Source organism: Kutzneria chonburiensis (genome assembly GCF_028622115.1).
Lineage (GTDB): Bacteria > Actinomycetota > Actinomycetes > Mycobacteriales > Pseudonocardiaceae > Kutzneria > Kutzneria chonburiensis.
On the sequence record NZ_CP097263.1, the window covers coordinates 3,992,441 to 4,107,783 of the forward strand.

General features: G+C 70.0%; 94 protein-coding genes and 4 pseudogenes (2 of these 98 running past the window's edge). 57 read left to right on the forward strand and 41 right to left on the reverse strand.

Features of this window, described 5'->3' with window-relative positions:
* The 3 genes in view from M3Q35_RS17890 to M3Q35_RS17900 are tightly spaced (at most 12 nt apart) and all read right to left on the reverse strand, a layout consistent with a single transcriptional unit that may run on beyond the window.
* On the reverse strand, positions 1-432 hold the 5' portion of the coding sequence (locus M3Q35_RS17890) for a hypothetical protein (RefSeq protein ID WP_273942994.1). Its footprint begins 171 nt before the window's first position; 432 of the gene's 603 nt are visible here — the first part of the coding sequence; its start codon is at positions 430-432; its stop codon lies off the left edge, out of view.
* On the reverse strand, positions 374-1,597 hold the full coding sequence (locus M3Q35_RS17895) for a dynamin family protein (protein ID WP_273942995.1): 1,224 nt from the start codon (positions 1,595-1,597) through the stop codon (positions 374-376). The genes M3Q35_RS17890 and M3Q35_RS17895 overlap by 59 nt, the downstream gene beginning before the upstream one ends.
* Positions 1,598-1,609: 12 nt before the next feature.
* A complete protein-coding gene (locus M3Q35_RS17900; RefSeq protein ID WP_273942996.1) occupies positions 1,610-2,608 on the reverse strand; it encodes an IniB N-terminal domain-containing protein in 999 nt (332 codons plus the stop codon).
* 181 nt (positions 2,609-2,789) lie between these two features.
* On the opposite strand from M3Q35_RS17900, the gene M3Q35_RS17905 reads away from it, so the two are divergent.
* Positions 2,790-4,475: an Hsp70 family protein gene (locus tag M3Q35_RS17905; RefSeq protein WP_273942997.1), complete on the forward strand. Its 1,686-nt coding sequence runs from the start codon at positions 2,790-2,792 to the stop codon at positions 4,473-4,475.
* Between the two features lie 57 nt (positions 4,476-4,532).
* Here the strand turns inward: M3Q35_RS17905 and M3Q35_RS17910 are convergent, their stop codons facing one another.
* The gene (locus M3Q35_RS17910) at positions 4,533-4,892 is read right to left on the reverse strand and encodes a hypothetical protein (RefSeq protein ID WP_273942998.1); all 360 of its coding nucleotides are present in this window, start codon (positions 4,890-4,892) and stop codon (positions 4,533-4,535) included.
* 69 nt (positions 4,893-4,961) lie between these two features.
* On the opposite strand from M3Q35_RS17910, the gene M3Q35_RS17915 reads away from it, so the two are divergent.
* From M3Q35_RS17915 to M3Q35_RS17925, 3 genes are all read left to right on the forward strand, one after another.
* The gene (locus M3Q35_RS17915; protein ID WP_273944382.1) at positions 4,962-5,732 is read left to right on the forward strand and encodes an enoyl-CoA hydratase/isomerase family protein; all 771 of its coding nucleotides are present in this window, start codon (positions 4,962-4,964) and stop codon (positions 5,730-5,732) included.
* 69 nt (positions 5,733-5,801) lie between these two features.
* On the forward strand, positions 5,802-6,575 hold the full coding sequence (locus tag M3Q35_RS17920) for a phosphotransferase family protein (RefSeq protein WP_273942999.1): 774 nt from the start codon (positions 5,802-5,804) through the stop codon (positions 6,573-6,575).
* A complete protein-coding gene (locus M3Q35_RS17925) occupies positions 6,572-6,838 on the forward strand; it encodes a TFIIB-type zinc ribbon-containing protein (RefSeq protein ID WP_273943000.1) in 267 nt (88 codons plus the stop codon). Before M3Q35_RS17920 ends, M3Q35_RS17925 begins: the two co-directional genes overlap by 4 nt.
* 204 nt (positions 6,839-7,042) lie before the next feature.
* Here M3Q35_RS17925 and M3Q35_RS17930 read toward each other — a convergent pair whose 3' ends face one another.
* Genes M3Q35_RS17930 through M3Q35_RS17940 form a run of 3 tightly spaced genes read right to left on the reverse strand, consistent with a single transcriptional unit; the run spans position 7,043 to position 9,682 of the window.
* Entirely contained in the window at positions 7,043-8,254 is a 1,212-nt protein-coding gene (locus M3Q35_RS17930) for a hypothetical protein (RefSeq protein WP_273943001.1), read from the reverse strand.
* Positions 8,251-8,970, reverse strand: coding sequence for a hypothetical protein (locus M3Q35_RS17935; RefSeq protein WP_273943002.1), 720 nt, complete (start codon positions 8,968-8,970; stop codon positions 8,251-8,253). The genes M3Q35_RS17930 and M3Q35_RS17935 overlap by 4 nt, the downstream gene beginning before the upstream one ends.
* 55 nt (positions 8,971-9,025) lie before the next feature.
* Positions 9,026-9,682, reverse strand: a complete 657-nt coding sequence (locus tag M3Q35_RS17940) for an HAD family hydrolase (protein WP_273943003.1) — start codon at positions 9,680-9,682, stop codon at positions 9,026-9,028.
* Positions 9,683-9,801: 119 nt separating this feature from the next.
* On the opposite strand from M3Q35_RS17940, the gene M3Q35_RS17945 reads away from it, so the two are divergent.
* From M3Q35_RS17945 to M3Q35_RS17955, 3 genes are all read left to right on the forward strand, one after another.
* Positions 9,802-11,190 (forward strand): hypothetical protein, encoded by a 1,389-nt coding sequence (locus M3Q35_RS17945; protein WP_273943004.1) that lies wholly within the window; start codon positions 9,802-9,804, stop codon positions 11,188-11,190.
* A gap of 178 nt (positions 11,191-11,368) precedes the next feature.
* Positions 11,369-12,544, forward strand: a complete 1,176-nt coding sequence (locus tag M3Q35_RS17950; RefSeq protein ID WP_273943005.1) for an alpha/beta hydrolase — start codon at positions 11,369-11,371, stop codon at positions 12,542-12,544.
* A 76-nt stretch (positions 12,545-12,620) separates the two neighbouring features.
* Positions 12,621-13,952 carry a glycoside hydrolase family 76 protein gene (locus M3Q35_RS17955; protein ID WP_273943006.1) on the forward strand — a complete coding sequence of 444 codons (1,332 nt, stop codon included), beginning with the start codon at positions 12,621-12,623 and terminating at the stop codon, positions 13,950-13,952.
* On the opposite strand, the gene M3Q35_RS17960 is transcribed toward M3Q35_RS17955, so the two are convergent.
* Both M3Q35_RS17960 and M3Q35_RS17965 read right to left on the reverse strand, forming a co-directional pair.
* Positions 13,945-14,148 (reverse strand): hypothetical protein, encoded by a 204-nt coding sequence (locus M3Q35_RS17960; protein ID WP_273943007.1) that lies wholly within the window; start codon positions 14,146-14,148, stop codon positions 13,945-13,947. The two genes, M3Q35_RS17955 and M3Q35_RS17960, sit on opposite strands and share 8 nt — an antisense overlap.
* A gap of 11 nt (positions 14,149-14,159) precedes the next feature.
* Positions 14,160-15,281 carry an inorganic phosphate transporter gene (locus tag M3Q35_RS17965; protein ID WP_273943008.1) on the reverse strand — a complete coding sequence of 374 codons (1,122 nt, stop codon included), beginning with the start codon at positions 15,279-15,281 and terminating at the stop codon, positions 14,160-14,162.
* A 264-nt stretch (positions 15,282-15,545) separates the two neighbouring features.
* On the opposite strand from M3Q35_RS17965, the gene M3Q35_RS17970 reads away from it, so the two are divergent.
* The 6 genes from M3Q35_RS17970 to M3Q35_RS17995 all read left to right on the forward strand — a co-directional run bounded on the left by M3Q35_RS17970 (position 15,546) and on the right by M3Q35_RS17995 (position 25,228).
* Complete coding sequence (locus M3Q35_RS17970; protein ID WP_273943009.1) at positions 15,546-16,097, forward strand: ArsR/SmtB family transcription factor; 552 nt, start codon at positions 15,546-15,548, stop codon at positions 16,095-16,097.
* Positions 16,094-17,416, forward strand: a complete 1,323-nt coding sequence (locus M3Q35_RS17975; RefSeq protein ID WP_273943011.1) for an MFS transporter — start codon at positions 16,094-16,096, stop codon at positions 17,414-17,416. Before M3Q35_RS17970 ends, M3Q35_RS17975 begins: the two co-directional genes overlap by 4 nt.
* A 498-nt stretch (positions 17,417-17,914) precedes the next feature.
* Positions 17,915-18,793, forward strand: a complete 879-nt coding sequence (locus M3Q35_RS17980; RefSeq protein ID WP_273943012.1) for a hypothetical protein — start codon at positions 17,915-17,917, stop codon at positions 18,791-18,793.
* 134 nt (positions 18,794-18,927) lie between these two features.
* A complete protein-coding gene (locus tag M3Q35_RS17985) occupies positions 18,928-21,915 on the forward strand; it encodes a type 2 lanthipeptide synthetase LanM family protein (RefSeq protein ID WP_273943013.1) in 2,988 nt (995 codons plus the stop codon).
* A 45-nt stretch (positions 21,916-21,960) separates the two neighbouring features.
* Positions 21,961-22,170 carry a hypothetical protein gene (locus M3Q35_RS17990; RefSeq protein ID WP_273943014.1) on the forward strand — a complete coding sequence of 70 codons (210 nt, stop codon included), beginning with the start codon at positions 21,961-21,963 and terminating at the stop codon, positions 22,168-22,170.
* A 142-nt stretch (positions 22,171-22,312) separates the two neighbouring features.
* Positions 22,313-25,228: a helix-turn-helix transcriptional regulator gene (locus M3Q35_RS17995; RefSeq protein ID WP_273943015.1), complete on the forward strand. Its 2,916-nt coding sequence runs from the start codon at positions 22,313-22,315 to the stop codon at positions 25,226-25,228.
* Positions 25,229-25,278: 50 nt separating this feature from the next.
* Here M3Q35_RS17995 and M3Q35_RS18000 read toward each other — a convergent pair whose 3' ends face one another.
* The 4 genes from M3Q35_RS18000 to M3Q35_RS18015 form a co-directional block, all read right to left on the reverse strand.
* Positions 25,279-26,568: a glucosaminidase domain-containing protein gene (locus tag M3Q35_RS18000; protein ID WP_273943016.1), complete on the reverse strand. Its 1,290-nt coding sequence runs from the start codon at positions 26,566-26,568 to the stop codon at positions 25,279-25,281.
* A gap of 14 nt (positions 26,569-26,582) precedes the next feature.
* Entirely contained in the window at positions 26,583-27,554 is a 972-nt protein-coding gene (locus M3Q35_RS18005; protein ID WP_273943017.1) for a CHAP domain-containing protein, read from the reverse strand.
* A 463-nt stretch (positions 27,555-28,017) separates the two neighbouring features.
* Positions 28,018-29,502 (reverse strand): BTAD domain-containing putative transcriptional regulator, encoded by a 1,485-nt coding sequence (locus tag M3Q35_RS18010; protein WP_273943018.1) that lies wholly within the window; start codon positions 29,500-29,502, stop codon positions 28,018-28,020.
* 82 nt (positions 29,503-29,584) lie between these two features.
* Positions 29,585-30,457: a MurR/RpiR family transcriptional regulator gene (locus M3Q35_RS18015; protein WP_273943019.1), complete on the reverse strand. Its 873-nt coding sequence runs from the start codon at positions 30,455-30,457 to the stop codon at positions 29,585-29,587.
* 96 nt (positions 30,458-30,553) lie between these two features.
* Here M3Q35_RS18015 and M3Q35_RS18020 point away from each other — a divergent pair, with 96 nt between their 5' ends.
* The 6 genes from M3Q35_RS18020 (at position 30,554) to M3Q35_RS18045 (ending at position 35,581) form a co-directional block, all read left to right on the forward strand.
* Complete coding sequence (locus tag M3Q35_RS18020) at positions 30,554-31,318, forward strand: crotonase/enoyl-CoA hydratase family protein (protein WP_273943021.1); 765 nt, start codon at positions 30,554-30,556, stop codon at positions 31,316-31,318.
* 177 nt (positions 31,319-31,495) lie between these two features.
* On the forward strand, positions 31,496-32,635 hold the full coding sequence (locus tag M3Q35_RS18025; protein WP_273943022.1) for an HNH endonuclease signature motif containing protein: 1,140 nt from the start codon (positions 31,496-31,498) through the stop codon (positions 32,633-32,635).
* Positions 32,636-32,920: 285 nt separating this feature from the next.
* On the forward strand, positions 32,921-33,766 hold the full coding sequence (locus M3Q35_RS18030; protein ID WP_273943023.1) for an NAD(P)H-binding protein: 846 nt from the start codon (positions 32,921-32,923) through the stop codon (positions 33,764-33,766).
* A complete protein-coding gene (locus M3Q35_RS18035; protein ID WP_273943025.1) occupies positions 33,763-34,131 on the forward strand; it encodes a nuclear transport factor 2 family protein in 369 nt (122 codons plus the stop codon). The genes M3Q35_RS18030 and M3Q35_RS18035 overlap by 4 nt, the downstream gene beginning before the upstream one ends.
* Positions 34,132-34,142: 11 nt before the next feature.
* Positions 34,143-34,583 (forward strand): MarR family winged helix-turn-helix transcriptional regulator, encoded by a 441-nt coding sequence (locus tag M3Q35_RS18040; RefSeq protein WP_273943026.1) that lies wholly within the window; start codon positions 34,143-34,145, stop codon positions 34,581-34,583.
* A 98-nt stretch (positions 34,584-34,681) separates the two neighbouring features.
* Positions 34,682-35,581: an acyl-CoA desaturase gene (locus M3Q35_RS18045; protein WP_273944383.1), complete on the forward strand. Its 900-nt coding sequence runs from the start codon at positions 34,682-34,684 to the stop codon at positions 35,579-35,581.
* Between the two features lie 3 nt (positions 35,582-35,584).
* Here the strand turns inward: M3Q35_RS18045 and M3Q35_RS18050 are convergent, their stop codons facing one another.
* Together M3Q35_RS18050 and M3Q35_RS18055 are read right to left on the reverse strand one after the other, a co-directional pair.
* The gene (locus M3Q35_RS18050; protein WP_273943027.1) at positions 35,585-36,619 is read right to left on the reverse strand and encodes a zinc-dependent alcohol dehydrogenase family protein; all 1,035 of its coding nucleotides are present in this window, start codon (positions 36,617-36,619) and stop codon (positions 35,585-35,587) included.
* 92 nt (positions 36,620-36,711) lie between these two features.
* Entirely contained in the window at positions 36,712-37,413 is a 702-nt protein-coding gene (locus M3Q35_RS18055) for an SDR family oxidoreductase (protein ID WP_273943028.1), read from the reverse strand.
* Positions 37,414-37,793: 380 nt separating this feature from the next.
* On the opposite strand from M3Q35_RS18055, the gene gltB reads away from it, so the two are divergent.
* The 4 genes from gltB (at position 37,794) to M3Q35_RS18075 (ending at position 44,499) form a co-directional block, all read left to right on the forward strand.
* Complete coding sequence (gene gltB / locus M3Q35_RS18060; protein ID WP_273943029.1) at positions 37,794-42,293, forward strand: glutamate synthase large subunit; 4,500 nt, start codon at positions 37,794-37,796, stop codon at positions 42,291-42,293.
* Positions 42,286-43,725 (forward strand): glutamate synthase subunit beta, encoded by a 1,440-nt coding sequence (locus tag M3Q35_RS18065; RefSeq protein WP_273943030.1) that lies wholly within the window; start codon positions 42,286-42,288, stop codon positions 43,723-43,725. Before gltB ends, M3Q35_RS18065 begins: the two co-directional genes overlap by 8 nt.
* A gap of 171 nt (positions 43,726-43,896) precedes the next feature.
* Positions 43,897-44,091 (forward strand): hypothetical protein, encoded by a 195-nt coding sequence (locus M3Q35_RS18070; protein ID WP_273943031.1) that lies wholly within the window; start codon positions 43,897-43,899, stop codon positions 44,089-44,091.
* A 12-nt stretch (positions 44,092-44,103) separates the two neighbouring features.
* Positions 44,104-44,499, forward strand: a complete 396-nt coding sequence (locus M3Q35_RS18075) for a pyridoxamine 5'-phosphate oxidase family protein (RefSeq protein ID WP_273943032.1) — start codon at positions 44,104-44,106, stop codon at positions 44,497-44,499.
* Here M3Q35_RS18075 and M3Q35_RS18080 read toward each other — a convergent pair.
* A complete protein-coding gene (locus M3Q35_RS18080) occupies positions 44,496-45,440 on the reverse strand; it encodes a hypothetical protein (RefSeq protein WP_273943033.1) in 945 nt (314 codons plus the stop codon). The two genes, M3Q35_RS18075 and M3Q35_RS18080, sit on opposite strands and share 4 nt — an antisense overlap.
* Positions 45,437-46,234: a carbon-nitrogen hydrolase family protein gene (locus M3Q35_RS18085; RefSeq protein WP_273943034.1), complete on the reverse strand. Its 798-nt coding sequence runs from the start codon at positions 46,232-46,234 to the stop codon at positions 45,437-45,439. The genes M3Q35_RS18080 and M3Q35_RS18085 overlap by 4 nt, the downstream gene beginning before the upstream one ends.
* A gap of 34 nt (positions 46,235-46,268) precedes the next feature.
* Here M3Q35_RS18085 and M3Q35_RS18090 point away from each other — a divergent pair, with 34 nt between their 5' ends.
* The 4 genes from M3Q35_RS18090 to M3Q35_RS18105 all read left to right on the forward strand — a co-directional run bounded on the left by M3Q35_RS18090 (position 46,269) and on the right by M3Q35_RS18105 (position 49,422).
* The gene (locus tag M3Q35_RS18090) at positions 46,269-46,889 is read left to right on the forward strand and encodes a GntR family transcriptional regulator (RefSeq protein WP_273943035.1); all 621 of its coding nucleotides are present in this window, start codon (positions 46,269-46,271) and stop codon (positions 46,887-46,889) included.
* A 393-nt stretch (positions 46,890-47,282) separates the two neighbouring features.
* The gene (locus tag M3Q35_RS18095; RefSeq protein WP_273943036.1) at positions 47,283-47,714 is read left to right on the forward strand and encodes a helix-turn-helix domain-containing protein; all 432 of its coding nucleotides are present in this window, start codon (positions 47,283-47,285) and stop codon (positions 47,712-47,714) included.
* Between the two features lie 9 nt (positions 47,715-47,723).
* Complete coding sequence (locus M3Q35_RS18100; RefSeq protein WP_273943037.1) at positions 47,724-48,245, forward strand: hypothetical protein; 522 nt, start codon at positions 47,724-47,726, stop codon at positions 48,243-48,245.
* Positions 48,238-49,422, forward strand: coding sequence for an MAB_1171c family putative transporter (locus M3Q35_RS18105; RefSeq protein ID WP_273943038.1), 1,185 nt, complete (start codon positions 48,238-48,240; stop codon positions 49,420-49,422). Before M3Q35_RS18100 ends, M3Q35_RS18105 begins: the two co-directional genes overlap by 8 nt.
* Here the strand turns inward: M3Q35_RS18105 and M3Q35_RS18110 are convergent.
* The 3 genes and pseudogenes from M3Q35_RS18110 to M3Q35_RS18120 all read right to left on the reverse strand — a co-directional run bounded on the left by M3Q35_RS18110 (position 49,394) and on the right by M3Q35_RS18120 (position 52,190).
* Positions 49,394-51,009: pseudogene (locus M3Q35_RS18110) on the reverse strand (acyl-CoA dehydrogenase family protein). The gene M3Q35_RS18105 and the pseudogene M3Q35_RS18110 sit on opposite strands and share 29 nt — an antisense overlap.
* On the reverse strand, positions 50,993-51,604 hold the full coding sequence (locus M3Q35_RS18115; RefSeq protein ID WP_273943039.1) for a TetR/AcrR family transcriptional regulator: 612 nt from the start codon (positions 51,602-51,604) through the stop codon (positions 50,993-50,995). The pseudogene M3Q35_RS18110 and the gene M3Q35_RS18115 overlap by 17 nt, the downstream one beginning before the upstream one ends.
* Positions 51,605-51,647: 43 nt before the next feature.
* Positions 51,648-52,190 (reverse strand): helix-turn-helix transcriptional regulator, encoded by a 543-nt coding sequence (locus M3Q35_RS18120; protein ID WP_273943040.1) that lies wholly within the window; start codon positions 52,188-52,190, stop codon positions 51,648-51,650.
* A gap of 379 nt (positions 52,191-52,569) precedes the next feature.
* On the opposite strand from M3Q35_RS18120, the gene M3Q35_RS18125 reads away from it, so the two are divergent.
* The 4 genes from M3Q35_RS18125 to M3Q35_RS18140 all read left to right on the forward strand — a co-directional run bounded on the left by M3Q35_RS18125 (position 52,570) and on the right by M3Q35_RS18140 (position 58,253).
* Entirely contained in the window at positions 52,570-53,820 is a 1,251-nt protein-coding gene (locus M3Q35_RS18125) for a cytochrome P450 (RefSeq protein ID WP_273943041.1), read from the forward strand.
* A 316-nt stretch (positions 53,821-54,136) separates the two neighbouring features.
* Entirely contained in the window at positions 54,137-54,829 is a 693-nt protein-coding gene (locus tag M3Q35_RS18130; RefSeq protein ID WP_273943042.1) for an AfsR/SARP family transcriptional regulator, read from the forward strand.
* A gap of 70 nt (positions 54,830-54,899) precedes the next feature.
* Entirely contained in the window at positions 54,900-55,232 is a 333-nt protein-coding gene (locus M3Q35_RS18135; protein WP_273943043.1) for a trypco2 family protein, read from the forward strand.
* Positions 55,233-55,238: 6 nt separating this feature from the next.
* The gene (locus tag M3Q35_RS18140; protein ID WP_273943044.1) at positions 55,239-58,253 is read left to right on the forward strand and encodes a bifunctional trypsin-like peptidase domain-containing/SEL1-like repeat protein; all 3,015 of its coding nucleotides are present in this window, start codon (positions 55,239-55,241) and stop codon (positions 58,251-58,253) included.
* Here M3Q35_RS18140 and M3Q35_RS18145 read toward each other — a convergent pair.
* Positions 58,254-59,680 (reverse strand): annotated as a pseudogene (locus M3Q35_RS18145) (aminobutyraldehyde dehydrogenase). It lies immediately after the preceding gene.
* A 186-nt stretch (positions 59,681-59,866) separates the two neighbouring features.
* On the opposite strand from M3Q35_RS18145, the gene M3Q35_RS18150 reads away from it, so the two are divergent.
* The 4 genes from M3Q35_RS18150 to M3Q35_RS18165 all read left to right on the forward strand — a co-directional run bounded on the left by M3Q35_RS18150 (position 59,867) and on the right by M3Q35_RS18165 (position 64,697).
* Positions 59,867-61,297: an APC family permease gene (locus tag M3Q35_RS18150; protein ID WP_273943045.1), complete on the forward strand. Its 1,431-nt coding sequence runs from the start codon at positions 59,867-59,869 to the stop codon at positions 61,295-61,297.
* A gap of 7 nt (positions 61,298-61,304) precedes the next feature.
* The gene (locus tag M3Q35_RS18155) at positions 61,305-61,766 is read left to right on the forward strand and encodes an Lrp/AsnC family transcriptional regulator (protein WP_273943046.1); all 462 of its coding nucleotides are present in this window, start codon (positions 61,305-61,307) and stop codon (positions 61,764-61,766) included.
* 88 nt (positions 61,767-61,854) lie between these two features.
* The gene (locus M3Q35_RS18160) at positions 61,855-63,231 is read left to right on the forward strand and encodes an aspartate aminotransferase family protein (protein ID WP_273943047.1); all 1,377 of its coding nucleotides are present in this window, start codon (positions 61,855-61,857) and stop codon (positions 63,229-63,231) included.
* A gap of 47 nt (positions 63,232-63,278) precedes the next feature.
* Positions 63,279-64,697: an APC family permease gene (locus tag M3Q35_RS18165; protein WP_337960603.1), complete on the forward strand. Its 1,419-nt coding sequence runs from the start codon at positions 63,279-63,281 to the stop codon at positions 64,695-64,697.
* A gap of 6 nt (positions 64,698-64,703) precedes the next feature.
* Here M3Q35_RS18165 and M3Q35_RS18170 read toward each other — a convergent pair whose 3' ends face one another.
* Complete coding sequence (locus tag M3Q35_RS18170; RefSeq protein WP_273943050.1) at positions 64,704-65,099, reverse strand: MerR family transcriptional regulator; 396 nt, start codon at positions 65,097-65,099, stop codon at positions 64,704-64,706.
* A gap of 62 nt (positions 65,100-65,161) precedes the next feature.
* On the opposite strand from M3Q35_RS18170, the gene M3Q35_RS18175 reads away from it, so the two are divergent.
* Together M3Q35_RS18175 and M3Q35_RS18180 are read left to right on the forward strand one after the other, a co-directional pair.
* Positions 65,162-66,214 (forward strand): aldo/keto reductase, encoded by a 1,053-nt coding sequence (locus M3Q35_RS18175; protein ID WP_273944384.1) that lies wholly within the window; start codon positions 65,162-65,164, stop codon positions 66,212-66,214.
* A 116-nt stretch (positions 66,215-66,330) separates the two neighbouring features.
* Complete coding sequence (locus tag M3Q35_RS18180; RefSeq protein WP_273943051.1) at positions 66,331-67,038, forward strand: class I SAM-dependent methyltransferase; 708 nt, start codon at positions 66,331-66,333, stop codon at positions 67,036-67,038.
* A 72-nt stretch (positions 67,039-67,110) separates the two neighbouring features.
* On the opposite strand, the gene M3Q35_RS18185 is transcribed toward M3Q35_RS18180, so the two are convergent.
* The 7 genes and pseudogenes from M3Q35_RS18185 to M3Q35_RS18215 all read right to left on the reverse strand — a co-directional run bounded on the left by M3Q35_RS18185 (position 67,111) and on the right by M3Q35_RS18215 (position 76,771).
* The gene (locus M3Q35_RS18185; RefSeq protein WP_379793958.1) at positions 67,111-68,214 is read right to left on the reverse strand and encodes an aromatic ring-hydroxylating oxygenase subunit alpha; all 1,104 of its coding nucleotides are present in this window, start codon (positions 68,212-68,214) and stop codon (positions 67,111-67,113) included.
* A gap of 14 nt (positions 68,215-68,228) precedes the next feature.
* Positions 68,229-70,597: pseudogene (locus M3Q35_RS18190) on the reverse strand (GcvT family protein).
* Entirely contained in the window at positions 70,597-72,111 is a 1,515-nt protein-coding gene (locus M3Q35_RS18195; protein WP_273943052.1) for an APC family permease, read from the reverse strand. The pseudogene M3Q35_RS18190 and the gene M3Q35_RS18195 overlap by 1 nt, the downstream one beginning before the upstream one ends.
* Positions 72,108-73,745, reverse strand: a complete 1,638-nt coding sequence (gene betA / locus M3Q35_RS18200; protein ID WP_273943053.1) for a choline dehydrogenase — start codon at positions 73,743-73,745, stop codon at positions 72,108-72,110. Before betA ends, M3Q35_RS18195 begins: the two co-directional genes overlap by 4 nt.
* A 6-nt stretch (positions 73,746-73,751) precedes the next feature.
* Positions 73,752-75,215 carry an aldehyde dehydrogenase family protein gene (locus tag M3Q35_RS18205; RefSeq protein ID WP_273943054.1) on the reverse strand — a complete coding sequence of 488 codons (1,464 nt, stop codon included), beginning with the start codon at positions 75,213-75,215 and terminating at the stop codon, positions 73,752-73,754.
* 81 nt (positions 75,216-75,296) lie between these two features.
* The gene (locus tag M3Q35_RS18210) at positions 75,297-76,454 is read right to left on the reverse strand and encodes an NAD(P)/FAD-dependent oxidoreductase (RefSeq protein ID WP_273943056.1); all 1,158 of its coding nucleotides are present in this window, start codon (positions 76,452-76,454) and stop codon (positions 75,297-75,299) included.
* Positions 76,454-76,771: a bifunctional 3-phenylpropionate/cinnamic acid dioxygenase ferredoxin subunit gene (locus tag M3Q35_RS18215; RefSeq protein ID WP_273944387.1), complete on the reverse strand. Its 318-nt coding sequence runs from the start codon at positions 76,769-76,771 to the stop codon at positions 76,454-76,456. The genes M3Q35_RS18210 and M3Q35_RS18215 overlap by 1 nt, the downstream gene beginning before the upstream one ends.
* Positions 76,772-76,876: 105 nt before the next feature.
* Here M3Q35_RS18215 and M3Q35_RS18220 point away from each other — a divergent pair.
* From M3Q35_RS18220 to M3Q35_RS18240, 5 genes and pseudogenes are all read left to right on the forward strand, one after another.
* Positions 76,877-77,649, forward strand: a pseudogene (locus M3Q35_RS18220) (IclR family transcriptional regulator).
* Positions 77,650-77,791: 142 nt separating this feature from the next.
* Complete coding sequence (locus tag M3Q35_RS18225) at positions 77,792-78,997, forward strand: sarcosine oxidase subunit beta family protein (RefSeq protein ID WP_273943057.1); 1,206 nt, start codon at positions 77,792-77,794, stop codon at positions 78,995-78,997.
* Between the two features lie 12 nt (positions 78,998-79,009).
* Positions 79,010-79,252: a sarcosine oxidase subunit delta gene (locus tag M3Q35_RS18230; RefSeq protein WP_273943058.1), complete on the forward strand. Its 243-nt coding sequence runs from the start codon at positions 79,010-79,012 to the stop codon at positions 79,250-79,252.
* Positions 79,249-81,957 (forward strand): 2Fe-2S iron-sulfur cluster-binding protein, encoded by a 2,709-nt coding sequence (locus M3Q35_RS18235; RefSeq protein WP_273943059.1) that lies wholly within the window; start codon positions 79,249-79,251, stop codon positions 81,955-81,957. Before M3Q35_RS18230 ends, M3Q35_RS18235 begins: the two co-directional genes overlap by 4 nt.
* Positions 81,950-82,429 carry a sarcosine oxidase subunit gamma gene (locus M3Q35_RS18240; RefSeq protein WP_273943060.1) on the forward strand — a complete coding sequence of 160 codons (480 nt, stop codon included), beginning with the start codon at positions 81,950-81,952 and terminating at the stop codon, positions 82,427-82,429. The genes M3Q35_RS18235 and M3Q35_RS18240 overlap by 8 nt, the downstream gene beginning before the upstream one ends.
* Here the strand turns inward: M3Q35_RS18240 and M3Q35_RS18245 are convergent.
* Complete coding sequence (locus tag M3Q35_RS18245) at positions 82,389-83,486, reverse strand: DUF7847 domain-containing protein (RefSeq protein ID WP_273943061.1); 1,098 nt, start codon at positions 83,484-83,486, stop codon at positions 82,389-82,391. The genes M3Q35_RS18240 and M3Q35_RS18245 overlap by 41 nt on opposite strands.
* Before the next feature lie 304 nt (positions 83,487-83,790).
* On the opposite strand from M3Q35_RS18245, the gene M3Q35_RS18250 reads away from it, so the two are divergent.
* Positions 83,791-83,994, forward strand: a complete 204-nt coding sequence (locus M3Q35_RS18250; protein ID WP_273943062.1) for a cold-shock protein — start codon at positions 83,791-83,793, stop codon at positions 83,992-83,994.
* A 57-nt stretch (positions 83,995-84,051) separates the two neighbouring features.
* On the opposite strand, the gene M3Q35_RS18255 is transcribed toward M3Q35_RS18250, so the two are convergent.
* Entirely contained in the window at positions 84,052-84,441 is a 390-nt protein-coding gene (locus tag M3Q35_RS18255; protein WP_273943063.1) for a winged helix-turn-helix transcriptional regulator, read from the reverse strand.
* 104 nt (positions 84,442-84,545) lie between these two features.
* On the opposite strand from M3Q35_RS18255, the gene M3Q35_RS18260 reads away from it, so the two are divergent.
* On the forward strand, positions 84,546-85,379 hold the full coding sequence (locus tag M3Q35_RS18260) for an SDR family oxidoreductase (protein WP_273943064.1): 834 nt from the start codon (positions 84,546-84,548) through the stop codon (positions 85,377-85,379).
* 28 nt (positions 85,380-85,407) lie between these two features.
* Positions 85,408-86,256 (forward strand): alpha/beta fold hydrolase, encoded by an 849-nt coding sequence (locus M3Q35_RS18265; protein ID WP_273943065.1) that lies wholly within the window; start codon positions 85,408-85,410, stop codon positions 86,254-86,256.
* Positions 86,257-86,337: 81 nt separating this feature from the next.
* Here M3Q35_RS18265 and M3Q35_RS18270 read toward each other — a convergent pair whose 3' ends face one another.
* Entirely contained in the window at positions 86,338-90,876 is a 4,539-nt protein-coding gene (locus M3Q35_RS18270) for a P-loop domain-containing protein (protein ID WP_273943066.1), read from the reverse strand.
* 166 nt (positions 90,877-91,042) lie between these two features.
* On the reverse strand, positions 91,043-91,759 hold the full coding sequence (locus M3Q35_RS18275; RefSeq protein ID WP_273943067.1) for a LysR family transcriptional regulator substrate-binding protein: 717 nt from the start codon (positions 91,757-91,759) through the stop codon (positions 91,043-91,045).
* A gap of 33 nt (positions 91,760-91,792) precedes the next feature.
* On the opposite strand from M3Q35_RS18275, the gene M3Q35_RS18280 reads away from it, so the two are divergent.
* Entirely contained in the window at positions 91,793-92,221 is a 429-nt protein-coding gene (locus M3Q35_RS18280) for a DUF5997 family protein (RefSeq protein ID WP_273943069.1), read from the forward strand.
* Here the strand turns inward: M3Q35_RS18280 and M3Q35_RS18285 are convergent.
* Positions 92,218-92,682, reverse strand: coding sequence for an Lrp/AsnC family transcriptional regulator (locus M3Q35_RS18285; protein WP_273943073.1), 465 nt, complete (start codon positions 92,680-92,682; stop codon positions 92,218-92,220). The two genes, M3Q35_RS18280 and M3Q35_RS18285, sit on opposite strands and share 4 nt — an antisense overlap.
* A 135-nt stretch (positions 92,683-92,817) precedes the next feature.
* Here M3Q35_RS18285 and M3Q35_RS18290 point away from each other — a divergent pair, with 135 nt between their 5' ends.
* Positions 92,818-96,180 carry an indolepyruvate ferredoxin oxidoreductase family protein gene (locus M3Q35_RS18290; RefSeq protein WP_273943074.1) on the forward strand — a complete coding sequence of 1,121 codons (3,363 nt, stop codon included), beginning with the start codon at positions 92,818-92,820 and terminating at the stop codon, positions 96,178-96,180.
* A gap of 160 nt (positions 96,181-96,340) precedes the next feature.
* Here the strand turns inward: M3Q35_RS18290 and M3Q35_RS18295 are convergent, their stop codons facing one another.
* Complete coding sequence (locus tag M3Q35_RS18295) at positions 96,341-97,831, reverse strand: serine/threonine-protein kinase (RefSeq protein WP_273943076.1); 1,491 nt, start codon at positions 97,829-97,831, stop codon at positions 96,341-96,343.
* A 56-nt stretch (positions 97,832-97,887) separates the two neighbouring features.
* Here M3Q35_RS18295 and M3Q35_RS18300 point away from each other — a divergent pair, with 56 nt between their 5' ends.
* The 3 genes from M3Q35_RS18300 to M3Q35_RS18310 all read left to right on the forward strand — a co-directional run bounded on the left by M3Q35_RS18300 (position 97,888) and on the right by M3Q35_RS18310 (position 101,032).
* Positions 97,888-98,571, forward strand: a complete 684-nt coding sequence (locus tag M3Q35_RS18300) for a response regulator transcription factor (RefSeq protein ID WP_273943077.1) — start codon at positions 97,888-97,890, stop codon at positions 98,569-98,571.
* On the forward strand, positions 98,568-99,590 hold the full coding sequence (locus M3Q35_RS18305; protein ID WP_273943078.1) for a HAMP domain-containing sensor histidine kinase: 1,023 nt from the start codon (positions 98,568-98,570) through the stop codon (positions 99,588-99,590). Before M3Q35_RS18300 ends, M3Q35_RS18305 begins: the two co-directional genes overlap by 4 nt.
* 68 nt (positions 99,591-99,658) lie before the next feature.
* Positions 99,659-101,032 carry a DUF4153 domain-containing protein gene (locus M3Q35_RS18310; protein ID WP_273943079.1) on the forward strand — a complete coding sequence of 458 codons (1,374 nt, stop codon included), beginning with the start codon at positions 99,659-99,661 and terminating at the stop codon, positions 101,030-101,032.
* Position 101,033: 1 nt separating this feature from the next.
* On the opposite strand, the gene M3Q35_RS18315 is transcribed toward M3Q35_RS18310, so the two are convergent.
* Positions 101,034-101,897, reverse strand: a complete 864-nt coding sequence (locus M3Q35_RS18315) for a hypothetical protein (protein WP_273943080.1) — start codon at positions 101,895-101,897, stop codon at positions 101,034-101,036.
* Between the two features lie 93 nt (positions 101,898-101,990).
* Between M3Q35_RS18315 and M3Q35_RS18320 the strand changes: the two genes are divergently transcribed.
* Together M3Q35_RS18320 and M3Q35_RS18325 are read left to right on the forward strand one after the other, a co-directional pair.
* Complete coding sequence (locus M3Q35_RS18320) at positions 101,991-102,767, forward strand: hypothetical protein (RefSeq protein ID WP_379793952.1); 777 nt, start codon at positions 101,991-101,993, stop codon at positions 102,765-102,767.
* Positions 102,764-104,581: a serine/threonine-protein kinase gene (locus M3Q35_RS18325; protein ID WP_273943081.1), complete on the forward strand. Its 1,818-nt coding sequence runs from the start codon at positions 102,764-102,766 to the stop codon at positions 104,579-104,581. The genes M3Q35_RS18320 and M3Q35_RS18325 overlap by 4 nt, the downstream gene beginning before the upstream one ends.
* Here M3Q35_RS18325 and M3Q35_RS18330 read toward each other — a convergent pair whose 3' ends face one another.
* Together M3Q35_RS18330 and M3Q35_RS18335 are read right to left on the reverse strand one after the other, a co-directional pair.
* Entirely contained in the window at positions 104,582-106,219 is a 1,638-nt protein-coding gene (locus M3Q35_RS18330) for a glycosyltransferase family 39 protein (RefSeq protein ID WP_273943082.1), read from the reverse strand.
* Positions 106,216-107,082 (reverse strand): hypothetical protein, encoded by an 867-nt coding sequence (locus tag M3Q35_RS18335; RefSeq protein ID WP_273943083.1) that lies wholly within the window; start codon positions 107,080-107,082, stop codon positions 106,216-106,218. Before M3Q35_RS18335 ends, M3Q35_RS18330 begins: the two co-directional genes overlap by 4 nt.
* 288 nt (positions 107,083-107,370) lie before the next feature.
* On the opposite strand from M3Q35_RS18335, the gene M3Q35_RS18340 reads away from it, so the two are divergent.
* From M3Q35_RS18340 to M3Q35_RS18355, 4 genes are read left to right on the forward strand one after another with little or no spacing between them, the layout of a single operon-like run.
* Positions 107,371-109,392, forward strand: coding sequence for a HAMP domain-containing protein (locus M3Q35_RS18340; protein ID WP_273943084.1), 2,022 nt, complete (start codon positions 107,371-107,373; stop codon positions 109,390-109,392).
* Between the two features lie 10 nt (positions 109,393-109,402).
* Positions 109,403-110,578 (forward strand): poly-gamma-glutamate synthase PgsB, encoded by a 1,176-nt coding sequence (pgsB, locus tag M3Q35_RS18345; RefSeq protein ID WP_273943085.1) that lies wholly within the window; start codon positions 109,403-109,405, stop codon positions 110,576-110,578.
* The gene (locus M3Q35_RS18350; RefSeq protein WP_273943086.1) at positions 110,575-111,057 is read left to right on the forward strand and encodes a poly-gamma-glutamate biosynthesis protein PgsC/CapC; all 483 of its coding nucleotides are present in this window, start codon (positions 110,575-110,577) and stop codon (positions 111,055-111,057) included. The genes pgsB and M3Q35_RS18350 overlap by 4 nt, the downstream gene beginning before the upstream one ends.
* Positions 111,058-111,066: 9 nt before the next feature.
* Positions 111,067-111,957, forward strand: coding sequence for an NlpC/P60 family protein (locus M3Q35_RS18355; protein WP_273943087.1), 891 nt, complete (start codon positions 111,067-111,069; stop codon positions 111,955-111,957).
* A 1-nt stretch (position 111,958) separates the two neighbouring features.
* Here M3Q35_RS18355 and M3Q35_RS18360 read toward each other — a convergent pair whose 3' ends face one another.
* From M3Q35_RS18360 to M3Q35_RS18370, 3 genes are all read right to left on the reverse strand, one after another.
* Positions 111,959-112,666, reverse strand: coding sequence for a polyprenol monophosphomannose synthase (locus M3Q35_RS18360; RefSeq protein ID WP_273943088.1), 708 nt, complete (start codon positions 112,664-112,666; stop codon positions 111,959-111,961).
* Positions 112,667-112,808: 142 nt separating this feature from the next.
* Positions 112,809-113,327 carry a gamma carbonic anhydrase family protein gene (locus M3Q35_RS18365; protein WP_273943090.1) on the reverse strand — a complete coding sequence of 173 codons (519 nt, stop codon included), beginning with the start codon at positions 113,325-113,327 and terminating at the stop codon, positions 112,809-112,811.
* Positions 113,328-113,388: 61 nt separating this feature from the next.
* Entirely contained in the window at positions 113,389-113,916 is a 528-nt protein-coding gene (locus M3Q35_RS18370) for a sigma-70 family RNA polymerase sigma factor (protein ID WP_379793949.1), read from the reverse strand.
* A gap of 17 nt (positions 113,917-113,933) precedes the next feature.
* On the opposite strand from M3Q35_RS18370, the gene M3Q35_RS18375 reads away from it, so the two are divergent.
* On the forward strand, positions 113,934-115,343 hold the 5' portion of the coding sequence (locus M3Q35_RS18375; RefSeq protein WP_273943091.1) for a DUF1775 domain-containing protein. Its footprint extends 30 nt past the window's final position; only the first 1,410 of its 1,440 coding nucleotides appear in the window; the start codon lies at positions 113,934-113,936; the stop codon falls past the right edge of the window.

Below are 115,343 nucleotides of genomic sequence, written 5' to 3' on the forward strand. Positions count from 1 at the left end.
GTGGTCCCGCAAGGTGCGCTGGAGTGCTCGCAGCAGATCGCGGGATTCCTTGCCCACCTGGAAGATCAGGTCGTCGATGAAGCGCCGCGCGGCCGACTTGGCCTCGGCCTGCCGGCGTTGCAGCATACGTTTGCGCTCGTCCTTCACGGTCTTGCGGCCCAGCAGCAGGCCGGCGGCCACGGACACCGGGTTGAGCAGCGAGAGCCCGGCGACGGTGCTCAACATGCCGATCATGATGGTGCCGCCGTAGCCGCCGCGCATGCCGGTGATCACCTTCTGGCCGACGCCGAAGGACTCGGCCGTCGGCATGTCGAACGTGCTGGCGGCGTTGGGGGCGTGGAAACCCAGGTCGGGCAGGGCCTGCTCGCCGGCGTCACCGAAGTGCTCGGCGACCTGCCGGGCCAGCCACTGGGCCCGCTGGTGCGTCCACACGAAGTTGGCCGACGCGGCGGCAGCCCCCTTGGTGCAGCCACAACGTGAACTCTTCGTCCACAGTGGCCGGATCGACCCGGTCGAGCTCCTCCTCGGCCTCGCGCACCAGGTGCCGCATCCGGTCCCGCAGGTCGTACTCGATGTCGGCGATCAGGTCGCCCACGCCGTCGTTGAGGGTCTGCTGCCAGCGCGCGGAGCGCTCCTTCAACGCGTCCACGCGGCCACGGGCGCTGGTCAGCTCGGCGATCAGATCGCCGGCACGGTGGGGATCCCGGTGCGCGGCCAGCTCGGCCTGCATCGACGCCGACAGCTGGGTGGTCACCGACAGCACGTCATGCGCCACCGAACGGTCGGCCAACGCCGCCGCCTGGCCGAGAATGTCGTTACGCAGTCGGTAGATCAGCTCCGGAAAGCCGGATTCCTCGTTCAGCTGGCCGTCTTGGGCCCGGATCGCGTGCTGCCGCAACGTGGAGGAGACGGCAATCAGGTCGGCGTCGACATCGGCCGCGGCAAGATGGCCCCGGTTCAATTCGGCAATCCGTCTCCATTGCGGATACAGATCGGTCTTGGTCAGTACACAAAGGACGGTCGGGCACATCTTCATGGCCTGCCGCAAGAAGTCCAGCTCCGGGCCGGTGTACTCCTGGGCCGCGTCGGACACCAGGATCACGGCGTCGGCGGTGGGCAGCACGGCCATGGTGCTGGCGCCGTGGGCCGAGTCGAGACCGCCGACGCCGGGCGTGTCGACCAGACAGAGACCACCGGACAACACGGTGCGGGGAACCCCGACCTCCGCGTAGCGCAAACGCTCGCGGTTGCCGGGGTTCCCCGCCTCCGAGACATGCTGGGCCAGCTGGTCGATCGGCACCGACCGGCGCTGCTGCTCGTCGTCCCCGACCAGCACCACCGACGGCTCGGGCGCGTGACGGACCAGGGTGGGCACCGCCGTGGCCAGGTCGTCGTCGACCGGGCACACCGGGGCGTCCACCAACGAGTTCACCAGCAAACTCTTGCCCTGCTTGAACTCCCCGACCACCAGCACCCGCACCTCCGGGTCCAGCAGCCGGCGGCGGGCCACCGCCAACCGCTCGCCGAGGTCCTCCCTGCGGTAGGCCGTGGTGGCCCGGATCGCGAGGTCGAGCAGCTCGGCGGCGGTCGGCGGCATTGGGGACTCCCGTCAGATGTGGATGATGGTGTGGTCGACGTCGTTGTTGGACGCGATGTCGTTGTTGGACGCGATGTCCGTGTCGTTGTGCGACCCCAGCTCGGTCAGGCTGCGGTCGTGCGAGTCGTCGTGCGAGTCGTTGCCCGAGCCGATCGCCGTGGTGTTGTCCGAGGCGACGGTGTCGTGCGAGTCGTCGTGGGAATCGTCGTGCGAGTCGTTCCCGGAGTCGACGGCGGTGTTGTTGTTGGAGGCCACCGCGTTGTGCGAGTCGGTGGTGTCGTGCGAGTCGTTGCCGGAGTCGACGGCCGTGGTGTTGTGGCTGTCGTTGTGCGAGTCGTTGCCGGACCCGATCGCCGTGTTGTTGTGCGAGTCGGTGGTGCTGTGGTTGTCGGTCGTGTTGTGCGAGTCGGTCTGGCTGGTGCTGCTGCCGTTGCTGGCCACGGCCACGTTGCCGCTGCCGTAGGCGTGCACGTCGGTGGAGTTGTCGTCGTTGGAGCCCGTGGCGCTACCTCCGACCGCCACCGCACCACCGTGATCGGCGCTGAGGTCGCCGTTCTGCACCTCGTTGCCGTTGCCGACGACGTTGTGATCGCCGGTGGTGACCACGGAGTGGTTGTCGAAGCTCTGGAACACGTCGCGGGCCCAGACGTTCTGGTTCACCGAGTTGTCGACCACGGTGTTGTGGCTGTCCACCGCGTACGAGTAGTTCTGCGTGATGTAGCGGATCTGCTCGATCGCGTGCTCGATGCCGCCCCCACCGTCGACGCCGTGCGCGGGCGGGGGCGGCGGCGGGGTCACCACGTGGCTCGGGCCACCGGCGTCGTAGGTTCTGTCGAACGACTGCGCGGCATCGATGACCAGCGGCATCGCGTCGTGCACGTCGGCCGCGCACAGGTGGCTGAAGCCGTGCTCGTTGAGCGTCTGCTGCGGGTGCTGCTCGAACTGGTCGCGGGCGGTCTGGTCGCCCAGCAGCTCCATGATGAAGTCCAGCAGGCTGATTCCGGTCGCCATGGGATCTCCTCCTTGATCGCCGTGATGCCATGACGCTAGGTAGCGATCACCGGTGGGTGCATCGGGTGCCGGCCCCTGTCCTGAATCCCCGGCGTTGGGGGATCGGATACGGGGAGCGATTGGGGGGTGAATGGGGGTTTTCGTTGCTAATGGCCACCGACGGTGTCGCGATGAGTCCCGCGTGACCTATCTGCTCGGCTTGGACCTGGGAACGACGTTCACCGCTGCCGCCATCAGGCGAGGCGACGGACCGCCGGAAATGGTCACACTCGGTAATCACAGCACGTGTCTGCCCTCGGTCCTGCACATCGGCCGTGACGGGTCCGTGCTGGTCGGCGACGCCGCCGAGCGACGGGCCGCGGTCGACCCGGCCGGCGTGGCACGGGAGTTCAAGCGACGGGTCGGCGACCAGACGCCGATGCTGCTGGGCGACGGCGGGCACACCGCCCACGAACTGACCGCGCGGCTGGCCCGTCACGTCGTCGACTTCGTACGCTCGCGTGAAGGCGGCGAACCCGAGCAAGTCTCGATTACCCATCCGGCCGGCTGGGGCGGGCACAAGACGGCGCTGCTGGGCGAGGCGCTGGCCGAGTACGGGCTCGGCGACTCCCTGCTGCTCAGCGAGCCGGCGGCGGCTGCGATCGCCTACGCCGCGACCGAGCGGCTGGCCCCGGGCGCGGCGATCGGCGTGTACGACCTCGGCGGCGGCACCGTGGACATGGCCGTGCTGCGCAAGGACGCGATCGGCTCGTTCGAGCTGGTCGGCGAGCCCGCCGGCGACGACCACTTCGGTGGCGTGGACTTCGACGAGCTGCTGTTCGAGCGGATCCGCAACCAGTTCCCGGAGCTGATGTCCGGCCTGTCGGCCGACGATCCGCTGGCGGTGAGCGCGGTGGCCCGGCTGCGGCGGGAGATCACCGAGGCCAAGGAGGCCCTGTCGCTGGACACCGAGGCCGTGATCCCGGTGCTGCTGCCGTCCGGGCAGCGGCAGGCGCGGCTGATCCGGGCCGAGTTCGAGGCGATGATCCGGGCCGCGCTGGAGGAGACCGTCGACCTCATGCGGCGGACCATCCACTCGGCCGGGCTGACCGAGGACGACCTGGCGGCCGTGCTGCTCGTCGGCGGTTCGTCACGGATTCCGCTGGTCACGGAGCTGTTGTCGGCCGGGCTGGGGCGTCCCGTGGCCGTGGACGCCGATCCCAAGGCCACGGTGGCGATCGGGGCCGTGCTGTCGGCGTCGTTGGACACCGTGGTCGAGCCCGTGCCGGCGATCGTGGCGATGACCGCACCGCCGGTGCGGCCGACCGAGCCCGAGTTGCCGTTGCATCTGGCCACGCCGTCCCGGCCGCAGCGGATCTTCCGGCCCCGGGTGTTCGCCGGCGCGGCCGGGTTGGCGTTGGCCGCCATGGCCACCAGCGCGATGGTCTACAGCGCGCAGACCGCCGACGTCGGCGCCCCGGCTCAGGCCGCGACGCCGGACACCACGCCGTCCGTCGCGCAGCCGCCGGCGTCCGGAACCCGTGCGGCGGCGTACAAGCCGGCCAGGACCACCGGGCACAGCTCGACGTCGACCACGTCCAAAACCGCTGGCAGCACGACCACGACGACGCCCACGGCGGCTGCCACGACGACAACTACGAGCCCCACGGAACGCGCCGGTGCTCCGCTCATCGGACCTCCGCCGGACGACAACACGCCGCCGCCGACCCCGACCGACCCCGCGCCGACGTCCACCGACACCACGACGCCGTCAACGGCGACCCAGCAGCCGCATCAGGGCCCGCCGCCCGACGACACCACCATCTCGTCCGCGCCGTCCACGTCGCTGATCACCTCGACCACCGACCCCACGCCCACCACGACCTGATGCCACATGGGCTTCCTATGTGGCATCAGACGCCATATAGGAAGCCCATGTGGCGATTCAGAGCTCGTCTACTTCCTCGGGGGTGTCGTAGATGGGCTCGGTGGCGCCGTAGACGGTGTGGACCTCCACCGAGCCGAGGCCGATCGTCACCAGGTACTCGCGCACCTGCGGCTCGGTCGCGCCGGCGAAGATCAGGTGTGTTGTCCAGGCCGGGCGGTCCGGCCGCTCCTCGAACTGGATGTAGTGCAGCAGCCCGTGCGGCACCTCGCCGCGCTCGATCACCTGCTCCGGCCGGCCCCACTCGGCCAACAGCAGCTCCGTGTACTGCCCACGGCCCGCGCCGAGCTGCTCGAACAGCACGGGGTCGAGTAACTTCACCTGCGGGTGCTCGCCGTTCCACGACGCTATCTCCGACACCTCGCAATCATGAGCGTGAGAGGGTGGGAACGCAAAGATCACGTGAGAACGGGGTGCACCGTGGAGCTGCTGCGACTTGATCGCGAGGACGCCGGCCTGGCCGTGCTGACCGTCGATGCGCCGCCGCTGAACCTCTACACGGCCGCCATGCAGGCCGAACTCGTCGACTCCGTCGGGCAGATCGAGGCCATGCGGCCGCGGGCGCTGCTGATCAGGGCGGTCGGGCGGGTGGTCAGCGGTGGCGTCGACGTTGCCCTTTTCGACGCCCAGCCGTCGGCCACCGCGGCCAGGGAGCTGTTCGACGAGATGCTGACCATCCCGGACCGGATCGCGGCGCTGCCCTGCCCGACCGTGTTCGCCGCGCACGCCCTGTGCCTGACCTGGGCGTTCGAGATCGCGGTGGCCTGCGATGTGCTGCTGGCGGCCGAGCGCGCCAAGTTCGGGTTGGTGGAGAACGTGATCGGCCTGACGCCGACGATGGGCGGCACCCAGCGGCTGGCCGCGCGGGCCGGTGTCGGGCGGGCCAAGGAGTTCGTGATGACCGGCGACCGCTACGACGCCGCGACCCTGGAGCGCTGGAACGTCGTCAACCAGGTGCTGCCGGACGAGGGCTTCGACGACGCCGTTCTCGCCTATGCGCGGCGGCTGGCCGCGGGGCCGACCCGGGCCCACGCCGCGACCAAGCAGGTGCTGCGGCACTTCGAGCACGGCGGCGTGGCCGAGGCGAACGCGCACGTCACGACCATTGCCGCCGAGCTGTTCGACACCGACGACCTGCGTTCGGCGGTGCGCTCCTTCCTGACCGACGGTCCCGGCAAGGCCACTTTCTCAGGTCATTGACAGGTTGCCAGGGAACCTTCCCTCCATTACGGACCGTTTACCCAGTGTTGGTGAACGGAGGTGGAGCGGATGGGATCCGGGGTTGTCGTCAGTATCGTCGACGAGGTGGTCAAGGCCCATCACGACGGGGCCGACGGCCGGGCGCTGGCCGACCGGATGCGCCTGGCCGCGCATCCGGCCTTGGGCGGAATTCTGTTGCCGCCCAAGGACTCCACGCCTATCCCGGTCGGCCAGCGGTGGGTAAGCGTGTGGCCGCTCGGCGTTCCCGTCGCCGATGACGCGGCCGCCGCGCCGTGGGCCGAGGCCGGCGGTTTGCTGGCCCGGCTGCACCGCGTCGACCCGTCACGGCTCGGTCCCATTCCCGCCGCCGGCACGCCGGCCCGATTATCCGGCGCGATCGCCCGTGTGCGCGAAAACCCTTCCGCCGAAACGGTTCTCGCCGCGTGGGACACCGTGCCGGCGTTGGAGCCCGGGTACCACCTCGTGCACGGCGACTGGCATCTCGGGCAGCTGGTGCGGTTCCGGGGCCGGTGGCTGCTGATCGACGTGGACGATCTCGGACTCGGCGATCCGCTGTGGGATCTCGGGCGCATCGCCGCCGGCTACGCCATCGGCGCCTTGCCCGAGTTCGGCTGGCAGCGCTTCCTCGCCGGCTACCGCGCCGCTCATGGCCCCGCCATTCCCCTCTCCGGCGACCCTTGGCCCGTACTCGACCCCGTCGCCCGTGCCTTCGTGGTCTACAGCGCCGCCTGCGCGTTGCTCGCCGACCGCCCCTGTGACGACGTGGACCGGGCTCTGCTCGCCGCGTGCCGCCGAATGACCGATTGTGAGGAGACCAGATGAACTGCCCCAAGTGCCCCGGTTCCATGCGTACCTACGAGCGCAACGGCGTGCACGTCGAGCAGTGCGACACGTGCCGCGGCATCTTTCTCGACCACGGCGAGCTCGAGGCCCTCGGCCGCGCCGAGGCCCAGTGGTCCGGTCAGCAGTACGCCGGGCCGCCCCAGCGACACGGCAACTACGGCGGCGGCCATCACGGCGGACCGTCCTGGGGCGACCGCCGCCAGCGCAAGGGCGGCTTCGGCCGCTTCCTCTTCTCCTCCTGAGGCCGAGACGGCGTCCTCAGCGGAGCTTGCCCTCGATGTTCTTGCGGGGGACGCCGTCGACCGCCACGCACAGCCCGAACACCCGTTCCCGGCCCGTCCAGCCGTTGATGCCACCCCGATGTTGCCGATCTGCACCCGCTGCCCGGCGATCGCCGTCACGCGGTGCAGGTACACCGTGCCCGCGACCCGGGCCAGCACCGGTTTTCAGTCGACGCCGGGCGGCACCACAATGCCCAGGGGCGAAATCTCAGGGAGGAGTGGGTAGTCGAGCGTTTCGACGCGGTCGCCGTACCGGGCAAGCGCCGGAAATGCCTGTCGCGCCTCGGCGAACAACACCGGCAGGCGATCGCGGCCGAAGCCGTGCGCCGCCGAGAACAGCGCTTCGAGGGCAGCCCGCAGCGGATCCGAATTGCCGGCGGCGAACACCGCCGGCAACGCCACCGACTGCTGGTGGAAGTTGTCGCTGCTGCCGTCGAGCGAGGTCACGACCGTGTGTGGGACTCGGTCGTCGGACAGCACCAAATCCGAGACGCGCCACCGGTCGTCGAACGGCGCGGGCAGCGGCTCGCCCTGATCCAGCGCGGCCAGTGCCGGGGCGATCCACTCGACATCCGCCAACTGGGCCTCGACGTAGACCCGCCTCGCCGCCCAGTGCGCCACCGCCCGTTGGGTGTCCGCACCGGTCTCGGCCAACGCGTCGGCCAGTCGTCGGTCCAGTGTCGCCAGGGCCCGCGCGTTGCCGTCCATTTGACGGAGCGGCCCATCCGGCAGACGGCCGCCCCACACATGGGCCTCCGCTCGCAGGCGCATCTCCTCGGCGACGCGTTCCTGTTCGAGCCGCGCAAGCCGTTCTGCCTCGGCTCGCTCCTCCGGCGTCGGCGGCGCCGGCTGGTCGCGGGCGACCCCATGCCAGTAGGCGGCGTACTCCGAGCTCTGCTTCACGACCTCGTCCGGTGCCGGCGGGCTCGGCCAGAACTGGAGCAGATAGCGGTCGAGTTCGGGTTCGTCCTCGTCGCGACCGTCCTGCTCGTGGCCGTCGTCCAGGCGCGTTCCGCAGTAGCGGACCCGGTGGTCGACGTCGGCCAGAGCGAGCTCCGAGGTCCACTCCCCGCCCCAGCCGAGGAGGTGGGTGTCGCCGAGCGGCCGGAACGACACCTCGACGATCTCCTCCCAGGTCTCGTCCAGAACCGGGGCATGCTCATGCAGTTCCACGGTGAGGCCGACATAACCGGTGTGCGAGCCGGTGATCAGCAACAGGTGAACGGGCACCGCGCCGCCGCACAGGCCGTTGCGCTGGCCGCCGAAACACTCCCCCAGACCGGGCCAATCGTCGTTGCTGTGCACGTAGAACTGCCCGTAGTGCACCCAGACGTCTTCGCTCATCACGGTTCGCACCGCGTCCCCCTTGTCGGTCATGCCCTCACAGTAGGGCCGAACGACGGCAGGTACATGGGCACGGTGTCGGCGAACTCGAGGCGGGGCAGGACGGCGGTGTCGGACTCGTACGCCAGTTCCTCCGGGGTGCGCCAGACCTTGGCCTGCTGCCGGTAGGAGCTGACGGCCCGCAGGGCGGAGCCGGGCTCGGTGGGGTCGTCGGCGTAGATGTAGGGACGGCGGAACCAGCCGGAGATGGGCTCGGTGGGATCGTCCGGGCTCTCGGGCAGGGACTTGACCTGGTCGAGGTGGAAGTCGGCCGCCCCGAAGCCGTAGCCGCCGATGACGTCGACGTTGTACAGGGCGAGCTTGGGCTCCTCGGGAACGGGCGGGGCGGCGAGCCAGTCGCGGACGTCGTCCTCGGTCATGTCGGCGCCGAGGGTGTTGAGGACCCGGGTCCACACCGCCTCGACGGAACCGCCGAAGGCGGCGATCACGTGATCGAGCACGGCGCACGACGAGGCCCGGCGACCCCGGCGCAGCCCGGAGCGCGGCTCGCGGCAACGGGTGCAGCGGCCGGTCTCGTCGACCTCGTGCTCATGGAGCAGCGCGAGCAGGGCGGCGCACATGCGCAGCATCCAGTCACGCTCGTCGTCGGAGCCGAGCACGCGGACAGGGTCGACCGCACCGGTCTCCAGCCACGCGACGACCCGGTCGAGCTCCATGATCGCTCGTTCACGCAGGGTCAATTTCCGCAAGCGGCCAGGATAGGGCCTTCCCGTCACGGCGCGGGATCGGCCGACAGCGGGATTGTCACCGCGCTGACAAAAGATCAAGGATCACCGGGAGCTCACGGACCCCGGTGATCACTTCCGCCGCTCGCGCCACAACCTCGGGGTCGGGCGGGAAGTGCTCGTTGGGCACGGCGACGACGATCATGCCGGCGTTGAGGGCCGCCCGGATGCCGTTGGTGGAGTCCTCGACCGCAACGGACTTCGTCGGGTCGACGCCCAAAGCCTTGGCCGCGGCCAGATACACGTCGGGCGCGGGCTTGCCGGCGCCGGTGAGCTCGCTGGACAGCGCGACCTTCACGACGTCGCCGAGGCCGGTGGCCCGCACCACCTCGTCGATCAACGCGGGCGGCGAGGAGCTGGCGATGGCGACCGGGCAGTAGGCCGCCGCGGCCCGCACGGCCTCGACGGCGCCGGGCAGCAGCGGCGGCCCCTCGGCGTAGCGGGCGACCATGCCGTCGACCACCAGTTGGGCGATCTTGTCCGGCGGCAGCCGCACGCCACGTGCCGTAGCCAGATACTCCGCCCACTCGGGCGTGCTCATGCCCATCAGGGCCCGGGTCGTGTTCTCGCCGTCCCAGGTCCCGCCGTGTTCGGCCGTGACCGCGCGGCGCACCTCGTCCCAGGTCCGCTCGGAGTCGACCAGCACACCGTCCAGATCAAAAACCACCGCGTCCACGGTCGGAGGCTAATGGATGACGGGTTCGTGAAGTGAAGATTGAATCGTTGCTCCCGGTGCGTCGCCGGGAGATCCTCAGGCGGCGACATCCCCGTCCCCTGCACCGGAGGTACGCACCCATGCGCCCGATCACCGGCGCGGCACTGGCCGCCGCGCTGACCGCGGCCGTCTTACCCGGCATCGCCGCGACCGCCCACGCTGCCACCACGCACCGTGTCCTGTTCGACTCCAGCAAAGCCGAAACCGCCGGCAACGCCGACTGGATCATCAGCACCAGCCAGCCCGATCCGCTCAAACAGGACTCAACCCCCAGTAGCGACAAGGACTGGACGGGCGCGCTGTCCTCGTGGGGCATCGCGCTACAGAAGACCGGTCAGTACACTTTGGACACTCTGCCGGCCGGCAACACGATCACCTACGGCTCCACGTCGAACGCCCTTGACCTGAGCCACTTCGACGAGTTCGTGCTGCCGGAGCCCAACATCCGGCTGTCCAGTTCGGAGAAGACGGCGCTGCTGAAGTTCGTGCAGAACGGCGGCGGGCTGTTCCTGATCTCCGACCACACCGGCAGCGACCGCAACAACGACGGCTGGGACTCGCCGGCGATCATCAACGACATCATGACCAGCAACGGCGTCGACAACACCGACCCGTTCGGCTTCTCGGTCGACCTGAAGAACATCAGCACCGACCACCCGGTCGCCATCAGCGACTCGTCCAACCCGGTGTTGAACGGCTCGTTCGGCACGGTGAAGCACAGTCTGATCGCCAACGGCACCACGTTCACGCTCAAGCCGGCCGACAACCCGGCCGTGAAGGGCCTGCTGTACCTGAGCACCTCGTCGCCCGGCAACACCAACGCCACCTTCGTCACCAGCACGTTCGGCCAGGGCCGGGTGGCGATCTGGAACGACAGCTCGCCGATCGACGACGGCACCGGCGAGTCCGGCAAGACGCTGTACAACGGCTGGACCGATTCGACCGCCAACAACGCCGCCCTCGCCCTCAACGCCACCGCGTGGCTGGCCGGGTCGGGCACCACCACTCCCCCGAGCGGCAACTGCGCCTCGCCCGGGCAGAAGCTGGCCAACCCCGGCTTCGAGAGCGGCACCACGTCGTGGAGCGGCAACGCCACCATCGGCACGGCGGCGACCCCGCACACCGGCACCAGCGCCGCCGCGTTCGACGGCCAGGGCGTGGCGACCACCAACACCGAGAGCCAGACCGTGTCCATCCCCGCCGGCTGCTCGGCCAGCCTGAGCTTCTGGCTGCACGTCAGCACCGCCGAGACCACGACCAGCTCGAAGTACGACACCTTCGCCGTGGCCGTCGGCTCCACCACGGTCGCCACGTTCTCCAACCTCGACGCCGCGTCCGGCTACCAGCAGCACAGCGTCGACCTCTCGGCCTACGCCGGCCAGTCCGTGACGATCAAGTTCACCGGCGCCGAGGACTACGAGAAACAGACCACCTTCGTGCTCGACGACACCGCCCTGACCGCGTCCTGATCAAGGGACCGATCCTCTCGTTGAACGTCAGGAAGGGCCCCTTCCCAGCGCCGTCGCCAAGATCAAGGGACCGATCCTGGCGTTCAACGTCAGGAAGGGGCCCTTCCTGACAACGGCGGTGTGATCGGTTTCACTCCTCGGTAGCAGCAGAGCGCCCGCGTTGCTTCGTTGAGTGACCATGAGCAGGACGGGGACCGCACTGGCGGTGGCGGCGGGTGTCGGCGGCGTGGCGTTGAACGTGATCGCTCGGAAGGCGCCCTGGCGGCGTTATCCCTGGCATCTGGTCGGGATGGCGGCCGGCGTGGTCGGCACGGAGCTGGCGGTGCCGTCGGCGGCGGCACAACTTGCCGTGACGGGTGCGGCGGCAGCGCTGAAAGCGCACAAGAGCAAGATCGGTCTAGCAGCGCTAGCAGTGTCGACGGGCGCGGCGGTTGGCTTGGCAGCACTGCAAAAGCCGGCCAACGAGACGCGCCGCCACCTCCAGGGTGCGGTCGACGAGGCGCTCGGCCGCGGCGCGGTGGAGCTGTGGGCCCCGACGCCTGCGCTGCCGCAGAAGTACCGTCGCGCCGAGTTCATCGTCGCCGACGGCATTCGCTACGGCGAGGACCAGGCGCTGGACGTGTGGCGCAAGGCCGGCGTCACCGGCGCGCCGGTGGTGATCCAGATCCACGGCGGCTCGTGGACCAGCGGCAACCGCCGCCAGCAGAACCTGCCGCTGCTCGCACACCTGGCCGACAACGGCTGGGTCTGCGTGGCCGTCGACTACCGGCTGGGCCCGAAGAACCGTTGGCCGGCACAGATCGTGGACGTGAAGCGGGCCATCGCGTGGGTGCGGGCCAACATCGAGCGCTACGGCGGCGATCCGTCGTTCATCGCCGTCACCGGCGGCTCGGCCGGCGGTCACCTGGCCGCCCTGGCCGCCGTGACCGGCGACGATCCCGCGTTCCAGCCCGGTTTCGAGAGCGCCGACACCTCTGTCCAGGCCGGCGCCCTGCTGTACGGCGTCTATGACCTGTCCGCGTACAACGACGACGGCAGCTCGGGTCTACGCGACCACGTGCACCGCGTGATGATCGACGACGAGCCCGAGTCGCCCGCCTTCCGCGCCGCGTCGCCGATCCACCGCCTCACCCCCGATTCGCCGCCGCTGCTGGTGGTGCACGGTGATCGTGACGAGATCGTCTCGGTCAACCAGGCCCGCGAGTTCGCCACCCGGGCCCGTGAGCTGGGCACGACCTTCGGCTACGCCGAGCTGCCCTACGCCCACCACGCCTTCGACGCCATCGCCGGCGCCCGGACCGTCGCTACCGCGCACGCCGTGGAGCAGTTCCTGTCACACCTGGCCAAGAAGTGATCTCCACCGGCCGATCGGTCTCCTGAAGCAGCCTCACCTGTGTCAGCCTGACAGGGCTGATCACTGGGGAGGTTCCATGTTCCGAGCCACCGTCCTCGCCGTCACGGCCCTGATCGCCCTTGCCCCGACCGCGGCGGCGAGCACGTCCGATGTGTGCAACCGCTACTGCGACGGCCGGAGCGCCACGCATGCCGTTCACGACCGACAAGCCATCAACACCAACGATGTCTCGCTGCATTTCGACGATGCCGACGCAATGGGGTGGGCGGTCGGCACGGGAACGGTCTGGCTGGACCGGTCGTTCGATGCGGGCCGCACGTGGCAGGAGGTGGGGCGCGCGACGGGAAAGACGGCGATGTTCAACAACGACGACTGGCGGGGGCACGGGGTCGGACTGCTGAGGGCCTGCACGGAAACGGGGTGCACGGACTGGCGGCGCAGCACATGGAATGCCTACGACCGGCGTAGCGCGGCGGCGACGGCGCTGATGGAGAACTACGACCTGAAGACCGGGCTGTGGACGACGACCAACTGGTGGAACGCGGCCAACGCGCTGACGGCGATCATCGACTCGGGCCTGTACGGCTACGCGATAGCGAACACGTACGAGCTGAACCTCCATGCGCAGGGCGGAAATTTCACGAACGACTACAACGACGACACGCTGTGGTGGGGCCTGGCCTGGCTGCGGGCCTACGACGTGACGGGCGACCGCCGGTACCTGGACACGGCGAGGTTCGACGCGGATCACGTTGCCGGGTACTGGGATGACGTCTGCGGCGGCGGGGTGTGGTGGAACACCGACAAGACGTACAAGAACGCCATCACGAACTCGCTCTACATCGAGCTGAATGCAGCGCTGCACAACAGGATTCCCAAAGACACCGGGTACAGGGAAAAAGCCGCGCAAGGCTGGCAGTGGTTCAGGAACACCGGCATGATCAACGCGGCGAACATGGTCAACGACGGCCTGAACGCCCAGTGTGCCAACAACAACCAGCCGACCTGGACGTACAACCAAGGCGTGCCGCTGGCGGCGCTGTCGGAGCTGTACAAGGCGACGCACAACCGGGATCTGCTGGCGCAGGCGACAACGCTGGCCGATGCGTCAACGGTCAACGCGGCCATCAACACCGACGGCATCCTGCACGATCCGGGCGACAAGCCGGGCGGCGGCGGGGCGGACGGCCCGAGCTTCAAGGGCGCCTACGTGCGCGGCCTGGCCGAACTCGACACCGTGCTGCCGGGTCATCCGTATCGGAACTATCTGAAAAAACAGGCGGTTTCGGCCTATGCCAACGACCGCAACGGCTACGACATGTACGGCCTGCTCTGGACCGGGCCGCTCGACCAGGTCGACGCGGCCCGGCAGCAGAGCGCCGTGGATCTGATGAACGCGGCTATCTGAAGGCGATGGCGTACAGGCCGTAGCCGACGATGCCGGCGCACAGCACGAAACACCCGATGGCCAGCACGTTGTTCAACGCCGCCTCGCCGCGCCGGGTCCAGGAGTTGATGCCGACCGAGAACAGGCCGACGAACAACACCGAGGCCACGATCGCGACCAGGAACACGGTGCCGAGACCGCCCCAATTGATCGTCATGGCGTGCCCCCTCAGACCGTCGCCGGCGTGGCGGACGGCAGGTCGTTGACGTTGCCGGCGGACACCGGCTGCCGCCGGGACAGCACGTACGCGGCAACGGCGATGGCCACCGCCGCCAGGGCGACGACGATCGTGCCGACGGTGCCCAGCGAGGCGGTACGGCCGGCGATGGCGCCGACGATGGCCGCGGCCGGCAGCGTGAACAGCCACGCCGTGGCCATCCGGCCGGCAACGCCCCAGCGGACCTCGGACAGCCGCTTGCCCACGCCGGAGCCGATGATCGCGCCGGTGGCCACGTGCGTGGTGGACAGCGCGAAGCCGACCTGCGACGACGCCAGGATGGTCGCCGTGGCGCTGGCCTCGGCGGCAAAGCCCTGCGGCGTCTCGATCTCGGTCAGCCCCTTGCCCAGCGTGCGGATGATCCGCCAGCCGCCGAGGAAGGTGCCCAGCGAGATGGCCAGGCCGGAGCCCAGGATGACCAGCAGCGGCGGGTTGGAGCCGGCCGGCAGCGTGCCGGCGGCGATCAGCGTCAGCGTGATGACGCCCATCGTCTTCTGTGCGTCGTTGGTGCCGTGGGCCAGTGAGACCAGCGAGGCCGAGATGATCTGGCCGGCCTTGAAGCCCTTGGCCCGCTCGGTCTTGTCGGCCCGGGCGGTGACCTTGTAGGCCAGGAAGGTGGCGGCCGTGGCGACCACGCCGGCGATGATCGGCGAGGCCACCGCCGGCACGATCACCTTCTCGATCACGGTGGTGAAGTGCACCGCGTCCGAGCCGGCGGCGATCCAGGTGGCGCCGATCAGGCCGCCGAACAGGGCGTGCGACGAGCTGGACGGCAGGCCGAGCAGCCAGGTCAGCAGGTTCCACACGATGGCCCCGACCAGCCCGCCGAAGATGATGGCGCTGTTGATCCTGGTCTCGTCCACGATGCCGCTGGAGATGGTCTTGGCCACCTGCACCGACAGGAACGCGCCGACCAGGTTGAACACGGCCGAGACGCCGACCGCCATTCTCGGGCTCAGCGCCCCGGTGGCGATCGAGGTGGCCATGGCGTTGGCCGTGTCGTGGAAACCATTGGTGAAGTCGAAGGCCAGCGCGGTCACGATGACCACGACGACCAGGAGCGAGAGATCCATCCGCGCCTCCTGCCGCATCGGAGGACCGCAACGTAGACGCCACAGACGAACGCCAGGTGAACCGAATCAGACGAGTCGCGCCCTTCGCCCCCACCTGAGTGGCTCACTTGGCTTCAGACGCCACCTGAGCCACTCAGGTGCCCCCAACCCACCCACGTGAGTGGCTCATTTGGCTTCAGGTGCCACCTGAGCGACTCAGGTAAGACGCTCGGTCATTGCACAAGAGCTCTTGTGCAATGATTCTTGTTGATGCATGCTGGCCCCATGCTCGACTCCAAGGTGCTGGCCGCGATGGCCCATCCCCTGCGCCGCCGGCTGATGGACGTGCTCAAGGTCAACGGCCCGGCCACGGTGTCCACGCTGGCCGAGACCACCGGCCAGGCGATCGGCAACATCAGCCACCACATGAAGGTGCTGGCCGCCGCCGAGCTGGTCGAAGAGGCCCCGGAGCTGGCCAACGACCGGCGTGAGCGGTGGTGGAAGACCCGCCCGCGGACGCTGAGCTGGTCGCCCCGCGACTACGCCGACGACCCGGCCGCGACGGCGGTGGCCGAGGCGGCCCAGTCGCTGAACCTCGATCACCAGGTCGCGCTGGTCCGGGCGGCGATGGCCGGCCGCGAGAGCCAGCCGGAAGACTGGCAGGCCGCCACGTTCTCCACCGAGTCCTGGCTACGGCTGTCCGCCGCCGAGCTGGCCGAGCTCCAGGACGAGATCATCGCGCTGGTGCAGCGGTGGTCCCGGCGCGAGGCCGTGGACGACGGTCAGGACCGCCAGCCGGTGTTCGTGTTCGCCCACGGCGTCCCGGCCACGCCGTGAACCGCGACTTCCGGCGGCTCTGGCTGGGCGAGACCACGAGCGCCTTCGGCAGCAGCGTCACGTCCGTCGCCTTCCCGCTGATCGCCGCGGTCACGCTGCATGCGGACACGTTCGTCGTCGGCCTGCTCGCCGCGGTGGCATGGGTGCCGTGGCTGCTGATCGGCTTACCGGCCGGCGCCTGGATCGACCGGCTCCCCCGCCGAGCCGTGATGCTGACGTGCGACGCCGCACAAGCCCTGCTGTATCTGAGCATTCCCATCGCGCAGTTCTTCAACGTCCTGACGATTGCTCAGCTTGTGACGGTCGCGGCGTTGACCGGTGTGGCGTCGGTGTTCTTCACGGTGGCGTACCGGACCTATCTGCCGGCATTGGTCGACAAGGCGGACCTGGTGCCGGCGAATGCGCGTATGCAGGCCGGACAATCGGCGGCACAGGTGCTCGGCCCCGGCGCGAGCGGCCTGATCGCCCAGTTCCTGGGTGTGGTCACCGGATTGCTGCTCGACGCCGTGTCCTTCGTGGTGTCGGCGGTGTGCCTGCTGTCCATCCGCACCCGGGAACCGCGCGCGGCCCACACCGAGCGGACGCCACTGCGCACGCAGATCGCCGACGGCCTCAGATTCGTGGCCGGCGACCGGATCCTCCTGCCGTTCACCATTTACGGCGCGGTGTCCAACCTGGCCCTGATGGGCTACCAGGCCATCGAATCGGTGTTCCTGCTGCGCGAGGTCGGCGCGGACCCGGCGCTGATCGGCGGCCTGTTCATGGTGGGCAGTGTCGGCGGCCTGGTCGGCTCGATACTGGCCGCGCGGATCGCCGCCCGGATCGGCAATGCCCGTGCGGTGCTGCTGTGCCAACTGTGTGCAGTCACGTTCGGACTACTGCTACCGCTCACCGGTCCGGGCGTGGGCCTGCTGTTCTTCGCGATCGGCTCATTCGTCCTCGTCGCGGGGATCGTGGCGGCCAACGTGATCTTCTCGGGGTGGCGGCAGGGCTACTGCCCGCCGCACCTGCTCGGCCGGGTGTCGGCCAGCTCGGCGGTGCTGTCCACCAGCATGATGGCGCTGGGCGGCCTGCTCGGTGGCGCGCTGGGCTCGGTCGTCGGCACCCGAACGACCATGTGGGTGATGGTGGCGCTGCTGGCGCTGTCCGCCGGGATCCTGCTGGCCAGCCCCATCCGAGGCCAGCGCGACTTTCCGTCAGCCGATGCCCATCTCCCGCAGCCGCGCCACGAGCTGGGTCGGACCGTCGACCGGGACGACCGAGCCGAAGTGCAGGTCGTCCAAGCCGTTGGCGCAGATCACCAGGCCGGCGTGCGATGACTGGTGCGTGAACAGGTCCTCCAGCCAGTCCGTCTCCTCCGGCGATCCCTCGGTGCGCACGGCCGTGACCTCGGTCAGCGGCAGTCCGAACGCCCCGCCGCTGCCCGGCAGCAGCCGCCGCACTTCACCCAGATGCCGCGTCTCGGGCATGAAGATGAAGCGCTTTCCGGTCAGCACGAGTCCACATGCGACAGTCGCGCCGAAGGACTGCCGCGCGTGCACCACCGCCAGCAGGGTCTCGTCGTCGTCCAGATAGCCGGCCAGCCGCGCGCCGTGCTCGAGTGCGGTGGTGTCCGCCGGGTACTTGAACCGGGACAGTTCGAGCAGCCGGTCGCCGAGGTCAGATGCACGTCGGAACACCACGGGAGGCATATCGCGGGCAAGCCATGTCCGTTACCGGACAGGAATCGACTGTGCCGCAACGATTACGCCGATTGCTCTGCCACCATGGGCCGGCCGCCACGAGTCCAACCGCTGCTCACGAACGGGGTTGACATCGTGCACAGAACCGCTGCCGTGCTGCTGACCGCCGCTCTGTCCCTGTTGGTCACCGTGATTCCCGCCCATGCCGCAGTCGGCACTGCGACGAACACCGTGTCCGCCAACGCACTCGACGCCTACTGGACGCCACAACGCCTGGCCCAGGCCAAACCCATGCCGGCGCCGGTCGGCGCACCGAGCTCCACCCGGGACGACCTCGGCACGCCGACCTTCGTCCACGACACGAAACCCGCCGGCTTCCACCCCATGAGCAGTGTGTGGACGACCATCGGCCGGCTCGTGTTCTCGGTGCCGGGCAAGGGCGACTACCTCTGCTCGGCCAACGTCGTCACCAGCAACAACCGGGACGTGATCGCCACCGCGCGGCACTGCGTGATGGACATCAGCACCGGCCAGACCTACAACAACTTCCGCTTCGCGCCGTCCTACAACCGGGGCAGCGCACCGCAGGGCTGGTGGAACTGGCGGTCGATGGGCTGGCGCATCGACGACACCAGTCCCGGCGGGGACAACGCGTTCATCGTGCTGGCCACCGGCGGCAACGGCAACCGGCACGTGCAGGACGCCGTCGGCAGCTCCGGCATCGGCTTCAACCAGCCCAGCAACAACTACGCGCACGGGCTGGGCATCCCGGCCGACAAGGACTACGCCGTCTGGTGTGAGGGACAACCGTACGACGGGCCGCAGGGCGGCGTGCAGATCCCCAACTGCCAGGGGCTGTCCGGCGGGGCCAGCGGCGGCGCGTTCATCGTCAACTACCAGGGCGACGGCTCGGCCATGCAGACCGCCAGCTTCTTCGGCAGCTGGGGCGACTCGTACTTCGCCTTCTACCGCAATGCCGCGCTGTCGGTCTACAACGGGGCGCAGAACGCGTGAGCAACGGCGCCGGCCGCCACCGGCGCCGTCTGAGGCCATCCGCACGCGGCTGAACGGGTAGTGGGGGCAGGGGTCACGAATATGGGGGCCGCGCCCCCATGTAGGTAGGTGGGGAACGTGACACCTTTCTCAACGTGACGAAGTCAGCGACGTTCTGGTGGGCCGGGGGCCTGACCCTGCACGAGCGGTTGCCCCGCCCGTCGCAGCAGGTCAGCGGCACCGCGAACGCGCTGGCCCGGCTGGAGCGGTGGCGCCGGGCGCACGAGGAGCTGGCCCCCGACTGGTTCGAACGGCGGCTCGCGGCCGCCGGTCTGGACGAGAAGCTGCTGACCGGCCTGCTGGCCGAGACACCGGACGCGCTGGCCCGCCGGGTCGCCCGTCCCGGCTGGGCCGACTTCGTGGATTCGGCCCTGACCACGCCGACCGGGCACCGCAAGGAGTTCGGCGACGACTGGATCGGCGCGCTGGCCACCGGCCTGCGGCCGCTGGTGGAGATCGCCGAGGCGGCGGTGGCCGGCACGGCCGATCCCGAGGTCACCGGCGGTTTCGTGCACTGCCTCGGCCGCTGCCTTGCCCGCCTGGCCGCCCGCACGCTGGTGCTGGAGCTGAACCGGGCCCGGGCCCGCGGCCGGCTGACCGGCGGCACGCCGGCCGAGCGGTTCGCCGAGTTCGCCCGCCGCCCCGACCTGGACGCGCTGTTCGCCGAGTACCCGGTGCTGGCCCGGCTGCTGGCCCAGACGTGCCAGCAGGCCGTCGCCGCGCACCTTGAGCTGCTCGAGCGTCTCACGTCCGATCGCGACGCCATCGTCGAAACCCTGCTGGACGGCATCGACCCGGGTCCGCTGGCCCGCATCGAGTCCACCGGCGGCGACGCCCACCAGCACGGCCGCTCGGTCGCGCTGATCACGTTCGCCGACGGCCGGACCGTCGTCTACAAGCCGCGCCCGCTCGACCTGCACAACCACTTCAACGACCTGCTGGACTGGCTCAACGGCCGGGTCCACGACCTGAGCCTGCGCCGGGTGACGCTGCTGTGCCGCGACGGCTACGGCTGGCAGGAGTTCGTCTCCTCGGCCTCGTGCGAGGAAGTGACCGGGCTGAGCCGGTTCTACCGCCGCCAGGGGGCGCTGCTCGCCGTCCTGTACGCCGTCGACGGCAGCGACATGCACTACGAGAACCTGATCGCCGCCGGCGACCAGCCGGTGCTGGTGGACGTGGAAACCCTGTTCCACCCGACGATGCAGGTGGACACGGCGACCGGCCACGACCCGGCCGCGCAGGAGTTGGTGCGCTCGGTGTTCCGCACCGCGCTGCTGCCGCAGGTGATGCTGGGCGAGAACGGCTCGCTCGACCTGTCCGGACTGGGCGGTGACCAGGGCGTCTTCCCGACCGATGGGGTGGGTTGGGACGACGCCGGCACGGACTCGATGCGGCTGGTCCGGCGGCCGGTTGCGATGCGGGGAGGGCGCAACCGGCCGCGTCTGGGCGACCAGGAGGCCGAGCCGCGCGACTACCAGGCCGCGCTGCTGACCGGCTTCCAGGCCGCGTACGACGCGATCGTCGAGCACCGGGTTTCCTTCGTCGACCTGCTGCGCACCTGCGCCGACGACGAGCTGCGCTTCGTGGCCCGCCCGACCGCGCTGTACGCGACGCTGCTGGACGAGTCGACGCACCCGGACGTGCTGCGCGACGCCCTCGACCGGGACAGCGTGTTCGATCTGCTGTGGACGGACTCGCTGGACGACCCGATGCGCCGCCGTCTCGTGCCGCACGAGATCGCCGACCTGTGGGCCGGCGACGTGCCGATGTTCACCTGCCACGCCGGCTCGCGGGACGTCTTCTCGGCCACCGGGGTCCGGCTGCCCAACCTGCTCGCGGAGTCCGGCCTGGCCGCCGCCGAGTCGAAGATCGCCGACATGGGCGAGATCGACCGGCACAACCAGGAATGGCTGATCCGGGCCTCGTTCGCGACCCGCCCGCAGCCCGTGTCGCACCGCGGTGTCGACATGCTGCCCGGCGCGGTGGCCACCGTCGTACCCGATCCGCAGCGGCTGCTCGCCGCGGCCTGCGGCATCGCCGACGAGCTGGTCGGCCGGGCGGTGCCCGGTGCGGACCGGACGAACTGGCTCGGCCTGGAACTCGTGGACGACCGCCAGTGGACCGTGCTGCCGATGGGCGCCGGCCTGGCCAACGGCTACCCCGGTCTGGCGTTGTTCCTGGCGCAGCTGGCCAAGCTGACCGGCGCGCCCCGGTACGGCGATCTGGCCCGGCAGGCGATCCAGCCCATCCCACGGCTGCTGGACGCCCTCGGTGACGACCTCGCGCTGGCGCTGGCCGTCGGCTCCGGCGGCTTCCACGGCCTCGGCGGCATCTGCTACGCCCTGGCCCGGCTGCACCGGCTGCTCGGCGACGACGCCGAGGTGCTGGGCTGGCTGACCACGGCCGTCCGGCTGGCCACCGCGCTGGAGACCGAGGCCGGCGACGAGCCGGCCGACGTGGCCAACGGCCTGGCCGGCGGGCTGGCGGCGATGCTCGCCGTGCACGCCGAGAGCGGCCTGTCCACGGCCGGCACGCTGGCCATCCGCTACGCCGACCGGCTGGCCACCGGCCGCCACGCCACCACCGACCAGGTCGGCTTCGCCCGCGGCCCGGCCGGTGCCGGCTGGGCCCTGCTGCGGCTGGCCTCGGTGATCGGCAGCGACCGGCACGAGGCGGCCGGCAACAGCTTCCTGGCTGCGGACGGGGATCTCGCGGCCCGGTCGGCGGATCACGGGTGGTGCGCCGGCATTCCCGGATCGCTGCTGGCGCGGATCGGCCGTGCGGAGGAAGGGCTCGGCCACTGGGTGGACGCCCTGGCGGGACTTCCGCCGCTGCGTGACCTGAGTCTGTGCCACGGTGAGCTCGGCGCCATCGAGGCGCTCATCGCGGTCGGCCACACCGGCGCCGTCAGCCGGCGGGCCGGCCTGGTGCTCGGCTCGCTCGACCAGTACGGGGCGCGCTGCGGCACGCCCAACGAGGTCCCCACGCCCGGACTGCTGAGCGGTCTGGCCGGCATCGGCTACGGGCTGCTCCGACTCGGCTTCGCCGACCAGGTGCCATCGGTGCTCCTGCTCGACGTATGAGTTTTTCGTTGTGCCACTGAGGGAATCTTACTGAGGGAGACTGGGATGAACGACTTCACCACCGACGAGACCGCCACCGACGTCGAGTTCGCCACCGCCAGTGGCGAGAACCCGGCGGGCGAGATCGTGGTGACCTCGAGAACCCGCGCGGGGGCGCGGGCTCGGGCGCTGGCCGGGATGACGCTGGGCATGAGCGCCTTCATGGCGGTCACCGCCATTCCGTTCACCACGGTCAGCGCGCCGGGCACGGTCTGACCGCCACGTGATCGCCGGTCCCCCCATCCGATGTGCCCGGATGGGGGGATCCGCCGTACACCTAGGGGCAGACCGTCCCGCTATTCGGCCACTCCGGTGGCTTTCTGCTGGAATTTCAAGCGTTGCCCATTAGGGTCGCCCCATGCAGACCCGCGCGCCATTGTTGGTCGGCCGCGACGCCGAGCTGACCGAGCTCACGCGGGCGCTGTCCGGGACTCGCGCCGGCCGTGGGGGATCGGCGTTCCTGGTCGGCGAGGCGGGGATCGGCAAGTCGCGGCTGGCCGCGATGGCCACCGGGCGGGCCTTCGACGCCGGCATGCGAGTGCTGCGCGGTCGGGGCTCGACCATCGGCCCGATGGTGCCGTTCCGTCCGTTGACCGAGGCTTTGCTGTCGCTGTTTCGCGGCGGGGAGCCGTTCGACGACAACGAACTCGGCCCGTATCGTCCCGTTCTGGGCCGATTGATACCTGAGTGGGCCGCGGCTGCGCCGCCGCAGCCGGTGTCGCTGGTGGTGCTGGCCGAGGCCGTGCTACGGCTGTTGTCGGTGGCCGGTCGCGGGCGTGGATGCCTGCTGGTGCTTGAGGATCTGCACGACGCCGACGCCGAGACGCTGGCCGTCGTGGAATACCTGACGGACAATCTGGAATTGCAGCCGGTGATGCTGCTGGCCACCATTCGGGGCGAGCCCTGCGCGGCTTTGGACCTGGCCCGGGCCAGCGAGCAGCGGCGCACCGGCACGCTGGCCGAACTGCGGCGGCTCGACCGCGTGCAGGTGCGGTCGATGGCCGCGTCGTGCCTGGAGATCCCGCTGGCCGAGGTGGCCGACGAGGTCGTGCAGCGGCTGTGGGTGGACAGCGCCGGCAATCCGTTCATCGTCGAGGAACTGTTGCACGGCATGGTGAGCAACGGTCTGCTCGTGCCCAGCGGCGACGGCTGGCAGGTGGTCGGGCAGCTGCGCACCGAGGTGCCGGCGGCGGTGGTGCGCAGCATCGCCAACCGCACGGATCGGCTTGGCCCGCAAGGCCGAATGCTACTGTCGGTGGCTGCCGTGCTGGGTCACCGGTTCCCACTTTCGGTGGTACGCAAGGTCGCCGACATCGACGATCGTGGACTGCTGTCCCATCTGCACGCCGGCGTGGCCGCGCAGCTCGTCACCCCCGACGAGCCCGCGCCGGACTGGTACGCCTTCCGACATCCGCTGACCGCGGAGGCGTTGCTCAGCCAGCTCACGCCCATCGACCGGGCCGAGCTGTCCTCCAAGGCCGCCGATGCCGTGCTGGAACTGCATCCGTCGCTGCCCGGCCACTGGTGCCAGCTGGTCGCTTCGCTGCGGTTGGACGCCGGCGAGGACGCCGCGGCCGGTCGGCTGTTCGCCGAAGCCGGGCGACGGGCGTTGCGTGACGGGGCCGCCGGGTCCGCGATCACGTTGCTGGACAAGGCCAATCGTCTGCTGACCCGAAAGCTGGACGCCGGCATCCGGGCCGACATCCTGGAGTCGCTGCTGCCGGCGCTGGCCGAAGCCGGGCATTTCGACCGGGCCTTCCAGCTCGCCGGCAAGCTCGCCGATCTCGACGGCGACGGCCTGGACACCCGGCGGCGGGCCGCTCTGCACACCCGGCTGGCCAAGGTCGCGTATCTGGCCGGGCGTCCGCTGGACGGCGTGGAACAGGTCACGGCCGCCCGGACCCTGCTCGGTGCTGACGCCGCCGACGAGGACACCGCGCCGGTCGATGTCGTTGCGGCGTATCTGGAACTGGACACGCCTCGCCCGGATCGGCTGGCCCGGGCCGAGGCTTTGGCCCGTCGGGCGGTGGCCGCCGCCGAGCGTTCGTCGCAGCCGGTGGTGGCCTGTGAGGCGTGGGAACTGCTCGGGATCATCGCCCGTGAACACGACATCACGCGGGCCATGGAGTGCCTGGAGAAGGCCAAGCAGCTCGGCGAGCAGCACCAGCTGCCGATGCAGCGCGCGTACGCCATGATGCGGCTGGCCGGTATCGACTGGCTGTCCACTGCGGACACTGCCACCCTGGAACGGGCCCGGCAGGAAGCGCTGCGGATCGGCGCGATCACCATGGCCTACAACGCCGACGCCATCATCGCGCTGCACACCGTGCTCGGCGGGGACTACGACCTCGCGTCCGAGCGGATCATCGCCTGCGGCGAGTCGGCCCGTCGGCTCCAACACGGCTCGATCGTCCGATACGTGTTGATGACCAAGGCGACCTTGGCCGCACATCAGGGGCGGCGCAAGGAGATGGAGGACGCCCTGGCCGAATTCCGGCAGTGGGGCGGGGAGAAGTCGCAGGAACTGCCGCTTTCCTTCGGTCTGGCCCGGGTTTTCTGTGCCCTGTTGGAGGAGAACCGCGAGCTGGCCGATCGTGAGCTCGCGGAGGCACTGTCGCTGGAAGCCGAGAATCCCACGACGTTCCATCTGGCCGGGCGGCACGGGTTGGACCTGTTGTTGGGTGTGCTGGAGGGCCGTTTCGCGTGGGCCGAACATGAGTCCGTGATGTCCACGCCGGCCGGCGGGATGCGCTGGAACCGGCACTTCACCGAGCTCGCCGGGGCCGTGCTCTACGGGCGTGAAGGCAAGGTGGAGCAGGCCGAGTGCGCCATGGCGTCGGCGCAGCAGGTTGGCGGGGCCTTCCCGATGGCCCGCAACCTCGGTTTGCGCCTGGTCGCCGAGCCCGCTCACGTGGACGGGTGGGGTGATCCGGTCACGTGGCTCCGCAATGCCGAGGAATACTTCCACCGCAACAACGTCACCGGCACCGCGTCGGCGTGCCGGGCCCTGCTGCGGCAGGTCGGCGTGTCCGTGCAGCAGCGTCGGGTCGGCGCCGACCAGGTGCCCAGCGCCCTGCGGTCCGTCGGCGTCACCGTGCGGGAGTACGACGTCTTCCGGCTGCTGGTGGAACGCCTGGGCAACAAGGCCATCGCCAACCGGCTGCACATCTCCCCCCGTACCGTGGAGAAGCACGTCGCCAGCCTCATCGCCAAGACCCAGCAGCCCGACCGCGAGGCGTTGAGCACCTACGCGAGCGCGATTTTGGCTCCCTGACGGCAAAAACGGCCCGCCTCCGACGGAGGCGGGCCGTGTTGCCTGTGGGGTTACTGGAAGTGGCCGACCACCGGCAGGTCGCCGGTCTGGCCGAAGGCAACCTTGGTCAGCAGGCTGCCGTCGGACTTGCGGATGTAGTAGTTGCTGTCGGACGGCCGGTACACCGCCAGGTTGTCGTAGCTGCTGTTCTCGAAGTGGCCGGTGACGGGGATGTCGCCGCTCTGACCGAAGACGACCTGGGTGAGCACGGTGCCGTCGGACTTGCGGATGTAGAACGTGCTGGTGGACGGCCGGTACACGGCCAGATTGTCGTAGCTGCTGTCCTCGAAGTGACCGATGACGGGGATGTCGCCGCTCTGACCGAACGCGACCTGCGTGAGCACGGAGCCGTCGGACTTGCGGATGTAGAAGGTGCTGTTCGACGGCCGGTACACCGCCAGGTTGTCATAGTTGCTGTCCTCGAAGTGACCGACCACCGGCACGTCACCGGTCTGCCCGAAGAACACCTGGGTGAGCAGGCTGCCGTCGGCCGCCCGGATGTAGAAGCTGGCGTTGGACGGCCGGAACACGGCCAGGTTGTCGTAGGCGCTGTCCTGGAAGTGGCCGGCCAGCGGCACGTCGCCCTGCTCGCCGAAGGGGGTCTGGCCGAGCAGTGTGCCGTCGGCCTTGCGCACGTAGAAGTTGTTGTCGGACGGGCGGTACACGGCGAGGCTGGCGTACGAGGCGGTGGTGGTGTTGAAGCGGTACAGGTTGTTGGCCTGCATGATGCTGATGACCTTGCTCGCATAGCTCGGGTCGGTCGCGTAGCCGGCGGCCGCCACCTCGCGGACGAACTGGTCCGGGTTGCTGGTGTAGTGGAAGGCGTTGCCGTAGCGGCTGTTCGACCGGAGGAACAGGCCGTGGTCGCGGAACGAGTCGGCCATCGAGGCGTAGGTGCGGAACGAGGCCATCACGGTGTGGCAGCCCGGGTCGCACTCGGTGGTCGGCAGGTTGGCGCAGCCGTTGGCGATCGGACCGTGGTCACCGCCGGCGCACTTGATGCCGAAGTAGTTGTTGTTCGGGGCGGCGTTGCCCCAGTTCGACTCCAGGACGGCCTGGGCGACGGTGACCGAGGCCGGCACGCCGTAGTCGGCCTGCGAGGGCTGGGCCGCCGGGCCGGCCGCGTTGATGAAGTCGGCATTGCTCTGCGTCGAGTTCGGGCTGAACGCGCCGGCCTTCACCGCGTCGGCCACGGAGCTCGTCGCACCGAACGCGTCGATCTGGGTCACGCCGGTCAGCACCACGCCCAGGGCGACCATGGCCGCCACGCCGATGCGCCGGGCCCGCGAAACGGTGTTCATCTCTGCTGTCCTTTTCACTGGAAGTAGCCGACAACGGGCAGGTCGCCCGGCTCACCGAAGACGACCTGGGTGAGCAGGGTGCCGTCGGACTTGCGGATGTAGTAGGTGTCGTTCGACGGGCGGTAGACCGCCAGGTTGTCGAACGCGTTGTCCTCGAAATGGCCGGCGACCGGGATGTCGCCGCTCTGGCCGAACGCGACCTGGGTCAGCGTCGTGCCGTCCGACTTGCGAATGTAGAACGTGTTGTTCGACGGGCGGTACACCGCGAGGTTGTCGTATGCATTGTTCTCGAAATGCCCGGCCAGCGGAATGTCACCGGTTTGTCCGAACGGGATCCGGCTGAGTACGGTGCCATCCGACTTGCGAATGTAGAACGCCGCCTCCGACGGGCGATACACGGCCAGGTTGTCATAGGCGCTGTCCTCGAAATGACCGACCAGCGGGAGGTCGCCGGCCTGCCCGAAGAACACCTGGGTGAACAGGGTGCCGTCCGACTTGCGAATATAGAAGCTGGCTTCCGACGGGCGGTAGACCGCCAGGTTGTCGTAGCTGCTGTCCTCGAAGTGACCGGCGAGGGGTTGATCGTTCGTCTGCCCGAAAGCGGTCTGCGTGAGCAGCGTGCCGTCGGCCTTGCGGACATAGAAATTGCTGTTGGACGGCCGGTACACGGCAAGGCTGGCGTACGAGCTCGTGTTGGCGACGCCGACCGGGGCGACGTATCCGACCAGGTTGTATCCCTCGGCCGAGCTGTATGAGCCGACCGTACTGTTGATCGTCGCCGGCACCACCCGCGACACCGACGGATTGTCGCCGAAGTTGCCGTTCTCGACGGCGATGGTTCCGTTCGAGTTCACCTGGGTGACGATCGCGACGTGCTGGATGTTGCCGGTGGAGTTGGTCGGGCTGAACACGGCCGCGTCACCGACCCGAGGAGCGTTGGCGATCGTGCCGTGTCGCGTGCCGTAGCTGTAGAAGCTGGCCGCCATGGCATTGAGATCGCCGGTGAACTGGACCCCGAATTAGCCCACACCCAGCGCGCGAAGTCCGCGCACCAGTTCTCTGGCGAACCGCCGGCTCCGGTGCAGCTGGAATAGTAGGAACCGCCGCCGAGGCTGTTCGTCGAACAGGCCGTCTTGCCCTCGTTCGCCCGGGCCAGTGCGGCGATGTCGGACGTGGTGCCGGCGGAGGCCGGTGCCGCGACAACCGCCGTGGCCAGCGTGGCGCCCAACACGGTCAGCGCGGCCGATGTGGTCTTTCTCATTTCTCGTTCCCCCTCGTCTCGGTGACAGGAAAAGAGTGACACCGGGGGCTTGAGAAAACCTCGCCGCGGATTTTGAGGCGCTTTTCAGGTTTTGAGGTTTTTTTGAGACACTGTGCGCACGAAAAAAGGGGCGGGGTCACCGTAACCGGTGATCCCGCCCCTTGTGCTGGCGAATCAGTGCTGGCGAATCAGGCGCTGACGGCGTGCTCGTCGCGCTGCCCGGCCAGGAAGGCCCGGACGAGATGGCTGATGTGCCCACCCGGCTCGGCCGCATCGACCAGGTGCGCGCCGACCAGCCGGTCCAGGAGGTCCTCGGCCTCGAACCGCCGCAGCCCGAGCAGGGCGGCGATCTTGACCGGGGTGAGCGCCGTCTCGCCGATCGCGGCGAGCCGGGCCAGCGCTGGTCGATCCGGGGGCGCCAGCTGGTCGTAGGCCCAGTGCAGGCCCTCTGTCACCGCGAGATCGCCGGCGACCAGCTCGGTCAGCACGGACTCGGGGGCACGCAGCCGGTCGGCCAGGCTGGCCAGCCGCAGCAACGGCCGCGTGACCAGCCGCGCGCCGGCGATCCGCACGGCCAGCGGCACTCCGCCGCACAGCCGGACGATCTCGTGCGCGCTGTCGGCTTCGGCCCGCACCCGATCCGAACCGGCGATTTCGGCCAGCAACTCGATGCCGAGGTTCAGGCCGAAGGGGTTGAGCGGCAGTCTTTTCGCGTCGTGCAACCCGGTCAGCGAACGCCGGCTGGTCACCAGCACCGCGCTACCCGGTCCACCCGGCAGCAGCGGCCGGACCTGGTGCTCGCTCACCGCGTCGTCCAGCACCACCAACGCCGGCCGGTCCGCCAGCACACTGCGGTACAGCCTCGCGCGTTCGTCCACTTCGGACGGTACGGACAGGCCGAGCGCCCGAAGGAAAGCGGCGAGCACGTCCGCCGGATCGGCGTTGCCGAGGCGGGCAAACAGCTGCCCTCCAGGGAATTGTGAGGATGCGCGGTGCGCCGCCCGCACCGCGAGACAGGACTTGCCGACGCCGGGCCGCCCGGTGATCAGACCAAGCGGCATGCCCTCGTCGGATCGGCCCAGCAAGGCCGAAAGCTGCGTGAGCTGGTCGGCGCGACCGGTGAAATCCGCGACGTCCGCCGGCAGCTGCCGGGGCCGGGGCAGCTGGCCGAGTGAAACGTCGCGCCGACCATACCGGTGCGGCGCCGACACCACCGGCTCCGCGTCGCCCGCGGCCAACTCGGCGTCGACCCGGTCCGCCATGACCACGAGCCGCTGATCGGCGAATTCCTGCCGCCGAGCCGCCACCCAACTGCCGGGCAGGCCGGCCAGCGCGTCACCACGCCACAACGTGAGCGCGGCGGTGAACTTTGCCGCGGCTGCACGGTAATCGCCTGCCGCGGCGAGGCGTCGACCGTGCTCGGCCAGGTCGTCGAACGCGTGCAGGTCGACCTCGGCGCGGTCGAGCTCCAGCCGATACCCGGCCCCGCTGCGCGTGATCGACTCCGGCCGCCGTAATGCCCGTCGCAGCGAGGAAACGTAGGTGTACAGGCTCTCCCGGAACTTCGCCGGCGGATTGCCGGCCCACACCACGTCGGCCAGCTCGTCCACCGGCACGTGCTCGCCGAGGCGCACGGCCAGCATCGCGGCGACGGCAAAAGCCTTGCGCCCCACCGGTCTACAGCCATCATCGGCGGCAACGTCCACCGCCCCGAGCACACGGATCCGCATGTGAGTCCCCCAGAAGACGAGACGGTCAGCGAGTGCTGCCGCGCCGGCCCCGCACCGCCTCCGCGGTGACCGCCATGGACCGGGTGGTGCGATCGAGCGTCGTGCGGGCCACTGTGATGTAGATCAGGTCGACCACGGCCAGCTGGGCGTACCGGGCCAGCGCCACCTCGTGCTGGAAACCGAGCTGGGACACGCCGGTGACCAGGGCGATGTCGGCAAGCTCGGCCAGCGGCGAACTGGGATCGTTGGTGACGGCGACGGTCGTCACGGCCCGTGTGCGCGCCTCGGTCGCCAGCGCGATGGTCTCCTCGGTGCGGCCACTGTGCGAGAACAGCACGAGCACGTCGCCGGGCGAGGTCAGGGCGATGCCGGTGAGCGCGACGTGCGGATCGGACCAGGCCCAGACCGGCACGCCGATGCGGTACAGGCGTTGCTGCAACTCGGAAGCCACGGTCGAGCTGCCGCCGACACCGGACATGATCACCCGGCCGGCCGAGCCGATGAGCTTCGCCGCCCGTTCCACGTCCGTGAGATCGAGGTGCGCGACCGCCTCGGCGACGATCCGGCCCACGCTGTGCGCCACCACCTCGGCGACGCGGTCGATGTCGTCCTCGGCGTCGATCCCGACCTCGCCGTCCCAGGTGCCACGGCGCGGCGCCGGGCTGTCCGAGGCGAGCGCGATCCGCAGCGCGGCGTACCCGCTCAGGCCCAGCGACCGGCACAGCCGGGTGATGCTGCCGGTGGAGACGCCGCACCGTTCGGACAGATCGAGAATCGTCGTCCTGGCCACCCCCGCCGGGTCGGCCAGGATGAGCTCGGCCAGCGCCCGCTGCGCCGCCGGCATGCCCGGCAGCATCGCCCTGATCTGGTCGACCGTCGATCCGCTTCGCTGCGACACCGCTCCCCCTTCCGTCCGGACTGAAATTATTCTCCGTTCGCCGGCCTGTCAAGCGGCGGATGAATATAAATTCTTCATCCCTCTAGCCTGAGGATCATGTCTGACGAGGTGCTGACCGAGTACGCCGACGGCGTCGCCGTGATCACGATCAACCGCCCGTCCGCGCGCAACGCCGTGGACCGGGCCGTCGCCGAGGGCCTCGCCGCCGCCGTCGACGAACTGGACCGCCGCGACGATCTTGTCGTCGGCATCGTCACCGGGGCCGGTGGCACGTTCTGCGCCGGCATGGACCTCAAGGCGTTCGTGCGCGGCGAGTTCCCGACCGTGGAGGGTCGGGGGTTCGGCGGCATCACGCAGCGGCCGCCGGTGAAGCCTCTGATCGCCGCCGTCGAGGGCTACGCGCTGGCCGGCGGTCTGGAGATCGCGTTGTCGTGCGACCTGATCGTTGCCTCCTCGGAGGCCAAGTTCGGCATCCCCGAGGTGAAGCGGGGTTTGGTCGCCGCCGGCGGAGGTGTCCTTCGGCTGCCTTCCCGTCTCCCCTATCACGTAGCGATGGAGCTAGCCCTCACCGGCGGCTTCCTGGACGCCCCTCGCGCCCATCATTTTGGCTTCGTGAACCGGTTGTCCGCTGCCGGCGAGGCGTTGACCGTCGCCCGCTCGTTGGCTGCCGAGATCGCCGCCAACGGTCCGTTGGCCGTTCGTGCCACCAAGCAGGTCATCGTGGAGTCGCGGGATTGGGCTGCTGCCGAGGCTTTCTCCCGTCAGGAGGCCATCACGGGGCCCGTGTTCGCGTCGTCGGATGCCCGTGAAGGGGCGCAGGCGTTCGCCGAGAAGCGTGCTCCTCGGTGGACCGGGCGGTAGTTCTTGGGTTGCGGGGAGCTGCCGGCAGTAGTTCTCCGGCTTGGCAGCTCCCCATCGCGACACCGGCCTCTCCACACCCCTTTGCCTTGCCCCACAACACTTTTCATTCGTTCACAGCTTTTGTGACCGAAAGTCATTGCCTGCCAAGGGATTCTCACTCTATCGAGCGATACTCATGTGTCGAGTCGATCTTTGCGTGGGCGTAGAATTGCTGGTATGGACAGGAAAGTCGCTCGTATCATCGAGATCGAGCACCAGAAACGAGCGCTCACCGCCGAGCAACTCCGCCTCACCGCCGAGATCGCCACCGACGAATACGTCGCCACCGACCTCGCCATGGCCTTACAACTCTCGCCCTCCAACGCCGAGGACTACATCGACTGGGCCACCCGCGTCGAGACCTACTTCCCCGACGTCATCGACGCCATGGCCGCCGGCATCATCAGCGAACGCTCCGCCCACGCCATCGTCGACCCGACCCGCTTCTATCCCGAAGAGCTCGCCCAACGGGTGGTGAGCGCCACCCTGGCGACCGCCGCCGGCCGGACCCCGCAACAACTCCGGCGCTCGTCGCTGGGCCGGCTGCAACGGGCCGACCCGGCGCTGCACTTCCTCAAGAGGGACGAAGCCCGCCGCAACCGCAAAGTCATCATCTACGACGAAGAAGACAGCATGGCCACCCTGGCCTGCCAACAACCGGCGGAGATCGCCCAAGCGATGTACACCAAGATCGATCGGATCGCCCAACAGGAAACGAAAAACGGGCGCACGATCGATGAGGTCCGTGCGGATGTGATGGCCGGGTTGATCCTGGAAGACCCCAAGACCGCTGGTGTGAAGCCGTTGATTCAGGTGACTGTGCCGATCACCGCCTTGCTCGGTGTGGATGAGCGGCCGGGCCAGTTGGACGCCGGTCAGTTGATCCCGGCGCCGGTCGTTCGGGAGCTGATGTCCCACCCGGGCACTGTGTTTCACCGGCTGCTGACCGACGAGGCCGGGCAGCTGCTGGAGTACAGCCCGGAGATCTACCGGCCGAAGGCCGATGTGGACCGGTTCATCCGGACCCGGCACAGGACGTGTGTGATGCCGTGCTGCTCGCATCCCTCGCGGTCCTGCGACATCGACCACGCCGTCGCTTGGCCGGAGGGGAAGTCGACCGGGACCAATCTTGGGCCGTTGGACCGTAAGCATCATCGGTATAAGCACGCGACCAAGGCGAAGGTGACCATCGCGGACGATGGCACGACGACGTTGGAGACGCGGTGGGGGCTGACCTACACGACTAAGCCGGAGCCTGTTGAGGAACCCCCGTTCTAGGGAGCTCTCCAAGCTTTCGAGCACCAGGTGTCGGCAAGCGAGGGCCACGGGCCTGGCGGCGCCGCTGCCGCGGCCACGACGGCTAGACCACGGGTGGACAGACATCGGGGCCGTCGCGGCCTTGCCCCTTGGCACCGTGGGCGCCTCAGGTTGTGGTCCAGTCCGATGGTTGCGTTCGTTGGGGCGCGTGCGTTGGGTGGGGGGTCCTGCTTCCCGATGGGCATGTGGGGTTGCTGCTCATGCTGAAGCTTTGACATCTAAGTCTTAGGGATCTAATGTTTTGGCATGATTCTTGTGACGGGGGCTACCGGGCATGTGGGGGCGGAGCTGGTGACGAGGCTGGCTGCGGAAGGGGTGCAGGTCAGGGCTATGACGCGGCGGCCGGAGGCGACGCGGTTTGCACGGGGTGTGGAGGTGGTGGAGGGGGACTGTGAGGCGCCGGAGAGCCTGAGGAAGGCGTTCGAGGGGGTGGAGGGGGCCTTTCTGATGACCTCGCAGGCAACGGGGAGCGCGAAGCTGCACACGGCGGTGCAGGTCGACGCGGCGAAGGCGGCGGGGGTGAGGTACGTCGTGAAGCTGTCGGTGGCGAGAGGGGGTGAAGAGGGGCACCCGCTGGTGGCGGCCTGGCATCGGGAAGACGAAGGGGCGGTCACGGAGAGCGGCATCGACTTCACGATGCTCAGGCCGGGGCGGTTCATGTCGAACACGTTGGGGTGGAAGCACATGCTGGCGCGAGGGGACACGGTGTACGTCCCCTTCGCACGCAAGGCCACGACGCCGATTGCGCCGGAGGACATCGCGGCGGTGGCGGCGGAGGCGCTCACCACGGACCGGTTCAAGAACGAGGTCCTGGAGCTGTCGGGGGCGGAAGTGCTGACGCCGGAACAAGAACTGGCGATCGTGGGCGAAATCCTGAACAGGGAGCTGACGCTGGAGGAGCCATCGGTCGAAGCGACGATCGACGGGATCGCCAGGAGCGGGATGGACCGCGGGCTTGCGGCGGCGATGGTGGAGCACGTGCTGCAAGGGAGCTACGGGGCCGAGATCTGGCCGACGGTGGAACGAGTGCTCGGCCGGAAGCCGATGACATTTCAGCAATGGGCGGGAAAACACTTCAAGGAGGAAGCATGAGCACGATCGAGGAACTCGAAGAGCGCTGGGCGCGGGCGGAAGTGGCGGGCGATGTGTCCACACTGGACACGCTGGCGGCGGAGGAGTTCCGGCTGGTGGGGCCGTTCGGGTTCGTACTGGACAAGGCGCAGTGGCTGGACCGGTATCGCGGCGGGGACCTCGTCACGACGCGGCTGGACTGGCGGGACACGCAGGTGCGGGAGCTGGGCGACACGGTGCTGGTGATCGGGATCCACGACCAGGCCGCCACGTATCGGGGCACGGCGTCGGACGGGCGGTTCCGCTCCACCCACATCTGGGTCCGCGACGGTGACGACTGGCGGTTGGCGGGCACGCAGCTCAGCCCCATCGGACTGCCGGCCTAAGCTCACGAACCATGGGCCGTCCACACCAGCCACCGATCGGGCTCGCGGTCGCCCGCGTCGCCCGCACCCTCACCCGGGCCTTCGAGGACGCGCTCGCGGCCGCCGGCGGCTCGCAGTCGGCCTGGCTCGTGCTGCTCCAACTGAAGATCAACCCGGGGGCCACGCAGCGAGAGCTGGCGGATGCGCTGGAGCTGCGGGAGGCGACGATGACCCATCACCTCTCGGGCATGGAGCGGGACGGGCTGATCACCCGAAGGCGTGATCCGAACAACCGACGGGTCCACCAGATCGAGCTGACCGACGCCGGGGAGCAGGCCTTTCACCGGCTGCGCAAGGCGGCGGGCGAGTTCGACGAGCGGCTCAGGACCGGCATCGCGCCGGAACGGCTGGCCGAACTGGGCGACACGCTGGCCCTGCTGGCGGCCAACGTGCAGCACGGGGCCAACCACTAGACAACTACTCTTCACCGGCGGGTCTGGCGAAGCCCCCGGCCCGGCCCCGTACCCTCGGCCCCATGACGACCCTGGCCGACGCCAAGGACACCCGCAAGATGACCGCGCTGTACGAAGGCAAACGCCACATGCCCGCGCAGGTCGCCGTGTACATCTTCGCCATCGTGCCGGCAGTGGCGCTGGTGGCCGCGATCCCTGTCCTGTGGGGCTGGGGCATCGGCTGGGCCGACCTGATCTCGGCGGCCTTCTTCTACACGGTCAGCTGCCTCGGCGTGACCGTCGGATTCCACCGCTACTTCACCCACGGCTCGTTCAAGGCGGGCCGGGCCATGCGGATCGCGCTGGCGGTGGCCGGCAGCCTCTCCGTGCAGGGCCCCGTCCTGCACTGGGTCGCCGACCACCGCCGGCACCACGCCTTCTCCGACCGCGACGGCGACCCGCACTCGCCGTGGAACTTCGGCACCTCGCCGGCCGCCCTGGTCCGCGGCTTCTGGCACGCGCACATGGGCTGGATCTTCGACCGGGACCTGACCAACCGCCAGCGATTCGCGCCGGACATGGAAGCCGACCCGGACATGCGTCTGGTGCATCGTCTGTTCGGCCCGCTGACCTTCGCCACGCTGCTGCTGCCGGCGGCCGTCGGCGGCCTGGTCACCTGGTCCTGGTGGGGCGCGCTGACCGGCTTCTTCTGGGCCGGCGTGGTCAGGGTGGCCTTCCTGCACCACGTCACCTGGTCGGTCAACTCGATCTGCCACATGATCGGCGAACGCCCGTTCGCCGCCCGCGACCGGTCGGCCAACTTCTGGCCGCTGGCCATCCTGAGCATGGGCGAGGCCTGGCACAACCTGCACCACGCCGACCCGACCTCGGCCCGCCACGGCGTGCTGCGCGGTCAGGTCGACGTGTCGGCCCGGCTCATCTGGATCTTCGAGAAGCTGGGCTGGGTGCGCGACGTGCGCTGGCCCAGCCCCCGCCGCCTCAGCCGGCTCCGTGCCTGACCGTCAGGGCTTGATCAGGACCTTCAGGGCCTCCCGGTCGTTCATCGCCCGGTAGGCCTCGGGGATCTCGCTCAACGCCATCGTGCGGTCGAACACCCGGCCGGGCTGCACGGCGCCGGACAGCACGTCCGGCAGCAGCTCCTCGATGTAGGCGCGGGCCGGCGCGACACCGCCGGTCAGCGTGACGTTCCGGCCGAACAGGACACGGCCGACCGGCCCGTCGCTGTACTGCGGCACGCCGACGCGGCTGATCGCGCCGCCGGGCCGCACCACGCCCAGGGCCGTCTCGTACGCGCCCAGGGTGCCCACGCACTCCAGCACGTGGAACGCGCCGTCGCCGTTGGTCAGCTCCTTGGCCTTGGCGACGGCCTCCTCGCCGCGCTCCGGCACGACGTCCGTGGCGCCGAACTCCAGGCCCAGGTCGGTACGGGCCTTGTGCCGACCGAGCAGCACGATCTGCTCCGCGCCCAGCCGCTTGGCCGCCAGCACCGCGGACAGGCCCACCGCGCCGTCGCCGATCACGATGACCGTCGAGCCCTTCTCCACCCGCGCCGTGCGGGCCGCGTGGTGGCCGGTGCTGAACACGTCCGACAGGGTCAGCAGCGACGGCATCAGCTCGTCGTCCTCCCCCACCGGCAGCTTCACCAGGGTGCCGTCGGCCTGCGGGGCGCGGACGTACTCGCCCTGGCCGCCGTCCACGCCGTTGAAGCCCCAGCCGCCGCCGTTGCGGCACGAGGTCTGCAGGCCGGCCCGGCAGTAGTCGCACGTGTTGTCGGCCCACAGGAACGGGGCCACCACCACGTCGCCCTTGGCCAGCGTCGCCACGTCCGCACCGGTCTCCTCCACGACACCGATGAACTCGTGGCCGATCCGCCGGCCGCCCTCGACCTCGGGCGCGCTCTGGTACGGCCACAGGTCGCTGCCGCACACACAGGACCTGGTCACCCGGACCAGGACGTCGGTCGGCTGCTGGATCTTCGGATCCGGCACCTCCTCGACGCGGATGTCGCCCTTTCCGTAGAGCAAGGTCGCTCGCATCGTCACCTCAAGCTTCGAAAGTCCGGGAACCGGCCAACCCTAACCGTTTTCCCGGGCCCGTGAGCTGGAGCGGGACCAGCTCCAGACGATCGTCACGGCTGGGCCGTCGGCCGAACGACCAGTTCGTTCACGTCCACTATGGACGGTTGGTCGACGGCGAAGCCGATGGCGGCGGCGATGGCCGAGGCGGGGATGGCCAACTGCTTCGCCGCGACACGGGCGGCGGACTGCGCCTCGACGGTTCCGCCGCGGTCGGTGAGTTCGCTCTCGGTGAAGCCGGGGCTGACGACGGTGACACGAATGTCGGTGTTCTCCTGACGAAGCCCCTCCGACAAGGCCCGCACGGCGAACTTGGTGGCGCTGTAGACGGCCGCGGTGGGATCGACGCGGTGACCGGACACCGAGGAGACGTTGACGATGTGGCCGCCGCGTTGCGCCCGCATGAACGGCAACACCGCCGCAATGCCGTGCAGCACACCGCGGACGTTGACGTCGATCATCTGGTTCCACTCGTCGACCCGCAGATCGGCCAACGGCGACAACGGCATCACCCCGGCGTTGTTCACCAACACATCGACGCGGCCGTGGCGATCCACCGCGGCGTCGACGAAGGCCCGCACGCTGTCCAGGCTCGTGACGTCCAGGGCGTGGACGTCGATGGCGGGACCCAGCTCGGCCAGGCGGTCGGCACGGCGGGCGCCGGCAACGACGTGGTGGCCGGCGGCGGACAGGTGGCGGGCGGTGGCGGCGCCGATACCGGAGGAGGCTCCGGTGACAAGAACGACTTTCGACATGCCGACAGTCCACCGGCGGCCCGCACGCCGAGGAAGGCAACGCCTACCTGGGTGCCGCGCACCCTCCCGGATACTGAGATCATCTTGGCCGGCTCGCGGTACCGCCGACCAGGGGAAACGTGGCCGGCCGCGCAACAATTGGGATGCAAAGTGCTGTGGCCTGCGACACGGGTAGTGCGGATAACCCCGTGTTCACATTATCGTCACAAGACCCCCGACCACCCCGGGGACAACTTCGACCTGCCTCAAGAGGGCCGTCGGTCAACGCACAGCGTCGTGCGTACCACTGTAACCGCCCGTTCCCGGGCCATTTCGAGCACCCCCGCGTCAGACGCACGCCCCCGCGACAGGGCGTCCCACCACGGGAGGGCCGTACAGCCGTGATCCACCACCACCCCCACATCGGGGGCCTGTACGACGAGCAGTTCGAGCACGACGCGTGCGGCGTGGCCTTCGTGGCCGATCTCGCCGGCCGCCGCAGCCATGACATCGTGCGCAAGGCCTTGACCGCGCTGCGCAACCTGGAGCACCGGGGTGCGCGCGGCGCCGAGCCGGAGACCGGCGACGGCGCCGGGGTCCTCATCCAGGTGCCGGACGGGTTCTTCCGTGCGGCGACCGACCTGCCGCTGCCGGCGGCCGGCGGTTACCTGGTCGGCACGGCTTTCCTGCCGGTCGACACCGCCGAACGCGCGACCGCGGTCGCCGCCGTGGAGCGGATCGCCGCGGAGGAGGGCTGCAGAGTGCTCGGCTGGCGGGACGTGCCCGTCGACACCGAGCACGTGGGCCCGACCGCGGCCGGCACGATGCCCCATTTCGCCCAGCTGTTCCTCGCACCGGTGGACGACGCGGTCCACGGCCTCGCGCTGGAGCGGATCGCGTTCTGCGTCCGCAAGCGCGCCGAGCACGACGCCGACGTGTACTTCCCGAGCCTGTCCGGCCGCACCATCGTGTACAAGGGCATGCTGACCGAGCCGCAGCTGGCCCGGTTCTTCCCGGACCTGACCGACGAGCGGGTGGACAGCGCGATCGGCCTGGTGCACAGCCGGTTCTCCACCAACACCTTCCCGTCGTGGCCGCTGGCCCACCCGTACCGGTACATCGCGCACAACGGTGAGATCAACACCTTGCGCGGCAACCGGAACTGGATGGACGCGCGGGAGGCGCTGCTGGAGTCGGACCTGATCCAGGGTGATCTGGCCCGGCTGTTCCCGGTGATCACCCGGGGCGCCAGCGACTCGGCCTCCTTCGACGAGGTGCTGGAACTGCTGCACCTCGGCGGCCGCTCGCTGCCGCACGCGGTGCTGATGATGATCCCGGAGGCGTGGGAGAACCACACCGAGATGGATCCGGCCCGCCGCGCCTTCTACGAGTTCCACTCGGCCCTGATGGAGCCGTGGGACGGCCCGGCGCTGGTGTCGTTCACCGACGGCAGCGTGATCGGCGCGGTGCTGGACCGCAACGGCCTTCGGCCGGCCCGCTACTGGGTCACCGACGACGGCCTCGTGGTGCTGGGCTCCGAGGCCGGCGTGCTGGAGATCGACCCGGCGAAGGTGGTCCGCAAGGGCCGGCTCGAGCCGGGCCGGATGTTCCTGGTGGACACCGAGGCCGGCCGGATCGTGGACGACGAGGAGATCAAGTCCGCGCTGGCCGCCGAGCACCCGTACCAGGACTGGGTGGACGCCGGCATGGTCCGGCTGGCCGGGCTGCCGGCCCGCGAGCGCGAGATGCCCAAGCACGCCGCGCTGGTCACCCGGCAGCAGGTTTTCGGCTACTCCGAGGAAGAGCTGCAACTGCTGCTGCGGCCGATGGCGCTGACCGGCGCGGAGCCGATCGGCTCGATGGGCAACGACGCCCCGTTCGCCGTGCTCTCGGACCGCTCGCGCAGCCTGTTCGACTACTTCACGCAGCTGTTCGCGCAGGTCACGAATCCGCCGCTGGACGCGATCCGGGAAGAGCTGGTCACCTCGCTCACCGCGACGGTCGGCCCGGAGACCAACCTGCTGGCCGCCACGCCCGCGTCCTGCCGGCGGATCTCGCTCGAGTTCCCGGTGCTGGACAACGACGAGCTGGCCAAGCTGGTGCACGTCAACGACGACGGCGACATGCCCGGCTACCAGGCGGTCACCGTGCTCGGCCGGTACCGCGTCGACGGCGGCGGCGACGCGCTGCGGGCCCGGCTGGACGAGATCCGCACCGAGGTGTCCGAGGCGATCGACGACGGCGCCCGGCTGATCGTGCTGTCCGACCGGGGCGCGGACGCCCGCTACGCCCCGATCCCGTCGCTGCTGCTGACCGGCGCGGTGCACCACCATCTCGTACGGGAGAAGACGCGGACCAAGGTCGGCCTCATCGTCGAGGCCGGCGACGCCCGCGAGGTGCACCACATCGCGCTGCTCATCGGCTACGGCGCGGCCGCGGTCAACCCGTACCTGGCCATGGCCACGGTCGAGGAGCTGCCCGATCTCGACCCGCACAAGGCGACCAGCAACCTGATCAAGGCGCTGGGCAAGGGCGTGCGCAAGACCATGTCGAAGATGGGCGTGTCCACGGTGGCCTCGTACACCGGCGCGCAGATCTTCGAGGCGATCGGTGTCGGCGCCGAGGTCGTGGACGAGTGCTTCACCGGCACCACGTCCCGGCTGGGCGGTGTCGGCTTCGACGAGATCGCCGAGGAGGTGGCCCGCCGGCACCGCAAGGCGTTCCCGGCCGACGGCGTGCACGCCAGCCACCGCGAGCTGGAGGTGGGCGGCGAGTACCAGTGGCGCCGCGAGGGCGAGGCGCACCTGTTCAACCCCACCACCGTGTTCAAGCTCCAGCACTCCACGCGCACCCGGCAGTACGAGGTGTTCAAGGAGTACACGCAGGCCGTCGACGACCAGGCCGAGCGGCTGCAGACCCTGCGCGGGCTGTTCCGGTTCCGGGTCGGCATGCGGCCGCCGGTGCCGGTCGAGGAGGTCGAGCCGATCTCCGAGATCGTCAAGCGGTTCGCAACCGGCGCGATCTCGTACGGCTCGATCTCCAAGGAGATGCACGAGGTTCTCGCGATCGCGATGAACCGGCTCGGCGCCAAGTCCAACACCGGCGAGGGCGGCGAGGACGCCGACCGGCTGGACGATCCGCAGCGCTGCTCGGCGATCAAGCAGGTGGCGTCCGGCCGGTTCGGCGTGACCAGCGAGTACCTGGTCAGCGCCCAGGACATCCAGATCAAGATGGCCCAGGGCGCCAAGCCCGGCGAGGGCGGTCAGCTGCCCGGCAACAAGGTGTACCCGTGGATCGCCAAGACCCGGCACTCCACGCCGGGCGTCGGGCTCATCTCCCCGCCGCCGCACCACGACATCTACTCGATCGAGGATCTGGCCCAGCTGATCCACGACCTGAAGAACGCCAACCCGGCCGCCCGCATCCACGTGAAGCTGGTGTCCGAGGTCGGCGTCGGCACGGTCGCGGCCGGCGTGTCCAAGGCCCACGCCGACGTGGTGCTGATCTCCGGCCACGACGGCGGCACCGGCGCGTCGCCGCTGTCGTCGATCAAGCACGCCGGCGCGCCGTGGGAGCTCGGCCTGGCCGAGACCCAGCAGACGCTGCTGGCCAACCGGTTGCGGGACCGGATCGTGGTGCAGACCGACGGCCAGCTCAAGACCGGTCGGGACGTGGTGATCGCCGCGCTGCTCGGCGCGGAGGAGTTCGGCTTCGCCACCGCGCCGCTGGTGGTGTCGGGCTGCGTCATGATGCGGGTGTGCCACCTGGACACCTGCCCGGTCGGCGTGGCCACGCAGAACCCGGTGCTGCGGGAGAAGTTCAGCGGCAAGGCCGAGTACGTGGTGAACTTCTTCGAGTTCGTCGCCCAGGAGGTCCGGGAGCTGTTGGCGCAGCTGGGTTTCCGGTCCCTCGAGGAGGCGGTCGGGCACGCCGAGCTGCTGGACACCGCGGGCGCGGTCGAGCACTGGAAGGCGGCCGGTCTGGACCTGACGCCGATCTTCCACGTGCCCGAGCTGCCGCCGCGCGCGGCCCGGCACCAGACCACCACGCAGGACCACGGTCTGGAGAAGGCGCTGGACAACACGTTGATCCAGCTGGCCGAGGGCGCGCTGGGCTCGGGCGACCGGGTGCGGCTGGAACTGCCCGTGCGCAACGTGAACCGGACCGTGGGCACCATGCTCGGCTCGGAGCTGACCAAGCGCTGGGGCGGCGAGGGCCTGCCGGACGACACCATCGACGTGACGTTCACCGGCACCGCCGGCCAGTCGTTCGGCGCGTTCCTGCCCAGCGGGATCACGCTGCGGCTGATCGGTGATGCCAACGACTACCTCGGCAAGGGCCTGTCCGGCGGGCGCGTGACGCTGCGGCCGGACCCGTCGGCGCCGCTGGTGGCCGAGCAGAACATCATCGCCGGCAACGTGATCGCGTACGGCGCGACCGGCGGCGAGCTGTTCCTGCGGGGCAAGGTCGGCGAGCGGTTCTGCGTGCGCAACTCGGGCGCGCTGGCCGTCGTCGAGGGTGTCGGCGACCACGGCTGCGAGTACATGACCGGCGGCCGGGCGGTCGTGCTCGGCGAGACCGGCCGCAACTTCGCGGCCGGCATGTCCGGCGGCGTCGCCTACGTGCTCGACCTCAATCCGGTGCGGGTCAACCAGGAGATGGTCGACCTGGACGAGCTGGCCGAGGAGGACCAGGCGTTCCTGCACGGGGTCGTCGACCGGCACCGCCGGGAGACCGACTCGGCCGTGGCCGATCTGCTGCTGGCCGACTGGGAGCTGGCCGTCGGCCGGTTCACCAAGGTGATGCCCAAGGACTACAAGCGGGTGCTGGCCGCGCGGGCCAGCGCCGAGGCCGACGGCCGGGACGTGGACACCGCGATCATGGAGGCGTCGCATGGCTGACCCCAAGGGCTTTCTCACCACGCCGCGGGAGAACGCCAGCCACCGCCCGGTGGATCTGCGGCTGACCGACTGGCGCGAGGTGTACGAGGAGTTCGGGCACCAGCGGCTGGAGAAGCAGGCCGGCCGGTGCATGGACTGCGGGATCCCGTTCTGCCACCAGGGTTGTCCGCTGGGGAATCTCATTCCCGAGTGGAACACGTTGGTGTGGCGGCAGGACTGGCGTGACGCGATCGAGAGGCTGCACGCCACCAACAACTTCCCGGAGTTCACCGGGACGTTGTGCCCGGCGCCGTGCGAGGCGGCGTGCGTACTCGGCATCAACTCCGATCCGGTGTCCATCAAGCGGGTCGAGGTCGAGATCATCGACCGGGCCTGGGACGAGGGCTGGGTGACGCCGCAGCCGCCGACCACGTTGACCGGCAAGAAGGTCGCGGTGGTCGGCTCCGGCCCGGCCGGCCTCGCCGCCGCGCAGCAGCTCACCCGGGTCGGGCACAGCGTCGTCGTGTACGAGCGGGCCGACGCCATCGGCGGGCTGCTGCGGTACGGGATCCCCGAGTTCAAGATGGAGAAGCGGCGGCTGGACCGCCGGCTCGACCAGATGCGGGCCGAGGGCACCGAGTTCCGGACCGGCGTGAACGTCGGCGTGGACATCACGGTGGACGAGTTGCGTGATTCTCACGACGCGGTCGTTCTCGCCGGCGGCGCGACCGCGTGGCGGGACCTGCCCGTGCCCGGGCGTGAGTTCACCGGTGTGTACCAGGCGATGGAGTACCTGCCGCCGGCCAACAAGGCGTACGCGCAGTCGCCGATCAACGCCGCCGGCAAGCATGTCGTGGTGATCGGCGGCGGCGACACCGGCGCCGACTGCCTCGGCACCGCGCACCGGCAGGGCGCTGCTTCCGTGACACAGCTGGAGATCATGCCCCAGCCGCCGGTCACTCGGGCCGCTCAGCACCCGTGGCCGACCTATCCCATGCTGTACCGGGTGACGTCGGCGCACGAGGAGGGCGGCGAGCGGCTGTACTCCGTGTCCACCGCCGAGTTCCTCGGTGACGCCGACGGCAACCTTCGGGGCCTCAAGCTCGTCGAGGTGCGCATGGACAACGGCCGGTTCGCGCCGGTCGAGGGCACCGAGCGGGAGCTCGAGTGCCAGCTCGTGCTGCTGGCCATGGGTTTCGTCGGGCCGCAGCAGGAAGGCCTCGTCACCGAGCTCGGCGTCGACCTCGACCCCCGCGGCAACGTCGCCCGGGACCGGTCGTTCGCCACCAGCGTCGACGGCGTCTTCGTGGCCGGCGACATGGGCCGCGGGCAGTCGCTCATCGTGTGGGCCATCGCCGAGGGCCGCTCCGCCGCGGCGGCGGTCGACACGTACCTCACCGGCCGCGACGTCCTCCCGGCCCCCATCCGCCCGACCGACCGGGCGATAGCCTGACGACCCCCGCGAGTCCCGCCCACAGTCACACCGAACTGTATGAATCCGTTTCACGCATTCGGTGTGACGCTAACCGGGACTCGCGGGGGAAGTTGGTCCGTTTGGCTCGTTCCTTCCCTGTCGGCCCTGGGTAACCGAAGGTTCCTGGGGCCGACAAGGAGGAGCTCAGTCATGGTTGCCGTGATCGCGGCGGTACTTTTTGCCCTGGCATTGGTGATCGACCTCGCCGGCATCTCGCTCGGGTCCGTGCTGACTCCGACGAATCTGCTCACGGCCGGCCTGCTGTGTGTCGCGCTGCACCTGGCCGGCATCGGCACGAACCGGCCCAACTGGCGTCGCTCGTCCTGGCGGGCCCGCCGCCGTTGATACCCTCATGGGGTGTCTGACCTGAGCACGACCGGTGCCGCTTTCGCCGAGTTCTGGCGGGAGCGGCACCTGTGCACCCTCACCACCGTCCGCCCCGACGGCACGCCGCACGTCGTGCCGGTGGGCGTCACCCTGGACATCGAGGCCGGCATCGCCCGCGTGATCACCGACGGCAACTCGGCCAAGGCCCGTCAACTCCGCGCCGCCGGCAAGCTGAACGTGGCGGCGTGCCAGGTGGACGGTCGGCGATGGTCCACTGTGGAGGGTGTGGCCACGCTCAACGAGGACCCGCAAGCGATTGCCGACGCCGTGCGCCGCTACGCCGAGCGCTACCGGCAGCCGAGGGTGAACCCGAACCGGGTCCTGATCGAGATCACCGTGACGAGGGTCCTGGGCAACGTCGGCTAGCGCATCAGCGCGACTTCCAACCAGCCCGGGTCGAACTCGACCCGCAGGTGGCAGGACGGACGCCCGGCCACCCAGCGCCGGATGATCTCGGCCGGCCCGTCGTCGGTGGAGTCGCAGTAGAAGTGCAGCGTCCGCCGCTCCGGGAAGGTCTCGTACCCGACGAGCAGCGACTCCTCGTCGGCCAACGCGGCCTCGAGCTCGGCCTCCGACTCCTCCAGCACCATCCGCGTCACGTCGTCGAGCTCGCCGGAGAAGCCGAGGTCCACGGCCAGATGCCGGTCGAACGACGGGTGGTCGATCCACCGCAGCGGCCAGATGGCCACGCCGGTCCGCCGCACGCCGGCCGGCGTGGTGCCCTCGATCCGCGCGAACGTCGGCTTCGCGTGCCGCACCGCCATCGACGCCACGACCTCCGCCAGCGCAGCCAGCGGCAGCGCGTCGTCGGGCCGCTCCACGAGCGCGATGCCGCCGTCGACCCAGCGCACCACGTCGTCCTCGCCCAACGCCCAGGCGATCACGTTGCGCGGGATGTTCTCCCGCACCGATTCCGGCACGACGGCGAACATCGGATGGTGCATGTAGATCATCACCGCCGCCCGTTCCTCCTCGAGCCGCAGGGACACCACGGTTTGCGCCAGATCGAACTGCCACGGGCCGGACGTCGCCCGCGTCCTGAGCAGCTCGGGATCGGCACGCCGCGCGGGGACGAACTCCCAGCGGTCGTCGACGGCCGGCGCGGCCCGCACCCACCGCTCGGTGATGGCGCGCAGATGCGGGTAGAACTCCCCGGTCAGGCACAGCACGTGCTCGGCGACGAGTCCCGGCCCGATCTCCCACTTGAGGTCCGGATGGATGGCCGCGACCTGCTCCGGCAGCGCCGCTCGCAACTCGTCGAGCGGATCGGCCGCGTGGTCCGCCCACCACGTCCAGAACTGGGTCAACTGAAGTCCCGGGCGTTGGCCAGCACGGGGACCTTGGCCCGCGCATCGTCCACTTCGGACGGATCGATGTCCACGACGAGCAGCTCCGGCCGGTCGGTGGCCTGGGCACGGATCTCGCCCAGCGGCGACACGACGGCGCTGTAGCCGATGCCGGTGGGGACGCCGGGCTTGGTGGTGACGTCGACGGTCAAAGGGTCGGCCTGGCCGCAGGCGGCGAGCCAGCTGGTGGAATCGAGGGCACGGGCCCGAACCAGCAGCTCCCACTGCTCACGCTTGCCCGGCCCGGAACCCCACGACGCCGGCACGAGGATCACCGACGCGCCGGAACGGGCTAGCTTCTGGAACAGCTGGGGGAAGCGGAGGTCGTAGCAGGTCGCCACGCCGATGCCGACGCCGTCGACGGTGGCGGTGACGCTGCGGGAACCGGGGGCGACGGTGTCGGACTCGGCGAAGCCGAAGGCGTCGAAGAGGTGGATCTTGTCGTAGTGCTCGTCGACACCGAGGCCGGTGACGAGCAAGGTGTTGCGCACGCGGCCGTCCGACGAGGGCGTGAACATGCCGGCGACGATGAGCACGTCGTGCTGCTTGGCGATGTCCCGCACGGCCGACGGCCACGGGCCGTCCAACGGCTCGGCGAGGCCGCCGAGCGGGATGCCGAAGCGGGCCATGGCGGCCTCGGGGAACACCACGACGCGGGCGCCGCGGCGGGCGGCCTCGGCGGTCTGCTCGCCGATCGTCGCGAGGTTCACCGACGGGTCGGTGTCGGACACGAACTGGCTCAGCGCGATTCGCACGCCATTCAGTGTATACCGTCCGTATACTCCGAGGATGGCTGTTTCCGGGCGGGACCGCGCCTACGACTACCTGCGCAACACCGTGCTGGCCGATCCGGCGGCGCAGGGCACCTTCCTCAACGAGCAGGACATCGCCGACCGTATCGGGGTGTCGCGCACGCCGATCCGCGAGGCCCTGCTGATGCTGTCGGCCGAGGAGCTGGTGCGCCTCGTGCCCAAGCGCGGCGCCTACATCCCGGAGCTGACGGCCGGCGAGCTGCGTGAGCTGATCGAGCTGCGGGGCGTGCTCGAACGCTTCGCGGCGGAACGGGTGCTGGCCGCCGGCACGGCCCCGATCGACGAGCTGCGCGAGGCGCTGGCCGACCAAAGAGGCAAGGATGACCGCACGTTCATCGAAGCCGACACCCGGTTCCACACGATCCTGGTGCGCGCGGCCGGGAACGAGACCCTCGCCCGCACCTACGAGACGCTGCGGGCCCGACAGGTCGTCTCCGGGATGGTGGCGCTGCAAGGCGCCTCGGGGCGCCGCGAATCCGTGCTGACCGAACACGAGGCGATCGTGGCGGCGCTGGCCGCCGGCGACCCCGGCCCGGCCCGCGAGGCGATCACCGTCCATCTCGACGCGACTCTGCGAGCACAGCTCGCGATCCGCTGACAGAACAGGACAACGCACCGGGAAAACGTCCGCCGGGCACTGTCGCAAGTGCACCGCCACAGGCACTGGGCGTGCGCCCGGCGGGAGGGTCCGGGGTGGACTTCGACCGGTTCGGCCCAAGGGCCCGCATGCTGATCGGCGCAGCCACGGGACAACTCACCGAATTGATCGTCACATTCGTCAACGATGATCGACATGACGGCTCACGGGAAACCGCTGGGTAGCAGGGTTGCGGCCGCCAGAAGGTGGGTGTTTTGGGCGTTCTGACCGGTGCACCGATGGGGTAACCCCTCGGCGTAGCCTCGCCGTCGGTGCGTGACGGACGGCCCGCGCCTGTAAACTGTGATGAATACCTAGGTACGACGGCTTCATCCGTGCTGAGGGAGGTGGACGGTGCCGGCGCCCCAGACCGAGCCGACGTCACTCGCCGCGAAGATCGACAAGCTGTTCCAGGTGGTCCGCAAGCCCAGCCGCGAGCAGTACAGCCACGACGAGGTGGCCAAGGCCTGCCGCGAGGCCACCGGGGAGAGTTTCTCGACCACCTACCTGTGGCAGCTGCGCACCGGCCGCCGGGACAACCCGACCAAGCGCCACCTGGAGGCGCTGGCCCAGTTCTTCGAGGTCTCCCCCGCGTACTTCTTCGACAACGAGCAGAGCGCCAAGATCGCCGAGGAGTTGGAGCTGCTCGGGGCCCTGCGGGACGCCGGAGTACGAAATGTTGCGCTGAGAGCGGTAACGCTGTCCCCCGCCGGGCTCGACACCATCAGTGACATGATCGACGCGATCGCCCGCAGGGAGGCGATCCGCGACGGGGACTCCCGCTGATCAGGAGTGATGGTGCGGCAGGACAAGCAGCTGTGGCGACGCTGCCGGGAGCTGGCCGACTCGGTGCCGATGCCCGCCCCGTTCCGCCCGGACACGTTCGTCCGGGCCGTGGCCGAGCACCGCGGCCGGCGAATCGAGCTGATGCCGGTGCCGGCCACCGAGGGCGCGCCGTGCGGGCTGCTGATGACGACCGATCGCGCGGACTACATCCTGTATCCCGTCAACACCACTGAGCTGCACCAACAGCACATCCTGATGCACGAGGTCGCGCACCTGCTGTGCGGGCACACCGGCACCGCCGAGATCGACGCCGCCGCGACCAGGGCGCTGATGCCCAACCTGTCGCCGGAGCTGGTCCGCCGCGTGCTCGGCCGCACCGTCTACACCGAGACCGAGGAGCACGAGGCCGAGCTGCTGGCCTCGCTGATCGCCCGGCGGGCGGCCCGGCTGCCGCGGCCGCCGTCGGCCGAGGCGCCGGACGAGGTCGTGCAGCTGGAGCGGCTGTTCGGCGTGCGGCGACGCGATGGTTGAGGTCCTGGCCTACCTCGGCTGCCTGATCGCCATCGTGGTTGTCTGCTACAAGGTGCGGCTGGCCAGCTCGGACCGGCGCACGCGGGGCCTGCGGCACATCGCCGGCTTCGCGGTGTGCATCGCCGGCGCGCTCGGCCTTGACGCCTGGATGACGGTGAAGATCGACGGCCCGATGCCGGCCATCGCCGGCCTGGTCAGCGACGAGCTGAAGCTGGGGGCGCTGGGCTTCCTGGTGCTGTTCGCCGATTCCGTGCGCAGCGCGGCGGTGCACGGCCGGTGGTATCGCCTGGTCACGGCGGTGACGATGGCCGCGGCGGCGGCGCTGTTCTTCGTCGCCGGGGCGCACGAGTCGGCGACCGACGTGGTGACGTTCACGCCGGACGGCGTCGGCTGGTTCGTGGCCTACAACGTGGTGCTGATCGGCTACGAGCTTTGGGGCCTGCTGACCTTCGCCACGCTGATCGCCCGGTTCGCGCGGCTGGTCGAGCCGGGTCTGCTGCGCACCGGGCTGCGGCTGATCATCGTCGGCGCGCTGATCGGCGTGCCGTGGGCGGGCTGGCAGTTCGACGACATCTGGATCGCCGTGGTACGGCACCAGAACACGACCAGCGAGGACGAGGTGTCGGCGGTGCTGGCCGCGCTGTGCGTGCTCGTCTCGGCCTCCGGGGCGACGCTGACCGCGTGGGGGCCGTACCTGAGTGGTCCGGCGCACTGGCTCGGCGCGCAGTGGCGGTACGTGCAGCTACGGCCGTTGTGGTCGGCGATGCACGCGGCGATGCCGGCGATCGCGTTGAGCACCGTGGCCCGGCAACAGGGCGGTGTGGAGTTCGCCCTGTACCGGCACGTGATCGAGATCCGTGACGCGCAGTTGGCGCTGCGCGGGCACATCCACCCGTCGGTGGCGGTCTGGGCGGCGGAGGCCGCTGACGGCACCCATCCGTCCCGGCGCGCGGCAACCATCGAGGCGGCGACGATCGCCGCCGCGGTGCTGGCTCACGACGCCGGGATCGCCTACCCGGCCGGGGACCTGTCCCCACACCGGGTGGATCCCAGCCTGGCGGCGGAAACCCGGTGGCTGGCCCAGGTGTCGCGGGCGTTCGCGCATTCCCGGGCCGTGGCGTCGGTGCGCACGCGGATGGCCGCGGAGCTCAGCGGAGCGACGGCCACGAGCTCGTGATGATCGCGCGACTGTCCACACCGGACGGAAGCGTGCCCAGTGCGATGCCCCAGTCCTCGCCCAGCCGTGAGGCGCAGAACGCATCGGCCACGGCCGGGTGGCCGTACCGCACCAACAGCGATCCCTGGAGCACCAAGGCCATGGTCTCGACCAGACGGCGGGCCCGGAACTCGATGTCGTTCAGGTCGGACAGATCCTTGCGCAGCAACTCGACCGACCGGTCCAACCGCGCGTCCGCCCCGGCGGCCAGCTCCAGCTCGCCGAAGAACGCCTCGACCGAATCGGGCTGACGGGCCATGGCGCGCAACGCATCCATCGCGGCGACGTTGCCGGAGCCCTCCCAGATCGAGGGCAGCGGCGCTTCCCGGTAGAGTAGCGGCATGCCCGATTCCTCGACGTAACCGTTGCCGCCCAAGCATTCCAGCGCCTCGGCGGCGTGCATCGGGGCCCGCTTGCACACCCAGTACTTGGTCACCGCCAGCGCCAGGCGGCGGAATGCCGTCTCGTCCCGGTCGGTCGCGCCGGCGAGGCGGAACATGGTGACCAGCGCCGCTTCGGCCTCGACCGTGAGATCGGCCAGCACGTTGCTCATCAGCGGCTGGTCGACCAGCAGCTTGCCGAAGGCGCTGCGGTGACTGGCGTGATGGACGGCCTGCGCGACGCCCGCGCGCATGCCGGCGGCGCTGCCGATCACGCAGTCCAGGCGGGTGTTGTTGACCATCTCGATGATGGTCGGCACGCCACGACCTTCTTCGCCGACGAGCCATCCGATGGCGTCGTCGTACTCGATCTCGGAGGAGGCGTTGGACTTGTTGCCCAGCTTGTCCTTCAGCCGCTGGAGGTGGATCCGGTTGCGGGTGCCGTCGGGCAGGATCCGCGGCAGCAGGAAGCAGGACAGGCCGCCCGGCGCCTGGGCCAGCGTGAGGAACATGTCCGACATCGGGGCGGAGGTGAACCACTTGTGGCCGCGAACAACGTAGTCACCGTTACTCGTCGGCATGGCGGTGGTCGTGTTGGCCCGGACGTCCGAGCCGCCCTGCTTCTCGGTCATCGACATTCCGGCGATCAGGCCGCTCTTGGTGCTCGGCTCGCGCAGGCCGTAGTCGTAGATCTTGGCCGCCAGCAACGGTTCGTACCGCTCGGCCAGCTCCTTGTTGTGCCGCAGGGCGGGAATCGCCGCGTAGGTCATGGCCAGTGGGCAGGTGTGGCCGGCCTCGACCTGGCTCCACACGAAGAACTTCGCCGCCCGCGCCACGTGCGCGCCGGACCGCTCGTCCCGCCAGGCCGCGCCCTGGAGGCCGTGCTCGACGCCGACGGTCATCAGCTCGTGCCAGTACGGGTGGAAGTCGACCTCGTCGATCCGGTTGCCGTAGCGGTCATGCGTGCGCAGCACCGGGGGTTGGCATTGGCGCCACGGCCCCATTCCTGCGCCCGCGCGCTGCCGGCGAGGCGGCCCAGCTCGTGCAGCTCCGGCTCGGCCCAGGCCGCGCCTTCGCGGCGCAGGCCGTCGATCAGCGACGGGTGCGCCGCCACGTCGTGGCCCACCAGCGGCGGAACCTGGTTGGTGACCTCATGGGTGGGCGGCATCGTCGGCTCCCAGCGCGCGAAGGGTGAAACGAACGAGGTTGGGCACTGTGTCGGCGCTCGCGACGCCCGCCGACAGCGGGCCGACCAGCACCTCCGCCACCGCCCCGACCAGCGCGGCGGCCGTGATCTTGGCGTCCTGCGGCGGTAACACGCCCGCCTTGACCGCCTCCGTGACGTGCCGGGCGAAGGCCTGCTGGAACACCTGCCGGAACACCAGGCGCTCGGCTTCAACCGGCGCGTCCACCGGCTCCGCCAGCAGCGCGTAGGCCAGCCGCGGCGACTTGAGGGCGCGGTTGGCGAACGTCTCCACGATCGCCACCACCCGCTCGATCAGGTCGCCCGGGCCTTCGGCCGCGTCCTTGACCGCCTGCACCTCACGCGTGACCAGGCCGCGGAACACCTCCACCACCAGCTCCGCCTTGCCCGGGAAGTACCGGTAGACGCTGCCCGTGGACACTCCGGCCCTGGCCGCGACCGCCGCGACCGAGCAGCCCGGATAGCCCTGCTCCGACAGCAGCGCCACCGCCGCCGCCAGCAGCGCCTCGCGCTGCGCGTCCAGCCGGGCCTGCATCTGGGGTGTGCGTCGGTACGGCACGTCAAGCAGTGAACCACGGTTCACAGCTTCGTGCCAGTGGGCTTCAGGACAGCGGCAGGGCGTCGGAATCCAAGATGCCGGTGCGATAGGCGATCGACACGGCTTCGGCGCGGCCGTTGGCCTCGAGCTTGCGGATGATGTTCTTCGCGTGCGAACGGACCGTTTCCACGGAGACCACGAGTCGTTCCGCGATCGAACGGCTGCTCATGCCTTCCGCGATGAGCGCGAGGATTTCCGTTTCACGCTGGGAGAGCGCATGGGATCGTTTCTGGTCGGGCGAGGTTGTCTCGCCCTTCGACTGTATCGGCACACCGAGGTAAACACCGGCGAGCACCTGGTGCAGATAGCTGGCCGAGGCCGTGGCCAGGGCCACCGCCCGCGCGCCCTGGCCGAAGGCGAAGCGGGCGTCCTCGTCGCTGTGGCCGGACGGCGTCAGCAGCACGACAACGGGACAGGCGGTATAGCCGCTGCTCAGTGCCCGTACAAGGGTGAAGCCGGGATCGGCCGCCTGGTCGACGACGGCCATGCCCGTGGTGTTGCGCCCGACGAACCGCACCGCCGCCGATGCCGACGCCGCCGCGCTCACCGCCCCCACCTCGGGCAGACGGGACAACACTCGCGCCAAACCGATTCGGGTGAGCGGGGAAAACCCCACGATCAACACTGGGCGGCGACGGTGGTACATGCGCCGGATACTCTCACGCGTTGCGCCAATTGCGATACCTGGCGTGACCCACGAGTCAGTACGATCACGCGCGGTAATCCCGGAATTGGCACTCATCACCGGATCAGATCATCGGCGGCTTTGTTTTCTACTCTATGTAGTAACGATGGCGGTCGGTGACCGGTGGAACCGGTCAGTCCGCGGTCAGATCGCCGTCATGGTCGGCCCAACGCCGCGGGCTGGCTACCCCTTCGCGCACAGCGGCGGCCACGAACCGGACAGTGGCCATATGGTCGGCCAGGTGACCAACGCAGTGGAGGCGGCTGGCCTGATGCTGGCCGAGCCCGGGACGTACACCGACAACGACCGGCTGCACGAGGGATTGTCGTTGCTACGACGGGAATCCCCGGTGCACCGGGTGGAGGCGGCGGACTATCGGCCGTTCTGGGCGGTGACCCGGCACGCGGACATCATGGAGATCGAGCGCGACCACGAGCGGTTCCGCAACGCGCCGCGCCCGGTGCTCAGCCCACGGGCGTTGGACGAGCGGCTCGAGCAGATGGTGGCCGAGGGCCGGGCGCTGCGCACGCTGGTGCACATCGACGGCCGGGAGCACCGGCTGCTGCGCGCCATCGGGGCGGACTGGTTCCGGCCCAGTGTCATGCGCCGCATGGAGTCTCGGGTGCGCGAGCTGACAAGGCGCTCCGTCGACCAGATGGCCGCGCTGGGCGGCGAGTGCGATTTCGCCGCGCAGATCAGCATGGACTTCCCGCTGTACGTGATCTTGTCGCTGCTGGGGATGCCCGAGGACGACTTCGGCCTCATGCGCGCGCTGACGCAGGAGCTGTTCGGCAACTCCGATCCCGACAAGGCCCGTGACCTGGATCCCGCCTCGGCCACCCTCGTGATCGACGATCTGTTCGCCTACTTCGGCAAACTGGCCGCCAGCCGCCGGGCGACACCGACCGAGGACATCGCGTCCACGATCGCCAACGCCCAGGTCGACGGCGAGTATCTCAGCGACCAGGACGTCCTCTCGTACTTCATCATCGTCGCCACCGCCGGGCACGACACCACCAGCGGCGCGCTGGCCGGCGGCATCCAGGCCCTGGCCGAGCATCCCGAGCAGCTGCGCCGGCTCAAGGCCGATCCGAGCCTCATTCCCACCGCCGTGGACGAGATCATCCGCTGGACCACGCCCGTGACGTCGTTCATGCGCAACGCCGCCGAGGACTGCACCCTGCGCGGCGTCCAGATCCGTGCGGGCGATGCCCTGCTGCTGTCCTATCCCTCCGGCAACCGCGACGAGGACGTCTTCGCCGACCCGTTCACGTTCGACGTCGGCCGGACGCCCAACAAGCACCTGTCCTTCGGCTTCGGCGTGCACTACTGCCTCGGCGCCGCCCTGGCCAAGATGGAGATCGCCGCCTTCCTCCAGGAGCTGCTGCCCCGCCTCGACAGCCTCGAGCTCGCCGGCGAGCCCGCCCTCGCCGCGACCAACTTCGTCGGCGGGTTGAAGCGACTGCCCATCCGCTACTCCGTCACGAGCTGATTTCCGCCAACCCCCAGATCGCTCGGCCCCGCCCCTGCTTCGCCCGGTTGCTGGATTTTCGAGGGCCGCGACCTACGCGCCCCACCACCGAGCCGGATGCGGCCCTTGAAAATCCAGCAAGGGCGAGGCAGGGGTCACGAGGGGCCGAGCCGCCCTGCCGGAGGCAGGGCCATTCAACACAGTGCCGAGCCGCGACGCCGGAGGCGGCGCAATTCAGCGCTGCCTCTTTGGGTGGTATCAGCCGTTCGCCGCAGTGACTCCTGTGGTCGTGAGTGACCATGACGGCGTAGAACGGCTGACCTTTCGGGGGTACACCATGTCCGACACCGCGCGTCTGACCCTGCTTGACGGCTTCGCGCTGACGGTGGGCGGGCGGGAGCTGGTGGTGCCGAAGGCGCAGCAGCGGCTGCTGGCGTTGGTGGCGCTGCGCCGGGACACCAACCGGAACACGGCGGTGGGCCTGCTGTGGCCGGAAGGCAGCGAGGGGCGGGCGCTGGCCAGCCTGCGGACGGCGTTGTGGCGGCTCCAGCAGCTGTCGGTGCCGACGGTGCGGGTCAGCGGCGACGCCATCAGCCTGGACCCGGCGCTGCGCCTGGACGTGAGCGAGCTCGTGCAGATGTCACGGCAGGGCGGCGCGGATCTGCCGACGAGCCTGCTGCTGGGGCCGCACGAGCTGCTGCCCGGCTGGTACGACGAGTGGGTGCTCGTCGAGCGGGAACGCCTGCGCCAGCTGTACCTGCACACCGTCGAGGGTTTCGCCGCCGCCGGCCTGCGCGCCGGCCGGCACGGCGACGCCCTCGAAGCGGCGCTGGCCGCGCTGCGGGCCGATCCGCTGCGGGAAAGCCCGTACCGGCTGGCCATCGAGGTCCACCTGGCCGAAGGCAACGTCGCCGAAGCCCTGTCCACGTACCAGCACTACCGCGCCCTGCTGGCCCGCGAGCTCGGCGTCGCCCCCTCCCCCATGATCCGCCGCCTGATCCACGAAACCCTGGCCACCGCCGCCGTCTGAGTCACCCAAACGGGAGGTAACTCTCAGCGCCCGGCCGACGACGTTCCAGACAGCACATCGAGGGGGTGCCATGGGCGACGCGGTGGTGGGGCTGGCCGAGGCGATCGAGGCGTTGCGCGCGGAGCTGACGGCGGCCGTGGCCGAGGGGCAGGACTCAGCCATGCAGTTCACGCTGGAGCCGGTCGAGCTGACGGTGCAGGCGGTGGTCGAGAAGAACGCGAACGGCAAGATCGGCTGGAAGATCCTGGAAGCGGGCGGCTCCTACAAGTCGGCGACGACGCAGACGTTGAAGCTGACGCTGACGCCGATGTGGCGGCGCGAGGACGGCACGCTCGTCCGGGACTTCACGATCTCGGCCGTGCAGTCGGCGGGCGAGCGCGACCATGTCGGGCCGAAGCCGTAGCCGATCATGGTTGACGTGCCGTGGGCCGGGGTGCCGGCGGACCGCGTGGTGGCGGTCCTCGCCGAGCTGCGACACGGGCGGGTGCAGTGGGGATCCGGCTTTCTCATCGGACGTCAGCAGGTGCTTACGGCCTGGCACTGCACGATCGACAAGGAGTCCGGCGCCGAACCGCTTGCGGTGTCGGTGATTCGACGGACCGACGGCGCACAGGTCGCCGTCGCCGACGTCGTCAGCTCGCAGCGGCTGGACGTGGCGGTGTTGCGGCTCGCCGAGCCGCCGTGGCCGGATAACTGGGACAGCCCGGGCTTCGGCCGGGTCGACCGTCGCTTCAGCGGCCGGTTGACCGACTGCCAGGCCGTCGGATATCCACTGTTCCAACGGGATCCGGCGGACCGCCAGCGCAATGCGGCGGAATTGCACGGCACGATCCGGCTCACCGAGGACGTGGAGTCCGGTTTCCTGGTGCTGCGGGACGCCGACCTGCGGGACGTACACGTGCCCGAATCGGCGATCGACAAGGCCGGGTCGCCGTGGGGTGGCCTGTCCGGCGCGCTGGTGTTCCACCGTGGACTCGCGCTGGGCGTCGTCGTCGAACACCATCCGCGCCAGGGGTCGTCGGCGATCCGCATCGTGCCGATGGATCGCATCGCCGGCTCGTTGGACGCCGACGGTCGCCGCGTCGCCGACGCCCTGTCCCTACCGGCCGACCTGCGCATCGCGACGGATGATCAGGTGCCGCCGCTGGCCGGGCTGGTCGACCGGCTCGACGACGGCGACCTGCCGCTGGTGGCCGACCTGAATCCGTACCAACTCGGGGCGTCGGTCACCGTGTTCGGCGACCGCGACAGCTACGGCGAGCACGATCCCTACGTGCCGCGCACCCGGCACGACGTCGACACGCGGCTCCGCACCGCCCTGACACGCGGGCAGATGGCGCTGGTGGTCGGCCCGTCGAAGGCCGGTAAGACGCGGACGGCGTTCGAGGCAGTCCGCGACTGTTGGCCCGACGCACGCCTGGTCGCACCGGAGCCGTCCTTGCTGCACCGCCTGGTCGCGCATCCCCGGATCGCGTCGTCCGCGGACCGCCTCGTCATCTGGCTGGACGACCTCCAGCGGTTTCTCACCCCGACCAACCCGGTGACACCGGCGTTGCTGAGCCAGCTGATCGCACGCCCAGGGCCGACGATCGTCCTCGCCACCCTCCGACAGGAGGAACGAGCGCGGTTGCTCCGAGAGGGCGCGCTCACGCGAAACGCCCGTCAGATCCTCGAGGACGTCCTACGCACAACGATCGACCTCGCGTCCACTATGGACGATCCTGATGAGCAGGCCGCCGCCGCGGCCGCCTATCCGAGCCAGGACCTGTCCACCGCCGGCCTCGCGGAACGGCTCGCCGGCGCCCCCACGTTGCTCCAGCAGTACCGCGACGCCCGCGCCGCCGACCCGATGCTGCATGCCGTGCTGCAGACCGCCATCGACTGGGCCCGGGTCGGCATGGTGCGTCCCATCGGCTCCACCGAGCTGACCCGACTTGCCGTCGACCTGCTGGCCGTCGAACGACCCGAGCTCGACCCCGCGGACGCCGAGCTCGACGCCGCCATCCGGACCGCCCGCACGCCGCCAGAGGGAGCCGGCCGGGTCGCCGCCCTCCGCACCTTCCCACTGCCTCAGCGCATGCGCGGCTATCGGCCCTTCGACTACCTGATCGCCGCCGACGACGGCCAGGTCGGCGACGAGCGGCCCGTTCCCGACGACTTCTGGGACCAGGTCCTCGCGCTGGCCACCACCGAGGAAGCGCTGCACATCACCCAGGCCGCCGAAGAGCGTGAGCTGATCACGGTCGCGCTCAAGGCCTGTCTGCCCGGCGCCGAGGCCGGTGACGTCCACTCCATGCTCGCGTTGGCCGAGTTGCAGATCGAAGAGGCGGAGCCACCGCTTCTGGACGAGGCCAGGGCGTGGCTGGAGCGTGCCGTGGCGGCCGGCGAACCCGACGCCATGGCCCGGCTCGGGGAGTTGTTGGCGGACGAGATCGAGCCGGCCGAGCCGGCGGCCGCGCGCGCCTTGTTCGAACGCGCGGCCGAAGCGGGCAACACGGCGGCCATGTGCGGACTTGCCTCGCTCGCCGGCGACCAGGAGCCGCCAGATCGGGCCGGCGCGATCGCGTGGTACCGGCGAGCCGCGGAACTGGGCGACCCCAACGGCATGCTGAACCTCGCCAACCAGCTCGGTGTCCTGAGCGATCCACCCGATCTCGAGCAGGCGTGGCGCTGGCTGCGGCAGGCCGACGTGGAAGGCATGTCGCACTTCGCCGTCGCCATGTTGGCCGCCGAGAATCCCCAACTGGTCCCCGAGAGCGAACGGGAGGCCTGGCACGCACGCGTCCTGGAGGCCGGCGACGCCGACCGCTTTTTCGAAATAGGCCGAATGTGTGCCCAGTCGCCGGGTGAGGGCCTGGCCAGTCCAGGTCATTGGTACGAACACGCGGCCACGGTCGGACACGTCCCGGCGATGATCGCGCTCGGCGTCGCGCTGATGGAGGAGTCGGACCCGCCACAACCCGACGTGGCCCGATCGTGGTTCACCCGGGCGGCCGAGGCGGGCGACCCTGTCGCCATGTACAACCTCGGCATCCTGTGTCAGGAGGTGCTCGACCCGCCCGATCTCGACACGGCGGCGTTCTGGTACGTGCGGGCCGCCGAGAACGACATGCTCGATGCCATGGTCAAGCTGATGCACATCCTGCCCGGCCTTGACCGGTACGACGAGCTGCTGCCGTGGCTGGAGCGCTATGTCGAGGCGACCGGCGACACCGGCACGATGCTCGCGATCGCGTTGATCCTGCTGTACAGCATCGAGCCTCGCCGGGTGGCCGACGCCGTTGCCTGGCTGCGACGGGCCGCCGAAGCCGGCGATGTCCGGGCCATGGAGCACCTGGCTTTCGCGCTCACCGACATCGTGGAGCCGGCCGACCCCGAAGAGGCGCAGCTGTGGCTGGAGCGGGCCGCCGAGGCAGCGGGCTAGTCACTCGAAAGCCGACATGACGTGCTTGATGCGGGTGTAGTCCTCGAGGCTGTACAGGGACAGGTCCTTGCCGTGGCCGGAGTGCTTGAAGCCGCCGTGGGGCATCTCGGACACGATGGGGATGTGGGTGTTGAGCCACACGCAGCCGAAGTCGAGGCGCTTGGCCATGCGCAGGGCGCGGCCGTGGTCACGGGTCCAGGCGCTGGAGGCGAGGCCGTACTTGACGCCGTTGGCCATGGCCACGGCGGAGTCCTCGTCGGCGAAGGTCTGCACGGTGATGACCGGCCCGAAGACCTCGTTCTGGATGATCTCGTCGTCCTGGCGGAGGCCGGAAACCACGGTGGGGGCGTAGAAGTAGCCCCGGTCGCCGACGGTGGAACCGCCGGTGAGCACGGAGGCGTGGGAAGGCAGCCGGTCGATGAAGCCGGCGACCCGGGCCAGCTGCGAGGCGTTGTTCAACGGCCCGTACCAGACGTCCTCGGACGGCGCGCCGGTACGGAGCTTGCCGGCCTCGGCGGCGAGCAGGGCCGCGAACTCCTCGTGCACGGATTCCTCGACGATGACGCGGGTGGCGGCGGTGCAGTCCTGGCCACCGTTGAACGTGCCGGCGGCGGCGATGCCGGCCGCGGCGGCCGCGAGGTCGGCGTCGGCGAACACGACGACGGGGGCTTTGCCGCCGAGCTCGAGGTGCGTCCGCTTCAGGTCGACGGCCGCGGCGGAGGCGACCTCCATGCCGGCCCGGACGGACCCGGTGATCGACACCATGTCCGGACGGTCGTGCGACACCAGCGCCCGCCCGGTGTCCCGGTCGCCGCAGACCACGTTGAACACGCCGGCCGGCAGGAACTCGGCGCACACCTCGGCCAGCAGCGTGGTCGAGGCCGGCGTGGTGTCGGACGGCTTGAGCACGATGGTGTTGCCGGCGGCCAGCGCCGGGGCGATCTTCCAGATGGCCATCATCAGCGGGTAGTTCCACGGCGTGACCTGCGCGCACACGCCGACCGGCTCGCGCCGCACGTACGAGGTGTGCCCGGCCAGGTACTCCCCGCCGACCGGCCCTCCAGCATCCGGGCCGCGCCGGCGAAGAAACGCAACTGGTCCACGCAGGGCGGGATCTCGTCGGTGGTGGTGAGGGCCAGCGGCTTGCCGGTGTCGGCCGACTCGACCTGCACGAACTCGTCGGCCCGGGCCTCGATCGCGTCGGCGATCTTCAGCAGCGCCAGCTGCCGCTGTGCCGGCGTGGTGTCGCGCCAGGTCTCGAAGGCCGTGCCGGCCGCGGCGACGGCGGCGTCCACGTCGGCCGGCCCGGACAGCGGCGACGTCGCGTACACCTCGCCGGTCGTGGGATCGACGACGTCGAGGGTGCGGCCGTCGGCCGCGCCGGTCCGTTCGCCGTTGACGAGGTTGGTGAAGACAGTCTTGGCCACCGAACGGATCCTTCCAGGCACGGATTTAGTCGTAAACCATGGTCTCGCTTGACGGTATCGATTGCAACCACTCGATTAAGTTGCTGTTTCCGCAGCCACAGCCATTGACTTCCCAGCGTCGAGCGCCTTCACTACACCGCACGGGTGTGGCCCCCGTCACCCGCCGACCCCCGCTGGAGGCGCCGTATGTCCGAGGAGCGTGCGTTACGAGCCAATGTGCTCGGCGCGGCCGACACCGCCATGATGGCCGTCGCGGGCAGCGCGCCGGCGTACTCGATCGGCGCCAGCACCGCGGCCCTGGTCGCGGTGGCCGGTCTCGGCAGCCCGGCGGCGCTCCTCTGGTGCGGCATCCCGATGCTCGGCATCGCCTGGGCCTTCAGCCACCTCGGCCGTACGGAGGTCAACGCCGGCGCCAGCTACGCCTGGGTCGGCCGCGCCCTGCATCCCGTGCTCGGCTACCTGTCCGGCTGGGCGCTGATCGTCTCGGCCACGTTGTTCATGGTCGCCGGCGCGATCCCGGCCGGCTCGCTGACGCTGTCCCTGTTCGACCCGGAGCTGGCGTCCAACACCGCCCTGGTCACGGTGGTCGGCGCGGTGTGGTTCGCCGCCATGGCACTGGTCGTCTATCTCGGCGCACACGTCACGGCCCGGGCGCAGTGGATCATGTCCGGCATCGAGGTGGCCATCCTGGCCGTCTTCCTGGTCGTCGGCTTCCTGCGCGCGCCGAGCATCGCCGTCACCCACTTCGACTGGTCCTGGCTGGGCTTCTCCCACTTCGACGGCATGGGCGGCTTCGCGGGCGCGGCACTGGTCGCCGCGTTCTACTACTGGGGCTGGGACGTGTCGGCCAACCTCAACGAGGAGACCCGCTCGGCCCGCCGCGCCGCCGGCCTCGGCGGCATCGTCGGCGTGGTGATCGTGTTCGGCCTGTTCCTGTGCTTCACCGTGCTGGTCAACCTGCTGCTGTCGGCCGACACCGTGGGCGGCGCCAGCGGCAACCTGCTCGACCTGCTCGGCCAGGCGATCTGGCCCGGCCCCGGCGGCAAGATCCTGTCCATCGCGGTCGTGCTGTCCACCATCGCGACCCTGGAGACGACGCTGATCCAGGTCACCAGGACCATGTTCGCGATGGGCCGTGACGGCACGCTGCCGCGGGCGTTCGGCGTGACCCACCGGCGCTGGCGGACGCCCACCCTGGCCACGATCGTCGTGGCCGTGGTCTCGGTGCTGCTGTTCGTGGCGGCCAACTTCCTCGGCTCGGTCGGCGAGATCCTGGCCGACGCGATCAGCGCCATCGGCCTCCAGATCGCCTTCTACTACGGCCTCGCCGGCGTGGCCGTGGTCGTCTCGCACCGGGCCGAGCTGTTCAAGAGCGTGCGGAACTTCCTGCTCATCGGCCTGTGGCCGGGCCTGGGCGCGGTGTTCCTGCTGTGGATGTTCGTCGAGGCCATCGGGGCCAACTCGGCCGTGGTCAACGGGATCGGACTGGGCCTGCTCGCGGTCGGCATCGTGCCGATGGCCCTGGCCTGGCGGAACGGCTCGGCCTACTTCACGCGGGCGGTTGTCTTGGCGGACACGGTCGACGCTGCCGTGCCGGCCGGCGGGGAGCTGCGATGATGCGCCGGTGCGCAGGAACACCGAGCCTCTCGACGAGGCGTCGAAACTGATCATCGAGCAGCTCCAGGAGGACGGCAGGCGGCCGTACGCGGCCATCGGCAAGGCCGTCGGCCTGTCCGAGGCCGCGGTGCGGCAGCGGGTGGCCAAGCTGGTGCAGTCGGGCGTGATGCAGATCGTCGCGGTCACCGACCCCATGCAGGTCGGGCTGTTCCGGCAGGCCATGATCGGGCTGAAGGTGAGCGGCCCGATCGAGCCGGTGGCGGACGCGCTGGCGGCCATGCCCGAGATCGACTACGTGGTGGTGTGCGCCGGCCGCTTCGACATCCTGTGCGAGGCGGTCTGCGAGGACGATGCCGACCTGCTGGACCTGATGTCCAACCGGATCCGCACCGTCGAGGGCGTCCGCGACGTGGAAACCATGCCCTACCTGCGGCTGCACAAGCAGTCCTACCAGTGGGGCACCCGGTAAACCGCTACGGAATCCCTTGTCTTGGCCTCACCGATGTGCGATAAACGTAGTCGAGACGCAGTTGGACGACGAAATCGGTGAGGACGCCATGACTGTCAACCCCGGGAGCGCCGACCTCCCCGCCTCGGCCCGCGACCACCTGTGGCTGCACTTCGCCCGCCACTCCGCGTACACCGAGACCGACATCCCGGTCATCGAGCGCGGCGAGGGCGTCTACATCTACGACACCAACGGCAAGCGCTACCTCGACGGTCTGGCCGGCCTGTTCGCCGTGCAGGTCGGCCACGGCCGCGAGGAGCTGGCCCAGGCCGCCGCCGAGCAGACCCGCAAGCTGGCCTACTTCCCGCTCTGGTCGGCCGCCCACCCGGCCGCGGTCCGGCTGGGCGAGCGGCTGGCCGCGCAGGCCCCCGGCGATCTCAACCGCGTGTTCTTCACGGTCAGCGGCGGCGAGTCGGTCGAGACCGCGTGGAAGCTGGCCAAGCAGTACTTCAAGCTGACCGGCAAGCCGACCAAGCACAAGGTGATCAGCCGCTCGATGGCCTACCACGGCACGTCGCAGGGGGCGCTGTCGATCACCGGCATCCCCGGCGCCAAGGCCGACTTCGAGCCGCTGGTGCCCAGCGCGATCAAGGTGCCCAACACCAACTTCTACCGTGCGCCCGAACACGGCGACGACCTGGTCGCGTTCGGACGGTGGGCCGCCGACCAGATCGAGCAGGCCATCCTGATGGAGGGCGCGGACACCGTGGCCGCGGTGTTCCTCGAGCCGTTGCAGAACACCGGCGGCTGCTTCCCGCCGCCGCCCGGCTACTGGCAGCGGGTGCGGGAGATCTGTGACACCTATGACGTCTTACTCGTGTCGGACGAGGTCATCTGCGCCTTCGGCCGGCTGGGCCACGACTTCGGGGCCAACCGCTACGGCTACCAGCCCGACATGATCACCGTCGCAAAGGGACTGACGTCCGGCTACGCGCCGCTGGGCGCGGTGTTGGCCAGCGATCGGCTGATGGAGCCGTTCCTCCAGGGGCACAACATCTTCATGCACGGCTCGACCTACGGTGGACACCCGGTGTCCTGCGCCGTGGCGATGGCCAACCTCGACATCATCGAGGGCGAGGGCATCTACGACCACGTGCAGGCCAACGAGGCCGCCTTCCGGTCCACTTTGGACAAGCTGCGGGACCTGCCGATCGTCGGCGACGTCCGCGGCGCCGGTTTCTTCTACGGCATCGAGCTGGTCAAGGACAAGGAGACCAAGCTGACCTTCACCGCCGAGGAGTCGGAGCGGGTGCTGCGCGGCTACCTGTCCAGTGCCCTGTTCGACAACGGCCTGTACTGCCGGGCCGACGACCGTGCCGAGCCCGTCGTGCAGCTGTCGCCGCCGCTGATCTGCGACCAGTCGCATTTCGACGAGATGGAACAGATTCTGCGGGTCTCCCTCGAGAAGGCGTGGCAGCTGCTCTGATGGATCGCTTGCGGGCCAACTCAGTGGGTGTGGTCGGGGTGGTGTTCATGGCGATCGCCACGGCCGCCCCGATCACCGCGATGACCGGCAACGTGCCGGTGGCCGTCGGTTTCGGCAACGGAATCGGCGCGCCCGCCGGCTACCTGTTCGCCACCGTCGTGCTGACGGTGTTCTCCGTCGGCTATGTGGCGATGACCAAGCACATCACCGCGACCGGGGCCTTCTACGGCTTCGTGTCGCAGGGCCTCGGCCGGGTCGTCGGCCTGGCCAGCGGCTTGCTCGCGGTGATGGCGTACATCGTGTTCGAGGCGTCGATCGTCGGCATCTTCGCCTACTTCGCGCAGACCACCGTGCTGGCCCAGTTCGGCGTGCACGTGCCGTGGCAGGTGTTCGCCGCGATCATGCTGCTGGCCACGGCCGTACTGTCCTTTTTCGACATTCACCTGACGTCGCGACTGCTCGGCGTGATGCTGGTCGGCGAGATCAGCATGCTGTTCCTGATGGCCGTCGCCGTCCTCGTACGTGGCGGCGGACCTGACGGGATTCCCCTGTCTCCCGTCAATCCCCTCAACGCCTTCGGCGGTCCGGCCGCCGGACTGGGGCTGTTCTTCGCCTTCTGGTCATGGGTCGGCTTCGAGTCCACCGCCATGTACGGGGAGGAGTCGCGGGAGCCGAAGAAGACCATTCCGCGCGCCACCCTGATCTCCGTGATCGGCGTCGGCGTCTTCTACATCTTCGTGTCGTGGATGGCCATCGCCGGCAACGGCTTGGCCAAGTCCGTCGCTGTCGCGGCTTCGGACCCGTTGGGCTTCTTCTTCGGCCCCACCGAGACCTTCGTCGGCCACTGGGCCGTCCTGCTGTTCCAGTGGCTCCTGATCACCGGTTCTTTCGCCTGTGGCATGGCTTTCCACCAGTGCGCCTCTCGGTACATGTACGCCATCGGCCGTGAGGGCCTGATCTGGCGTCGTCTCGGGCGGACGCACGTCAAGCACGGTTCGCCGTACGTCGCCTCCTTCACCCAGACCGTGATCGCCGTCGTCATCGTCGCCGCGTTCAGCCTGGCCGGGCAGGATCCGTACCTCAGTCTGTACACCTTGATGGCGATTCTCGGCACCATGGCGATTCTCATCGTGCAGACCCTGTGCTCGTTCGCCGTGATCGGCTACTTCTGGCGTAACCACAAGGAATCCCGCCACTGGTTCAAGACCTTCTTGGCACCCCTGCTCGGCGGCATCGGCATGATCGCCGTCGTCTGGCTCCTCGTCGACAACCTCGACGCCGCCGCCGGCGCGGCCGCTTCAACCCCGTTCTTCCGTGCCATCCCGTGGATCGTCGGCGCCCTGTTCGTCATCGGCATCGTCGGGGCGTTGGCGCTCAAGCGGTTCCGGCCGCAGACCTACGCCATCCTCGGCCGCATCGTCCTCGACGACGCCCAGGAACGCACCGAGGAGCCGGCGGCGGTCTGAACCCGGTCACGGTCCGGCGTCGCCGGCGAGATAGTCCTCGTACCGCGCGATCTTGTACCTGACCACGTCCAGGCACCGGTTGAGCTCGTCGATCTGCTCGACCACCCGCTGCTCGTGCTGGCGCAGCAGAGTGAGCCGCTCTTCCTCGTTGCCGTCGCCCAGCCGCACGAGTTCGGTGTATCGGCGGATCGCCGGCAGCGGCATGCCCGAGGCCCGCAGCAGGACGCAGAGTCGCAGCCACTCCACATCGTCCTCGCTGTAGACCCGCCGCCCGCCGGCCATGCGTCGCACGGGATTGGCGAGCACCCCTTCGCGCTCGTAGAAGCGCAGCGCGTGCACGCTCAGGCCGGTGCGCTCGGCGACCTGTCCGATGCTCAGCTCCAGCGTGTCTTCGTCGGACATGGCCGCCAGCATACGGTCTTGACCTAGAGTCGACTCTAGAATCTACGGTTCCCGGCATGACCATGCGTTACCGCGTACTCGGCGGCACCGGCATCGAGGTGAGCGTGCACTGCCTCGGCGCCATGATGTTCGGCGCCGTCGGCAACCCCGATCACGACGACTGCGTCCGTATCATCCACGCCGCGCTCGACCAGGGCATCAACTTCGTCGACACCGCCGACATGTACTCAAGCGGCGAGTCAGAGGAGATCGTCGGCAAGGCCCTGCACGGCCGGCGGGACGACGTCGTGCTCGCCACCAAGGTGCACTTCCCGATGGGCGACGGCCCCAACCGGGGCGGCAATTCCCGGCGGTGGATCGTCAAGGAGGTCGAAGCGAGCCTCCGGCGGCTGCGAACCGACTGGATCGACCTCTACCAGATCCACCGGTACGACCCCGCGACCGACATCGAGGAGACCCTCGCGACCCTGACCGACCTGGTGCGGCAGGGGAAGATCCGCACGTTCGGCTGCTCGATGTTCCCGGTCGAGCAGCTCGCCGAGGCGCACCACGTGGCCGAGCGCCGCGGTCTTCAGCGGTTGCGCACCGAGCAGCCGCCGTACTCCCTGCTGACCCGCTGGATCGAGACCTCGATGCTGCCGTTCTGCCAGCGTCACGGCATGGGCGTGTTGACCTTCGGCCCGCTCGCCTCGGGCTTTCTGTCCGGCCGGTACCGCAAGGACCAGCCGATCGACCTGACCACCGGCCGCGCCGCGCTCACGCCGTCCCGTTTCGACCCGGCTGTCGCGGACACCGTGACCAAGCTCGACGCCGTCGAACGGCTCGTCGAGCTCGCGGCGGACATCGGCTGCTCGCTGCCCGAGCTGGCGGCGGCCTTCCCGGTGGCCCACCCCGCCGTCACCTCGGTGATCATCGGTCCGCGAACCATGGCACAGCTGGAAACCCTGCTGAAGGGGGCATCGCTCGTCCTGGATGACGCGACCCTAGACCGGATTGACGAGATCGTGCCGCCCGGCACGAACCTGTACAAGGAACACGGCCCCTGGACCCCGCCGGCGCTCGCCGACCCGTCGACGCGCCGCCGCCCACTCGCCGACCGCGCCGCCGTCGGCTGACGAGATCACCGCTGGCACGAGCACGCCGCCCTTGGCGTAGGCGCGGGAGTCCATCGCCGGCCGCATCGTCCTCGACGACGCCCAGGAACGCGCCGAAAACTGTGGCATGATTCGGTGTGAACCACTACGACGCGCTGGCGGAGGCGTACACCGCCGAGAACGAGTCCAACCTGATCAACGCCCACTACGAGCGGCCGGCGATGCTGACGCTCGCCGGGGACGTCGCCGGGCGGCGGATTCTCGATGCCGGGTGCGGTGCGGGTCCCCTGTTCGCCGCGTTGCGGGACGGCGGCGCCGTCGTGAGCGGCATCGACGCCAGCGCCGGCATGCTGGCGCAGGCCCGCAAGCGTCTTGGCGACGACGCCGATCTACGGGTCGCCGACCTCGCCGAACCGCTCCCGTTTCCCGACAACACCTTTGACGACGTCACCGCCTCACTGGTGCTGCACTACCTGGAGGACTGGGGACCGACACTGGCCGAGCTGCGGCGGGTTCTGCGGCCCGGCGGCCGGCTGCTGGTTTCCGTCGAGCATCCTTTCGCCATCTTCCTGTGGCAGCGCGAGGCCGGCGCCAAGCCCGACTACTTCGCCACCCGCGAACGGATCGAGGAGTGGACCATGGGCGGTCACACCGTGCCGCTGCGGTTCTGGGACCGTCCCCTGCACGCCATGACCGACGCCTTCACCTCGGCCGGCTTCCACATCCGCCGCGTCGTCGAGCCCGACCCCGTGCCCGAGGCCCGGGACCGATTCCCCGACGAGTTCCGCAACATCGCCGGCCGGAGCTTTCTCGCCTTCCTGTTCTTCGTGCTCCAGATCGACTAGCTCGAGGGATCAGGCGGCGGCCACTGGCCGGCGGATAGCCTGGAGCTTCGTGGTGGCCGACAGCAAGGCGGGCTACGCCAACCGCTCCAACAGCCACTCATGGAAGATGCCGATGTGGTGTTCGCTGGGCACGAGGACGCCGCCCTTGGCGTACGCGCGGGAGTCCATCGCCGGCTGACAGCGTTCGCACGCCTCGAAGTCCTGCTCGTTGACGCGGTGGAACAGCTCGACCGAACGCGAGACGTCCTTGCCGGACTCGACGACGGAAGGCAGGTAGAGCCAGTCGCACTCGACGACCGTGCGGTCCGCGGCCAGGGGGAACATGCGGTGCAGGATCACGTGGTCGGGCACGAGGTTGATGAAAACCTGGGGCTTGACGGTGATGGCGTAGTAGCGCCGGTCCTGATCGTCGCTGACGGTGGGGATGCGGTCGAGACCGGCGCTGCCGTCGACGGTGAAGCCCTCGATCTCAGTGCCGAACTCGGCCCCATGACCGACGTAGTACTGGGCGGCGAGGCCCTCGGTGAACTCGGGCAACACCTCGGTGAGCTCGGGGTGGATGGTGGCGCAGTGGTAGCACTCCATGAAGTTCTCGACGATGAGCTTCCAGTTGGCCTTGACGTCGTAGACGATGCGCCGGCCGACGGAAAGGTTGGCCACGTCGTAGTGCTCGATGGCCGAAGCGTCGCCGAGGCGCTCGGTGCAGGCCCCGATGACGTCGTCCTCAAAGGACGGGGGCTTGTCGGCGAGGCACACCCACACGTAGCCGAGCCACTCCCGCACCTGCACGGTGACGAGACCGTACTCGACGCGGTCGATGTCGGGCATCTTGGTCAGGTTGGGCGCGGCGACGAGCTTGCCGTCCAGGCCATAAGTCCAAGCGTGGTAAGGGCATTGGAAGGCGCGCTTGACCTCGCCCTCGGAGTCCAGACAGAGCCTGGCTCCGCGATGCCGGCAGATGTTGAGGAAGGCCTTGACCGAGTTGTCGCGGGCCCGCGAGATGAGCACCGACTCCCGTCCGATTTGGACGGTGCGGAACTTGCCGGGAGTGGGAATGTCCGCGGACCGGATGGCGCAGAACCACATCGTCTCGAAGATGCGTTCCTGCTCCTGCCGAAAGATCTCCGGATCTGTGTAGTACGCGCCCGGCAGGGTCGGGATCAGGCTGGCGGTCACGGACATTCCCCTTCTCACCGACGGATTCTGGCCATCTCGGGATCGAACAGCGGCTCGGTGCGCACCGTTGCCGGGATCTTCTCCCCGAAGTACTCGATCGTCACGGCCGTGCCGGGCTCGGCGACGGCCGGCGGCAGCCAGGCGTAGGCGACGGTCCGCCCGACGCTGTAACCGAAGGACGCGCTGGTCACGTAGCCGACGGCGGCGCCGTTGCACCACACGGGTTCCTTGCCCAGCACGACGGAACCGGGGTCGTCGACGGTGAGGCAAGCCAGTTTGCGGGTCACGGGACGGGATTCGAGGGCCTTGCGGCCGACGAAGTCCTTGTCCATGCGCACGGCGAAGTCCAGGCCGGCCTCGGACGGCGAGTGCTCAGGGTCATGTCGGTGCCCCACGCCCGGTAGCCCTTCTCCAGCCGCAGGCTGTTGAACGCGCTGCGGCCGGCGGCGATCAAGCCGTGCTCACGGCCGGCCGACCACAGCGTGTCCCAGAGCTTGAGGCCCATGTCGGCGGTGGTGTAGAGCTCCCAGCCGAGTTCGCCCACATAGGACAGTCGCATGGCGGTCACCGGCACCGAGCCGAGAAAAGCCCGCTTGGATCGGAAGTAGCCGAAGCCCTTGTGTGAGAAGTCCTGGTCCACCAAGGGTTGCACGAGATCACGGGCGGCCGGTCCCCACACGCCGAGACAGCAGGTGCCGGCGGTGATGTCCCGTACGGTGACGCCCTCAGGGGCACGGCGAACCATCCAGTCCAGGTCCAGGTTGCCGTTGGCACCGACCTGGAACCGATCAGCAGCCAGCCGCGCCACGGTGAGGTCGCTACGGATGCCACCGGTCTCGTCCAACATCAGCGTGTACGTCACTGAGCCGATGGACTTGGCCAGGTTGTTGGTGGTGAGACCTTGCAGGAAGTCCAAAGCGCCGGAACCGGAGACCTCCAAACGCTTCAAGGGAGTCATGTCGTACAGGGCGACGCGTTCGCGGGTGATTCGGGCCTCGGCGGCGGCGATGGGCGACCAGTAGCGGGCCGACCAGTCGTCCCGCTCGGGCACGTCGAAGCCGGAGATCAGCGCCTCGTTGGCCTCGAACCAGTGCGGCCGTTCCCAGCCCGCCGCCTCCAGGAACATCGCGCCGAGTTCCTGGTGCCGCTCATGGAACGGCGAAGTCCGAAGTGGACGCGGCGACTCCATGGGCTGCAACGGATGCAGGATGTCGTACACCTCGACGAAGTTCTGCTGACCCCGCTCCAAAACATAGGCCGGGGCCAGCTGGTGCTCCTCGAAGCGGTTGAGGTCGCACTCGTGCACGTCGGTCGACGGCTGCCCGTCGACCAACCACTCGGCCATGGCCCGGCCGACGCCGGCCGAATGGGTCACCCACACTGCTTCGGCGACCCAGAACCCTTGCAGCAACGGTGATTCGCCCATCAAAGGAGCGCCGTCCTGGGTGAACGAGAAGATGCCGTTGAAGCCCTCGCCGACCGAAGCCCTGCCCAGGCACGGGAGCAGCGCGGTCGACGCGGCCCAGGCGTCCTCGAAGTCCTCGGGCGTGAAGGCCAGCATGGACGGCATCGGATCCGTTGGCAGATCAGCAACATCCACCGGCATCGGCCGGTGCCCGTAGTAGCCGATGCCCAACCGGTCGCCGTGCTCACGGTAGTAGAGATCCCGGTCCTGGTGTCGCAGGATCGGGAACTTGCCGGTGAGCCCGGCGACCGGCGTGGTCTTGGCGTACTGGTGGGCCAACGGAGTCAGCGGCACGGTCAGGCCGACCAGCTCGCCGACCGCCGGACCCCAGAATCCCGCGCAGGAAACGACAATGTCGGCGGCGAAGGTGTCGGTCTCGGTGCGAACCCCGGTCACGCGCCCCGAAACCTGTTCCACGGCAACGACCTGCTGCCGGCCGATGAACAGCGCGCCGCGGTCGATGGCCCGCCGCGCCTGCTTCTCGCACGCCAGCACGGCATTGGCCAGCCCGTCGGTCGGCGTGTGCAGTCCGCCGAGAACTCCGTTGCCCAGCAACGGAACCAGGGCCCGGCACTCGTCCGGGCCGATCAGCGAGGACGGAATGCCCCACGACGTGGCCCAGCCGTGCCGGCGGGCCAGGTCGGCGTGCCGTTCCGGCGTTGTCGCGATCTCGAGGCCGCCGAGCTGGTTGAACGCGCCCAGGCCGACCAGCTTCTCCACCGTGTAGGTGGCGAACTCGGCCATCGTCTTGGACGGATTCGTCTGGAACACCAGGCCGGGCGCGTGCGAGCTGGAACCACCGGTGGCGAACAGCGGCCCCTGGTCCAGCACGGTGACGTCGGTCCAGCCCCGCTCGGTCAGCTCGTCGGCCAGCGCGCAGCCGACGACGCCGGCCCCGATGATCACGACCTTGGGCATCAGACCGCCTCCTCCGCCACGACAGCCGGCACCTCAGCGGCATGGTCGGCGAGCACGCCGGTCTTGTGCCGCAACACGATCCAGTAGTAGCCGAAGCCGACCAGCGCCACCAGACCCACGAACAACACTGCACCCCACTGGAGGAACCAGTGGAACGGCGGCGTCGGGTTGTAGACCTCGCTGCGCGGCCAGCCCAGGTTGATCGCCATGCCCGCGCCCCACACCACGGCCAGGACGTTCACCGGCAAACCCCAGCGCCCCAACGAGAATCCCTCGCGCGGGGCGTCCTTGCCCGGCCACGTGCCGCGCAGCCGGGCGACCAGCATCGGCAGCGTCACCAGCAGGTAGGCCACGTAGATCAGGACAACGCCGATGCTGGTGACCAGCTGGAAGATCTGCGGCTGGCCGATGTTGACCACCAGCAGGATGATCGCGATCACGCCGATCAGCACGGCCGGCCGGACCGGGGTGCGCTGCTTGCCGTGCACCTTGGCCAGCCAGGCGCCGGCCGGCAGGTTGTTGTCCCGGGCCATGGCGAAGGTCATCCGGATGGCCGCGGTGTGCACGGCCAGGATGCACACGGTGATCGCGATCGCCACCGCGACCAGGAACACCTTGCCCAGCCCCGAACCGAGCACGTCGATGACCACGTACTGCAAGCCGATGGTGCTCAGCTCGGGCGCGTTGATGTTGCGCACGGCCATCAGCGCCAGCAGCAGGATCAGACCGCCGATGATGAACGACGCGATCAGCGCGCGCAGGATGGCCCGCGGCGCGTTCTTCCGCGGGTTCAGGGATTCCTCGCCGAGCGAGCTGGCCGTGTCGAAGCCGTACATGACGTAGGCCGAGGCCAGCGAGCCGACCAGGAAGGCGCCGAAGTAGCCCAGCGACACGCCGTCGCCCTTGTGCGCGGTGTCCAGCACGATCTGCGGCCCGCGCACGACCTCGAAAGCCAGCAGCACCACCAGAAGCACGGCGGCGATCAGCTCGATGAACACGCCGGCGCTGTTGATCCGCGCCATCAGCTTGGTGCTCCAGGCGTTGACCGCTGTGCTGAACACGATCAGCACCGAGCCCAGGATGACCGCGTTCACCGCGTTGTCCGGGGCGATCTGGAAGAAGTCGGCGATCTGCGGCAGCGTGATCTGGTAGGCCAGCGCCACCGACGCGACCGTGACGACCGAGGCCACCAGCATCATCCAGCCGGCCAGCCAGGCCACGTGTTGGCTGCCGAGTTTCTTGGACCAGTTGTAGATCGAGCCGGCCACCGGGTAGCGGGCCGACAGCTCGGCGAAGCACAGCGCGACCATCAGCTGGCCGACGAACACCATCGGCCACGACCACCAGTTGGCCGGGCCGCCGACGGAGAAGCCGAAGTAGAACATCTGGAAGGTGCCGGTGAGGATGGAGATGTAGCTGATGCCGGCGGCGAAGGTGTGGAAGTTGCCCAGGGTTCGCTCGAACTCCTGCTTGTACCCTAATTCAGCCAGCCCATGACCGTCGTCTGCACTCATGACTGCTCCCGGTGGCGGTAGAACTCCACCTCGGTCGGCGGCAGGGGCGGCCGGCCGAGGATCAGGTCCGCGGACTTCTCCGCGATCATCATGGTCGGCGCGTAGATGTTGCCGTTGGTGACGTACCGCATCACCGACGCGTCGACGACCCGCAGCCCGTCAACTCCGTGCACCCGAAGCGATTCCGGGTCAACGACGGACTGCTCGTCCACCCCCATCCGACACGTGCACGAGGGGTGCAGCGCCGTCTCGCCGTCCTTGGCCACCCAGGCCAGGATCTCCTCATCGGTCTCGACCGACGGTCCCGGCGAGATCTCGCCGCCGCTGTACTCGTCAAAAGCATGCTGCGTAAGGATGTTCCGCGCCACCCGGACCGCCTCGACCCACTCGCGGCGATCCTGCTCGGTGGACAGGTAGTTGAAGCGCAGCGCCGGCTTGACCCGCGGGTCGGTCGACGTGATCTTCACCGAGCCGCGGGCGTCGGAGTACATCGGGCCGACGTGCACCTGGTAGCCGTGGTCGCCGGCCGGCAGCGAACCGTCGTAGCGCACGGCGATCGGCAGGAAGTGGAACATCAGGTTGGGGTAGGCCACCTCGTCGTTGCTGCGGACGAAGCCGCCACCCTCGAAGTGGTTGGTGGCGCCAGGACCCGTGCGGAACAACCACTTCAGGCCCACGAGAGGCTTGTTGTACCACTTCATGTAGGGCGCCACCGACACCGGTTTGGTGCAGGCGTACTGGATGTACACCTCGAGATGGTCCTGGAGGTTCTCCCCCACGCCCGGCAGGTCGTGCACCACGTCGATGCCCAACGCCGCAAGCTCTTTGGCGTTGCCCACGCCGGACAGCTGGAGCAGCTGCGGGGAGTTGATCGCGCCGCCGGACAGAATCACCTCGCCGGCCCTCACCTGCTTCGTCCGTCCACCTTGGACGTACTCGACGCCGACAGCCCTGGTGCCCTCGAACAGGATTCGCGTCGTGTAGGCGCGGGTCTTGACTGTCAGATTAGGACGCTTGCGTACCGGGTGTATGTAGGCGCGGGCGGCGCTGAGCCGACGGCCGCGGTGCAGGTTGCGGTCGAACGGGGCGAAGCCCTCCTGCTGATATCCGTTGACATCTTTGGTCAGCGGATACCCGGCCTCCTGCACCGCCTTGAAGAACGCCTGGAACAACGGGCTGTCGGCCGGCCCGCGCTCCAGCACCAGCGGGCCGTCGCCGCCGCGATACTCGTCCGCCCCGGCCAGGCAGTTCTCCATCTTCTTGAAGTACGGCAGGCAGTGGGCGTAGTCCCAGGACTTCATGCCCTCGTCGGCGCCCCACCGCTCGTAGTCCAGCGGGTTGCCGCGCTGGAAGATCATGCCGTTGATGCTGGACGAGCCGCCGAGCACCTTGCCGCGGGCGTGGTAGATGCGCCGGCCGTTCATCGCCGGCTCCGGCTCGGACTCGTACTTCCAGTCGTAGAAACGGTTGCCGATCGGCATGGTCAGGGCCGCCGGCATGTGCACCAGCGGATCCCAGATGTAGTCGGGCCTGCCGGCCTCAAGGACGAGAACTGAGGTGGCGGGGTCGGCGGACAGGCGGTTGGCCAGGCAGCTGCCGGCGGAGCCCCCGCCGACCACGACGAAGTCGAACATCCTCTATCACCCCGGGAACAGGCCGAGTGGTTTCGGATCGGTGTTGGTGTAGATGTGTTTCGCCTCGCGGTACTCGTCGAGACCGGTGGGTCCGAGCTCGCGGCCGATGCCGGAACGCTTGAAGCCGCCCCATTCCGCCTGCGGCAGGTAGGGGTGGTAGTCGTTGATCCAGACCGTGCCGTGCCGCAGGGCGCCGGCCACGCGCGCGGCTCGGCCGGCGTCCCGCGTCCACACCGCGCCGGCCAGGCCGTAGTCGGTGTCGTTGCCGAGCTCGATGGCTTCTTCCTCGGTGCTGAAACGCTCGGCCGTCAGGATGGGGCCGAACGTCTCCTCCCGCACCACGGTCATGTCACGGCGGCAGTCCGCGAACACCGTCGGGCGGTAGAAGAACCCTTGCTGTAGCTCGGGTTCCTCGGGCCGACGGCCGCCGGCCAGCAGCTTCGCGCCCTCCGCGACGGCGGACGCCACGTAGCGTTCGATCTTGTCACGGTGCTCGGCCGACACCAGCGGGCCGCTCTGACTGCTGTCGTCGAGGCCGCTGCCGATCCGGATCCGGTCGGCCCTGGCGGCGATCTCGGCCACGAACTCGTCGTAGATGCTGTCCTGCACCAGCAATCGGGCCCCGGCCGAGCAGACCTGGCCGGCGTGCAGGAAAACGGCGTTCAAGGCCTGGTCCTTGGCCGTGGTCAGGTCGGCGTCGGCGAACACGATGTTGGGGTTCTTGCCACCGAGCTCCAGCGCGATCTTCTTGACGTTGCCGGCGGCGGCGCGCATGATCCGCTGCCCGGTGGCCAGGCCGCCGGTGAACGAGATCAGGTCGACATCGTCGCTTTCGGACAGTGCCGCGCCGACCGTCGCGCCCGCGCCCAGCACCAGGTTGACCACGCCGGCCGGGATGCCGGCCTCCTCGATCAGCCGGACCAGGGCGATCGTGGTCAGCGGCGTCACCTCGCTCGGTTTGACCACGATGGTGTTGCCGGCGGCCAGCGCCGGCGCGATCTTCCACGACGCCTGGAGCAGCGGGTAGTTCCACGGCGTGATCAGCGCGCACACGCCGACCGGCTCGTAGACGATGCGGCTCTGCGCGCTCGGGATGCCGGTGTCGACCACCCGGCCCGGATGCTTGTCGGCCAGGTCGGCGTAGTAGCGGAAGACGCGCACCACGTCGTCCACATCGGCGATGCTCTCGCCGAGCGTCTTGCCGGTGTCCAGGGTCTCCGTTCTGGCGATCTCGTCCCGGTCCCGCATCAGCAGATCGGCGACGGCGTTGAGCAGCGCGCCGCGCTCGGCCGCCGGCGTCCGGGGCCACGGGCCCGCATCGAAAGCGGATCTCGCGGCGCTGACCGCCATCAACGCGTCATTCGCGTCAGCCTCGGCGACCGTGGTGAGCACGCTGCCGTCGAACGGGTTGATCACCGGTCGGGTGTCGCTCGCACCCGTCCAGCGCCCGCCGATGAACAGTTCCGCCACGCCGAACCCCCGATCGGGTTGTTGCTGATTACGCAACTCCACGCTGAATTCGCAACAGCATTGACGGTGCCCGGCGGCTCGTCAAGGGGCCAGCACCGGCCGCGCCAGCTGCCGCCGCCACCGGGTGAACAGCTTCGGCTGGTTCATGCCGAGCACCCCGACCAGCACATCACCACGTTCGTAGACCGCGAGGAAGCTGCGCCGGTCGGTGTCGCCCTCGATCACTCGTACGGTGTCGCCCTCGCGTCGGTGGCCGGCGAACTGGATCCGCACCCCGTACTGATCCGACCAGAAATAGGGCGCGGCGAGGTGGGGTCGCGGCGACCCCAGCAGCGTCGCCGCCGCGGTCGTCGGCTGCTCCAGCGCGTTCGTCCAGTGCTCGGCGCGGTGGCGTTCGTGCAGGTGGACGCTGTAGGACGCGGCCACGTCGCCGACCGCGACCACCTCGGGCAGGTGCGTGGCGCAGGCCGCGTCGGTGACGACCCCGTTGGCCAGCTCCAGCCCCGAGCCGGCCAGCCACTCGATGTTCGGCGCCGCCCCGATGCCGACCACCACCACCTCGGCCGGGATCTGCCGGCCGTCGGCCAGTTCGACGCTGCGCACCCGGTTGGCGCCGAGGATGCGCTTGACCTGGGCCCCGGTGATCAGGCGGACGCCATGGTCGGCGTGCAGGCCGGCGCAGACCGTGCCGATCTCCTTGCCCAGCTGCCGCAGCAGTGGCAGGGGCTCGGCCTCGATGACCGTCACATTCGCGCCGAGATAACGGGCAGTCGAGGCCACTTCGGCACCGATGAACCCGGCGCCGACCACCACCAGCTGCACGCCTGGCACCAGCTCGCTGCGCAGGCGGATGGCGTCGTCCAGCGTGCGCAGGACGTGGACGCCGTTGACGCCCTCGGTCCCCGGCAGCCAGCGGGCGCGGGCGCCGGTCGCGATGACCACGCCGTCGCAACGCAGCGTCTGGCCGTTCGACAGCTGGAGGGAACGGTCGCGCGGGTGCAGGCTCAGCGCCCTCGTGCCGAGCCGGAAGTCCAGGTCCAGGTCGTCGTCATCGGGCGTGCGCAGGCCGATGTCCGCGGTCTTGCCGGCCAGGAACTCCTTGGACAGCGGCGGCCGGTCGTACGGCCGGTGCGGCTCGTCGCCCACGATGACCAGGCGGCCGTCGAAGCCCTGCTGGCGCAGGGCGCGGGCGGTGGACAGGCCGGCCAGGGAGGCGCCGACCACGGCGGCCGTGCGCATCAGCAGGCCACTTCGCTGTAGGCCACCCGGATGACGCCGTCCTCGACCACCACCGGGTAGGTGCGGATCGGCCTCGTCGCCGGCGGGCCGCTGGGTTGGCCGGTGCGCAGGTCGAAACAGGAGGCGTGCAGCGGGCACTCCACCGTGCAGCCCTCCAGCCAGCCGTCGGCCAGCGAGGCGTCCTGGTGCGTACAGGTGTCGTCGACTGCATACAGTTCACCGTCATCCGTATGGAAGACGGCGATGGGCGGATCGACGGTGTCCACTCTGACCGCCTCCCCCGGCGGCAGCTGATCCACTCTGCACACCTCGATCACTTCGGCCTCCGGTTGCGTATAGCACAACTCGTCGTACTGCACGCAACAGAGTGAGCACCGGGCGATGCGCCGTCAAGGCTCCATCCGCTCGACTACAGTGCGTGCATGGCTTCAAGCGAGGGGTCGGCCGCACTCGTGCAGTCGGTCGACCGCGCGGTGTCCGTCCTGGAATTCCTGGCCCTGCACGGCGAGATGGGCATTACCGAACTGGCCGCCGAGCTGGGGGTGCACAAGTCCACCGCGTTCCGGCTGGTGTCCGTGCTCGACTCGAGGGGCTGGTCGAGCAGACCGGCGACCGCGGCAAGTACCGGCTCGGCTTCGGCATCGTCCGGCTGGCCGGGGCCACCGCCGCGCAGATGGACCTGTCCCGTGAGGCGCGGCCGGTGTGCGAGCGGCTGGCCGCGCAGGTCGGCGAGACCGTCAACGTCGCCATCCTCGACGGCGGCTACGCCATCAACGTGAGCCAGGTCCGGGGCAGCGCCACCGTCGCCACCATCAACTGGGTCGGGCAGCGCACTCCCCTGCACGCCACCTCCAGCGGCAAGGTCCTACTGGCCAACCTGCCCGCCACCGAGCAGGAGGAGCTGCTGGCCCGGCCACTGACCATGTACACGCCGCGCACCATCATCGACGCCGGGCTGCTCCGCGCCGAGCTCGACGCCGCCCTCGCCGCCGGCTGGGCCAGCACCGCCGACGAGCTCGAGATCGGCCTCAATGCCGTCGCCGTGCCCATCCGCGGCATGGACGGCAACGTCGTCGCCGCCTTGAGCGTCTCCGGGCCTTCTTACCGGCTCACCACCGACCGCTTCGCCGAGGTCGCCCGCCTGGCCGCCGACGGCGCCAAGGAGATCAGCCACCGCATCGGCCACACCGGCTGAACCCCCGCGAGTCCCGCTGAGCGTCACACCGAATGCGTGAAACGGATTCACGCATTCGGTGTGACTGTGGACGGGACTCGCCGGGGTGTTGTGGAGAGCGCAACAGTGCGCTTAATCTGCAACAGGCTCAGTGGAGGTGGGCATGTCCGAGCACCCCGACCGGCTGTGGCGGAATCCCGAACCCAGGTCCGGTTACGACGTCGTCATCGTCGGCGGCGGCGGGCACGGCCTGGCCACGGCGTACTACCTGGCCGCCAACCACGGCATCCGGAACGTGGCGGTGCTGGAAAAAGGGTGGCTGGCCGGCGGGAACATGGCCCGGAACACGACGATCATCCGCTCGAACTACCTGTGGGACGAGAGCGCGGCGATCTATGAACACGCCCTCAAGCTGTGGGAAGGGCTGTCGAGCGAACTGGACTACGACATCCTGTTCAGCCAACGCGGCGTGCTGAACCTGGCCCACACGCTGCAAGACGTGCGGGAAGGCACGCGGCGGGTGAACGCCAACCGGCTCAACGGGGTGGACGCGGAATGGCTGGACCCGGACCAGGTCCGCGAGTTCTGCCCGATCGTGAACACAGCGCAGGATGTGCGGTATCCGGTGCTGGGGGCGACGTTGCAGCCGAGGGCGGGGATCGCCAAGCATGATCACGTGGCCTGGGCGTTCGCGCGCAAGGCGGACGAGCTCGGCGTCGACCTGATCCAGGGCTGCGAGGTCACGGGATTTCTCAAGGACGGCAACAAGGTCATCGGCGTGGACACGAACCTGGGGCCGATCTACGCGGGGCGGGTCGGACTGGCGGCGGCGGGGCACAGCAGTGTGCTGGCGAGTCTGGCCGGCTTCCGGCTGCCGGTGCAGAGCCATCCATTGCAGGCCCTGGTGTCGGAGCTGCTGGAACCGGTCCATCCCTGCGTGGTGATGTCCAACCACGTGCACGTCTACGTCAGCCAGGCGCACAAGGGCGAACTGGTGATGGGCGCGGGCATCGACCCGTACAACTCCTATACGCAGCGCGGTTCCGTGCACGTGATCGAGCAGCAGATGGCGGCGGCGCTGGAGCTGTTCCCGCTGTTCGCCCGGGCCCACGTGCTGCGCACCTGGGGCGGCATCGTGGATGTCACGCCGGACGCGTCGCCGATCATCGGGCCGACCCCGGTGGACGAGCTTTTCGTCAACTGTGGTTGGGGCACAGGCGGTTTCAAGGCGACGCCGGCCTCGGGCTGGACGTACGCGCACACCCTGGCCACCGGCAAGGCGCACGCTCTGAACGAACCGTTCGCCCTCGAACGATTCACCACCGGCGCGCTGATCGACGAGCACGGCGCGGCGGCCGTCGCACACTAGAGGGAGGTACCGATGTTGCTCATCCCGTGCCCCTGGTGCGGCGACCGCGACGAGACGGAGTTCCACTACGGCGGCCAGGCCGGCGTGTCGTATCCGGCGCGACCGGCCGATCTGTCCGATGAGGACTGGGGCGAATACCTGTTCGTACGGGACAATCCCAAGGGCCCCTTGGCCGAACGCTGGTCGCACTCGGCCGGGTGCCGCCGCTGGTTCAGCATCACGCGCAACACGGCGACGAACGAGATCGTGCGATGAGACTCCCCGAGGGTGGTCGCATCGACCGCACGAAACCGCTGCGCTTCACCGTGGACGGCATCGAGTACACGGGCTGCGCCGGCGACACGCTGGCCTCGGCGATGATCGCCAACGGGCTGCTGGAGGTCGCGCCGAGCGCGTACCTCGGCCGGCCGCGCGGGATCTTCGCCGCCGGCGTGGACGAGCCGAATGCCCTGGTGCAGCTGGATGATCCGATGCAGCTGGCGACGACCACGGAGCTGGTGGACGGCCTCGAAGCGACTCTGCTGTCAGGCAAGGGAAAGCTGACCGGCGAGGCCGACGAAGCCCGCTACGACAAGCGGAACGTGCACTGTGACGTGCTGGTGGTCGGCGGCGGCCCGGCCGGGGTCGCGGCGGCGCTGGCCGCCGGCCGGACCGGTGCCCGCGTGATCCTCGCCGACGAGCAGCGGGAACTGGGCGGCGGCCTGCTGACGGAGAACCGGCTGCTGGACTGGCTGGCCGACGCCGTCGAGGAACTGGACGCCCTGCCCGAGACCCGCATTCTCACGGGCACCACGGCGTTCGGCTACTACGACCAGAACTTCGTTGCCCTGGCGGAGAAACACCGCCTCTGGCACGTCCGGGCCAAGCGGGTGGTGCTGGCCACGGGCGCCCACGAACGGCCACTGGTGTTCGTGGACAACGATCTACCGGGCATCATGCTGTCCTCGGCGGTTCGCCAGTACGTCAACCGGTACGCGGCCCTGCCGGGCGAGAACATCGTGGTGGCCACGACGAACGACGCCGCCTACGGCACGGCGTTCGACCTGGCGACGCGAATATCGACTATTGTAGACAGTCGACCGGAGCCGCCGGCGGGGCTGGTGCAGCAGGCCCGAGAACTGGGCATCGAGGTGCTCGCCGGGGCGCAGGTCCAGCAGGCGCTGGGCACGCGGCGAATCGGCGGAGTCCGGGTCGGCGACCGGACGATCGCGTGCGATCTGCTGGCGGTGTCGGGCGGCTGGAACCCGGCCGTGCACCTGTTCTCCCAGTCCCAGGGCCGGACGCGGTACGACGAGCGGGTCGCAGCGTTCGTGCCGGACACATCCGTTCAGGCGCAGCACATCGTGGGTGCCGCGAATGCCGTCTACGACCTCGCGGGTTGCCTGCGGGAGGGCTTCGACGCCGGTCTGGACGCTGCCCGACTGACCGGCTTCGACGGCGCACAACCCCAAGCTCCCTACACGGCAACGGAAACCGTCGCACCGCCGGCTCCGGTGTGGTTCGTCGACGGGCCCGAGGACCGACAGTTCGTTGACCTGCAACGGGATGCGACCGTGGCCGACGTACGACGGGCGACCGGTGCGGGCATGCGATCGGTGGAGCACGTCAAGCGGTACACCACCATCGGCACCGCGCACGACCAGGGCAAGACCTCCGGCTTCGCGGCAATAGGCGTCATCGCCCAACTACTCGGGGCCGACGGTCCACAAGGGACGACCACGTACCGCCCGCCTTACACCCCGGTGTCGTTCGCACTGCTGGCCGGCCGGGATCGGGGCGAGCTGCACGATCCCGTGCGCATGACGCCGATGCACGAGTGGCATGTCCGCAACGGCGCCGTGTTCGAGAACGTCGGCCAGTGGAAGCGGCCCTGGTACTACCCGCTGCCGGGCGAGGACATGAAGACGGCCGTGCTGCGCGAGTGCCGGGCCGCCCGCACCAGCGTGGCGGTGATGGACGCGTCCACCCTCGGCAAGATCGACATCCAGGGGCCCGACGCCGGCGAGTTCCTCAACCGCATGTACACCAACGCGTTCGCCAAGCTCAAGGTCGGCCACTGCCGCTACGGCCTGCTGTGCAAGGCCGACGGCATGGTGTTCGACGACGGCGTGGTCATGCGCGTCGCCGAGAACCGTTTCCTCGCAACGACAACGACCGGCAACGCGGCCGCGGTGCTGGACTGGTTCGAGGAGTGGGCACAGACGGAGTGGCCGGACCTCAAGGTGTGGTTCACCTCCGTCACCGAGCAGTGGGCGACCATCGCAGTGGTCGGTCCGCAGGCCCGCACGGTGCTCAGCATCGTCGCGCCGGACGTGGACTGCTCGGCCGAGTCGTTCGAGTTCATGACCTTCCGCGACGTCGCGCTGGCCGACGGCACGCCGGCGCGGATCGCCCGGGTGTCGTTCTCCGGCGAGCTGGCGTTCGAGATCAACGTGGCCGGCCGGCACGGCGCCGAGGTCTGGAAGGCCGTGATGGCAACAGGTCTGCCGACTCCGTACGGCACCGAGACCATGCACGTGCTGCGGGCCGAGAAGGGCTACGTGATCGTCGGCCAGGACACCGACGGCACCGTGACACCGCAGGACCTCGGCATGGAGTGGATCGTCTCGCCGCGCAAGGACTTCGTCGGCAAACGGTCGTACCAGCGGCCCGACGCCGCCCGACCGGACCGCAAGCAGCTCGTCGGCTTGCTGCCGGTCGACCCCGACGACCTGCTGCCCGAGGGCGCGCAGCTGATCACCCCGGACACACCGCTGACGCCGCCGGTGCCGATGCTCGGGCACGTGACGTCGAGCTACCACAGCGCCGCGCTGGAACGGACCTTCGCGCTGGCGTTGGTGAAGGGTGGCCGGCAGCTGATCGGGCGGACGGTCCTGGCGCCGCTGCGGGACCGGACGATCGCGGCCACGGTCACCGAGCCGATCTTCTACGACCCGGAAGGGACCCGGCGGGATGGCTGAGCTGCGCGAGATCACCCTGACCCACCAGGTCGACCTGCGGGTCGACCCCGTCGACCCGGCGGCCACCCGCATCGGCGACCTGCTCGGCACGCCGCTGCCGGTCGTGCCGAACACCGGGTCCGAGGCTGTGCTCTGGCTCGGGCCGGACCAGTGGCTGGTGTTCGGCGCGTCCGAGGCCGAGCTGCGGGCCGCGCTGGGCGACACCGCCGGCTCGGTCGTGGACGTCTCGGCCAACCGGACCGTCTACGAGCTGTCCGGGCCCGACGCACGGGAGGTGCTGGAGCAGGGCTGCGCCATCGACCTGCACCCCCGCGCGTTCGGGCCGGGCCGGTGCGCGCAGACCATGCTGGCCCGCGCCAACGTGGTGCTGCACCAGGTCGACGACACGCCGACGTATCGCCTCCTGGTGCGGCCCTCGTTCGCCGGCTATCTCACATCGTGGCTTCGGGATGCACTATCGGCTGCGGGCTGACCGCCAGGTCGTCCGGCAGCTGCGACATCTCCCAGAGCGGCAGGTGGAAGCTCTCCTTGCGGATCCGCAGGTCGTGGTAGAGCAGCGTGGTCACACCGATGACGAACGGCTGCGTGATCGCCGCCGCGGCCGCCGACAGGACCACGCTCAGCACGATCACCGTCGGCGAGTAGATCGTCTCCAGCATCGCGCCCGGGTTGGGCTGGATGCCGGCTCGGGCGTTGGCCATCATGCTCGGGAACTGCGCGAACTGGGAGAAGCTCACCGGCAGCTGGGCGAGGTAGCTCACGATGCCGCCCATCAGGGCGACCAGCAGCAGGATGCCGAACACCCGCCACCAGTTGCCGGCCACCAGCCAGCGGGACCGGCGCATCGCGGTCAGCACCGGCGCCGGCTCCAGGATCAGTGCCGGCGTGGCCATCGCGTACGAGATCCACAGGTAGGCGGCGACGACTGCGCCGGCCAGCAGCAGCAGGATGCCGAGCAGCACCAGCCCGGCTTTCCCGGTGGCGATGGCCAGCAGGACCATCAGGCCGAACGGCAGCAGGAAACAGGTGTACACGATCAGCCCGACCAGCAGCGTGAGCCCGAGCAGCGGCAGCATGCGGGGCGCGGCCTTGCGCAGCGCCTGGCCGACCGTGGTGGTCCGGCCCAGCACCGCGCGGCTCACCACGACGGTGACGACGCTCTGCGTGACCAGCGTCGCCGCGACCGTCAGCACTATCCCCAGCAGGTAGGCCAGCAGGAAGCTGCCGAACAGCGCCAGCAGCTTGTCGGGGTTCGGCCGGCCTCCGGAGCTGAGGTCGGCCAGGTTCGAGAACAGGACGAAAATCGGCACCATGAACGTGGCCACCGAGATCAGCGAGGCCACGAACGGCACCAGGATGGCCGGCTTCCAGTTGCGGAAGATGGCCCGGAACGAGCCGGTGATCATGGCCCCGACGTCGAGCGGGCGCAGCGGGATCACGCCCGGCTGGGGCGCCTGGTAGTAGGGCGGCAGCGGGGGCTGGGCCTGCGGCTGCGGGTAGTGGATGTACTGCTCCGGATTGTCCGTCATGTCTCCCCCTGGGGTACTGCCGCACATGGTGTCACGCCGGTACCACCACGGACGCCGAAACCCCTGTTGATCAGGCCGTTCGGCCGTGCCGGTTAGCCCGATCGAGGCACATCCCACGGGACTCGTGGCGCCGCACCGTACCGTGATCACCGGCCTTGACCTGCGAAAACTCCCCTATCGGGCGAGAAACGCGAACTTATCCGCGCCGGAGACTCCGCACCGGGCCTCCGTGGTGGCATGATGTGGCGTGAGACCGGGGCTTTTCGTTGTGATGGCCTGGCTCGGCTTACAGGGAGTTAGTGGTATGGCGCAGGGCAATGTGAAGTGGTTCAACAGCGAAAAGGGCTTCGGGTTCATCGCGCAGGACGGTGGCGGTCCCGACGTCTTCGTGCACTACTCGGAGATCCAGGGTAACGGCTTCAAGACCCTGGACGAGGGGCAGCGCGTGGAGTTCGAGATCGGCCAGGGCCAGAAGGGCCCGCAGGCCCAGAGCGTCCGCGCCATCTGAGCAGCCGAACGGAAGGGCCCCGCGCCGTCAGGTGCGGGGCCCTTCTGTATGTCCTGGCTACTTCTTGGCGTCGTAGGCCGCCTGGCTGGCCGTCACTTCCAGCATGTTGCCCTCGACGAACTCGATGAGCTCGAACAGCCGCTTCGCGGTCGCCTCGCCCAGCGGCGTGAGGCTGTAGTCCACCCGCGGCGGGATCGTGGCCTGCGCGTCGCGGTGCACGAAACCGTCCCGCTCCAGGGCTTGCAGGGTCTGGGCGAGCATCTTCTCGCTGACCCCGTCCACCCGCCGCCGCAAGGCGTTGAACCGCAGGGCGCCGTCGCGCAGCGCGGCCAGCGCCAGGATGCCCCACCGCCCGGTGACGTGCTCCAGCGTGGCCCGCGAGGTGCAGTTCCGCGCGAACACGTCGAACAGGACGCGGCCGTGCTCCTCGAAGTCGGACTCGCTCATACCACCCAGGGTAGCTCACGCACAGCACAACCCTGAAGTTTGCACTTTCTAAAAGTTAGTGCAATCCTCGTGACGGTACAGCCCTGATCGAAGGAGCACGTCAGATGATCGTCGTGACCGGCGCCACCGGCGCCCTCGGCCGTCTTGTTCTCGCTGGTCTTGACCCCGCCGACACCGTCGGGCTGGTGCGCGACCGGGCCAAGGCCGCCGACCTCGGCGTGCCCGTCCGGGTCGGCAGCTACGACGACCCGGCCAGCCTGCGTGGCGCGTTCGACGGCGCCGACAAGGTGCTGTTCATCTCCGGCAGCGAGGTCGGCAAGCGCGTCGACCAGCACCGCGCCGTGGTCGACGCGGCCAAGGCCGCCGGTGTGCCGCACCTCGTCTACACCAGCGTGCTGCACGCCGACAGCAGCCCGCTGACCCTGGCCGCCGAGCACAAGGCCACCGAGGAGATCATCCGCGCCGCCGGCATCCCGTTCACCTTCCTGCGCAACAGCTGGTACACGGAGATGTACGCGCCGACCTTCCAGCAGGCCGCCGCCACCGGGTCGTTCGTCGGCAGCGCCGGCGCCGGCCGCGTGGGCAGCGCCGCCCGTGCCGACTACGCCGCGGCCGCCGTCGCCGTGCTGCGCGGCACCGGCCACGAGAACAAGGTGTACGAGCTGGCCGGCGACAACCCCTGGAGCTACGCCGACGTGGCTGCCACGGTCGCCGAGGTGACCGGCAAGGCCGTGTCGTACCAGGACCTTTCCTCAGCCGAGCACCGTGCCGCGCTGACCGCCGCCGGCCTGAACCCGCACGTGGTCGATCTGCTCGTCGACGTCGACGGCAACCTGGCCGGCGGGGCGCTCGTCGACGGTTCCGGCGACCTGGCGCGGCTGATCGGGCACCCGACCACGTCGCTGCGGTCCTCGATCGAGGCCGTGCTCGGCCGGTAACCGAGTGGTTCTCGGGCAGACTGCCGGTATGGAATCACTGACGATCACGCTCGGCGAGCACGTCTTCGACGCGCTCGCCGCCGGTCCGGCGGACGGCGACCTGGTGCTGCTGCTGCACGGCTACCCGGAGTTCGCCGACTGCTGGACCGAGGAGCTCGCCGCGCTGGGCGCGGCCGGCTACCGGGCCGTGGCCGTCGACCAGCGCGGCTACTCCCCCGGCGCGCGGCCAACGTCCATTTCGGACTACGCCGTCGACAACCTGGTGGCCGACGCCCTCGGCTTCGCCGACGCGTTGCGCGGGGGCCGGTTCCACCTGGTCACCCACGACTGGGGCGGCATCGTCGGCTGGGCGTTGGCCGGCGCGCACTCCGACCGGCTCCGATCGTTCACCGTGCTCGCCACGCCGCACCCGCAGGCCCTGCACGCCGCCATCGCGTCCGACGAGGACCAGTCCAACCGGGTCAACTACGTCCGGTTCTTCCGGGCCCAGGTCGGCGGGGCCGAGCAGGGCCTGCTGGCCGACGACGCCGCCCGGCTGCGCGCCGCGTACGGCGGCCGGATCTCGGCCGAGCTGGTGGAGAGCAACGTCAAGCGCTTCTCCGAGCCCGGCACGTTGACCGCCGCCCTCAGCTGGTACCGGGCCGTGCCGACCGACGACCTCGACATCCCGTGCGGCCGCGTCTCCGCCCCCACGCTCTACATCTGGGGCAGCGAGGACGTCGCCCTCGGCCGCCTCGCCGCCGAGTCCACCAAGGACTGGGTCGACGGTCCGTACCAGTTCGTCGAGCTCCCCGGGGCCAGCCACTGGCTGCCCGAGGAATCGGCCGACAAGGTGATTCCGCTGATCCTGGAACACCTGGCCGCCCATCGAGGTTGATCACGTTGCGGCGGCGGGAATCTGGGCCCGCCGCCGTGCCACATGCGCTTCCCATGTGGCATCAGGGCGCACATGGGAAGCTCATGTGGCCGCGCCCCAGCGGGTCAGCTGCTCGTCGGCGATCGTCGCGACGGCCAGCGGGTCGAGTAGCGCCAGTCCCTTCAAGCAATCCCGCCAGGCCGCCGTGGTCAGCGCGGCGGCAACGGCACGGCGGGCGCGCGGGATGAGCCGGCCCCGATTGTCGGCCGTGGCCGCGAGTCCGGCCAGCGCGTTCGCGAACCCGGCGGCCAGGCCGTCGTCGACGGTGACAGTGGACAGCAGCCTTTCGGCCCGCCTCGGATCGTGCGGGCCGAGCGTGTCGACGACCGCCAGCAACGCCAGCGCCCGCGCCGTCGGGTCGTCGATCCGGGCCAGGACCGCTTCGCAGCTGTCCGCCAGCCGCACCACTCCGGCGGCGGCCACGACCGCCAGCGCCTTCGCGCGGGTCGGCAGTTCGCTGATCAGCTCGGCCTGTTGGGCGGCCAGGTCCAACCGCCCGAGGGCCGCGTTGGCCCGGGCCAGATCGATCAGCGCCTGATCGCGTTCCTCGGGGTACGGAATCTGGTCGATGAACTCCAGCGCGCGGTCGATGAGATCGGTGGGCCGGTTGATCACGCTGACCGCCCGCACCAGCGACGCGTACGCCTCCACCTGGAAGTCCGGGTGATGGACCTGCTCGATCGAGTGCAGCGTCTCGTCGATGAGGCGGGTCACGCGATCGTGCTGCCCGATGGTGGTCAGCCCCTCGATGAGATTGGCCATCGCCTCGGCCTGGTAGATCAGGATGTCGTCCTGGCGGGACAGCTCCTCGACGAGATCGGCCAGGCGGAGGCAGCGTTCGGCGTCGCCGGTCAGCGCGATCGCCTTGACCAGCACAGCCAGCGCGCGCATCAGGGGCCCCGCAAGGGTTTCCCGCCGCAGAAACTGCTCCGCCTCGTCGGCGATCTGACGGGCCGACGCCGGGTCGCCGACGGCCAGCAGCGTGACCAGATTGGCGAACACGGTGCCGTAGGGCCAGATCAGACTGTCGCCGCGGGCGAGGGCCAACACCTCGCCGACGAGCGCCCGGACCCGGACGCCGTCACCGGCCGTGGCCGCGATCTGCGCGATGCCGACCAGTGCCCCGGCCCGAGGCAGCGTCCTGGTCAGCATGTTCACGATGCCGCGGGCCAGCTCGGCAGCCCGGTCGAAGTTCCCGCCGAGCGCGTACACCCGGGCCAGTGCGTCCGACTCGATCGTGATCGAGTGCTGGGCGATCAGTGCTTCCGCCTGCCCGGCCAGCCGGCCGGCCCGATACCGGTCGCCGCCGGTCGCCGCGGCCAGGGCCAGGGCGCTCAGTGTTCCGGCGCGCCGCGCGGGATCGTCGATCTGCGCGGCGTAGGACTCGGCGCTGTCGGCGATCCACGCCGTCCAGGCTCCGTCGCCCATCGCGGCGACTTCGTTGACCAGCGTGGCCAATGCGCGGGCCCGGAGTTGGGGCGTGGTGGACCAGACATCCGGCACCAGCCGGGCCAGCTGGTGAATCGCTGCCTCCACCTCGCGGGCGAGCCGGACGGCGCGCGGCCGGTCACCCTGCCGCCCGGCCCGACCGACCAGCTTGGTGAGCTGCGCCAGCCGCACCTCACGGTCGGCGATCCGCCGGAGCACGGCCTCGGCGCGATCGAGATCCGCGATGACCGAGCCGATCACCGCCAGCGCCTCCTCGCGTTCGGTGGAGAAGCCGATCTGGGCCACGAAGGCCGCGGCGTCGTCCGCCAGCCGCGTCGCCAGGACGGTGTCGCCAACCGTGACCGCCACGACGGCCAGCCGGGCCACCGTCTCGGCCCGATCGGCGTCGGAGTGCTCGTCCTCGTAGGCCGACTGTTCGCCGGCCGCGATCAGGCGGAGGGCTTGGTCGCGGTCACCGGCGGACCCGACCGCGACGGCCAGACCGGTCACGATCTCGCGGCGCTCCCTGGTCCCGCCGCCGGCCATGATCGCTTCGGCTTGGTCGGCCGGTCGGCGGATCCGGTCCCACAGGCCACCGATGCTCGCGGCGGCCAGCATCCCGGTGAGCCAGGACCCGAGGCCGCTCGTGCCTCGTGGCTTCAGCGTCTCGGCGTAGGCCAGCGCCCGCTCCGCCTGCGGCTGGTGGCCGGTCTCGGCGAGGGCCAGCACCTCCCGATAGTGCGGCTCGGCCAGTCCCAGTGCGGCATCGACCTCGTCGGCGAGCCTGGCCGCACGCGCGTGGTCACCGGCGATGGCGGCGACCCGAGCGAGGTCCACCAGCGACTGCTGGCGCTCGTCGCGGGACACGATCCGGCCGACGAGCGTTTCGGCTCGGTCCAGGTCGTCGCGCTCCGACCAGATCCGCGCCAGGTTGCCGAGCAGGCCGTCGGCCGAGAATCCCCCGTTGGACAGGAGCGTCTCCACCTCGCCGGACGTCGAGGCCGCGGCATCGAGGTCGCCGAGGGCAGCCTGCGCATCGACCAGTTCGACCAGCGCGGCCACCGGCGACTGGGGAAAGGTGATCCGGGAGATGGCCTGCCGCGCCGTCGCGACGAGCAGTCGCGCCCGTGCCGGGTCGGTGGCCGCGACCGCGACCGCGGTGCGGGTCAGCACCCGGGCCTGGAAGTCGGTGTCGTCGACCGCCGACGCGATCACCTCGGCATCACCGTGCCCGGCCATCGCAGTGACCAGCTCCAGCCGTAGCCAGAAGCCTTCGCGGGCGTCCGCCAGCTGCTTGAGGCGCGCATCGGCCTCACGCGCCAGCCGGGCCGTTCGGTCGAGGTCGCCGGCGGCGACCGCGACGCGGACGATGCCGACCAGGGCCCCGACGTTCTTGAGGAGGTCACGGACGCGGCCGGCGATCAGTTCGGCCCGGGCGAAGTCACCGGTGCGGGCAACCGCTTCGGCCACGAGAGCCAGCGTGAAGTCCCGATACTGCTCCTCGACCCGGTCGACCAGGGCCACCAGATCGTCGATCAGGTCGGCGGCGGCCGCCCGGCCGACCTCGTTCACGGCCAGGGCCGAAACCAGGCTGACCAGGGCCCCGGCCTTCGGCATGGGGTCGGTCGCCTCGACGTGGGTGACGAGGTCGGCGGCAAAGCGGATGGCCTCGTTGTCGTTGCCCTGTAGGGCATTCGCTTCGACCAAGGCGAGCAGCGTGTCACGGCGGCTGCCCCAGTCCTGCATGCCGGCGGCGAAGCCCTCGGCCCGCACGGGCTGGCCGATCAAGGTCCACACGGCCGCCAGTTGCGCGGGGACGTCGGTGGTGCGGCGGAGGAGGCTGTCGCGTTCGATGGCCAGCAGGCCGAGGCCGATGAGGTCGGGGCTGTGCTGGGCGGACAACGCCTGCTGGGCCACGCGAATCTCGGTCAGCCCCAACAGATCGCCGCCGGTGAGGATGCGCATGCGGCGGTGCCGGGCCTGGTCGGTGGCGTACTGGGTGAGACGGTCCAGATCGTCGGCGGCGGCAAGGGCCTGGGGGTAGGCGCGGAGCAGGTACTGCGGGGTGTCGACGGGCCAGTCCTGGTAGGAGTCGGCCCAAGTGGCCAGCTGGCGGTGGTAGGCGCGGAGACCGCCGCGGCCGAGTTGCTGGGTGGCCAACTCGCGCAAGGTCTCGTGTGAGAACAGGTGCACCGGCGCGGACGGATAGCCGGCGACGGGCGGTCCGATCCAGGCGGACAGGCTCCGGCCGAAGGTGCCCTGGAGCAGGCGGCGGATCTCGTACGCCGGGTGCTCGGTGAGCTCGGCGAGATCGTCGGCGGTCAGGCCGCCGCCGGACGCGGCGATCAGCCCGAGCAGGTCGCGTTGCAGCTGCGGTCCGGACAGGACGGTGTCGAGCTCGAGACCGGCGAGCCGGGCGACTTCGCTGGCGTGTGGGGAAACCGCGAGCTCGCGGATCGGGACTGTCCGAAGTGGATGGTCGTCGGGCACGTCGTCGGGCAGCCGCAGCCCGGGCCGGCTGGTGACGAGCACCCGTACGGACGGTGGGGGTCGGCGCGGCAGCAACGCGGCGACGCTGGCCAAGCCGGCCGGCCGAGTGTCCTCGTCGAGACCGTCGATCACCAGGAGCAGGCGACGACCCGCGGCCGCGGCGTCTTCGAGCAGCTGGAGCATGTCGCCGACCTTGGCGCCGGCCGTCGCCGTGCCGGTCGGCTGGTGCAGCAGCGCGGCCAGCTGCTCGGACACCGCGGCGACGAACGCCCCGCTGTCCGACTGGCCGGTGTGCCGGGTGGACACGAAGAACGCCACGACGTCGACCCCGACCGGCGGATGCAACACGAACCACGCCGCCAGGGCCGACTTCCCGGCCCACGGCCCGGCCTGCCACCAGGCGTACGGGGCGTCCCCGGTGCAGAACCGGGTCAGCTCGGCCAGCTCCGCGTCCCGGTCCAGCAGCTGATCCGGCGCGGTGTCCCGGACCTGGGCGCGATAGGCGGCCAAGACCGCCGCGGGCAGCTTCCCGTGCACCTGGGTGATGTGCACGCCGCCGTAGATCACGCCGGCCTGCACGACGTTGTGCGCGGTCCCGGACATCACGTTGTCCACCCGCAGCCCGTCGAGATCCGCCGGCCGCTCAGGTTCCGACGTCGCCACCCGGAGCACCTCCCAGGAACGGGTTCGCGACCATGGAATCGAGCGTTTCAGCCGGCACGGCCGGAACGGCCCAAATTCACCCGATCAGCCGCCGCGCCCCAAGTGATGTCACATGCGCTTCCGATGTGGCATCAGAGCGCAAGTGGGAAGCGCACGTGGCGAGTCGTCAGCCGCGGCGGCGGGGCTTGCCCTTACCGGCACCCGCACCACGGCGCTGGTTGGCGGCGGGCTTTCGGGGCTCGGGCTTCCGCTTGGGGGTGGCCTTGGCGGGCTCGGGCTGGCTGCCGCGGCTGCTGTTCACGGTCCGCCCTCGCACGATGCCGATGAACTGCTCCATCAGCTCACCGGTCTCACCCTCCAACCAGGACAGCGCGACCTGGGACGTGGGGGCGTCGGGGAAAGGCCGGTAGGTGAGGCCCTTGCGGTGGTGCAGGCGGGCGAGCGACTGGGGCAGGACGAGCAGGCCGACGCCGGCCTCGACGAGCTCGATGGCGTCCTCGGTGGTGGCGGGACGGTCGAGGGCGGGCTTGCCGGGCAGCGGCGACGTCCACTGGAGAACGTCGTCGACGGGATGGAAGACGACGTCGTCGGCCAGGTCGGCGGGGGTCAACGAGTCGGCGGCGGCGAGGAAGTGGTCCTTGGGCACGACGACGACGGTGGTCTCGACGTAGAGCGGGATGGCGTGCAGGCCGGTGCGGTCGAAGGGCAGCCGCAGGAGCACGGCGTCGGCATCGCCGTCACGTACGGCGGCGGCAGCCGAGGCGGCGGTCACCCGAACGAGGGTGATGGGCACGTCGGGCAGACGCTCCTGCCAGGTGCGCACCCACTTGGCGGGAGTGACCCCGGGCACGTAGGCGAGCCGGAACGAGGCAGGTGCAGTCACGGCCAAGAGGCTACCGGCCACTACCCTGTGCCCATGACGTCGCACAAGACCCCCCAGACGATGAAGCCGGCGACGGCGGCCAAGAAGCTGGGCGTGTACCTGGAGGCCACGCCCGAGGAGTTCCGGGACGGGGTCGTGTCGCGCGACGAGCTGAACGAGCTCCAGGCCAACCCGCCGCAGTGGCTGAGCGACCTGCGCCGCAACGGCCCGCACCCGCGTCAGGTGGTGGCCACGAAGCTGGGCGTGTCGATCGGCGGCCTGGCCCGCGGCGGCGTGACGGAGGCGCTGACCACCGAGCAGATCGAGGCGCTCAAGACGGAGAACCCGGACTGGCTGACCCACGAGCGCGAGGTGCAGGCCGGCTTCCGTGACGAGCAGCAGCGCCTGAAGGACCGCCCGGCCAAGGCCGCCCCGAAGCCGGCGGCCAAGGCTCCGGTGAAGAACAACCGGCGCGGCCGCTAAGCGCCCTCGACCACGTCGAACAGCGGATCCACCCGGTAGGTCACGGGCTGGGTGAGGGACACGGCGGTGGTGCTACGCAGCACGCCCTGGCAGGCCAGCACCGAGGCGACGACCTGGTGCAGGTGCTGGTTGTCCCGCGCGACCACGCGAACCAGCAGGTCGCCGGCGCCGGCGATGCCGTGCGCCTCCAGCACGTACGGCACGGTCTTGAGGCCGGCGACGGCCTCGTTGAAGCGCCCCTGCGCGACCTCCAGCGTGACGAAGGCGGTGACCTCGAGGCCCAAGGCCTTGAGGTCGACGCCGCGTCCGCGATCACCGACGACGTCGCGTTCCAGACGCTGGACGCGGGCGTGGGCGGTGTTGCGGGCGACGCCGAGCAGCGTGGCGAGCTCGGTGATGCCGGCCCGGGGCCGTCGCACCAGCTCACGCAGTATGCGCAGGTCCAGTGTGTCGAGAGTCACCGTTCTGCTCACTCCCTCGCCCATTAGGCCGTCCGTGCTGAGCATATCGCTCAATCGGACGACCCTCATGTTGCGCATTAGCCCTGGTAGGACGTGCAATCTAGGTCAACCTGCGCAGGCTATAGGAGGGTCGCAGTGTCCGATCGGCAGCTGCTCAACGGTGTGCACGCGCTGGCCCGGCTTCTCGTCGACCAGAGCGAGGCCGATCGCGCCCGCGGCTGGCGCACGGCCGGCCTGGTCTCGGGCTACCGCGGCTCCCCGCTGGCCGGGCTCGACCAGCTCCTGCAGAAGCAGGAGAAGCTGCTCACCGAGCACGACATCCGGTTCGTGCCGGGCGTGAACGAGGAGCTCGCGGCGACCGTCGTGTACGGCTCGCAGCTGAGCACGCAGCTGCCGGATCCGAGCTTCGACGGCGTCTTCGGCCTCTGGTACGGCAAGGCCCCGGGCGTCGACCGCTCCTCGGACGCCTTCAAGCACGCCAACTGGATGGGCACGACCCCGCGCGGCGGCGTGCTGGCCGTGGCCGGCGACGACCCGGCGGCCAAGTCGTCGACGCTGCCGTCGAACTCGGCGATGGCGCTGGCCGAGTCGATGATGCCGGTGCTGGCCCCGGCCTCCGTGGCCGACGTGCTGCGGCTGGGCCGGCTGGGCATCGAGATGTCCCGCTACGCCGGCACCTGGGTCGGCCTGACCATCCTGACCAGCATCGCCGACGCCACCGAGGTGGTGGACGTGGCCTCGCCGGTCGACGTCACGATCCCGGAGTTCAGCTGGCGGGGCCGCCCGTGGCAGCCGACGCACCGGCCGGGCGTCGACATCCCGGCGGCGATCGAGATGGAACCCGAGGTGCTGGACGGCCGGCTCATGGCGGCCACGGCGTTCGCGCGGGCCAACGGGATCAACACGATCGAAGGCGCGACCGACGGCGCGAAGATCGGCTTCATCGGGGTCGGACGGTCCTATGTGGAGCTTCGGGAAGCGTTGCACCGACTCGGGATCGACGAGCAGATCCACCGTGTGCGGATGCTGCGCCTCGGCCTGGTGCACCCGCTCGACCAGGAGACGGTCCGCGAGTTCGCCGAGGACCTTGACGAGATCGTGGTGGTGGAGGACAAGCGCGCCTTCGTGGAGCCGATGGTCCGCGACGCCCTCTACGACCTCCCGACCCGGCCGCGCGTGCGGGGCAAGGACATCATCCCGGTCAACGGCGAGCTCGACGCCGACCGGATCGCGTTGTCGCTGACCAAGCCGCTGACCGAGCGGTTCGGCGCGGACGCCGTGCATCCGTTGCCGCGCAAGCGTCCGCTGCTGACGCTGACCGCGGTCAGCCGGACGCCGTTCTTCTGCTCGGGCTGCCCGCACAACCGGTCCACGGTGGTGCCGGAGGGTTCGCTGGCATCGGCCGGCATCGGCTGCCACGCGATGACCACGTTCATGGACCGCAGCCTGGGCATGACGCAGATGGGCGGCGAAGGTGCGACCTGGGTCGGCGCGGCCCCGTTCAGCGGCACCGGCCACATGTTCCAGAACCTGGGCGACGGCACGTTCTTCCACTCCGGCAGCCTGGCCGTCCGGCAGGCGGTGTCGGCCGGCACGGACATCACGTTCAAGCTGCTCTACAACAGCGCGGTGGCGATGACCGGCGGCCAGGACGCCGAGGGCGCCATCGACCCGATCGGCGTCACACACCTGCTGCACGCCGAAGGCGTGGCGAAAATCGTTGTGGTGACGGACAATCCGCGCAAGTACCGGCGCGGCACGCCTTGGGCGTCCGGCGTGACCGTCAGGCATCGTGACGATCTCGATGACGTACAACGCGAACTTCGGACGGTCAAGGGCACGACCGTTCTCCTGTACGACCAGGCGTGCGCGGCCGAGACGCGCCGCAAGCGCAAGCGCGGCAAGATTTCCGAGCCGCCACAGCGCGTGTTCATCAACGAGGCGGTGTGCGAGGGCTGCGGCGACTGCGGCGCGAAGTCCAACTGCCTGAGCGTGGAGCCGGTGGACACCGACTTCGGCCGCAAGACCCGGATCGACCAGACCTCGTGCAACAAGGACTTCTCCTGCCTGCTCGGCGACTGCCCGTCGTTCATGACGGTGATTCCCGGCAGTGCCAAGGCAAAGGTCGCGATGCCGACGCTGAGCGGCGACCTGGCCGAGCCGGCGCACAAGCCCGGCCAGGCCAATGTGGTGCTGGTCGGCGTGGGCGGAACCGGTGTGGTGACGGCGAATCAGGTGCTGGCCAACGCGGCGCTGCTCGACGGCATGGATGCCCGTGCGATGGACCAGACTGGTCTGAGCCAGAAGGCCGGCGCGGTGGTCTCGCACCTGCGGATCGGCCCGGAGCACCGGGAGCGCCCGGGTCTGGTCGGGCTTGGCGCCGCCGACACGTACCTGGCGTTCGACGCCCTCGCCGCCACGTCAGCGTCCAATTTGGACCGCTGCGCGCCGGATCGCACGGTCGCCGTGGTGTCGACCAGCCAGACGCCGACCGGCGAGACCGTCACCGACCCGTCGAAGATCCTGCCGGCCAGCAGCACGTTGCTCGGCACCATCGCCGACCGCACGGTCGGCGGCCGCATGGTCACCGTGGACGCGCTCGGCCTGGCGGCAAAGCTCTTCGGCAGCACCACCGCCGCCAACTTCCTGGTGATCGGCGCGGCCTACCAGTCCGGGCTGCTGCCGATGAGCGCCGCGTCGATCGAGGCCGCCATCGAGCAGAACGGCGTCGGCGTCGCCACCACGATCCAGGCCTTCCGCGCCGGCCGCCGGCTCGTGCTCGACCCGACCTGGCCGTCCACCGAGGACACCGCCAAGGACGAGCTGCCCAGGACCGATCTGCCCAGGACCGATCTGCTCCGGGCCGAGCCTTTCCTCGCCACCGCAAGGGTAATCCTGGCCGAGGCCGGCATCGAGTCGGCCACCGCGCTGACCCGCACCGCCGATCTGATCGGCTACCAGGACACGCGCTACGCCCGCCGGTACGTCGACGTTCTCACCGGGGTGGAGAGCGAGGCCGTACGGGAGGTCGTGGCGCGCCAGCTCTACAAGTTGATGGCGTACAAGGATGAGTACGAGGTGGCCCGTCTGCACCTCGATCCCGCCGTGCGCCAGCAGTTCGGGCCTGACGCCAAGGTGAAGGTCATGCTGCACCCGCCGCTGCTACGGGCCCTCGGCATGCGCCGCAAGCTCGCCCTGGGCCGCACCGCCGGTCCTGCCTTCCGTGTGCTGCGCTCCATGCGTCGCCTCCGCGGCCACTGGCTCGACCTGTTCGGCCACACCGCCCTGCGCCGGCTGGAGCGGGACCTGATCACCGAGTACGTCGCCGTCGTCTCACAGCTCAACAGCGCCCCGCCGGAGCTCGCCCTGCGCATCGCCGCCCTGCCCGACCTGGTCCGCGGCTACGAGGAGATCAAGGTCGAATCCGTCCGCAAGTACCGGGCCGAGCTCACCGACCTGGTCGCCGAGCTGGGCAAACAGGCCCAGGCGGTGCGCTGAGGATTCGATGCTGCCCCGGCTCCAGAAGGGTGAGGAGCCGGGGACAGCGGGCGCGTTCCCGTCACGGGGGGTGAGACGGGGGCGCGACACCGACAACGGTAGGTGCCCGAACGTGACCCCGTGACGTCAAAAACACCGTCGCCGCCCGGGCGAAGGAACGCTAGCCGTCGGTCACCACGAAGCCGAGCGTGCCCTCCTTGGTGACCTTGGCGCTCTCGCAGTTGGCGATCACCGAGTCGAAGTGGCTGTTGCCCGAATTGCACCGGTACAGCGCCGTGGTCGCGACGCCGGTCGGCTTGTTCTGGTAGACGTAGCCGAGCAGGCCGAGCGAGGTCTGGCCCTCGCAGTTGCCGGTCTGGTCGACCGAGCTGAAGTGGTCGTCGGTGGTCTTCATCTTGCACGAGTAGAGCTTGATCGTGCCGGGCTCCGCCTTGGCCACCACCGAGCCCAGCGGGCCCTCACGGGTGAAGCCGGCCGGCACGGCCGACTTGGGCGTGCCGGTGAAGTGGAAGCCCTTGGGGTTGTTGTAGCGGGTCAGCAGGGCCAGCACGAGCGGCGGCTTCGTCGTGGTGGTCGTGGTCTTCGACGTCGTCGTGGTCGTGGCGGCGGTCGACGTCGTGGTGGCGGCGGTCGTGGTGGTCGTCGTGGGCAGCGCCGAAGTCGCCGTCGCCGTGGTCGACGAGGCGAGGGCCGCGGCCGAGGCGACCCCGTCCTGCTGGCCCGAGTTGGACAGCAGCACCGCGGACGTCGTCGCAACGGCGACCACCGCGGCCGCGGCGCCACCGATGACCAAAGCCTTGCGACGCCCCGGTTTCGGCTCCTTCTCCCACGGGTCAACCGGGCGGGTGGCCGACAGCCGAACCCCGCCGGACAGCACCTGCCGCACGTCGGTCGGCGTCCAGCGCTGGTACGGGTCCTGGATCAGCAGGCCCAGGATCACCTCGGCCAGCGGCCCCTGGCACAGCTGGAGCCGCGGCTCCTCGTACATGATCGCGTGCAGGGTGGCGGCGGTGGTGTCGCGGTGGAACGGCCCGCGGCCCTCGACGGCGTGGAACAGCGTCGCGCCGAGCGCCCACAGGTCGGAGGCGGGGCCGGGGAAGCCGCCGTTGAACAGCTCGGGCGCCATGTAGCCGGGCGAGCCGAGCACGCCGTTGGACGTGTGGCCGGGGTCGTCCATGGCGCGGGCGATGCCGAAGTCGGCCAGCTTGACCCGGTCGCCGGGCAGCAGCATCACGTTGCTGGGCTTGACGTCCCGGTGCACGACACCGGCGGCGTGCGCCACCTCGAGGGCCGTCAGCAGGGCAAGGCCGATGTTGGCGACGCGGTCGGGGGCCAGCGGGCCCTGGGCGGCCATGATGTCGGCGAGGGTGGGGGCCTCGACCAGCTCCATCACGACGAAGGTGGAGCCGCGGTCGGTCAGCACGTCGTAGACGGTGACGACGCCGGGGTCGTTGAGGCGGCCGGCGGTGCGGGCCTCGCGCAGCACGCGGTCCATGCCGCCGGGCGGCACCTGGATCTCCTTGAGCGCGACCTGCCGGCCGATGACGCGGTCGTCGGCGCGCCACACCACGCCCATGCCGCCCCGGCCCAGCTCGCCGACGATCACATAGCGGTCGGCCACCACCCGGTTCACGCTGTCGAACCCCTCCACGAGACCTTCACATCTTCCGCCATCGCTCTCCACGGCCCGCGTCTAGGGTCGGTCACATGGCGGAGCAACAGCGGCGAGTGCTCGTTGTGGACGACGAGCCGACGATCGCGGAGTCGGTCGCGGCGCGGCTGCGGGCCGAAGGGTTCGAGGTGGAGACGGCGGCCGACGGGCCGTCAGCGGTGGCGGCGGCGTCGGCCCGGCGGCCGGACCTGGTGGTGCTGGACGTGATGCTGCCCGGTTTCGACGGCCTCGAGGTGTGCCGGCGCATCCAGGCCGAGCGGCCGGTCCCGGTGCTGATGCTGACCGCCCGCGACGAAGAGACGGATCTGCTGGTCGGGCTGGCCGTCGGGGCCGACGACTACCTGACGAAGCCGTTCTCGATCCGTGAGCTGGCGGCCCGCGTCCACGCCCTGCTGCGCCGGGCCGGACGGGCCGAGCAGCGGGACGGCCACCGCATCGTGCTGGCCGACCTGGAGATCGACGTGGTCGAGCGGCGGGTGCACCGGTCGGGAGAGGAGGTGCACCTGACGCCGACGGAGTTCCAGCTGCTGGTGCACCTCGCGGGCCGGCCGCGGGCGGTGCTGCCGCGGGAACGGCTGCTGGCCGAGGTGTGGGGCTGGGGCGAAGCGGCCAGCACCCGCACTGTGGACAGTCACGTCAAGGCATTGCGACGAAAGCTCGGCGCCGACCTGATCAGGACCGTGCACGGCGTCGGCTACGCGCTGGAGGTGCCGCGGTGAAGCTCCCAGACCGGGTGCTAGCACTGCTAGAACTCTTGCCCAGACCGCTGGACCCGGTCCGTTCCATCAAGCTCAAGCTGGGGATCCTGCTGGTCGCCTCGGGCGCGACGGCGCTGGCGTTCTTCCGCTGGCAGATCGGCTGGCTGCCGCCGGCGACCTCGATCATGGCCATCGTGCTGGCCCTGTGCACGTCGCAGGTGCTGGCCCACGGCATGACCCGGCCGCTGCGGGAGATGACCGCCTCGGCCAAGTCCATCGCCCGCGGCAACTACCTGGTCCGGGTGCGGGCCACCGCCCGCGACGAGGTCGGCGAGCTGGCCACGGCGTTCAACCAGATGGCCGCCGACCTGGGCGCGGCCGACCAGCAGCGCCGGGACCTGATCGCCAACGTGTCGCACGAGCTGCGGACGCCCATCACCGCCCTGCAGGCCGTGCTGGAGAACGTCGTGGACGGCGTGACCCCGGCCGACCCGGCCACCATGAGCACCGCCCTGGCCCAGACCCAACGCCTCGGCCGGCTGGTCGAGGAGCTGCTCGACCTGTCACGGCTGGACGCCGGCGTGCTGACCCTGGCCCGGGAGCAGCTGGCGCTGGCCCCGCTGCTGGCCGACATGGTCGCCGAGGCCGAGGTCGCCGACCGCGGCACCCGGTTCGACGTGAAGGTCTCCCCCGCCGACGCCACGGTGTACGCCGACCGCGGGCGTCTGCACCAGGTCGTGGCCAACCTGCTGGACAACGCCTCCCGGCACGGTCCCCGTGGCGGTCTGGTGCGGGTGCGGGCGGCCGCGCACGCCGACCACACCGTCATCGAGGTGCTGGACGAGGGCCCGGGCATCGCCGCCGCCGACCGGGACCGCGTGTTCGAGCGCTTCACCCGCGGCGAGCGGTCCGGCGACGGCGGCACCGGCCTCGGACTGGCCATCGCGCGCTGGGTCGTCGACCTGCACGGCGGCACCATCGCCGTGGTCGACCCCGGCCACGCCGGCTGCCGCATCAAGGTCACCCTGCCCGCCCTGTAACCCCTCACTTCTCGTACCGTCCGCCCGCTCGGGTGCGACGGCGATACCACCTGCCCTGGAGTTGCTCGATGAGCTATGCGCCGATGAACGCCGTCCACACGAAGGTCGCCACGGCCCCGACCAACCCCACGCCGAAACCGTGGCCGGTGCTGATGGCCGGCGTGGTCACCGCCGCACTCGTGCCGCTGGACAGACCGGGCGTTGGCTGGCTGATCGCCGCCCTGCTGCTGGTGGTCGTGGTCTGCACGCAGATCAAGCGCCCCAAGCTGATCAGCGTCGGATGGGCGGCGGTGACCGTGCTGCTGGTCGGCGTGGGCACGCTGCGGGCGGCGGAGTGGCTGTTCGTGCTGTGCCTGTTGACGGCCGTGGTGACGGCGTCGCTGGCGGTCAGCGGCGGCCGCACGACGACGGCCCTGCTGTTCGGCTCGGTGATGGCCTTTCCCTCTCTGGGCAGGGGATTCGGCAAGATCCGCGGCGGCGGGCGGATGACGGTGTCGGTCGGCGTCGGTGTGGGCATGGTGGCGATCTTCGGTGCGCTGTTCGCCACGGCCGATCGGGACTTCGCCACATTGCTCAGCGAAAGTACGCCCACAGTGGACAGTGGATCGGTTGCCCGGACGCTGTTCCTGTTCGTCGTGGGCGGTTTGATCGCGGCCGGGGCGCTGCGGCCGATCGTGCGGAAGCGGCCGTACCGACCGAGTCAGACGGTGGTTCGCCGGTTGGAGTGGGGCGTGCCGGTCGGCATGCTGGTGGTGCTGTTCGCGACCTTTGTCGCCGTGCAGATGGTGTCGTGGTTCGGTGGCAGCGCGTACGTGCAGCGGACGGCCGACCTGACGTACTCCCAGTTCGCCCGCACGGCCTTCTGGCAGCTGACCGCCGTCACGGTGTTGACGTTGGCCGTCATCGGCGTCACGGCACGCATAGCGCCACGGGAGTCGGTCGCGGATCGCTTGTGGCTCAGGGGGATTCTCGGCGCGCTGTCGGTGCTCACGCTGATCGTCGTCGCTTCGGCGCTCAGCCGGATGTGGGCGTATCAGGAGGCGTACGGCTTCACCGTGTTGCGGCTCATGGTGGAAGCGTGCGAGATCTGGCTCGGTCTGGTGTACGTGATGATCATCGCGGCTGGGGTGAAGCTGAACGGTCGCTGGCTGCCCAAGGCGATGCTCAGCACCGCGGTCGGGTCGCTGCTGGTGCTCGCGGCGGTGGATCCGGAGTATCTCGTTGCCCGGCAGGACGTCCAGCGCTGGCAGCAGACCCAGCAGCTGGACACCCTCTACCTGTCCGGGCTGTCGGTTGACATCCTACCGGCGCTGGAAGGCTTGCCGGACAACGTGAAGTCGTGCGCCATGCCGTGGCGGACGCTGCCGCTGGACGACTTCCGCGAGTGGAACATCTCCCGCGCCGCGGCCCGGGATGCCCTTCGCCCGAACGCCTGCCGGTGACTCAGTAGGCGAACCGCACGAAGAGAATGCCGCCGAGCACGAAGAACACCAGCACGATCAACGTGGACGAGTAGTCGCCGTTGGAGCTCGTCACAGCCTGGTCCACGACGCCGGTGAGCTGCACGCCGCAGCTGGCGGTGACGGTGTGCCGGCCGGGCTCGATCTTGGTGAACTCCACGGGCGCGGTGAAGGCGCCGGCGCTGTCGGCCGTGGTCGCGCCGACCTGCTCGCCGCCCGAGGTGAGCACGACGGAATGGCCAGGCTCGCAACCGGTTCCGGACGCGGAGAGCGTGTCGCCGGGCTGGATGCTGGTGTGGTCCAGGGTCAGGCCGCCGTCGGTCTTCGGCTCGTCGGTCACCGACGGAACCGGTGTCGGAGCGTCGGTTGTCGTGGTGGCAACGGAAGTCGTGGTGGTCGTGTTCGGGGTGGTGCCGACGGTCGGCGGCGTTGTCGTTGTCACGCGGGGCGTTGTTGTCGTGACAACCGGTGGCGTCGTGGTGGTCGTCGGCACCGGTGTGGTGACTGTGGTTGTTGTCACCGTAACGGTGAAGCGGCTGCCGCCCTTTTGATCGCCGCACGTGGCCCCGATCGCGTACGTACCGGGCTTGGCGTCGGCCGGCGCGGTCGCCGCCACACTGCCCTGGGTGCCCGGCGACCCGGTGGCCAAAGCCGCCCCCGCCCAGGTGAAAGTGATGACGCGGCACTGGGTGAAGCCGCTCCAGTGGATGGTGAACTGGCTGCCGGCCGGTCCGCTCGTCGGCGACACGGTCACCTGCGGTGGGGCCACCTGGGCGAAGGCGGTCGCCGGCGCGAGCACGCCCACGCAGAGCGCCAGGAACGTCACTGTGCGAACAAGTAACCCCATCGTCCCCATCCACTGTGGTTCGTTCGGCCCATGGCGAGCCGACCGGCGGTAGCATCTCCCGCCAGTCAAGCCCGGCTCAACTGGGAGTTCTCGATGAGACGTCGCACCGGTGTCGTGGTTGCCTTGGCAGCCGGCATGTTGCTCGCCGGCACGACCCCCGCGCAGGCGTCGGATGATCCGCCGACGTTGGCCGTGTCCATGGACGGCCAGGACATCACCGGCCACACCATGGTGATCACGCCGCAGCGGCCGGTGCAGCTGTCGGTCACCGTCACCAACAACGGCGGCACGGCGGTCCACATCCGCAGCATTCGCCTGTCCGGCACGGCTTTGGCGCTGACGTTCTTCGCCTACGACACCACGCTGCCGTTCGACGTTGCCGCGCACGGGCGGGCCACCCGCACCTTCGGCCTCGACCTCGCCGACCTCGACGGGCAGGCGATCGGCCTGTTACCGGCGGCCGTGCAGCTGTTCGATTCGGACCGTGCCGAGCTCGTCGCGGTGGACACCACCAGCGACGTACGCGGCTCGATCCTGTCCGTGTATGGGGTTTTCGGCATCGCGGTGCTGCTTTTGACCATCGCCGCCTGGGCGGCGTGCCTGCTCGCCCTGGCCCGGCACCGACTTCCGGCCAACCGGCTGCGCCGCGCGCTGCGCTTCATGCCGGCCGGCTTCGGCACCGGACTTGTCGCCGTGGTGACGCTGTCGGTACTGCGCGTGATCCCGCCGGAGCCCAGCGTCGAGATCCCGATCGTCGTCGGCACCACACTGATCGGGATGGTGCTCGGCTACCTGACACCGCATCCGATGCTGATGGACGTGCCGGTCGATTCCGAGACCATCGCGCTGACGAGCGAGGTGACCGGGTGACCGCCCCCGCCAACGTGGTCAATGCCCTGCCGCAGTACGAGCTCGGTGCGATGATCGGGGCCGGCGGCATGGGTGTGGTGTACGCCGGCGTGCACCGGTCGCTCGGCCGGCACGTGGCGATCAAGCAGCTGCCGGCCGACATGGTGCACAAGCCGGGCATGGGCAGCCGGTTCGACCGTGAGGCGAAAGTACTGGCCAGCCTGGACCATCCGCACATCGTGCCGGTCTACGACTACGTGCGTACCGCGCGGGACAGCCTGCTGGTGATGGAAAAGCTCGACGGCGGCACGGTTTTCGACCGGTCCCAGGGCCGCGGCATCACGCCGGACGCCGCCTGCGCGATCATCCTGGCCACGCTGGCCGGGCTGCACGCCGCCCACTCGGCCGGGGTGCTACACCTCGACGTGAAGCCGAAGAACCTGTTGTTCACCCGGCAGGGCGTGTTGAAGGTGGCCGACTTCGGCATCGCGCAGGTGATCAGCGAGGGCACGACGCTCGTCACCCACGGCGGCGAAGTCCTTGGCACGCCGGCCTACATCTCGCCCGAGCAGGCCTCCGGCAATCCACTGACGCCGGCCGCCGACGTCTACTCCGCCGGCACCGTGCTGTACGAGATGTTGTCCGGCACGCTGCCCTTCGCCGACGACCGCGGCGCGCTGAGCATGATGCGGCAGCACATCTTCGGCGATCCCCGGCCGATCACCGGTGTGCCGGCGCCGCTGGCCGAGGTCGTGATGCGGTCCGTGGCCAGGGAAACCCACCAGCGCTACCGCGACGCCGAGGGTTTCGCCGCCGACCTCGCCGCCGCCGCCGACACCACCTTCGGGCCGGGATGGCTGCAACAGTCCCGAATTCCCGTACACCTGTCGCCCCGTGTGACCAGCGGCGGCTCGCAGCCCCGGCCTCGGCCGACGCTGCACGCCACGCAGGTCGAGGAGGGCACCCGGTCCGACTGGTTCACCGGCGAGCAGCCGAAAAGCGCGTGGCCGGAGGAAAACCGGACCGTACGGGAACACACCGCGCGGCTCGACGAGGAACCCGACACCCGCCGGCAGGCCGGTACGCTGCCGGTCAATGGCGCCTACCCCGGCCAGGCCGGGGCGCAGCCGACCGACCGGAGCCAATCCGGGCGGCTCGATGCCGCGCCGGCCGATCGCCGGCCGCGCGAAGCCACCCGCCGCTCGGCCCTGGTGCCGACGCTGGTCGCGGTGCTGGCCTTTGTGGCCCTTGTCGTCACGGCTTTCATCGCCCCCACGCCGGGTGCGCGCACAGCGGTCACGCAACTGGCGGTCATGGGCTCGCCACCGGGGCAGCCGGCGAACATCGACCTGAGCCTGCCGGTGCCGATCACCGGCGGTGAAGCCACGATGTCCTTGTGGCTGGCCGGTTTCCAGGTGGCCAGCGCGTCCGGCAAGGACTCCGTGGCCTTCCCGGCGCTGACCCGCTGGCTGGTCGGCGGCGCGGTCACCGGACGCTTGCAGTCGGCGACCGGCACTCAGGAGTTCCCGGCCATCCCGCAGCAGTTCCCACTGGCCAGCGCAATGGGCGCGGGCAGCCTGCTGGCCTGCCTGTTCGCCTTGGCCTACCTGGAGTCCACGCTCCGGACCGTCCGGCGTGGACGGACCGGCGCCGGCAAGTACGTGGCGGCGGTGCCGCTCGGGGCGCTGTTCGGTCTCGGTGGCTGGCTGCTGGTCGCGGTGCTGGCAGCGCACGAACCGGCGCTGCCGTTCGGCATCGGCTGCGCCGTGGCCGGCGCGCTGACCGCGGTCGCGACCGTGTGGGCCACTGCTGTCCGTGCACCGTCGAGGGCGTGATCACCGACAGTCGTAGAGGCGGTCGCGCACTTTGCGGCAGTGCTCGGCCGCCCAGTTGACGTTGGTCTCGGCCACTGTCCGGGCCGGTGTGTGGACGTCGCCCCGGACGTAGCGCAGTTCGCCGTTGTGGATCAGCGCGAGAAACTGAGCATTGGTCGGAAACGGGGTCCGGCCGGTGAACCCGCCCATCGGCAGCACGCTGGCCCCGGTATGAGCGATGATCGCCGCCGCACTGCCGGCGCCGTCGACGGCCATCAGGTAACGGGTGCCGCTGTTGTTGGCCCGCAGCCACGACAACAGCTCCTCGTCGGCCACGGACACGCCGTGGGACTGGCGATGCTTGGCGCCGGCGGCCGGACTGGCCGCATCGGCCGTCACCACCCGCACGTCCGTCGACAGCGTCCAGGCCGTCGGCGTGATCAGCACCGCCACCAGGCCGACCACGCCGCCGATCGCGGTCAGCCGAGAGTTCCTGGCCGCCAATAGGGCCAGCACGCCGAACACCGCGAGCACGGCCGCCGCCGGCGCGACCGGCTTCAGGATCGGCCGCGCCGGCAGCACGACCGTCCATACAGCGGTCAGCAGGATCGCGGTCGGCAACGCCCACCGATGCCGGTCGCGGACACGCCAGAGCAGGACGATGCCGCCGCCGGTCAACGCGGCGACCGCCGGCGCGAGCACGAGAACGTAGTAGCTGTGCCGGAAATCCCCGACGCCGAAGGCGGTCACGTGGACGGCCAGCCACAGCCCCCACAGCACGAACCCGCTGCGCATCCGGCCACGAGTCCACAGTAGACCGAGCACGATCGACAACAGGCACAACGGAAGCAGCCAGCCGACCTGCGGCGCGGTCCGGCTGGTCAGCAACACCTGCACACCATGACCGTGCAACCGGCTGGCGGCGTTGTAGCCGAAGACCATGCCCAGCGGATTGTTGTCAGCGGTGGCGTCCATGTACGGGCGAGCACCGGCCGGCGTCACCAGCGCCACCACCAGCCAGATGGACGACACCGCCAGGCACGTCGCGCCGGCGGCGAGCAGGTGCCACCATCGCCGTACCGGCGCGGCGATCAGGTAGGCGGCGGCGAACACCGGCAGCACCACCCACGCTTGCAGCATCTTGACGTGGAACGCCACACCGACCCAGACACCGCAGACCAGCAGCGACCACGGCCGGTCGTCGGACACGGCCCGCTGCCAGGCGCCGGCGGCCAGCACGAGCAGCAGCGTCAGCGGCGTGTCCACGATCTGGGACTTGGCCAGTGCCGCGGCGACCGGTGTCAACGCCATCGTCAGGGCGGCGAGCAGCCCCGCGGTCTCACCGGCCCAGCGCGCCACCACCCGGTGCAGCACCAGCACGGTCAACACGGCCTCGACGACCCCGGGCAGCGCCACCGACCAGTCGTGGAAACCGAAGAGCCGTACGGACAACGCCTGCGGCCAGAACCCGCCGGGGATCTTGTCCAGGGTGATCGACCCCTGCGGATCGAACGCGCCGAACACGAACGCCCGCCAGCTGCCGGCCATGCTGCGCACGGCGGCCGCATAGTAGTTGTGCACCGGGTGCACCGCCATGCCCCAGGCGTAGATCACCGCGGCCAGCCCGCCGACCGCCGCCGGCCGCCACCTGATGCTCACACCATGCCCGCCAGGACATCGACCAGCCGTGCGCGCAGTTCCGGCCGCGAGCGGACCTCGCTGTCCGACTCGATGTGCGCGAAGACGCCACCCAGCCGGTCGCTGGCGGTCCCCTGCACGTTCAGGCGGCCTTCCAGGTTGCCGCACGGCTGAGCCCAGGCCCGGCACACGGCCAGGCCCCGGTCGGCGAGCCCGTCGGCGATGCCCTCGTGCACCGGCGTGTGCGGCGTCGCCCCCGAGGACACGACGACGTCGCTGCCGGGCAGGCTGCTGTCGTCGAAGCCGTGCAGCTGCACCTGCGGCAGGCCGAGTCGGGCCAGCGCCATGGCGACCGCGTTGAACAGCGAGTCCGCGTTGTGGGCGACGTCGGCGGTGCCGTCACCGGCCTTGCGGTGCGCGCCGGCGACCAGCACGGCCGAGCCCGGCAGCCGCCGGTACAGGTCGATGCCGACCTGCTCGGTGTTCAGGTCGAAGTGGGGATGCGGCACCTCGATCACCAGCCGCGCACGGGTGTCGTAGTCGGCGATGTACAGGCCCCAGCCGCGCACCGCGCCCGGCTGGGTGGTGGCCAGCACGAAGTGCCGTCCGGTCACCGTGTCGACGCCGTCGGAGACGGCGAACCCCAGTGGTGTCAACGCTTTCCTGGCCGGATCAAGGTTGGTGGTGCCGGTGAGCAGCGGCACCAGCCCGTCCAGCGCGCCGCCGCGCTCCTGGTCGTTCGGCGGGCGATAGGGGGCGTCGGGGCTGAGGTCGTCGGCGAACCCTGACACCTCGGCCGCGAGGTCGACCTTGCCGGCCTCACCCGAGGGCCGCAGCAGCACGATCACCACCACGCAGACCAGCAGCGTCGCGATGATCACCACCGTTCGCCCCACAGCTGACGGAGTGCGCGTCCGTCCCGGTGCCCGTTCGGGAATCATGAGTGATGCTTGCCTAGCCGGGCAATCCATACTCTAATGAGCGACGTGGCGGCCGCGGGAAGTGTCACGCAGACACCGTGGCGCTTAACAGTTACCGCGTCCACCCGACTTTCGTAGGTGTTGTCGGATCCGACCGGCTGGTGTCGTGGTCCTTGCCGTGAACGAGGCGTGAATGCGCTGCGACAAGACAGGGAGCGGGCAGTGCCGGCGAGAACTGGGGCGGAAACACCGGTGGAGAACGGGTTTCCGGACGGCGTGCGGGCTCCGCTGGCCGTCGTCGCGGCGGCGCTCGCGCTGCTGGTCGGCTGCTGTCTGGTGGTGGTGCCGGCGATCGGCGCCAGTGACGGCGCACACGTGCTGGCCCGGTCGCAGCAGCGGCTGGTCGACGATCTCGCGCACTCGACGGCCGACTCGCTCGGCGAGGTCGCGGTGGCGCTGAGCACGGCGGTCAAGCTGTACTCGATCAATCCAGATCGGACGCCGGCCGACGCCCTCGCGTCGTTTGCCCGCAGCTGCCAGCAGGCCCGTGGACTGGTGCTGCTGTCCAAGGGTTCGTCGAAGCCGTTGGCCCGACTGGGTGAGCCGGTGCCGGCAGGCTCCTTTTCGGGCAGGAACATCGACCGCATCACGGTCCGTGTGGTACGCGACCCGGCCGGCCCGACGGTGGTGCTGACGGCCGCGCCGGTCACCGGCACCGACTGGATCGTCGTCGTGTCAACGGCAATTCAGGTTCCGGCCAAGCTGCCGATCACCGACTTCGCCGCCGCGATCCTGTTGACCACCGCCGACGGCCGGGTGGTCCACGCCCGCGGCACCCCCGACCCGAGCACCCGAGGGCTGATCACATCGGGCAGCGCGGCGGCGGCCGACGGCGGCGGCGTGCAGGTGGGTGACGTGGGCAGCGGCCCGGTGGTCAACGACACCCGCACCACGCCGCTGGCCGTCTACGCCCCGGTCAAGACCGGCACACCGGCCGTCCCGGTCGGGTTGAACGTGCTGCTGGTCGCGGTGGCTCCGGAGGGGGTCGGCGCCACGGTTCCCGCGTCCACGGAGCGGGCGATCATGCTGGCCGTGCTGGTCGCCCTCGCGGCAGCGCTGGCCGGATTCGGTTTCGTGCGGCCGATCCGCCGCTTGCGGACCCGCGCCCTGGCCGGTCTTCCCGCCGGCCGGTACCGGTTGCGCGAGGCCGAGCGGGTCGCCGCGGCGCTCGACGGCCGGCCCCGCTCCACGCGGCGATTATCAGCACCGGCTTGGGTTGTGGTCCTGATCGCGGCGTTGCTGCCGCTGAGTTGGGCCGCGACGGTCGGCACGATTGCCTGGCAGACCACGCCGACCGTGCCGGATGTGGTGGTGCAAGGGCAACGCGCGCTGGCCGCCACTGCGGCGCAGGCGCTGCGGCAACAGCTGTCCGCCAGCCTCACCACGTTGCAGGCCTTCACGGCCCGGGTAGGCAAGGACGTCCCGGCGCTGAAGCCGGCGTTGGCCGACCTGGTGTCGCAGAATCCCCGCTATCGCAGCGTCTACGTCACCGACGCCGCCGGTGCCGTGCAGCTCGGCGCCGGCCGGCCGGCGCTGCGCACCGAGGAGCCGCCGCCGCCCGGATCCGGTCTGCACCAACAGAACACGGCCGGCCGGGTGCCGGTGCTGTTCGCCAGCACGCCGTTGCCCGACGGCACGCACACCCTCGTCGGCGAGCTCGACGTGGCCAAGCTGTCCTCGGTGCTGCGACGCACTGCCGGCAGTGCCCGGCTGGTCGACTCGGGCCTGCGCACACTGGCCGCGGCCGACGGCTATCGGGCGTTCGACGTGCTGGACGCGGCACCGTTGCGGCAGGCGGTGGCCGACGCGCTCGGCGGTTCGGCCCGGCCCGGCATCGCCGAGATCGACGGCCGCCAGTACGTGATCGCGTCGGTGTCGCTGGCCGGCACGCCGCACACCGATCCGCTGCGCTGGACCGTGGTGCTGCAACAGCTGGTGACCGAACTTCCGTTGCCGGACAACGGCGTGCGCAACTTCTGGCTGTTCGCCGCGATGGCCGGCGGCGCGGCCGGGCTGCTGCTGCTCGGCTGGTACCTGCTGTGCTTCGCCGGTCCGCTGCGCCGCCTGGCCGCGACTGCGGACCGGTTCTCCGGTGGCGACCTGAAGACCGTGATCTATCCGGAGCGGCTCAACGAGATCGGCACACTGGCGCAGTGTCTGGACGCCCGACGCAGGGCCACACCGGTCGACGAGCCGCTGCCGGCGTTGGTCTGAGGGGGACGGAATGCTGTTTCTCTACCTGGTGTATCTGGCTGCCTGTCTGCTGCTGTTGGTCGGCGGCGTGGTGGAACAGCGGCGGCACAACGCCAATCTCGACCGGATCAGGCATCGCGTGCTGGTCAACGGGATCCGCGGCAAGTCGTCGATCACCCGGCTGTGCGCGGGTGCGCTTCGGGGCGGCGGTCTGGTCACCGTGGCCAAGACCACCGGCACCGCCGCGCGGTTCATCCATCCCGATGCTCGTGAGGAGCCGGTGCACCGGAAGTTCAACATTGCCAACGTGGTCGAGCAGATCGCCATCGTGCGGCGGGCCGCCGGCTACGACCCGGACGTGCTGGTGATGGAGTGCATGGCCGTCGCGCCGCCGTTGCAGGAGATCAACCAGACCAAGCTGATCCGCTCGGACATCGGCGTGCTGTGCAACGTGCGCGAGGACCACCTGGCCGAGATGGGGCCGACGCTGGACGACGTGGCCCGCTCGCTGTGCCGGTCGATGCCGGTCGGCGGCGTGTGTGTCACGGCTGAACGCGAACGTTTACCCATCCTCCAGGAAGAGGCGGACAAGCGGAACTGCCGGCTGATCGCCGTCGATCCCGAGGACGTGACCGACCAGGAGCTGGCGGCGTTCGACTGGATCACGTTCAAGGAGAACGTGGCCATCGCGCTGAAAGTGGCCGAGCTGCTGGACATCGACCGCGCCGCCGCGATGGAGGGCATGTGGGCCGCGCCGCCCGATCCCGGGGTGCTGCGGGTGGACCGCTACGCCGCCGGCGGCAAGCGGCTGCACTTCGCGAACGTGTTCGCGGCCAACGATCCCGAGTCGACCGTGATGAACATCGAGCATCTGCTCGACCACGGCGCGATCGGCCGGCCGCTGCACATCGTGATCAACTGCCGGCCGGACCGGATCGAGCGCAACGGGCAGATGGGCGCTTTGATTCCGCGGCTGCAACCGGATCGCGTGCTGCTGATCGGGGAGCCGACCCGCAGCGCGCTGACCGCCATCCCGTCCTCGTGGCGGCCGCGGGTGGTCGACCTCGGCGGCCGGCGCAGCGCCCCGGAGCTGTTGGACGCGCTCGTCGCCGGCATCGACGGTCAGGCATCACTGGCCGCGATCGGCAACATCCATGGCCAGGGCGAAGTCCTGCTGGCCGAACTGGACACCTTGGAGCGGTTATGATCAGCCAGCAACTCGCGCCCGAGGTGGCCACCCTCGGGTTGGCCATCGGGTTGTTGTTCTCCCTGCTGTGCTACCTGACCACGAACCTGTCGCCGGGCGGCATGATCACCCCCGGCTGGCTGGCCCTGACCCTGGTCGAGGACTACCGCCGGGCCGCACTCGTGGTGCTCACCACCGTGCTCACATATCTGGCCACTCTCGGCCTGAGCAAAATCGTGATCCTGTACGGCAAACGGCAGTTCGCCGCCGTGGTGTTGCTCGGGGTTCTCTTGCAGACCACGGTTTTCCTGCTGATACAAGGCAATTACCCGCTGCTGTACGTGCACGAGACGCTGGGCTTCGTCGTACCCGGACTCATTGCCTACCAACTGGTTCGCCAGCCACCCGCGGTGACCGTGCTGGCCACCGGGTCCGTCGCCCTCGCCTCGTACGGAGTGCTGGCCAGCGGTGTGCTGGTCGGCCTGATCCCGACCTCATAGGAGTCCGACGTGCGCCACGTTCGCACCGCCGTGTTGCTGACCACGGTGGCCTTGTCCGGCACCGCGGTCGTAGGGCTCGCGCAGGCCACCGACGCGCCAGCCCGCGCCCGTGACAGCGGCGTGGTCGTCGCCACGCGGACCGCCCGCCCACCGGCCACCAGCTACAGCTATCTCCGGCTGGACAACCCACCGCGCACCGAGGTGCTGGACCAGAACGACGAACTCGTTGCCACGCTGACCGATGGTGCACGCTCGACCGTCCTCAGTGGACCGAGCCGGACCTTCACCGATCCGCGGACCACGGCGGTGGTGACCACCGACGCCTGGGTGCGGCTCACGCCGCAGCCCTGGCACGTCGGTGACGAGAAGGCCGACTGGTTTCGGCCGTGGCTGAACCAGGCCTTGGCCGACCGCGGCCCCGATGTACTCGCCATCGCCACCCAGTACGTCACGGGCGCGCACTTCGGTGCCGACGCGGACGTCGCCGACTTCCTCGGCCAGCCGTGGCAAGGGCGCACCCCGCGCAAGAACAAGCTGGGCACACTGGATTCCGCCGGCTATGCCCGCCTGGTCTACGGCTACCGTCTGGGCTTTCCGCTGGAAGCCCGCAACCCGTCGGAGATCGCCGCCGCGCGGCTCGGCGCCGTCGTCGCCGACACGACGCCCGGCGCCCGGTTCCGGGCGCAGCCCGGCGACCTGTTGCTGTTCGCCGTCGACGGCAAGGCGGCCGCCGTCGACCACGTCGGCATCTACCTCGGCGCGGACGACAGCGGCCGTCCCCGGTTCCTGGCCTGCCGCGGACCGTCGGACGGGCCGACGTTCGGCGACGTCGGCGGGGCGAGCGTGCTGGACGACAACGGGCCGTACGCGGCCGGGCTGCGTGGCGTCCGCCGCCTCTGACCTACATCTTCCCGAACAGCAGCTTCCACGGCGCGATGGCCGACTCCAACTGCACGGCGAATGTCATCTTCGAGGCACCCTCGGCCCGCTCCTCGAACACGATCGGCACCTCGAGGATGCGCAGGCCGCGCTTGACCGTGCGGTAGTTCATCTCGACCTGGAACGAGTAGCCGTTGCTCCTGATCGTCGGCAGGTCGATGGCCTTGAGCGTGGCCGCCCGCCACGCCTTGAAGCCGGCGGTGGCGTCCTTGACCTTGAGCCGCAGGATGGTGTTGACGTAGAAGTTGGCCCAGGCCGACAACGCCTTGCGGTGCCACGGCCACTCCGACGCGGTCCGCCCGCCCTCGACGTAGCGGGAGCCCAGCACCACGCCGGCGTCGGTGGAGTTCAGCTTGTCCAGCATGGCCGGGATGCGGTCGACCGGGTGCGACAGGTCGGCGTCCATCTGGATCACCACGTCCGCGCCCTCGTCGAGGGCCCGCGTGATGCCGGCGATGTAGGCGCGGCCGAGGCCGTCCTTCTCGGTGCGGTGCAGCACGCCGAGGTCGTCGCCGGCCAGGCCGTCGGCGATGTCGCCGGTGCCGTCGGGCGAGTTGTCGTCGACCACCAGCACGTGCAGGTCGGGATTCGCCAGTCCCCGGAGTTTGGCCACCAGCACGGGCAGGTTCTCGCGCTCGTTGTACGTGGGCACGACAACAACGACCTTCATGGTGATCCTCTGGATGAGTGGCGATGGGATGAGGCCGGAGTCTACGGTGTCCGGCCCCATCCCGTCGATCTTGCCCGGGCGTGTCGCGGCCAGCCAATTCCCACGACAACAACAATTCGATTTCGAATACCGGAAAACGAGGTCAGAGCGGCCGGAGTTCGCCGCGGAATCGCTTGGCCCGATCCACGTAGTTGTCGACGACGAACCGGATCTTGTCGGGCCCGAAGGACACGTTCTCCCTGATCTTGGCGGGCACGCCGAGGGCGATGTGCCCGGACGGCACGGTCACGCCGTAGGAAAGCACCGCCCCCGCGCCGACCATGGCGCCGTCCTCGATGACGCAGCCGTTGAGCACGACCGAGCCCGAGGCGATGAGGCAGCCGGTGCCGATCCGCGCGCCTTCCACGTGCACAGCATGGCCGATCGCCGAGGACGGGCCGAGAATGGTCGGCGTGATCGACGTCGTGTGCAGCACGCAACCGTCCTGGACGTTCGAGTACTCGCCGATCTCGATGTATCCGTCATCACCACGCAGCACCGTCTGCGGCCACACCGAGGCGTACGCGCCGATCCGCACATCGCCGATGATCGTGGCGTCCGGGTGCACGAAGGCTTCCGGGTGGATCGTGGGCACGAGGTCGCCGAGCGCGTAGATCGCCATGTTTTCTCCCCGAGATCGGCCAATGGCGGCAACGCTACCCGGGAATGCGGTTGGCCGAGATCTAGCGGGCGATCTCCAGCCGGGTGTCGAGGGCGTCGACCAGTTCGGTCCGGGCGCGGAACACCCGGGACCGGATCGTGCCGACCGGGCAGTCGCAGACCTCGGCCGCCTCCGCGTAGGACAGGCCGACCACGCGGGTCAGCACGAACGCCTCTCGCCGCTCCGGGTCCAGGGCGTCGATCGCCGCCCGCAGCGCCACCAGGCCCTCCGGGCCCGCGACCTCGACGTCCAGCCAGCTGTCGGCGCTGGTCGTACGGGGTGAGCGCTGCGCCGTGCGGACGTGGTCGGCCGCCACGCGGCGGGCGATGGCCAGCAGCCACATGCGGGCCGGCGAGCGGCCCTCGTAGCGGGGCAGCGCCGCGAACGCCCTGAGGTAGGTCTCCTGCGCGAGGTCGTCGGCCTGGCCCGGGTCGCCGAGGTAGGCCATCAATCGGCGCAGCTGCCGCTGCGTCGAACGGACGAACTCGGCGGCAGCCGCCCGGTCGCCGCGCTGCGCGGCCAGGGCGAACTGGGTGATCTCGGCGTCCACGTCCAGCAGATACGCCAGTGGTTACTGTCAGGTTCACGGGAACTTTCCCGCGCCGGCCGACGACCTGGCTGAACGTGGACTGCGGCATCGCGCGCGAGGCGCTCTCGGCGGCCATGGACGGGGAGGCCGTCCCCGGCGTGGCCATGACGGACGTGGACCGGCACGTGCAGGGCTGTCACGCCTGCGCGGGCTGGCAGGACCGGGCGGCCCGGATCAACCGGCTCACCGCGCTCTCGCCGGCCGGCGAGGAGCGGGATCTGGCCGACGAGGTGCTTCGGCGCGCGATCCTGCCGCCCACCGGCCTCTCCCCCGACCAGGTTGCTGCCCTCGGGCAGGCTGCGTTGTCGCCGGCGGAGGTGACAGCAGAGCCTGCTGGCCGGGCGCGGTTCTCTCTTCCTTATCTCTTGGTGCGCGTGGGGCTGGTGTTGGCGGCGGTGGCGCAAGCCGTCGTGGCGGTGGTGGAGCTGCTCGGTCGGGACGACCCGATGATGATGGCCGGCCACATGGACCACGAGACCTCGGCCTTCAACTTCGCGCTGGGGGTGGTGCTCGGGGTGGTGGCGGTGGATCCACGCCGGGCCCGGGCGCAGTTGCCGCTGTTGGGCAGCGTGGTGGGCGTGCTGGTGCTGGTGTCGACGTTCGACCTCGGGGCGCACGCGGTGGGCTGGAGTCGGCTGGTGACGCACATCCCACTGGCGGTCGGCCTGATTCTGGTGGCACTGCTGGGAACTAATGCCGGCTCGGGAACGACCGGTAGGGCACAGGCCCGCAAGACATGGAGGTTCCCGATGAGGACAGCGAAGCGGCTCGGCGTGCTGGGCACGATCGTGGTCGGCGGACTGCTCGCGGCGACGGGCAGCGCGGCGGCGCACGTGACGGCGCAGCCGAACACCGCGACGCAGGGCAGCTACACGAAGATCGCCTTCCGGGTGCCCAACGAAGAGGACAAGGCCTCCACGACGAAGCTCGAGGTCACCTTCCCGGCCGACCATCCGGTGGCCTCGGTGGAGACGAAGGACGTGCCGGGCTGGACGGTCCAGGTCGACAAGGCCAAGCCGGCCAAGCCGCTGAAGTCGGACGACGGCGAGGTGGCCGAGGTCGTCTCCAAGATCACCTGGACCGGCGGCAAGATCACGCCGGACACCTTCGCCGAGTTCGAGGTGTCGCTCGGCCCGCTGCCGACCGACACGGATTCGCTGGTGTTCAAGGCGGTGCAGACCTACGACAACGGCGACGTGGTGCGGTGGATCGACACCGGCGCGGAGGCCGACCACCCGGCCCCGACGGTGAAGCTGTCGCCGAAGGCGACCACGGCGGCCGTGACCCCGACGGCGTCGAAGTCCACTGAGGACAGTTCGTCGCTGCCGCTGGTGTTCGGCATCGCGGGCATCGTGATCGGCCTGGCCGCCGGGGCGCTGGCGGTGCTG

What these genes read in the sequence shown, in the direction of transcription:
- M3Q35_RS18020 (WP_273943021.1), top strand. Translation starts at nt 30,554, where the DNA reads ATGTCTGACGAGGTGCTGACCGAGTACGCCGACGGCGTCGCCGTGATC.
- M3Q35_RS17920 (WP_273942999.1), top strand. Translation starts at nt 5,802, where the DNA reads ATGGGATCCGGGGTTGTCGTCAGTATCGTCGACGAGGTGGTCAAGGCC.
- M3Q35_RS17895 (WP_273942995.1), bottom strand. Translation starts at nt 1,597, where the DNA reads ATGCCGCCGACCGCCGCCGAGCTGCTCGACCTCGCGATCCGGGCCACC.
- M3Q35_RS18175 (WP_273944384.1), top strand. Translation starts at nt 65,162, where the DNA reads ATGCGTTACCGCGTACTCGGCGGCACCGGCATCGAGGTGAGCGTGCAC.
- M3Q35_RS18360 (WP_273943088.1), bottom strand. Translation starts at nt 112,666, where the DNA reads ATGAAGGTCGTTGTTGTCGTGCCCACGTACAACGAGCGCGAGAACCTG.
- M3Q35_RS18055 (WP_273943028.1), bottom strand. Translation starts at nt 37,413, where the DNA reads ATGTCGAAAGTCGTTCTTGTCACCGGAGCCTCCTCCGGTATCGGCGCC.
- M3Q35_RS18235 (WP_273943059.1), top strand. Translation starts at nt 79,249, where the DNA reads ATGAGACTCCCCGAGGGTGGTCGCATCGACCGCACGAAACCGCTGCGC.
- M3Q35_RS17965 (WP_273943008.1), bottom strand. Translation starts at nt 15,281, where the DNA reads ATGGATCTCTCGCTCCTGGTCGTCGTGGTCATCGTGACCGCGCTGGCC.
- M3Q35_RS18160 (WP_273943047.1), top strand. Translation starts at nt 61,855, where the DNA reads ATGACTGTCAACCCCGGGAGCGCCGACCTCCCCGCCTCGGCCCGCGAC.
- M3Q35_RS18045 (WP_273944383.1), top strand. Translation starts at nt 34,682, where the DNA reads ATGACCGCGCTGTACGAAGGCAAACGCCACATGCCCGCGCAGGTCGCC.
- M3Q35_RS18065 (WP_273943030.1), top strand. Translation starts at nt 42,286, where the DNA reads ATGGCTGACCCCAAGGGCTTTCTCACCACGCCGCGGGAGAACGCCAGC.
- M3Q35_RS17960 (WP_273943007.1), bottom strand. Translation starts at nt 14,148, where the DNA reads ATGACGATCAATTGGGGCGGTCTCGGCACCGTGTTCCTGGTCGCGATC.
- M3Q35_RS18230 (WP_273943058.1), top strand. Translation starts at nt 79,010, where the DNA reads ATGTTGCTCATCCCGTGCCCCTGGTGCGGCGACCGCGACGAGACGGAG.
- M3Q35_RS18165 (WP_337960603.1), top strand. Translation starts at nt 63,279, where the DNA reads ATGGCGATCGCCACGGCCGCCCCGATCACCGCGATGACCGGCAACGTG.
- M3Q35_RS18130 (WP_273943042.1), top strand. Translation starts at nt 54,137, where the DNA reads ATGTCCGACACCGCGCGTCTGACCCTGCTTGACGGCTTCGCGCTGACG.
- M3Q35_RS18365 (WP_273943090.1), bottom strand. Translation starts at nt 113,327, where the DNA reads ATGGCGATCTACGCGCTCGGCGACCTCGTGCCCACGATCCACCCGGAA.
- M3Q35_RS18070 (WP_273943031.1), top strand. Translation starts at nt 43,897, where the DNA reads ATGGTTGCCGTGATCGCGGCGGTACTTTTTGCCCTGGCATTGGTGATC.
- M3Q35_RS18210 (WP_273943056.1), bottom strand. Translation starts at nt 76,454, where the DNA reads ATGCGCACGGCCGCCGTGGTCGGCGCCTCCCTGGCCGGCCTGTCCACC.
- M3Q35_RS18350 (WP_273943086.1), top strand. Translation starts at nt 110,575, where the DNA reads ATGATCAGCCAGCAACTCGCGCCCGAGGTGGCCACCCTCGGGTTGGCC.
- M3Q35_RS18265 (WP_273943065.1), top strand. Translation starts at nt 85,408, where the DNA reads ATGGAATCACTGACGATCACGCTCGGCGAGCACGTCTTCGACGCGCTC.
- M3Q35_RS17990 (WP_273943014.1), top strand. Translation starts at nt 21,961, where the DNA reads ATGAACGACTTCACCACCGACGAGACCGCCACCGACGTCGAGTTCGCC.
- M3Q35_RS17950 (WP_273943005.1), top strand. Translation starts at nt 11,369, where the DNA reads ATGAGCAGGACGGGGACCGCACTGGCGGTGGCGGCGGGTGTCGGCGGC.
- M3Q35_RS18000 (WP_273943016.1), bottom strand. Translation starts at nt 26,568, where the DNA reads ATGAACACCGTTTCGCGGGCCCGGCGCATCGGCGTGGCGGCCATGGTC.
- M3Q35_RS18170 (WP_273943050.1), bottom strand. Translation starts at nt 65,099, where the DNA reads ATGTCCGACGAAGACACGCTGGAGCTGAGCATCGGACAGGTCGCCGAG.
- M3Q35_RS18140 (WP_273943044.1), top strand. Translation starts at nt 55,239, where the DNA reads ATGGTTGACGTGCCGTGGGCCGGGGTGCCGGCGGACCGCGTGGTGGCG.
- M3Q35_RS18280 (WP_273943069.1), top strand. Translation starts at nt 91,793, where the DNA reads ATGACGTCGCACAAGACCCCCCAGACGATGAAGCCGGCGACGGCGGCC.
- M3Q35_RS18100 (WP_273943037.1), top strand. Translation starts at nt 47,724, where the DNA reads ATGGTGCGGCAGGACAAGCAGCTGTGGCGACGCTGCCGGGAGCTGGCC.
- M3Q35_RS18310 (WP_273943079.1), top strand. Translation starts at nt 99,659, where the DNA reads ATGAGCTATGCGCCGATGAACGCCGTCCACACGAAGGTCGCCACGGCC.
- M3Q35_RS17945 (WP_273943004.1), top strand. Translation starts at nt 9,802, where the DNA reads ATGCGCCCGATCACCGGCGCGGCACTGGCCGCCGCGCTGACCGCGGCC.
- M3Q35_RS17930 (WP_273943001.1), bottom strand. Translation starts at nt 8,254, where the DNA reads ATGACCGACAAGGGGGACGCGGTGCGAACCGTGATGAGCGAAGACGTC.
- M3Q35_RS18250 (WP_273943062.1), top strand. Translation starts at nt 83,791, where the DNA reads ATGGCGCAGGGCAATGTGAAGTGGTTCAACAGCGAAAAGGGCTTCGGG.
- M3Q35_RS17900 (WP_273942996.1), bottom strand. Translation starts at nt 2,608, where the DNA reads ATGGCGACCGGAATCAGCCTGCTGGACTTCATCATGGAGCTGCTGGGC.
- pgsB (WP_273943085.1), top strand. Translation starts at nt 109,403, where the DNA reads ATGCTGTTTCTCTACCTGGTGTATCTGGCTGCCTGTCTGCTGCTGTTG.
- M3Q35_RS18245 (WP_273943061.1), bottom strand. Translation starts at nt 83,486, where the DNA reads ATGACGGACAATCCGGAGCAGTACATCCACTACCCGCAGCCGCAGGCC.
- M3Q35_RS17970 (WP_273943009.1), top strand. Translation starts at nt 15,546, where the DNA reads ATGCTCGACTCCAAGGTGCTGGCCGCGATGGCCCATCCCCTGCGCCGC.
- M3Q35_RS18090 (WP_273943035.1), top strand. Translation starts at nt 46,269, where the DNA reads ATGGCTGTTTCCGGGCGGGACCGCGCCTACGACTACCTGCGCAACACC.
- M3Q35_RS18105 (WP_273943038.1), top strand. Translation starts at nt 48,238, where the DNA reads ATGGTTGAGGTCCTGGCCTACCTCGGCTGCCTGATCGCCATCGTGGTT.
- M3Q35_RS18005 (WP_273943017.1), bottom strand. Translation starts at nt 27,554, where the DNA reads ATGGCGGCCAGCTTCTACAGCTACGGCACGCGACACGGCACGATCGCC.
- M3Q35_RS18195 (WP_273943052.1), bottom strand. Translation starts at nt 72,111, where the DNA reads ATGAGTGCAGACGACGGTCATGGGCTGGCTGAATTAGGGTACAAGCAG.
- M3Q35_RS18135 (WP_273943043.1), top strand. Translation starts at nt 54,900, where the DNA reads ATGGGCGACGCGGTGGTGGGGCTGGCCGAGGCGATCGAGGCGTTGCGC.
- M3Q35_RS18030 (WP_273943023.1), top strand. Translation starts at nt 32,921, where the DNA reads ATGATTCTTGTGACGGGGGCTACCGGGCATGTGGGGGCGGAGCTGGTG.
- M3Q35_RS17925 (WP_273943000.1), top strand. Translation starts at nt 6,572, where the DNA reads ATGAACTGCCCCAAGTGCCCCGGTTCCATGCGTACCTACGAGCGCAAC.
- M3Q35_RS18050 (WP_273943027.1), bottom strand. Translation starts at nt 36,619, where the DNA reads ATGCGAGCGACCTTGCTCTACGGAAAGGGCGACATCCGCGTCGAGGAG.
- M3Q35_RS18240 (WP_273943060.1), top strand. Translation starts at nt 81,950, where the DNA reads ATGGCTGAGCTGCGCGAGATCACCCTGACCCACCAGGTCGACCTGCGG.
- M3Q35_RS18300 (WP_273943077.1), top strand. Translation starts at nt 97,888, where the DNA reads ATGGCGGAGCAACAGCGGCGAGTGCTCGTTGTGGACGACGAGCCGACG.
- M3Q35_RS17955 (WP_273943006.1), top strand. Translation starts at nt 12,621, where the DNA reads ATGTTCCGAGCCACCGTCCTCGCCGTCACGGCCCTGATCGCCCTTGCC.
- M3Q35_RS18040 (WP_273943026.1), top strand. Translation starts at nt 34,143, where the DNA reads ATGGGCCGTCCACACCAGCCACCGATCGGGCTCGCGGTCGCCCGCGTC.
- M3Q35_RS18255 (WP_273943063.1), bottom strand. Translation starts at nt 84,441, where the DNA reads ATGAGCGAGTCCGACTTCGAGGAGCACGGCCGCGTCCTGTTCGACGTG.
- M3Q35_RS18315 (WP_273943080.1), bottom strand. Translation starts at nt 101,897, where the DNA reads ATGGGGTTACTTGTTCGCACAGTGACGTTCCTGGCGCTCTGCGTGGGC.
- M3Q35_RS18320 (WP_379793952.1), top strand. Translation starts at nt 101,991, where the DNA reads ATGAGACGTCGCACCGGTGTCGTGGTTGCCTTGGCAGCCGGCATGTTG.
- M3Q35_RS18260 (WP_273943064.1), top strand. Translation starts at nt 84,546, where the DNA reads ATGATCGTCGTGACCGGCGCCACCGGCGCCCTCGGCCGTCTTGTTCTC.
- M3Q35_RS18035 (WP_273943025.1), top strand. Translation starts at nt 33,763, where the DNA reads ATGAGCACGATCGAGGAACTCGAAGAGCGCTGGGCGCGGGCGGAAGTG.
- M3Q35_RS18150 (WP_273943045.1), top strand. Translation starts at nt 59,867, where the DNA reads ATGTCCGAGGAGCGTGCGTTACGAGCCAATGTGCTCGGCGCGGCCGAC.
- betA (WP_273943053.1), bottom strand. Translation starts at nt 73,745, where the DNA reads ATGTTCGACTTCGTCGTGGTCGGCGGGGGCTCCGCCGGCAGCTGCCTG.
- M3Q35_RS18225 (WP_273943057.1), top strand. Translation starts at nt 77,792, where the DNA reads ATGTCCGAGCACCCCGACCGGCTGTGGCGGAATCCCGAACCCAGGTCC.
- M3Q35_RS17995 (WP_273943015.1), top strand. Translation starts at nt 22,313, where the DNA reads ATGCAGACCCGCGCGCCATTGTTGGTCGGCCGCGACGCCGAGCTGACC.